Here is a 111,756-nt window from a genome sequence, read left to right as displayed (position 1 = left end):
AACACCCAGCCCATTGCCTCGGCCTGATCGCTGGCATAGCGATAAAGCTCCACCCCGGAAACGCCCTGACGCCAGAAGGCTTCGACCCGATCGAACAGCTCCTTTGCCGCTGCCGCGCAAGCGATCATTTCCGGATCAGAACCGGTGGTGTAAGTCGCGCCCGCGTCACCTTCATGGCCCTGCCAGACCACACCCATATCGATGAAGAAAATATCCTCTTCGCCCAACACCGGATCGCCGTCAGAACGCTGTTTGAAAGTCTTCAGCGTGTTGGCGCCAAAGCGGATCAGCAGCGGGTGCCAGATGCGGTCCATGCCCAGTTCGGCGAGGATTTCCTTGCCACGCGACGTCGCTGCGGATTCGAGCATGCCCGGTTTGATCACCGCGGCAATGGCGTCGACGGCTTTCCAGGTCAGTTGCTGGGCATGGCGCATGGTTTCCAGCACAAACCGTTCGCCGACGGCTTCTTTGCCGTTCAGGGCTGTTTTCTCGCTCAGGGCTGTGGTCATTTGTGTGTTCCTCATGGCTGCGCTGTATAGTTTTTTATATTGCGAAACGGCAACAAAGATACAGTCATGACACAACGTGTCAATTACTCTTCTGCACGTACCACGCCGCGCTCTTCAAGCAGACGCACAAACATGCTCAAACTGCGCGACACCGTGCCCCGCCGCCACACCAGCCAAGTGGTCAGAAAGCGAAAGTCCGCTGCCAATGGCCAGACGCTGACGGTCGCGCTGCCGGGCATGCTCTGCAACATTTTGCGCGGCATCAGCGCCAGCCCAGCGCCGGCGCTGACACACGCGAGCATGCCGTGATAGGACTCCATTTCGAAGATCTTGCCCGGCACGGCGGCGTCGGTGCTGAACCACTTTTCAAAGTGATGACGGTAGGAGCAGTTGGAGCGGAACGCATAAATGTTCTCGCCATTGACATCCGTCGCGCGCTTGACCGGGGCGTGATTGAGCGGCGCGATGATGACCATTTCTTCTTCGAACGCCGGCACGCCTTCCAGGGTTGGGTGCAGCACCGGGCCATCGACGAATGCTGCGGCCAGACGCCCGGAAAGCACGCCCTCGATCATCGTCCCGGATGGCCCGGTGGACAGGTCGAGATCGACTTTCGGGTGCAATTGGTTATACGCCGCGAGCAACTCGGGAATGCGCACCGCTGCGGTGCTTTCCAGCGAACCCAAGGGAAACGCGCCTTGCGGTTCTTCGCCCGCCACTGTGGCCCGGGCTTCCTGCACCAGATCGAGAATCCGCCGCGCATATTCAAGAAAACTCCACCCCGCCGGTGACAAGCGCAGACGGCTTTTCTCGCGGATAAACAGATCAACGCCCAGATCCTGTTCAAGTTGCTTGATCCGCGTGGTCAGGTTCGACGGCACGCGATGGATCTGCGTGGCGGCGGAGCTGATGCTGCCGTGTTCGGCAACGGCTTTGAAGATTTCCAGCTGCACCAGATCCACAGTCATTCTCCAATCGTGAAAGAAACGATCTTTATTATTCAGTTTCCAGAAAACAAACACCACCCTACTCTAGGCTCATCCGACGAACATGCAGGACGACGCCATGAGCCAGATTTCCAGCCAGACCCACGCCATTTCGATCAACCCCGCCACTGGCGAGCAGATCGGTCACTACGCGTTTGAATCCGCGCAAGCCCTCGACGCCGCGCTGACCCGCGCCGCTTATGGTTTCGGCAAGTGGAAACGCAAGCCGCTGCAGGATCGTTCGCGCCTGTTGACCGCGCTGGCCGCTGCGCTGCGGGAAACCAGCGAGGCCATGGCCACGATGATCACCCAGGAAATGGGCAAGCCCATCGCCCAGGCCCGTGGCGAAATAGAGAAATGCGCGAAGCTCTGCGAGTGGTACGCCGAACACGGCCCGGCCATGCTCGACGCCGAACCGACTCAGGTTGAAGGTGGCAAGGCGCGTATCGAATACCGTCCGCTCGGCCCGATCCTCGCGGTGATGCCGTGGAACTTCCCGATCTGGCAAGTGCTGCGCGGCGCGGTTCCAGCGCTGATCGCCGGCAATACTTACGTGCTCAAGCACGCGCCGAACGTGATGGGCAGTGCCTATCTGCTGCGCGACGCGTTTACTCGCGCAGGTTTCGCCGATGGCGTGTTTGAAGTGATCAACGTCACCCCGGAAGGCGTTTCCACTGCCATCGCCGACTCGCGTATCGCCGCCGTGACCCTGACCGGTAGCGTGCGTGCCGGTATGGCCATCGGCGCTCAGGCTGGTGCTGCACTGAAGAAATGCGTGCTGGAACTCGGCGGCTCCGACCCGTTCATCGTGCTCAACGACGCCGATCTGGATGAGGCGGTACAAGCGGCGGTCATTGGTCGCTACCAGAACTCCGGTCAGGTCTGCGCCGCCGCGAAACGGCTGATCATCGAAGAAGGTGTGGTTGAAGAATTCACCCGCAAGTTCGTCGAAGCCACGCGCCAGTTGAAGGTCGGTGATCCGCTGTCCGCCGAGACCTACATCGGTCCGATGGCACGTTTCGACCTGCGCGATGAACTCGACCAGCAAGTGCGCGACACCCTGGAAGAAGGCGCCACCCTGCTGCTCGGCGGCGGCAAGTCCGAAGGCTCAGGCAACTACTACGAGCCGACCGTGCTGGCCGATGTCACCGACCGCATGACCTCGTTCAAACAGGAACTGTTCGGCCCGGTCGCCTCGATCATCACCGCCCGCGATTGCGCCCACGCCGTGGCCTTGGCCAACGACAGCGAGTTCGGCCTGACCGCAACGATCTACACCGCCAACGTGGCACTGGCCCAGCAACTGACCAGCGAACTGGACACCGGCGGCGTGTTCATCAACGGCTACTCCGCCAGCGATCCACGCGTGACTTTTGGTGGCGTGAAGAAAAGCGGTTTCGGCCGTGAACTGTCGCACTTCGGCGTGCGCGAGTTCTGCAACGCACAAACCGTGTGGCTCGATCGCAAATAATCCAGACACCGGAAAAACCGGTGGGAGCGAGCCTGCTCGCGATAGCGGTGTGTCAAGCGATGTAGAGGTTGATGCACTGGCCCCATCGCTGGCAAGCCAGCTCCCACAGGGTTCCAGGGTGTGCGGCATTCGTGTTTACAGTCATTGTGGGACATGGTCAGCGAACACCTGTGCCGGCAGCGCTGAAGGCGTTCATCGACTTCGCTCGCAGCCAATAACTCATCGCCCCCGGTGGGAGCGTCTATAGTGATCAGGTCCTGCTGTCGAGCGTTGTCCATGGTCAACACCGAACACCTGATCATCTGCGAGCACTGCGATTGCGTGTACGAAAAAACCGTGCTCGCCAAACATCAAAAGTCGCTCTGCGTGCGTTGCGGCGGCGTGCTGCAGCGCTTCAACGGTTTGACCGTCGAACAGCGCCTGGCGCTGACGTTCACCGCGGCGATGCTGTGGCTGTTCGCCAATTTCTATCCGGTGATGAGCATCAGCATGAAGGGCCTGAAAAACAGCGCGACGCTGTGGGATTCGGTGCTGGCGCTGAGTCAGGGGCCGATTACCTTTATCGCCATGGTTGCAGCCATTGCAATCATCATTGCCCCGGCATTTCAACTGGTGCTGCTGGTCTGGGTACTGAGTTTCGCCCTGTCATCGCAACGCGCGCCGGGCTTTAAGGTGTGCATGCGCTGGCTGGAAACCCTGCGCCCGTGGAGCATGCTCGAAGTATGTTTGCTTGGCGCTATGGTGGCGGTGTTCAAACTCGCCGGACTGCTCGATGTGTTGCCCGGCATCGGCCTGTTTGCGCTGGCGGCACTGAGTTTGATGATGATCAGGATTGCCGGCCGCGACATCCGCGACCTCTGGGACATTCTATGAAACGCCCACCGACCGCCAGCGAACTCAACCTGTGCCTGTGCCACAGCTGCGGGCTGGCCTGCGACATGAGCGACGAGCCGCATGAGTGCCCGCGTTGCGACGCCCCGTTGCATCGACGCAAGACCAATTCGCTGACGCGCACCTGGGCCTACATGTTCGCCGCCCTGGCGTTTTACGTGCCGGCCAATCTGCTGCCGGTGATGAATACGGTGATGCTCGGCAATGGCGCCGACAGCACAATCATGAGCGGCGTGCTGGAGTTCTGGGAGGCTGGCGCGTGGGACATCGCCCTGATCATTTTCATCGCCAGTATCGCGGTGCCGGGAATCAAGTTCGTCGCCCTGACGTTACTGCTGACGACCGTGCAACGCGACAGCGCCTGGGCGCGCAAGGAACGCTCGAAGCTGTACCGCTTCGTCGAGCTGATCGGCTATTGGTCGATGCTCGACGTGTTGGTGGTGGCGCTGGTCGCGGCGCTGGTGAAGTTTCAGGCGCTGGGCGATATCGAGCCACGACCGGGCATTCTGTTTTTCGGCCTGGTCGTGGTGTTCACCATGCTCGCGGCGATGAGTTTCGATCCGCGCCTGATCTGGGACAAGGACAGCGGCGGCGACCTCAGCGACGCAGAACCTCAAGCAACACCTGCAACGGATGACGCAGTGCCTGATCCGACTGGCGCTTGACCTGACTGCGGCAGGAATAACCGGTCGCCAGTGCTTCGCCCTGCTCGGCTGGCGCCTGGACCTGACGTACCCACGACTGCTCGTAAATCACCGCTGAGGTTTGGCGATTGCGCGCCTCGTGGCCGTAAGTGCCGGACATGCCGCAGCAACCGGTGGCCTGCGTCGCCAACTGCAAACCTGCGCGTTCGAAGACCTGCTCCCACTGACGGGTCGCGGCCGGCGCGTTGGTTTTCTCGGTGCAATGGGCGAGCAGGCGGAACGACGCGGTTTTGTCCTGCGCTGCCTGCGTCGGCATCACCTTGAGCAACCACTCCTGCACCAGCGCCACTTCCGGGCACAGCTCCATTCCCGGCACTTTCAGATATTCCTGGCGATAGACCAACGTCATCGCCGGATCGAGGCCCAACAACGGCACTCCCACATCGGCCAATTCACGTAACTGCCGGGCGTTGCGCAACGCCGCGCGGTTGAACGCCGAGAGGAAGCCCTGCACGTGCAACGGCTTGCCATTGGCGCTGAATGGCGCCAGATACACCTGATAGCCAAGGCGCGAAATCAGCTCGACCAGATCGGCCAACAGCGGCGCTTCGAAGTAACGCGTAAAGGCGTCCTGCACGATGACCACGCTGCGCTCACGTTGCGCCGGGGTCAGCGCCGACAAGGTGGAAACCGTCGCCGGTTGCACCTGCCAACGGCGCATCGCCGCATGGAAATCAAAACGACTGAGCAACGGCACGTCGATCATGCCGCCGGCCCGTTCCAGCAATCCGCGAACCCATGCAGCGCCCATCAAGCCGTTGTACAGCGCCGGAATCCGCGCCATGTACGGAATGCTGTACTCCAGCGAGGCAATCAGATAATCCCGCGCCGGGCGCAGATAACGGCTGTGATACAACTCCAGAAAGCGCGAGCGAAACTCCGGCACATTGACCTTCACCGGGCACTGCCCCGCGCAGGATTTGCAGGCCAGGCAACCGGCCATGGCGTCGTAGACTTCATGGGAGAAGTCCGCAGAAGCCGAACGACTGTTACGCCAGCGCTGCCACAACGAGCTGAAAAATGCCGGTTGGCGAATCGCCTCGGACAACACGTCAACGCCCGCCTCGCCCTGCAAACGCAGCCACTCGCGAATCAACGAGGCGCGGCCCTTGGGCGATTGCGCACGTTCGCGGGTGGCTTTCCACGACGGGCACATCGCGTCGTCAGGATCGAAGTTGTAGCAGGCGCCATTGCCGTTGCAGTGCATGGCGGCGCCGTAGCTCTGCCAGACCTTCTCGTCGATCTGCCGGTCGAGTTCACCGCGCAAAGTGACTTCATCGATTTTCAGCAACGCCGCGTCAGTGTTGGCCGGCGTGGCGATTTTGCCCGGATTGAACTGGTTGAACGGGTCGAATGCAGCCTTCAGCGCTTGCAGCGCCGGATACAACTCACCGAAGAATGCCGGTGAGTATTCCGAGCGCAGACCTTTACCGTGCTCGCCCCACAACAGCCCGCCATAACGCTGAGTCAGCGCCGCAACGCCATCGGACACCGGACGCACCAATGCCGCTTCCTGCGGGTCTTTCATGTCGAGGATCGGCCGCACGTGCAACACACCGGCATCGACGTGGCCGAACATGCCGTACTGCAAACCGTGGCTGTCGAGCAGGTCGCGCAGTTCGGCAATATATTCGGCCAGGTGCTGCGGCGGTACGGCGGTGTCTTCGACAAACGGCTGCGGCCGCGCTTCTCCGGCGACGTTACCGAGCAGGCCTACCGCACGTTTGCGCATGCCGTAGACCTTGTTCACCGCCGCATGTCCGACCGCCAGGGTGTGGCCCAAACGCTCGACCGTGCGGTCGCTGCTCAGGTGCTCGACAAACGCCTCGACCCGGCGCTGCAGCTCTTGGGGATCGTCGCCGCAGAACTCCACCAGGTTGATACCCAGCGTCGGCCGCTCGGGGCTTTCCGGGAAATATTCGGCGACGCCGTGCCAGACGATGTCCTGCATCGCCAGCAACAAGACTTTCGAGTCGACGGTTTCAATCGACAACGGCTTGAGCGCCATCAACGCCCGCGCATCGCGCAACGCGTCCATGAACCCGGCGTAGCGGATGTTCACCAGCATCGTGTGTTTGGGAATCGGCAGCACGTTCAATCGCGCCTCGACCACAAAACCCAGCGAGCCTTCAGCACCGCAGAGCACGCTGTTGAGGTTGAAGCGGTTGTCCGCCTCACGCAGGTGCGCGAGGTCATAACCGGTCAGGCAGCGATTGAGATCGGGAAAGCGCGCTTTGATCAGTTCGCCCTGCTCATCAATGATCTGCCGCGCACAGCGATAGACCGCGCCGACGCGATCTTCCCGGGCGCACAGCGCTTGCAGTTCGCGCTCTTCCAGCGGCTGACCGTGCAGACGTTCGCCGCCGCGCAGGATCATGTCGAGCGCGAGCACATGGTCGCGGGTCTTGCCGTAGGTGCAACTGCCCTGGCCGCTGGCGTCGGTGTTGATCATGCCGCCGACGGTGGCGCGGTTGGAGGTCGACAGTTCCGGGGCGAAAAACAGCCCGGCGGATTTCAGCGCGGCATTGAGCTGGTCCTTGACCACCCCGGCCTGGACACGTACCCAACGCTCCTCAACGTTGATTTCGAGGATGCGGTTCATGTGCCGCGACAGGTCGACGACGATGCCGTCAGTCAGCGACTGGCCGTTGGTGCCGGTGCCACCGCCGCGCGGAGTAATCACCACTTGCTGGTACGCCGGTTCGGCGATCAGTCGCGCCACCCGCGCCACGTCATCGGCATCCAGCGGAAATACTGCTGCTTGCGGCAGACGCTGATAGATCGAGTTGTCGGTCGCGAGCACCACGCGGCTGGCGTAATCGGCGCTGATTTCACCGCGAAAGCCGCTGGCCTTCAGGGCTTTGAGGAACTGCTGGTAATCGCTGGTCAGGGCTTTGGCGGGGAACAGCTGGGCAATCATCGGTCAGGTTATCTCGGTCAAATCGGGCCGCGTGGCGGTGAACAGTTGTACGCAACGAATGATTGCGTCAGGCTCCGCCATCTCATGGTGCCCATGTTCATTGCTGGCGAACGCCGGGACAACCGTAAATTCGACCCGCTATTGATGACTTTTACGAATGAATCCGCGCACGCTCACCCCTTCCATGTCGTTATTGCTGGCCTTTGAGGCGGCCGCGCGCCACGAAAGCTACACCCGCGCCGCCCATGAACTGTCGCTGACGCAGAGTGCGGTCAGCCGTCAGGTGCAGATTCTCGAGAAGATGCTTGGCATGCGTTTGTTCAGCCGCGAAGGCCGGCAAGTGGTGCTGACCGATGTCGGACGCATGTATCAGCGCGAACTGTCCGAGGCGCTGGGGCAGATTCGCAGTGCAACCTTGCAGGCGATGGCGTTTGGTTCCGGCATTCACAGTTTGCGCCTGGCGACGCTGCCGACTTTTGGTTCGAAATGGTTGCTGCCGCGCCTGAAGGATTTCTACACCGCGCACCCGGGCATGACCGTGCATCTGCATTCGCGTATCGAAGCGATTGACTTCGATACCAGCGAAATCGATGCGGCCATCTGTGTCGGTGGCGGTGAGTGGCCGGGGCTGACGGCCCTGCCCTTGCACACGGAAGAACTGGTGGTGATTGCCAGTGCGCAATTGTCCGAAGCCGAGCGCGCCGACGCGCAACAGCATATCGCCGGGCAACTGCTGCTCAATGTCAGCAGCAATGCGCAGGCGTGGGCGGAATGGTTCAGCCATCACGGTTTGCCGCACCGCAGCATGCGCATCGGGCCGAGCTTTGAAATGACCTCGCACTTGATTCAGGCGGTGCGGGCGAATATTGGCGTGGGGTTGGTGCCAAGGATTCTGGTCGAGGATGAATTGCTCAGCGGCGAGTTGCTGCAACTGGGCGCGCCGATTACCAGTCGGCGCAGCTATTACCTGGTGTATCCGCCGCGCAATGAGAATTTGCCGTCGCTGAAAGCGTTTCGCGATTGGCTGGTGCATACACTCTGAAGAATGAGTCGCCCCTTTTCGCGAGCAAGCTCGCTCCCACAAAGGATTTGTGAACGCCACAGATCAAATGTGGGAGCGAGCTTGCTCGCGAAGAGGCCAGCATGGGCAACCTCAAAACCGTGGCTTGACCGCCCTCCAGTCCGGCTTATAGCGCTGCATCTGCCGCACATCATCACGCTGACGAATCCCGCACGTCAGGTACTGATCATGCAGCTTGCCCAACTGCTCCTGATCCAGTTCCAGCCCAAGCCCCGGCGCCCGGCTGATCTTCACGCAGCCATCGACAATCGGCAGCTTGCCACCCTTGATCACCTCTTCATCCGGTTCCTGCCACGGGTAATGCGTGTCGCAGGCGTAATCCAGATTCGGCACCGCCGCCGCCACATGCGCCATTGCCATCAGGCTGATGCCCAAGTGTGAGTTGGAATGCATCGACACACCGAGGCCAAACACATCGCACATCTTCGCCAGCGTTTGCGTGTCGCGCAGACCGCCCCAGTAATGGTGATCGGCAAGCACGATCTGCACACTGTTCTGCGCGACGCTGCGACGGAATTCGTCGAAATCGGTGACCACCATATTGGTCGCCAGCGGCAGACCGGTGCGCTTGTGCAACTCGGCCATGCCGTCGAGGCCCGGGGTCGGATCCTCGTAATACTGCAGATCATCGCCGAGCAATTCGGCCATGCGAATTGACGTTTCCAGCGACCAGTTGCCGTTGGGGTCGATGCGCAGCGGATAACCCGGAAAGGCTTTTTTCAGCGCCTTGATGCACGCCACTTCATGCTCCGGCGGCAACGTACCGGCCTTGAGTTTGATGCTTTTGAAACCGTACGCCTCGATCATCCGTGCGGCCTGCGCGACGATTTGCTGCTCGCTGAGCGCCTCGCCCCAATTGTCCGGTTTGTACGGCGAATCGACATGCTGCGCGTACTTGAAGAACAGGTAAGCGCTGAACGGCACCTCCTCACGGATCGCACCGCCGAGCAAATCCACCAGCGGCACGTTCAGGTAATGCGCCTGCAAATCGAGGAACGCTACTTCGAATGCCGAGTAAGCATTGCTCACCGCTTTGCTGGCGTGGGAACCGGGCGCCAGTTCAGCGCCGGCAACACTGGCAGGTTTGTTCGCGGCAACGGTGGCCTGCACGATGGCGCGCAACTGGTTGAGGTTGAACGGGTCGAGGCCGATCAGTTGCGCCTGCAACTGCTGCTGGATTGCCAGCGCCGGGGCATCGCCATAGCTTTCGCCGAGGCCGATGTAACCGTTGTCGCTCTCGATCTCGATGATCGAACGCAGGGCAAAGGGTTCGTGAATGCCGCTGGCGTTAAGCAGTGGCGGATCACGAAAGGCAATCGGGGTCACGGTAACGCGGGTGATTTTCAAGATAACGCTCCTGACAGATCAACAATCAATTCAATGGCTCGCGGCCGGGCTGGCCGTCGCGACAACGGCGGCCTCGTCATGCGGCTTTGCCGGGGTTTTACCTTTGGCGCCCGGCGCCGTGCGGGCGAAGAAAATCACCACAGCGGCGACCAGCGAAGTGCCGGCCAGACCATACAGACCACCTTCGATCGAACCGGTGGTTTGCTCAAGAAAACCGAATGCGGTCGGCGCAACGAAGCCGCCGAGGTTGCCGATGGAGTTGATCAGGGCGATCACCGCCGCAGCGATGCGCGCATCCAGATAGCTTTGTGGAATCGGCCAGAACAATGCCGATGCTGCCTTGAAACCGATGGCGGCGAAGCAGATGGCGACGAAGGCAAAAATGGGGCCGCCAGTGGTCGACATGAACATGCCGATCGCCGCAATCACCAGCGTCAGCGCGACCCACGCCTGTTGGAACTTCCACTTGCCGGCCATCGCCGCAAAGCCGTACATGGCGACAATCGAAATGATCCACGGAATCGAATTGAGCAGGCCGACCTGGAAGTCTCCGAGGTTGCCCATCTTCTTGATCATGCTCGGCAGCCAGAACGTCGCGCCATAAATGGTCAGGGCAATGGAAAAATAGATGAAACAGAACAGCGCAATCTGCCGGTCCGCCAACAGTTTGAACATCGACGGTTTGGCGATCTGCACCGCTTCACGGGCCCGCTGTTCTTCGGCAATTGCCGCGACCAGGGCTTCGCGCTCCTCTTCACTCAGCCACTTGGCCTGACGCGGATGCGATTGCAGCCAGAACCAGACAAACGCGCAAAGCACCACCGACGCCGCGCCCTCGATCAAGAACATCCACTGCCAGCCATGCAGGCCCAACCCGCTGACGTGCAGCAACGCACCGGAGACCGGGCCGGAGATCACCGAAGCAATCGCCGAGCCGCTGAGAAACACCGCCATGGTCTTGCCGCGCTCGGAGGCCGGCAGCCACTGCGTGAAGTAGTAAATGATCCCCGGGAAGAACCCCGCCTCCGCCGCACCGAGAATAAAGCGCAGCACGTAAAAACTGGTTTCACCTTTGACGAAGGCCATGGCCATGGCAGCGGCGCCCCAGGTGAACATGATCCGCGTCAGCCAGACCCGCGCGCCGTAACGTTGCAGGAGCATGTTGGACGGCACTTCGAACAGCGCGTAGCCAACGAAGAACAATCCGGCGCCGAGGCCGTAAGCCGCCGCGCCAATACCCAGATCGGTTTCCATGTGACTGCGCACGAAACCGATGTTGACCCGATCGATGTAGTTGACGATGAACATCACCACGAACAACGGCAGCACGTGGCGCTTGACCTTGGCGGCGGCACGGGCGAGAACCGTGACGTCCAGCGGACTCTGGAGGGTTTTCAAGGGCGACTCCCGATCTTGTTTTTTTAGGGATGGCGTGAAGCGATAGAGTCGATCATGGACGGCGATCATTGATCCCGTCTAATCTAACTTGGCATTCGATTGATACCTGGATTAGATCAATGTTCGAACTGACCCAACTGCGTTGCTTCACCACCGTCGCCACCGAACTCAACTTTCGCCGTGCCGCCGAGCGGCTGAACATGACGCAGCCGCCGCTGAGCCGGCAGATCCAGTTGCTGGAACATCACCTCGGTGTCGAGCTGTTTACCCGCAGCACTCGCAGCGTCGCTCTCACCGCAGCGGGCCGCGCATTCTTCATCGAAGCACAGAACCTGCTGGAGCGCGCGCAACAAGCGGCAGTCACCGCCCGGCGGTTTGCCGAGGGCGACATTGGTACGGTGAACATCAGTTTTGTCGGCAGCGCGGTGTATGAATTTTTGCCCAAGGTCATCGCCGAGGCGCGACTGAAACAGCCGCAGGTGAAAATCGATCTGTCGGAGATGAACACTTACCAGCAGCACGAAGCCCTGCGCGCGCGCCGCATCGATCTGGGCATCGCCCGTGCGCCATTACTCGAGCCGGGCTATGCGACTGAATGCCTGGTGCGTGAGCCGTTTGTACTGGCGGTGCCGAGTGGTCATCCCTTGGCGATGGCGGCGGAAGTGACGGTCAGTGATCTGGATAAACAGCCGTTCCTGATGTACTCCCACGCTGCCTATCCGCCGTTCAACGAACTGCTGACCGGCATGCTGCGCTCGGCTCGGGTCGCGCCGGATTACGTGCAGTGGTTGGGGTCGTCGCTGACGATTCTGGCACTGGTGAATGCCGGGATGGGCCTGGCGCTGGTGCCGCGTTGTGCCACCAGTGTGGTGTTCAAAAATGTAGTGTTTCGCGATATCGATCTGGGCGAAGGGGTGCAGAGCGAACTGCATCTGATCTGGCGGGAGAACAACGACAACCCGGCGTTTGCGATGTTGCTGGAAGCAATTCGCCGGGCGGTGGCTGAGGGCTGGGGTTAAGAGACTGGCGGCGCTAATCAGCGCTTTGGCGGTGGAGGCGCACTGGGCCCTTTAACCAACGTTTTTGCCAGTTGCTTACCGTCCGGGCCGACAAAGAGGCGCGCAATGTGAGGTGGAATAGGTTTTGGTTCTTTTGCACTCATGATAAAACCTCATCGACGAAACTGAATTCGACCCACTGAACTTTCGACGAATCTATCACCAATAATTCAGCGCCAAAAGGGAGCGCCAGGCCATCATCGCCAAGCCAGCGTGGATTCAATACGATGAACTGCCCTTCCGTAGGGCCGGAGGGCCACTCCAAAGGCCAGCCAAACAATCGCCGCTCATCACTCAGATGCAAAGTGACAAGGCGATCGTGCCTCTCAAAAGCGCTGTACCACTCGTTGGGATGAGAGTTTTTACGTGTCAGATTTCGCTTGCGTAGCAGCGCATACAGCCTCCCGTTTGAAGCCAAATAACAGAAAAGCCCGGCGAGACATACTGAAACAATAAATGCCCACAACGCTTCCGCCCGAGCGTCCCACTGCCCTACAGAAAATCCTTTCGAGCCCACCCACAGACAAATTGCCCCAACCCCCAAAACCGCGCCCTGAATTACAAACGTAAAAATCAACGCCTGCACGATCTGTCCAAACGTATCGGGTCGTTTGAAAGCCGTCAGCGAATAAAAAATCCACGCCGACAAAAAACCGGGAATCAGGTATTGCAACAGCGGAATAACTTCTTTGACCAGATCATCCATGATCCGTGGCTCCTTGAAAGACCGGCCGACCTGACTATCGACCGCCCCTCAAAAGCCTAGTGCACACGGCTGAAAACCCTCACGCGCAACTGTCACCACTCATTACGCATCCTGCAAAATCAGATCCGCGCCCTTCTCCGCCACCATCAACACCGCCGCATGCGTATTGCCCGACGTCACGTTCGGAAAGATCGACGCATCAACAATCCGCAACCCGTCAAGACCATGCACCTTCAGGCGCTTGTCGACCACCGACGTTTGCTCGTCTGCGCCCATCGCACACGAACCACAGAGGTGATAGATCGAGCCGCAGTTGTCGCGGAAGTACTGCAACATCTGCTCGTCCGTTTCCACCGCTGGCCCCGGTAAAACCTCATCTACCGTGATGCTCTTGAGCGCCGGGGCGTTCATGATCTTGCGCATCAGGCGACTGCCCTGAATGACCTCGTCGATGTCCTTTTGCGTGCTCAGGTAGTTCGGATCGATCAGCGTCGCATCGCGCGGATTCTTCGAGGCGATCTCGATATGCCCACGGCTGGTCGGCCGACACGGGTTGAAGCACAGCAGGAAGCCGGAATACGGCTCGGGCTTGAGGCTGGCCTTGTTGTTTTTCGGGATCTGGTAAGACAGCGGATTGAAATACAACTGCAGATTCGGGTGATCCTGCTGCGCGTCGCCACGGAAAAAACCACCGGCCTGATTGACGCTCATGGCCAGGGCGCCCTTGCGGGTCAGCAGGTATTTCACGCCGAGTTTGAACTGACCGAACAGCGAACTCAGCTCATCATTGAGCGTCGGGATATTGGCCTTGTAGTAATAGCTGGCGCACAGGTGATCCTGCAGGTTCTGCCCCACGGCCGGCAGGTGTCTGACCAGAGGAATGCCGTGCCTGACCAGCAACGCGCTGTCCGCGACGCCGGACAGTTGCAGGATCTTCGGCGTGTCGACCGCGCCGGCGCACAGGATCACTTCCTTGCGTGCGGTGAAGGTTCGTACCACGCCATGCTGAGTAATCGAGATGCCCGTCGCACGTTTCTGCGCATCGTCAAACAACACCCGATCGACCAGCGCGTAATGCTCGACCGTCAGGTTTGGCCGTTTCAGTGCCGGATGCAGATGGGCGAAGCTGCTGGAGCAACGTTGACCGTTCTTCGTGTTGACGTCATAGAGGCCTGCGCCTTCGAACTTCGCACCGTTGAAATCTTCACTGCGCGGATAGCCGAGTTCAGCGCAGCCCGCAAGAAACACATCGCAGATCGGGTGAGTCTGGCCCTTCATCGGCGTAATACTGATCGGGCCGCTGCCACCGTGATATTCGCTGTCGCCCAGCGGGTGGTTTTCCAGTTTGCGGAAGTACGGCAACACGTCCTTGAAGCCCCAGCCGTCGTTGCCGTTGGCGGCCCAATCATCAAAATCGTGAGCCTGGCCGCGCACGTAGATCATCGCGTTGATCGACCCGGAACCGCCCTGCACTTTGCCGCGCGGTGCATAGATTTCACGGTTGCCCAATTGCTTTTGTGGCTGGCTGTAATACATCCAGTTGAAGGTCGGGTTGTAATACATTTTGGCGAAGCCGACCGGGATCTTGAACCACAGCGAGCTGTCTTTGCCGCCCGCTTCCAGCAACAGCACGGTGTGTTTGCCCGAGGCCGAGAGCCGGTTGGCCAGCACGCAGCCAGCGGCGCCAGCGCCAGCGATGATGTAGTCGTATGTCATGCACGGTTACCGCGTAAGTCGTTATACAAAATTCGCCGCCCTTGTGGGAGCGAGCTTGCTCGCGAAGGCGGCCTATCAGCTTGCATTTTTATTGCCTGACACTCCGCTTTCGCGAGCAAGCTCACTCCCACAGGGGATTGGCTTAGCAATCAAAGCCTGTGTCAGCCTCTGGCTGGCGAGGTGTCTTTGACATCCGCCGGAGTCGGCGACATCTGCAAGTGCAGACGCTCGCCGGTGTACGGCGAATGTCGGCGCACCACGTCCATGTTCAGCTCGACCCCAAGCCCCGGCTCGGTCGACGGGATGATGTAGCCGTCTTCCCACTGCAACGGTTTGGTCAACACCTCGGCATGGAAGCCGCCCCAGGTCTCGATGCTTTCCTGAATCAGGAAATTCGGCGTGCACGTCGCCAACTGAAAACTCGCCGCTGCGCCAATCGGCCCGTTGTACAGATGCGGGGCGATTTGCGCGTAGTAGGCCTCGGCCATGCTGGCGATCTTTTTGGCTTCGAGCAGGCCGCCGCAGCGCGCCACGTTCATCTGCAGAATCGACGCACCGCCGGCCTGCAACAGCTTGAAGAATTCGTACTTGGTGGTCAGGCGCTCACCAGTGGCAATCGGGATGCTGGTCTTCGCCGCGACTTGCGCCATGGCCTCTTCCTGGCCAGGCGGCACCGGCTCTTCGAACCACAGCGGGTCGTATTTCTCCAGACGCTTGGCCAGACGAATCGCCGACGACGGCACCATCTGCCCATGCGTGCCGAACAACAGGTCGCACTTGTCGCCGACCGCTTCACGGATCTTGCGGCAGAAGGTTTCGCAGCGTTCCAGCACTTCCAGCGAAATCTGGTGCCCGGAGTACGCGGTGTAAGGCCCGGCAGGATCGAACTTCACGGCGGTGAAGCCTTTGTTCATGTTCTCTATCGCGCATTCGGCGGCCAGATCCGGGTCGTCGTAGTCGTACTCGCCACGGCTGTTGACCGGGTACAGATAGGTGTAGGAACGCAGGCGTTCGTTGACCTTGCCGCCGAGCAGTTCGTACACCGGTTTGTTCGCGGCTTTGCCGATGATGTCCCAGCAGGCCATCTCGAGGCCGCTGACCACGCCCATCATGGTCAGGTCGGGACGCTGGGTGAACCCGCTGGAATAGGCCTGGCGGAAGAAGCGTTCGATGTGGTGCGGATCCTGATTGAGCAGGTAGCGTTCGAACACGTCTTCGATGATCGGCAGCATGGCTTTCGGGCCGAAGGTCGCGGCGTAGATCTCGCCGACGCCTTCGATCCCGCAATCGGTCTTGAGTTTGACGAACAGCCAGTACATGCCGCCGATGTGCGGCGGCGGTACGGCAACGATATGGGTTTCAAGGGCGATGATTTTCATCTCAGGCACCTGCTTTTTTCGAAGATTGACGATTGATTCGGGCACGCAAGGTCACGGCAGCGAGCGTGCCGACCAGACCGATAGTGGCGATGTAGCCGAAGTAGAGCTTGTAGCCAAGGGCGCCGGGAAAGTGCTCGGTGAGGTAGCCGTTGATCAGCGGGATAAAGGCATCCGGCATATAGCCGACCACCGAGACGATGCCGATGGCCAGACCGGTGATGCGCAGCGGAATGTTGCAACTGTCGAGGATCGCCCAGTACAGACCGCGAATCGCGTAAGTCATCAGGCCGATGAAAATCACCGTGGCAATCAACAGACCGATGCTGTTGAGCGCGGGAAACACGATCAGCCCGACGATCGCCAGACTCGCCAGCAACAGCGCGACGATCAGCACCGAAATATTCGAGAACTTGTCGCCCAGCCAGCCGCCGCCAATGCCACCGATCGGACGCATCCACAGTTTGATCGTGGTAATCGTGCCAGCCATGACGGCGGTCATGCCGCTGCCTTGCAGGTAGTCGGAGAAACTGTAGGTGGCCCAGAAGATGTGATAACCGCAGAACACAATGGCAGTGACCAGCCACAGCTCAGGGATTTTCATCAGCGTGGTCAGGTCGGCGAGCAGGTTGAACTTGCCCTTCTCCACCGCTGGCGTGTCTTCCATCGACTTCGGGTCCTTGATCAGCACCAGCAGACAACCGATGGCGATACAGGTGAAGGCGTACAGGTAAACCACATGTCTGAAGCCTTCGGCGGTCGACTCGCCACGGGTCTCAGTGGCGAAGGCAAACAAGCCCAGTGCAACCGTCGCCAGCAACGCTTCGACCAAGCCGCGACCACCGTCGAGAATGCCGAAGAACCGGCCCTGCTCGGTGTGATGCGCAATCATCTTCACGCGCTTGAGCACCGAGGCCCAGAAGGTCAAACCGGTGGTCAGCCCCCAGCAGCCGAAAATGATCATCAGCCCGCTCATCGACGGCGCAGTCGAGTACCAAAGGCCCAAGGCACCGGTGGCCACCAGCGAGAAGAAAATCAGAAAGCGCGGTGCGATGCGGTCGGCAAGCCAGCCGCTCGGCAAGTAGCTGAGCAGGAAGATCGTGCCAAGCATCGAGTACAGATAACCCAGCTCGCTGTGGTTGATCTGGAACACCTCGAGCATGGTCGTTTGATAGACCTGACGAAGATAGAGAATCGGATAGATCGCGCCGGCGGCGAGCACCAGCAACATCAATTGGAAATAGCGACTTCCCTTGTCGCTCTGGCTGTTTACAGCCGACGTGGAACCCTGAACAGCGGCAGCAGAGGATGCATGCTTGGACATTGAAGTGACCTCGGGCAGCCCGTGCTCCGGGCGCCCCTGATAATTGTTTTTATAGGTGCAGCGTGAGGCGTATTGCGGTGGATCAGTACTTCATGACCACGAGTCGGGTCTGGGTGAATTCGAGCATGCCGTGCTTGCCGTCATCGCCTCCCAGGCCCGAGCGTTTCCAGCCGGCGTGGTAGCCCTGATACGGATCCGCCGGGGTGCGGTTGACGTACAGTTCGCCGGCTTCGATGGCGTTGGCGACTTTCTGTGCGGTGCGGTAGTTCTCGGTGTAGAGCACCGATGACAGACCGAACTGATGGTCGTTGGCCATCGCCAGCGCTTCATCAATGTCGCGGTACTTGAGCACTGGCAGCACCGGACCGAAAACTTCTTCCTGGACGATTTCCATGTCCTGACGGCAACCGCTGAGCAGCGTCGGCGGATAGAAATGCCCCGGCCCTTGCGGCAACACACCACCGCTTTCGAGCGTCGCGCCGGCAGCGATGGCGCGCTCGACCATGGCGTGAATGTTCTGCTGCGAACTGGCGTTGACCAGTGGGCCCATCAGGCTGGCATCGGTGGCGCGATCGCCGAATTTCACTTCAGCGATTTTCGCCTTGAGCAACGCGAGGAATCGCTCGTAGACGCTTTCCTGCACGTAGACGCGCTCGACCGCCGTGCACAACTGCCCGCAATGAGTGGTTTTCGAAGCGATGATCGCGCTCGCGGCCGCTTCCAGGTCGGCGTCTGCTTCGATGATCGCCGGAGTCTTGCCGCCCAGTTCCAGCGACGGCTTGGCGATGTTCGCCTTGCAATAGTCGAGGACGATGCGCCCGGCGTTGACGCTGCCGGTCAAGGTAATCAGGCCCACGGCTTTATGGGTGCAGACGGCCGCCGCCGTGGCGTGATCCATGGTCAGGATGTTGATCACACCGGCCGGCATGCCCGATTGCTGCACCGCTTGGGCAATTTCGAATGCTGAGGTCGGTGTGTTGTTGCTGGGACGCACCACCACGGTGTTGCCGGCAATCAGCGCCGGGGCGATTTTGCGCAGCAAGGTGTAGACCGGGTAGTTGAACGGGATCAGGCAGGCAACGACGCCAATAGGTTCGCGGTGCAGAAACAGGTTTTCGTCAGGGCTGTCGCTGGGGATGATTTCGCCTTCGATGCGCCGCGCCCACTCGGCGTGGTAGCGAGTGATCTGCGCGGCGTAACGGGCTTCGTTGCTGGCATCGCTGACGCTTTTGCCGGACTCGGCGGCCAGTGCGGCACCGATGGCTTCGGCGCGATCTTCAAGGGCGGCGGCAAAGGCCCGCAGGTGTTCGGCGCGCTCGATGCTGGTGAGTTTGCCCCAGACCTTTTGTGCCGCTGCCGCCGCATCGACCGCCGCGATGGCCTCCTCGGCGGTGGCACCCGACACATGGCCGAGCAACGCTTCGGTGGCCGGGTTGTAGACCGCGATCAGCGCCGCGCTGGCAGGCTCGATGAATTGGCCGTTAACAAAATTTCGCTCGGTTCGCATGTGCATCGCCCATCGTTTGTTTTTATCAATGCCGCCAGTCTTGTCATCGATGGCGGGTTGAACAAACGATTTATCGGGCGGTTAAACATTCGAAAAATGCAGGTTACCCCCAATGACCTCCCACAGGGCATCCGGGCTGACTCAAATAGCAGCGGTCGAGGGCTCCAACTGGCGCTGCGCCAGCCAGATTTCCTCTTGCAGCCATTGCGAAAAAACCTGCAACTGCGGCATCTCGGTCTGCTCCGGCCGGGTCACCAGCCAATACGACTGATGCCCCTCTACATGCACATTCAGCACTTGCGTCAGTTGCCCGCTGGCCAACTCGGCCGCGACCATGTGCCAGTCGGCAATGGTGATGCCCAGACCATCGGTCGCCGCCTGAATCGCCAGATCGAGCAGATCGAATTCATAGCCGCCCTGGGTATCCACGCCGATGATCCGCGCCGCATCGAGCCAATGTTTCCAGGTCAGATAACGCTGATCCTCCTTGGCCAGCACATGCAACAACGTCAGGCGATTGAGATCGATGCCTGATTCACCGCCCTCACGGGCGTACAGTGATGGCGCGCACACGGCGATATGCCGTTCCTGAATCAGCAATGAACTGTCGAGTCCGTCCCACTCGCCGTCGCCAAAACGGATCGCACAATCGAGCGTGCTGGTTTCCGCGAGGCTGTCCTGCAAGCGTGTGGTGATGCTCAATTCCAGCTCCGGGTGTTGCTCGCGCAAACGGCCCAGACGCGGCATCAACCAGCGGCTGGTAAAGGTTGGCGGCGCGTTGATATGCAAGCGATTGGAGTGGGTTCTCTGTTGAATGCTGCGCACTGTCAGCTCGATCTTGTCGAATGACTGGTGCAACGCCCGCAGCAGGACTTTGCCGGCACCGGTCAGCTCCAGATGATGGTGACGACGCTCCAGCAGACTCTCGCCGAGCTGTTCTTCCAACTGCCGGACCTGACGACTGACCGCACTCTGGGTGACATTGAGCAACTCGGCGGCGCGGGTAAAACTGCCGGTGCTGCCGGCCACTTCGAACGCTTTGAGCGCGTTCAGGCCGGGCATTTTGCGTTTCATATCAAGGCACTCGAAAACCACTGACAAGGCGCCAAGCATCCCACGAGTGTGCCGGACTGTCCTACAGGATTTTGCGAGTAACATGCATTCGATGCAGGTTTGCTCACCGTTTTTATCGTTTGTTCAACAAACGGCGGATGGCAAAACTGCGCGGCATCTCTAATAAAAACAATCGAGAGCCGCTCCATGCCCTTCTCTGCTTCCTTGCGCTTGCGCAGCACTTCCATCGCTCTGTTCTGCAGCATTGCCGCCCCGGCAATGGCTGTGCAGGTCACCGACAATCTTGATCTGGGTGGCGCCATCCGCGCGCGCTGGGACCTGGACCCGGATCGTGACATTCAGAAGTTCGGCCTCGACACGGTATTCCTCAGCGCCAAGTACAATTCCGATAGTTGGATCGGTGAAGCGCAGTACCGCTTTTACGGTCGCTCGTATCCCTACCAGTACACGAAAAACTACGGCGATATCCAGTTCGCCAAGTTCGCCTGGGTCGGCTACAAATTCAATCCCGATCAACAAGTGCAGGTCGGCCTGAACACCGTGCCGTTCGGCTTGCAGCCATACTTCGGCAGCACCTTCTACGAAACCCTCGGCAACGTCATCGGCCTTGAAGACGTGCAGCAGGTCGGCGCCAAGTACATCCAGCAAAGCGGCGCCTGGAACATCCAGGCCGGTTACTACCTGCGCCCTGCCTGGCAAGGCAAAGGCACCAGCAACGGCGTGAGCTACTCCAGCATTGTCTCCGAGGCCGACAGTTACGTGGCCGACGGCAGCGACAACCAGGAACGCAACACCGTGGTGCTGCGCGTCGCCAAGGCATTCGATCTGGGCCCGTGGAAGTCCGAAGTCGGCATCTCCGGCCTGACCTCAAGCCTGCAAAATCGCGACACCCACAACGATGGCCGGCGCAACGCCGTGGCCATCCACTATCTGGGCAAGAACGGCCCGTGGGGCGTACAACTGCAAGCGGCGCGGCAACAGATGTCGCCGCGCAATCCCGGCAGCGATGAAGTGGTCACCCTCGGCGGCTACGACGGCACTTACAACGTCGCCAGTCGCGGCAATCTGTACGTGGCCGACCTGAGCTATGACGTGGGTGGCAAATACCTCTTCGATCAGGTCAGCGGGGTCAAGCTTTACGCCAACTACAGCGCCTTCGACAAATCCGCCAGCGGCTACAAGACATCAGAGCGGATGATCCTCGGCAGCTCGTTTTCGGTGAGCAAATTGTGGGTTGCGGCCGAGTGGTTGTTTGGCCGCAATGATCCCTATATTGGTGGCAGCAGTTACACCCAGAGTCTGGCTGCGGGCGGGCTGGATCAGTGGGAGAACCAGGTGTATGTGAACGTTGGTTACTACTTCTGATCCCGACATGATTGCGCCGACGAGATAGCTTTCGCGAGCAAGCTCGCTCCCACAGTGGAATGCATTCCAGGGTGGGAGCGAGCCTGCTCGCGAAGGCGCCCGCACAAACAATCCTTGCATCAAACCCTGCGCAATAGTCAGATACCCCCTACACACAAAACCTACAAAAACAAACCGAGCCAAACGCTCGATCCGGGGTTCTGCCTCCATGCGTCAACTGCCCTCCCTCAACACCCTGCGCGTGTTCGAAGAAGTCGCGCGTCATCGCAGCTTCAGCCAGGCCGCACTCGGCTTGAACGTCACCCAGGGCGCGGTCAGTCGCCAGATCAAGCAGCTTGAAGACTACCTCGGCGTCGCGCTGTTCGTGCGTACCCCGCAAGGCCTGTCGCTGACCGAAGCCGGCAGCAACCTCAAGCCGCATCTGGCCGAAGCCTTCGACCACATGGAGCGCGCCCTGCAAGCGGTGCGCGTGCCCAATCTGCGCCAACGTCTGCGCGTACTCGCCCCACCGACCTGGGCCACGCGCTGGCTATCGCCACACCTGCGCGCGTTCTGCCAGCGCTACCCGGACATCAGCCTCAGCGTAACCAATCAGGCCAGCCACGACAGCCTCGCGGAAATCGACTGTCACATCCGTTTCGGTCTCGCGGCGTCCACCCAGTGCGCCAGTCAATTGCTGGTGATGGAGCGGCACATCGCCGTGGCCAGTCCAGAACTGTTCAATGGCGATCAAGCGCCGGATCTGCGCGAGTTTCCATTGCTGCACATCCTGCATGACGGCAAGCGTCTGAAGGTCTGGGAAAACTGGCTGACGGCGATGGGTCGTGAAGATATCGATGCGGGACAGGGGCTGGAATTCAGCACGCTCGATCAGGTGATTCACACCGCGCTGGCGGGTGGCGGACTGGCGGTGATTGACCGGCAGATGATCGAGAAGGAACTGGCCAATGGCAGCCTGGTGCCGATCACTCCGATTGAAGTGATCGGGCCTTATGGCTATTGGCTGGATGTGGCGAATGACAAGCAGGGATTGTCGAAGGTGAAGCTGTTTACTGAATGGCTGAGTCTGGTGAGTAATCCCTGAAAGAGCCCCTCACCCTAGCCCTCTCCCGGAGGGAGAGGGAACTGACCGAGGTGATTATTCGAACTACGCCGACCTGAGATACCGAGTCGAACGTAGATTCTGAATACTACATAGATCGCCCCCCTTTCCCCCTCGCCCCACAAAGGAAGAGGGAACTGGCCGGGGTGAATGTATGGGGGACACCGATCTGAAATTTCGAGCGGAACTCAAATTTTGAACCCGCGAAGATCGGCTCCCTTCCCCCTCGCCCCCCTGGGGGAGAGGGCTGGGGTGAGGGGGGTAGGCCTTTGAGCCCTGCACATCAAATCGGCGTGGCGACTTTGCTCACCACAATCGCACTCCCCTCCACCGGACTCTGCGCCTTGCACGCCTGACTCAACGTCAGCGACTTGGTCTCCGGCGCCCACGCCCACGACAGCCATGCGCCAATCGCCAGAATCGCCGCGAGAATGCCCATGGTCGGACTCAAGCCGATCCCGGCCACACTCACCGGCAACAGAAACGTACTGACGGCCGAACCCAAACGACTCACCGCCGTTGCCAGCCCGATACCACTGGCGCGCACCTCGGTCGGAAAGCTCTCCGCCGGAAACACGCCAACGAGGTTGCTCACCGCCGACAACACCAAGGTGAACAGACCAAACACCAGTACCATCAGCCACGCCGCGCTGCCCGGCAGCACCGCCAGCAGAAACAGCGCCACTGCGAGAATGATGAACGAGTTGATGAGAAATCCGCGCCGGGTGAATTTGATCGTGCACCAGATGCCGATCAGCGCGCCGAGGATCAGCAGCATGTTCAACATCAACTCAGTGCCAAACCCTTCGGCCAGGCCCATCTTCTGCAAAATCGACGGCAGGAATGTGTAGATCGCAAAGTACGGCATCACGATGCACACGAAGAACAGGCAGTTGAACGCCGTGCGCTTGCGGTACTCACGGCTGAACAGCACCGCATAACCCGAACGGGTTTCCGTGGAGCGGGTTTCGTCGAGCTCGACGTTATCGCCCAGATGCTTTTTGACGATCGCCCGCGCCTCGGCGATGCGCCCCTGATTGACCAGCCAGCGTGGCGATTCCGGCGTGCCGATGCGCGCGATCAGAATCAACGCTGCCGGGATGGCCGACGAGGCCAGCATCCAGCGCCAGGCATCATCGCCAAGGCTGAGCATCGCCGTGCCGACGAAGGTCGCGGCAACGTAACCGAAGGTCCAGATCACGCTGAACGAACCGAGCAAAACGCCGCGATGTTTCTTCGGCGAGAACTCGGCCAGCATCGCGTGACCGACGCTGAAATCACCGCCCAGGCCGATGCCGATCAACACCCGGCAGAGAAACAGACTCATGGCTGTTTCGGCGTAGAACTGCATCACCGAAGCGAGGGTGATCAGCACAAAACTGACCAGGAAAATTTTCTGCCGGCCGACCTTGTCCGAAATCCAGCCGAAAAACAGACTGCCGAGAAACAGTCCGATCAATGCCGATGCGCCGATCAACCCTTGCCAGAATGCATCCAGCTGCATCTGCGGGCTGAGCAAGGTGAACGCGATGCCGATCAGGCCAAGGATGTAGCCGTCGGTGAAGTGCGCGCCGAAAGTCAGGCCGGCGATCTTGATGTGAAACCGGCCAATGGGCAGGTCGTCGATTTTTATGGGTTGAGCGGACATGTTCGTCTCCAATTGTTGTTATTGACGGAGAAACCGATTGCTCTTGCTTGGTTGTATGTGGGAGCAAGTCTGCTCCCACAAGGGGATTTCGCTGAGGGTTACAGCCCCCCCATCAACAGGTATTTGATCTCCAGATAGTCATCCAGCCCGTACTTCGAACCTTCGCGCCCGAGGCCCGATTCCTTGATCCCGCCGAACGGTGCGACCTCGGTGGAAATGATCCCTTCGTTGATCCCGACCATGCCCGCTTCCAGCCCTTCGGCCATGCGCCAGACCCGGCCGATGTCACGGCTGTAGAAATACGCCGACAACCCGAACGGCGTGTCGTTGGCGCGTTCCAGCACTTCGGCCTCGTCCTTGAAGCGGAAGCACGCCGCCACCGGACCGAAGGTTTCATCCTGGGCAATCAGCATGTCGCCGTTGACCTCAGTGAGGATGGTCGGTTCGTAGAACGTGCCGCCCAAGGCGTGACGACGACCGCCACACAACAGCGTTGCGCCCTTCTCCAGGGCATCGCTGACATGGCTTTCGACCTTGGCCAATGCGGCGACATTGATCAGCGGACCCTGCTCGGTCGCGCCATCCAGCGCACTGCCGATGCGCATCGCTGCAACCGCTTCAGCCAGCTTGCCGGTGAAGGCTTCGTAGACGCCGTCCTGAATAAAGAAGCGATTCACACAGACGCAGGTCTGCCCGGTGTTGCGGAACTTCGAGGCCATTGCGCCTTTGACGGCGGCATCCAGATCGGCATCGTCGAAGACAATAAACGGCGCGTTGCCACCCAGTTCCAGCGAGACCTTTTTCAAGGTATCGGCAGCTTGGCGCATGAGCAGTTTGCCGGTGCGGGTTGAGCCGGTGAACGACAGTTTGCGCACGATGCTCGATGCTTGCAGCGCGCCACCGATGGCGACGGCATCGCCGGACACGATGTTAAAAACGCCGGCGGGAATGCCCGCTTGCTCGGCCAACACGGCCAAGGCAAAGGCGGATATCGGCGTCTCTTCCGACGGTTTGAGAATCATCGTGCAGCCCGCCGCCAGCGCCGGGCCGACCTTGCGGGTGACCATCGCCAGCGGGAAATTCCACGGGGTGATCGCCGCGACCACGCCGATGGCTTCCTTGACCACGATGATCCGCGCATCGGCCTTGTGGCTCGGGATCACATCACCGTAGGCACGCTTGGCTTCCTCGCCGAACCATTCGAGAAAACTCGCTGCGTAAACCACTTCGCCCATGGCCTCGGCCAGCGGCTTGCCTTGTTCGCGGCTGAGCAGCGTGGCCAGATCCTGTTGATTGGCGAGCATCAATTCGCTCCAGCGCTTGAGGCGTTGACTGCGTTCCTTCGCGGTCAATTTACGCCACGCCGGCAGTGCGCGGTGGGCGGCGTCAATGGCCAGGCTGGTTTCTTCCGCGCCAGCCTTCTGCACCTCAGTAATCAGCTCGCCGTTGGCCGGGTTGCGCACCGGATAGGTCGCACCGCCCTGCCCCCACTGACCATCAATGAAGTTGCCGTGTCGGATCAAGTCGCTCATGCCACCGCTCCCTGCAAAGTAAACCGCTCCAGGCCCGGACGCGCCGAACGCAGGATGCGTTTACCGGCGGTGTAATCGTTGATCACGTCGCACGGGGTGTAATTGCGTTCCAGCTCATGCAATTCATCCGCATCAAGTCTGGTTTCCAGTGCGGCCAACGCGCTGTCGAATTGCGCGGTGGTGTCGGCGCCAACCAGCATGCAATCGACGCCCGGGTGATTGGCCACCCACGCCTGGGCGATTTGTGCATTCGACACGCCGCGCGCACGGGCCACGCGCTGCACCGAATGGGCGATTTCGAACGAGGCTTCGTCGCTGTACATCTGCTGGGTAAAGAAGTCGGTCTGGTTACGGGTAGACTGCACGTCGCCAGTCAACAGACCGCGCGCCAAGGGACTGAACACCGAAACGCCAATCCCCTGATCGCGGCAGAACGGAATCATCTCGCGCTCTTCTTCGCGGTAGGCGCAGTTCAGTTGCAGCTGCATGTTGATCGGCTTGACCCAGCCATTGCGTTCGCAGGCCATGAGGATTTTCGCCAACTGCCCGGTGAGCATGGTCGAGACGCCGATGTAACGTGCCTTGCCCGAGCGTACGATGTCGTTCAGCGCGCCCATGGTTTCTTCGACCGGGGTGTTCACGTCGAAGTAATGCAGCATGAATACGTCGACGTAATCCATGTCCAGACGCTTCAGCGAGGCGTCGATGCTGTCCATGATGTGCTTGCGCGAATGACCGCTGGCGTTGATCCCGCTGCGAGTGCCGTAGCCGACCTTGGTGGTGATCACCAGGTCTTCGCGACGGGCCAGACGCTTGACGATGCGCCCGACCACTTCTTCACCGACACCGGCGGAATAGAAGTCGGCGAGGTCGATGAAATTCACGCCGTTATCCAGCGCATGCGCGACGATCGGCTCGCTCTGTTTTTCATTGAAGATCCACGGTTTCCAGTCCGGCGTGCCCATGTTCATGGTGCCCAGGCACAGACGCGAAACTTGCAGGCCGGAGTTGCCCAAACGGATGTATTGCATGGCGGCGACCTCAGGCTTTTGGCGTGTAGAAAGGGTTGCTGATGTGCGCAACGACATCTTTCAATTGCGCAGTTTCCGGCTTGCCGGTCAGGGCCGCGCGAATCGCGGTGCGGCAGGCGTTGTAGTTGTTCAGGTACACCGCATCGAGGTCGTCGCACGCCGGGTTGACCCAGTTGGCGGTGACAATCGCCCACTCGTCTTCGGCTTCCGGCGGCAGGGTGCCGTCGAGCAGCGCTTCGAGCACGGCTTTGGCGATCCCGGCTTGCGAGGCGCCCCACGTGGCGTTGCCGTGCAGGTCACTGCTGATCGCCGCTTTGTTGACGTACAGGGTCATCGGTTTGACCGGAATGTTCGGTTGCGCAATCACCATGAACGGGCAGTGGCCCTGGCTCGGCGATGCAAGGCTGTTGGCGAACGCCTGCCCGGCCGGGCCGTTACGCGGGCCGATCAGAATATTGATGTGCGCAGCGTTCACGCCCGGGCCTTCGAAACCTTCACCGATGTACAGGTCGAGTTCTTTCATCAGTCATTACTCTTGTGCGATACGAGGGATGTTCGATAGCTCACGCAGGCCGGATGACGAGCGCGCTCAATAACAGGCGTGGGGAGAGACGGCGGGAGAAATGGGACATGGCTGCAAACGCTCTCTGCTTGTTATTGATGAGCTGTGTTTGCGATTTTTTAACACCGGGGCTGGAGCCGGCCGTAACCATTAAAAATCATGGGGCAATGAGTTTTAGTCATAGCCCTTTGGCGTGGGCAAAAAAAATCCCGCTCAAGGACCGGGATTGGATTGATGTGGAGTGGGTCACGCGACCACAGGAATCCGCGGATCAGCCGCCGCCAATGCGCTCACGCGATCAGCCGCCGGCGGGTAGATCCACTGGGTGTTGATCTGGGTCTTGAGGGTTTTGCCTTCCTGCTTGACCAGTTTCACCTGACGATCCAAGCCTTCGGTGTACACCGCGCCCCAGGCGCCGAGGTCCAGGCAGGTCACGTACTTCGGCTGGCTGTACGGCGTCGGCTCGACACCGAGAATCTGTGCGGCAACATTGTTGCCGGCATGCCGGCCCAGCGAAATCGCATGCTGGCAGGTCATCAGCGCATAGTTGCCGATGTCGTCAGTCGCCGCGTGGGCCACATCACCGGTGGCGAAGATGTCGTCCTGACCGACAACTTTCAGGTGTGCGTCGACGTGCAGGCGCCCCTGTTTGTCGCGCTCGGCGGGGATTTGCTCGGTCAGTGAGCTGGCACGCACGCCGGTGGTCCAGACCACGGTTTTCGCCTCGATGTGCTGACCGTCGGACAAGGTCACGCCGTTGCCATCGACCGATTGTTCATCGATGGCCGCAAGAACATTTTCGAATGCCGCGACATCCGTGGGCGTTGCGCCCTGTTTGAAGGCAATGCGCCAGAGTGGGCCGTCGAAGGCACCTGTTCGATTCACGCCGCCATGATGACCGCGCAACAACGCATGGAAGAAGCCCTCGCCCAACAGACCATTCTCGACATCGCCCGAAAGGTCGGGCGCAAGGCACCGAAAGAGTTCGGCCAACAAGTCGAAGACTGGATTCAGGATCGCCGCGAGAAAAAGGGCAACGTCGGCACCATCCCGCTGACCGACATTTGCGGCTGATCCTTCAGCCTGTAAAAAAGGCAAAAAAAAGCAGAAACCGTTGATCCGGTTTCTGCTTTTTTTGTGCATCTGAACGTGTCGTTACAGGCAATCACGCACCGATTTGCGCAACGACCCGGACTTGGCCCACGGCGGCCCCTGATACAAGGAAACCCGGCTGCCATCCTTGTATTTGACGATATCGAGAATCTCGTCAGCGGTAATGATACTGGGCGCCGTGATGCGATAGCCGTTGGAAATCGACGTCTGCGAGGTCTTCGCCACGTCCTGCTGCCACAACGGTAATACACACGCGGCATAGTCTTTAGGTGTCTTGCCACTGGTCTTGCTGATATTCGGCTCCCCCGGTACCAGCGATGCCGGCAACGAGCAACCTGCCAACATGGCCAACGCCAGACTCCCTATCCATATCCGCATGGTGTTTCCCTGTTCTGAAAAAAAACGAATGTAACGTTTAACCTAGCGCACATCCATCGTGGCACCGCGCCCACCCTGGCGATTGGACAATTTTTTACATCCGTTCAGTCCAAAGACAGACCCGCGTTGCCCCACAGGCAAAAAATGCGACTACTCTTTTCTACCGAGAATGTTCAGGAGGTGATCATGCGGCTCAATGAATACGAACACGAACTTCAGCGCGACCTGCAAAGCGTTGCTTCGGATCTGCGCTGGTCGGCAGTCGACCTCAAGCGTATCGCTGAGCAACTGCGCAAATCCGGCAACGAGGCGGACGCACAAACCGTGCTGAGATCCTGCGAGGTCCTGCAAAGCGATGAAGAACGCTTGCAACTGTATGCCAAGGAAGTGAAGGCACGCGCCATCAGCCGAACCAAAGTCCACTGACACCCACTCGTCCCCTTCCCCAAACAAAAGCCCCGGCAACTACCGGGGCTCTTTTTTACAACTGCTCAACCGGCTTTGTGACTTTGCGCGCGCTTCGAGCGTTTTTTGTAGCCGGGAAGTGCGGCGGCATAAGCCAAGGCTTCTTCTCGACTGCCAAACGACGCCAGTCGATCACCCTGAGTGCACACCCGCCACGGGCCATTGTTCACGCTGAGCACGTCGTAACCGTTCATGTGCATCTTGTTCAGCATTGGAATGCTCATGGGTACCTCCTTTTTCAACGGTGGGTTCAGCTTCACGCTTTTACCTTACACCCTGATCCGCATGAGGTGCTGACCGGGTGTCGTGGCACTTGCCTGTCACGGTGCTGGCACTTTTCGCACAACCCAACGCTCCAAATCCCTGCGGAACCTTTAAAACCGGCCCCGGCTCGAATATTGCAGTTTCATTTCAGTTTTATGACAGCCCGCCCAACAGGTAACAGATGAAAGTACGCGCCACCGTCATTTGCGAACAGGATCGCCACATACTCCTGGTGCGCAAACCCCACTGTCGCTGGACATTGCCCGGGGGCAAAGTCGAGTCCGGGGAAACCCGAGCGGAGGCTGCCGTGCGCGAACTGCAGGAAGAAACCGGGCTGCATGCCGAGGATGTGTTGTATTTGATGGAACTGCAGAGCGGCAGCACCCGGCATCACGTCTATGAGGCCTCAGTGACAGATTTTGAACAGCTGCGCCCGCAGAACGAGATCATCGATTGCATCTGGCATCCACTCGGCACCGTGCAGAACTTGAGCACCAGCGAAGCGACACTGCGCATTGTTCAGGCGTTTCAACGGCGGTTATAACGCTTAACCGGCAAAGGCCCGGCGCCCCGCACTCATTTCCGTGCGTAACTCACCGATGAAGTTGGAAATGTCACGGATGGTGACGAGATGTTCCGGGGAGACGCCATTGAGCAGCAATTCGACCCGCCCGCTGTCCGGCTCATACACCTTGATTTGCAGCAATCCCTGCGTGGTCGGAATGCAGTCGCACTTGGACGCAGGAAAGCCGGATTCGACAATCCGGCAGATATCGGCAATGGCAAGCATGAGTGGGCGCCTCGCAGGCGATGAGTCGGTCGACCCGTAGAGCATAGATGAGCACTTTGTGTCTTGCCCGATACAAAAATGCCAACTCAATCACAACTTTCGGGCGTGTTCTCAGTGAGCGTCGTGATCCCAGATCCAGCCCCAGATGCCCGGCAAATTCACCGGCTGCGAACTTTGCTGAACGGTGCGCGCCAATGCGGCTTTTTCCAGGGCGGCGTGATCATCATAGAACGGCTTCGCCGCCAGCTTCACACCGGTCGCCGCGGCGCTGTCCAGCAGGATCTGCAAATATTCGCGGGTGTGCCGCGCGGTATAGCGGTTAAGGTCATGGAACGTCACCACCACCGGGATCACGCCATCCACCGTTGCAAACTTGCCCAACGCGATCTGTTCGCGAACTTCCGACAACTGCCGCAGCATGTTCGCCCGCCGTCGCGGACTGGCATTGAAGCCCCAGATCTTGCCGTCATTGGCACTCAAATCCGTCAACAACACATGCAACCCATGTCGTTGATAGGCTGCGAAAGTGCGTTGGTCATAGTTCCAGAATGGCGGGCGCAGCAGGGTCGGGGGCGCGCCGGTAATGGCGGCGATATCCGCTGTGCCGAAATTCAGTGAATCCTCGAGTTGCTGCGGGTCGAGCGAACGATGATTGGTGTGCCAGTGCGTCGCAGTATGAAACGCGAGGATATGCCCCTCTGCATACTCACGGCGCATGATGCCCCGACCGATGTCGCTGTTGCCGGCTCGCGGGGCGCGGGTTTGTACGAAGAACACGGCTTTGATATCAGCTTGAATCGGGTTGTCCTTGAGGCTGTCGAGCACCGTCGCCGACGGATTCCAGAAGCTCGACGCGCTGGGGCCATCATCGAACGTCAACAGAAAACGCACCGGCGCCTGACCTTTGAGGCGGGTTTCGGTTTGCGCGCTCATTTCGATCGGCGCGGCAATGCAACCGGCCAGCCCCAGCGCAATGACCGTCATACAAAGAAATTGGAATCCGCGCATCCTGTTTTGCCTTGAGCCCGACGGCTGCCGTCATGTGGTCGATTGGCAAAACTCCCTCGCCCTTATCCATCCCTGCGCCCGAAACCGCGAGCCGTGGTTGGATAAGGTACACAGGGTTTGGTTCCAGCGCTTGTTCAGCGTGTCAGCGCCTGCTGAAACGAGGTGTCGATAATCCCGGCGGTCGCCAGCGGCGCCGGCAGCGCTTTTACTTTAAACAGGAAGTCCGCAGTGCTTTGCAGATCGGCTGCGGCCTGTTGATCCACCGGCCCGACGCTCATATGCGCCTGACGCAACCAGTGCCGCGAAACCTCTTGATCGAGATTGGCTTTCTTCGCCCACAGGTCGGCGTATTCATCCGTGTGGCTGTCGACCCAGGCACGCGCCTGTTTCAAACGCCCGAGAAAGTCGGCGATGGCCTCACGTTTGCTGTCGATTGACGCTGCAGACGCCGCGATGGCGCTGAGGCCGGGCATCAGGTTTTTCGCGGTCAGGATCGGTCGCGCCCCGGAAAAGACGATTTGTTGGGAAATGTACGGTTCCCACACCGGGAACGCATCGATGCTGCCTTGGGGCAACGCTGCGGCCGCATCGATCGGCATCAGTTTGACGAAGTCGACGTAATCTTCCGGCAATCCACCTTGCTCCAGGGCACGCAAGGTCAACTGCTGACTCCAGGCTCCGGGCCAGTAGGCGACTTTCTTGCCTTTCAGATCAGCGATGGTTTTTACCGTGGAATCCTTGGGTACCAGCAATGCGATGGTGTCGGGGTTTTGCCGGGAAACGCCGATCAACTTCACCGGGGCTTGTTTAGCGGCAAGAAACAGAAAACCTGAATCACCGAGAAAACCCAGATCCAGCGCACCGGTCTGCAAGGCCTCGGCCAGGGGTGCGGCCGCCTGGAAATGTTTCCAGTCAACGGTGTAAGGCGCATCTTTCAACACCCCGGACGCTTCTATCGACGCGCGGATGTTGTAGTAATTCTGATCTCCGACATGCAGGACCAAAGGCTCGGCAGCGTAGGCAAGTGGCGACGCGAACAGTGCAGCGGTCAGCGCGCCGCGTAGGAATCGGGAAAGCTTCATGGCAAGTCCTGCAAGGGGTTTGCATAGACCATAACGCTGTTAAATAAAGCTTTTGAAATTCGATTAGCGCATAAGCTCATCACCGATCAACGCCGCTGTTCACCCCGCAACAGTGCCTCACCACACTGTTCGCCAGGCAACACCTTGAACCGACAGAAACTCGGTCAAACCCTAGTAAACCGGAGCCCCGGCACTTATGGCACAGAGCCTGCAATATTCCATTCATGCAGGAAGCATTCGATAAAAATATCTTTTTGGACATAAGAAGTCTGTGCCTTTGCCGGAGCGCTCACATGAAATCGTTCTTCCCGTTGTCCCGCCTGAAAACGCTGCTGGCCGTCAGCGCCATGGCTCTGAGCCTGCAGCCGCTGGCCCAGGCCGCCGAGACCGCTCCGGCGGAAGTGCACCTTGATTACGCCTATTACTCTCCGGTCAGTCTGGTGCTGAAAAACTTCGGTTTCCTCGAGAAAGCCCTGCCGAATACCAAAGTCAGCTGGGTGTTGAGTCAGGGCAGTAACCGCTCACTGGAATACCTCAACAGCGGCGGCGTCGACTTCGCGTCCAGCGCCAGCCTCGCCGCCGTGCTGAGCCGCGCCAACGGCAGCCCGATCAAATCGGTTTACGTCTACAGCCGCGCGGAATGGACCGCGCTGGTGGTGCGCAAGGATTCGCCGTACCAGTCGATTGCCGACCTAAAAGGCAAGAAAATCGCCGCGACCAAGGGCACCGACCCGTACTTGTTTACCCTGCGCAGCCTGCAACAGGCCGGGCTGAAAAAGGACGACGTGGAGCTGGTGCACTTGCAACATCCCGACGGTCGGACCGCGCTGGAAAAAGGCGATGTCGACGCCTGGGCCGGGCTTGATCCGCACATGGCCGCCAGCCAGGTGCAGGCCGGCTCGCGTCTTTTGTATCGCAACCCGGCGTTCAACAGTTACGGCGTGGTCAGCGTCACCGAGCAATACGCCAAGGAGCATCCGCAAACCATCTACACGGTGATCAAGGCTTACGAACAAGCCCGCGAATGGGCGTTGAAAAATCCCGACGCGTTCGCCGCTCTCCTCGCCAAGGAGTCCGGCCTGCCGCTGGAGGTGGCCAAGCTGCAATTGTCACGGACTGACTTGAGCAGCCCGCAACTGACTGCCAACGATGTGCTCGCCTCCAAAGCCGCCGCGCCGATTCTGGTCTCAGAAGAACTGGTGCGCCGTGGCGTCAATGTCGATCAGGTCATCGACCAATTGCTCGACAACGGTGTCCAGCAAGCCGTCGCCCGCCAGTAATCGACCAGGCATTCAGCGAATCCGCGCGCGTCGCGGATTTTCTGCGTGCGGAGCCAGACCATGCCCAGCCACAGCAAAGACTTGCCCGCGCCATTCACTGTCGCGCGCAAACGCCCCTCGCCGATCAACCCTGCCTGGCAGCGCCGATTCAAAGGCCTGGCCCTGCCGCTGCTGATCATCATTGTTCTGGAAATTATCGTACGCCTCGGCTGGCTGCCGTCCTACCAGATGCCGGCGCCAAGCGAGATCGCCCTGACCCTCGCCGACCTTGCCGAAGGTGCTCTGTGGAAGCACATCGCGGCCAGCCTGGCGCGGGTGCTGCTGGGTTTTGCCATCGGCGCCAGCCTGGCGCTGGTAATGGCCGCGTGGGTCGGTTTGAGTCGCGAAGCCGAGGCTTATCTGGAGCCGACATTCGCCGCATTGCGCGCCATTCCGAGTCTGGCCTGGGTGCCTTTGCTTTTGCTGTGGCTGGGCATCGACGAGACCTCGAAAATCGTTTTGATCGCCATCGGCGCGTTCTTTCCGGTGTACGTCAACGTGGTCGCGGCGATCCGCAATATCGATCGCAAATTGGTCGAGGTCGGGCGCATCTATAGCTTCAGCCGTTGGCAACTGGTGCGGCGGATTCTGCTGCCCGCCGCCCTACCCGGCCTGTTCACCGGGCTGCGCAGTGGCATGAGCCTGGCGTGGATGTTTCTCGTTGCTGCCGAGTTGATTGCGGCCACAAAAGGCCTTGGTTACCTGCTCAGTGACGGGCGCGAAACCTCGCGACCGGACATCGTGCTGGCAGCGATCATCGTCCTGGCCTTGCTCGGTAAACTCAGCGATGGCTTGCTTGCCATGCTGGAACGGCGCTGGCTGAACTGGCGCGATACGTTCACTGGTCAGGACGCCAGGGAGTGAGTGCGCACAGGCGACTAAGCTGAAATCTCCAACAGGAGATTCAGCCGATGTGCGGACGACTCTCGCAGTACCGAGGTATCCACGATTTCGTCGCGGTGTTGAGCATTCCCGATGCGTTGCTCAATCACGTCGGCGATGCGCCGCTGAATCGCTACAACGCCGCGCCGACCACGCCATTGGCAGTCCTTCATCAGCACGAACAGCGGCTTTACGCCGATAACTTGCGCTGGGGCTGGCGTCCGCATTGGGCCAAGGATCGCGCGGCACCAATCAATGCGCGGGTCGAGAAAGTCGCCCACGGCGCGTTCTTCCGGGCGATCTGGCGGCATCGGCTGATCGTGCCGGTCGACAATTGGTTCGAATGGGTTGATGCCGAAGAGAAGACCCGCCAACCGTGGTTGATCCGCCGGGCCGACCGCTCGGCGATTTTCTGCGCGGCCATCGGCCAGTTTCCGAGCGCCGATGCGGCCGCGCGTGACGATGACGGCTTCGTGATCATCACCGCCGACAGCATGGGCGGCCTGCTCGACATCCACGACCGCCGCCCCGTGGTATTCGACGCACAACGCGCCCACGAATGGCTCGACCCGGCGACCCCGGTTGAACGCGCCGAACACATGCTGCTGTTCGAAGGCGAAGGCAGTGAGGTGTTCACCTGGCACAAAGTCGACAAAGCCGTGGGCAACTCGCGCAATCAGGGCCCACGGTTGATTGATGAAGTGGCCTAAAAATCCGCCTTCGTCATGCGTCTATTCAGGTGACGCAGGATCGTTACAGACGTTGTTTCATCAGTGAAACAGCACAAAAAAAACAGTCGTTTGAGCGAACTAACCGCCTGTCTGACATTTCATTCGTCATACATACATTTAGAAGCACTACGGATAGCATGCGCGCCGCATTTCCGATTGGTATACCAGTTGACCAAAGAGTCAACAAATCAGGAATCCCCCACAACTTCTACAAGCCTTGCAGAGAAATAAGTTGCGCGACGATTTTGCAATCAAACAGGTCAGCGGCCTGGAGTGTATTTATCTGTCCATGACAGAGCGCTTTGAACTCGACTGTTTTATCGGCCACTACATCAAGACCCGAAACCTGCGTACCGTGCCCGACATCGAACGCATCCTGCGCACCACCCTCGAAGCTTATCCCGGCCATCCGCCGGTGATGGTCAACGAGCTCAATGCGTGGATCGACAGAACCTTGGGATATCGGGCTTCACACCCCGACTTCACGCAGCTGGACGATCTTTGACACCACGAAAAAGCCCCGCACTTGCGGGGCTTCTTCGTTCAAGTCAGTCAGAACTTGCGGTCTGGAGTTGACAGCTCCCTGCCATCATCGTGTTTCCAGGTTTGTTCCTTGTGTTTCTCACGCTCGATTTCTTCTTGCGTCGGCTCATCCGTGTCTTCTTCAACCGGCTCCGGATGCTTGGGCTCAGTCGCCATGTCCACCTCCTGTCACGAGTGAATTGTCATCCTTACAGCGTAGAACAATTTTCAGCAGGTAACTTACAGCCACCAGCGCAACAAAAAGAAGAACGCCATACTGAGCAGCATGCTAAGCAAGGTATTACGCGTGTAGATGACCAGCGCGATCGCTACCAGCGAACTAAGCAGATACGGATTATCCCACTGCAAATTCAGCTGTTTGTCCGGCATGAACACAATCGGTCCGCAGATGGCGGTGAGCATGCCCGGCACCGCGAAACCGAGAAACTGCCGCGCATTGCTGCTCAAACGCACCGGCAAACGCGGCTCGAGAAACACGTAGCGGTTGAGAAACACCAGAATCCCCATGCCGAAAATCACTGCCCAGACCATCATGTGCGCCCCCGATACAGCTTGTTGCAGATAAACCCTGCGGTCATTCCCGCCAGCCCCGACAAGACCAGTGCCGAGCCCCATTGCCAGTAACTGAACAGCACCGAGCAGAACAGCGACACCGCTACACACACCACGGTCGGTACGTTACGCACCACCGGCGTGATCAACGCGATAAACGTGGCGGCAATCGAGAAGTCCAGCCCCAGATGTTCCAGCCCGGGAATGCTGCTGCCCAGCACGATGCCGGCCAGGGTGAACAGGTTCCAGGCGACGTAGAACGTCAGCCCCACACCCAGCGCATACCAGCGATTGAACTGCTGGCGATCATGCTGACTGGTCAGGGCGAACAATTCATCGGTGAGCAAAAAACCCAGGCCAATTCGCCAGCGCCCCGGCAGCGGCGAAATCACCGAACGCATGCTCATGCCATACAACAAATGCTGCGACGTCAGCAGCAGTGTGGTCAGCAGAATCGAGAAAATTCCCGCCCCGCCCTTGAGCATGCCGATCGCCACCAACTGCGCCGCACCGGCAAACACGATGCTCGACAAGCCTTGGCCTTGCAGCGGCGTGAGGTTGGCTTCGATCGCCATGGAACCGGCCAACAACCCCCACGGCGCGGTGGCCAGAGACAGCGGCATGATCGCCGCGGCGCCGCGAAGGAACGCACTGCGCGGCAAAACTGAGTCAGACATAAACGTTCTTCAACCAGGAAAACGGTCGACGACTGTGCCAGCCATTTCACCTTATTGGCTTGAACAATCTTGCGCACTTGTGGGAAATCGGCCGGATGCGCGCGGAATTCGCTGATTTTCGCGCGCAGCTTTAATCCCCTGAGCGGCGTAACATAGCGCCATTCACAATCGCGTCAGGGAGACGACATGCTCTACCGAATCGCAGCCGACGGGCTGGTGCTGTTTCATTTGTCCTTCATTCTGTTCGTGCTGTTTGGCGGGCTGCTGGTGCTTAAATGGCCACGGTTGATGTGGCTGCATTTACCTGCGGCGACCTGGGGCGTGATGGTCGAGGTGTTGCACCTCACCTGCCCGCTGACCTACTGGGAAAACCTCATGCGCCACGCCGCCGGGCAAACCGAATACGCCGGCGGTTTCATCGAGCACTACATCTGGCCGATCATCTATCCGGCCGGGCTTACCCCGCAGCTTCAACTGGCACTCGGCAGCGTGGTGCTGGCGGTCAACCTGCTGGTTTATGGCCGTTTGATCCGTGCGTGGACGCTGCGTCGAGCGTTGTGATCAGCGCGAAGTCTGCTTCACAGCGTCCAGCCAGGCCGGATCCAGGCGCGTCTGCTCGGTGTCGAGCCCCAGCGCCTGCATCCGCTGTTTATGTGCTTCGACTTCACGCCACAGTTGCCCATGATCGCTGGAGTTGCCGTCCAGTACATGCATCTGCGTCAGCCCCAGGTGGTAGAAGCGCAAGACCTTCATGGCCGTCGGATCACCCTTCTCCACCGCCGCCGTGACTTGATGCATCACGTTGGTGACGCTCATCAAACTGCGCTTGAGCCGCCAGCTGTAAACGGCCGGCGCCATCCACGTCTGATGCCAGAAGCGCCCGCGCAATAACCCCGCCGTCAGTAGAAACGCGACGAACACCCCACCGACGTTAAAGCGCAGATTGTCCCCCCCGGGCTCGCCGAACAGCGCCACCGCCACGCTGGAAAACAACATCGCCAGCACCAGGAACAGCACGGCGATGATGATCGTGCTGCGTCGGGTCTGCTGGCGAAAGGTGGCGGCGTCCATCGGCTGAATCTCGAACATCACAAATGACTTCCTTGAGCGACAAAAGGGCTGACTGAAAAAACCGGCCGGCGCATTATCGCCTCTAGCGCGGATTTAGCTATGCTGGGGCTCCTTTTCATCTTTTCAGCGTCCAACGGGAACATGGCGGTACAGCGCAGATCGTGCCATCTTCATTCATGGATACACACTATTCGGATGCCATTCGCCTGGTTTTGGGATGACATCGTTTTAAGGATCATTGCATGACCCAACGACACGTAATCAATGCCTCGGTCAGCCCGAAAGGCAGCCTGGAAACCCTTTCTCAACGTGAAGTTCAGCAACTGAGCGAAGCCGGATCCGGCAGCACCTACACCCTCTTCCGCCAGTGCGCCCTGGCCATCCTCAACACCGGCGCCCATGTTGATAACGCCAAGACCATCCTCGAAGCCTACAAGGACTTCGAAATCCGCATTCACCAACAGGACCGCGGCGTACGCCTGGAGTTGCTGAACGCGCCGGCCGACGCTTTCGTCGATGGCGAAATGATCGCCAGCACCCGCGAAATGCTTTTCAGCGCCTTGCGCGACATCGTCTACACCGAGAACGAACTCGACAGCCAGCGCATCGACCTGACCACCTCACAAGGCATCAGCGACTACGTCTTCCACCTGCTGCGCAACGCGCGCACCCTGCGCCCGGGCGTCGAGCCGAAAATCGTCGTGTGCTGGGGCGGTCACTCGATCAACACCGAAGAATACAAATACACCAAGAAAGTCGGCCACGAACTCGGCCTGCGTAGCCTCGACATCTGCACCGGCTGCGGCCCGGGCGTGATGAAAGGCCCAATGAAGGGTGCAACCATCGCCCACGCCAAACAGCGTATCCACGGCGGTCGCTACCTCGGTTTGACTGAGCCGGGCATCATTGCCGCCGAAGCGCCGAACCCTATCGTCAACGAACTGGTGATCCTGCCGGACATCGAAAAACGTCTGGAAGCGTTCGTGCGTGTCGGCCACGGCATCATCATCTTCCCGGGCGGTGCCGGTACGGCAGAAGAATTCCTCTACCTGCTCGGCATCCTCATGCACCCGGACAACGCAGGGCTGCCGTTCCCGGTGATTCTCACCGGGCCGAAACATGCCGCGCCGTATCTGGAACAGCTCGACGCCTTCGTCACCGCCACCCTCGGCGAAGCGGCCAAACAACATTACGAAATCATCATCGACGACCCGGCGGAAGTCGCGCGGCAGATGACTCAGGGCCTGAAAGCGGTGAAGCAGTTCCGCCGCGAGCGCAACGATGCGTTCCACTTCAACTGGCTGCTGAAGATCGACGAGGGCTTCCAGCGCCCGTTCGATCCAACCCACGAAAACATGGCGAATTTGAAACTGCACCGCGATCAGCCACCGCATGAACTGGCGGCGAACCTGCGTCGGGCGTTTTCGGGGATTGTGGCGGGGAACGTCAAGGACAAGGGCATTCGTTTGATCGAAGAACACGGGCCATACCAGATCCGTGGTGATGCGGCGATCATGCAACCGCTCGATGCCCTGCTCAAAGCCTTCGTCGCCCAGCACCGGATGAAGTTGCCGGGTGGCGCGGCGTATGTGCCGTGTTATCGAGTGGTGGCGTAACGTTTAAGCCGCCACACAATTGCTGTGTGGGAGCTGGCTTGCCAGCGATAGCGGTCTTCCAGTCAACAGAGATGTTGAATTAGATGATCCCTTCGCGAGCAAGCTCGCTCCCACAGGTTCTGTGGCGTGGCACAAATGGTATTTGCAACCTGAATCCCCTGTGGGAGCGAGCTTGCTCGCGAAGGGGCCCGATAGAACAACCTCAACCCACCAACCGCGCAGCCAACGCCTTGGCCTGCAACGCCACATCCGTCACCGCCGTACTCTCCCACCACATCCCGCGCAACGGTGGCCCCATGGCAAATAGCCGGCCAGCCGCACATCCCTCGGCATCCAGCACCGCGCCATCCACGGTCGCCGCGACCCCCAACGCCAACGGCCCCGGTTGCACCAATCCACGCGCCAGCATCTGCTGCGGCAACGGTCGCGCCACCCGGCGCCAGTCGTACTCGATGCCACTGGAGTTGATCAGTGCGGCGCCCCTCACAACGCAGGTGTCAGACTCACCGCGACGGCGGATGCGAATACTCACGCCACCTTCCACATTCGGCTCAAGCCCCTTGAACGACGCCGCTTGAATCCGCAATCGCCCTTCTTTGTGCAACCGCTCAACCAGCTTCGCGCTCAATGGCGGCGACCGGTGATGATGACTTTCCCACCACGGCCGTACATGCCGTACGAATTGTCGACGCTGCACGTCAGTCGCCTGACTCCACAACCGGGCGATGTGCACGCGAACGGTGTCCAGCGGCGCCTGCCAATCGATGCCTTGGGCAATGGCTGCCTGGCATTGCCGACGCAATTCACGCAACAGCTGTCGTGGCGTTCGAATGCTGTAATCGCTGCCAAGAAAATCTGCCCATACCGGCGGCTGTCGGCGCACATGGGGTAACAAGCCGTGCCGGGAAAACACTTCGATCGGCCCGCGATGCCCGGCCTGTTCCAGCGACACCACGGCATCGACCATGGTCAGGCCGGAGCCGATGATCAGCACGGTCGATTGCGGGTCGAGTTGACGCATGGCAGCGACGTCCCACGGATCGAGCGCTGCGGCGTTGAGGCCACTGGAAGTTTTCTGCGGGGTTCGCGCGGCCGGGAACATTCCAGTCGCCAGGACCGCGTAGCCACCGCGCAGTGGCTGACCATCGCTCAGTGTGAGTTGCACCGAATCGGCCCCGACCTGCAGGTCGACGACCTCCGCGCGAATGTGTTCAACGCTTGAGCCATTTCTCGAACCGACACGGCGCGCTTCGGCCAGGCGCTGCTGCACATAGACCCCGAACAATCCACGCGGCGGAAACAGTTCACTGATCGGCACGTTCTGCTCGACAGACTCCGGCCAGCCGCCAGCGGTAATGTGCTCGGTCAGCCATTGCGTCAGGTCATCGGGGTTATCCGGATCGACGCTCATGCGTGCGGCATTGCCATTGAGCGTATGGCCCAACTCGACAGCGCTGTACGCTTCGCCTCGTCCGAGTTCAGCGCGAGGCTCGATGATGAAAATCTTGCGTTGCCCTGGCAGGCGCAGCAATTGCACCGCCAGCATCGTGCCGCTGAGGCCACCGCCGATGATCAGGATATCCGCGTTCAGACTCATTCAAATCACCACATTACGTACGAAACGCGCCGCCACCTCGCCGTCATTGCGATAGCTATGCGGCTGGTTGCTGGCAAACATGAAAAACTCGCCCGTGGCGATTTGCTGGCGTTGCTCGCCGAGCATCAGCGTCAGGCAACCTTCGAAGACGTAGATTTGCTCGCTCCAACCATCGGCATCCGGTTGCGAAGGATAGACTTCGCCGGGTTGCAGGCACCACTCCCATTGTTCGACTTCGCGGGTGGCGGTGGCTTTGGACAGCAGCACGGCCCTGCTCCCCGGAATGCTCCCCGCCCAGGCCACTTCATTGATGCGGCTCGGATCACGCGCATCCGGCGCCTGGATCAGATCGCTGAACGCCACATCAAGCGCTTCGGCGACGCGATCCAGGGTGGTCAGGCTGACGTTCTTCTCGCCCGCTTCGATCGCCACCAGCATGCGCCGGCTGACGCCGGATTTTTCCGCCAGCGCGGTCTGGCTCAGGTCAGCGGCATGCCGCAGACGCCGGACGTTCTGGCTGACGTGTTGCAAAACGGAGGCGCGTTGCGTTGAATCTTTGTGCACTATATTGCTCACTCGGTGAGGTTGGGCAGTATACTGCGCAACGTTGGGCGCATTGTGCGTCCTCCTTTTTATAGTGCGCAAGGTCATGACGTCGCAGAACACCTCCCCCGCTACCCTCCGTTTCTCTCGTTTCAGCAAAGCCGAGTGCGTGCTGGTACTGATCACCATGGTCTGGGGCGGCACCTTCCTGCTGGTGCAGCATGCGATGACCGTCAGTGGGCCGATGTTTTTTGTCGGGCTGCGATTTGCCGCTGCGGCGGCTATCGTCGCGCTGTTCTCTTGGCGTCATCTGCGCGAACTGACCCTGTTCGAACTCAAGGCCGGTGCCTTTATCGGTGTGGCTATCATGCTTGGTTACGGTTTGCAGACGGTCGGGCTGCAAAGCATTCCGAGTAGTCAGTCGGCGTTCATTACTGCGTTGTATGTGCCGTTCGTGCCGTTGCTGCAATGGCTGGTGCTCGGGCGTCGGCCAGGGTTGATGCCGAGCATCGGGATCATGCTGGCGTTCACCGGTTTGATGTTGCTGTCCGGACCGTCCGCAGCTTCGCTGAATTTCAGTCCCGGTGAAATTGCCACGCTGATCAGCGCGATCGCCATTGCGGCCGAAATCATTCTGATCAGCACCTATGCCGGGCAAGTCGATGTGCGCCGGGTGACCGTGGTGCAACTGGCAACCACCTCCGTGTTGTCGTTCCTCTTGGTGGTGCCGACCAGTGAAGTGCTTCCGGATTTTTCCTGGACCTTGTTGGTGACCGCGTTGGGGCTGGGCGCCGCGAGTGCGGCGATTCAAGTGGCGATGAACTGGGCGCAAAAGAGCGTTTCGCCGACGCGGGCAACGCTGATCTATGCCGGTGAGCCGGTCTGGGCCGGGATTGTCGGGCGGATCGCCGGCGAGCGCTTGCCAGCGATTGCACTGGTGGGCGCGGGGTTGATTGTCGCGGCGGTGATTGTCAGTGAGCTGAAGACCAAAGGGAAGGTTGCTGAAGCCGAAACTGAGTTGGAGCGGGAAACCCAGGGCTGAAGCTCCGAAATCTTCACAGTCTGAATTATTGCTATCGCGAGCAACATCCATCTACCTGAAACAATGCCAAACAGAAAATTCCCGACTACTTTGTAGGATTCTGAGACATCCTGGCGTTTGGTGATCGGGGAGCTGGCACGTATGATGCTTCACAAACTTCCGCAGATTAGAAGCCTATGTCCCTGATAGTTCTACTGCTTCTGCCATTCGTTGGCAGCTGTCTGGCAGCGGTGCTGCCACACAACGCGCGTAATACCGAATCCCTGTTGGCAGGTCTGGTCGCCTTGATCGGCACCGTCCAGGTCGCGCTGTTGTACCCGCAAATTGCCCACGGCGGCATCATCCGCGAAGAGTTCATGTGGCTGCCCAGCCTCGGTCTGAACTTCGTGCTGCGCATGGACGGCTTCGCCTGGCTGTTCTCGATGCTGGTGCTCGGCATCGGCACGCTCGTCTCCTTATACGCCCGTTATTACATGTCGCCGGATGACCCGGTGCCGCGTTTCTTCGCGTTTTTCCTGGCGTTCATGGGCGCCATGCTTGGCCTGGTGATCTCCGGCAACCTGATTCAGATCGTGTTTTTCTGGGAGCTCACCAGTCTCTTCTCGTTCCTGTTGATCGGTTACTGGCACCACCGCGCCGACGCCCGTCGCGGCGCTTATATGGCGCTGATGGTCACCGGTGCCGGCGGGTTATGCCTGCTGGCGGGGGTCATGATTCTCGGCCATGTCGTCGGCAGCTATGACCTCGACAAGGTCCTGGCCGCCGGCGACATGATTCGTGCACATGCCCTCTACCCGATTCTCCTTCCCCTGATTCTTATCGGCGCCCTCAGCAAAAGCGCGCAGTTCCCTTTCCACTTCTGGTTGCCGCACGCCATGGCGGCGCCGACACCGGTTTCTGCCTATCTGCACTCGGCGACCATGGTCAAGGCCGGGGTGTTCCTGCTTGCGCGGTTGTGGCCGTCACTGTCCGGCAGTGAAGAATGGTTCTACATCGTCAGCGGTGCCGGCGCGTGTACGTTGTTGCTCGGCGCGTATTGCGCGATGTTCCAGAACGATCTCAAAGGCTTGCTGGCCTACTCGACCATCAGCCACCTCGGTCTGATCACCCTGCTGCTGGGCCTGAACAGTCCGCTGGCCGCCGTGGCTGCGGTGTTCCACATTCTCAACCACGCGACGTTCAAAGCCTCGCTGTTCATGGCCGCCGGCATCATCGACCATGAAAGCGGCACCCGTGATATCCGTAAACTCAGCGGCCTGATCAAACTGATCCCGTTCACCGCGACGCTGGCGATGGTTGCCAGCGCCTCGATGGCCGGGGTGCCGTTGCTCAACGGCTTCCTGTCGAAGGAAATGTTCTTCGCTGAAACGGTATTCATCAACGCCACGGCGTGGGTCGAAGCGGCGTTGCCAATTGTGGCGACCATCGCCGGTACGTTCAGCGTTGCCTACTCCCTGCGGTTTACCGTTGATGTGTTCTTCGGCCCTCCCGCCACCGACTTGCCGCACACGCCGCACGAGCCACCGCGCTGGATGCGCGCGCCAGTAGAACTGCTGGTGTTTACCTGCCTGGTCGTCGGCATTTTCCCCGCGCAAGTGGTCGGCCCGTTGCTCGCAGCGGCGGCGCTGCCGGTGGTTGGCGGCACGTTGCCGGAATACAGCCTGGCGATCTGGCACGGCCTCAATGCACCGATGATCATGAGCCTGATCGCCATGTCCGGCGGCATCGTCGTCTATCTGCTGCTGCGCAATCAGCTCAAACGCGGTCGTTTCAAATATCCGCCACTGGTGGGCCGCTTCAACGGCAAGCGCCTGTTCGAGCGCAGTCTGGTGGTGATGATGCGCATGGCACGGCGCGTTGAGCGTCGCCTGGGTACCAAGCGTCTGCAGATGCAATTGTTCCTGATGGTCTTGGCGGCCGTGCTCGCCGGCCTGATCCCGATGTTGCACAGCAGCCTGAGCTGGGGTGACCGGCCGAAGATTCCCGGCTCGATCGTCTTCGTGACCCTGTGGTTGCTGGCCATCGCCTGCGCCCTCGGCGCCGCATGGCAGGCCAAGTATCACCGTCTCGCCGCCCTGACCATGGTCAGTGTCTGCGGCCTGATGACCTGCGTCACCTTCGTCTGGTTCTCCGCGCCGGATCTGGCCCTGACGCAACTGGCGGTAGAAGTCGTGACCACCGTGCTGATCCTGCTCGGCCTGCGCTGGTTGCCACGCCGTATCGAAGAAGTCTCGCCACTGCCAAGCAGCCTGCGCAAGGCACGCATTCGTCGTCTGCGCGACTTGTTGCTGTCGATTGCCGTCGGCGCTGGCATGGCGTTGCTGTCTTACGCGATGCTCACGCGGCAGACGCCGAACGACATCTCCTCGTTCTACCTCAGCCGCGCCATGCCCGAGGGCGGTGGCAGCAACGTGGTCAACGTGATGCTGGTGGATTTCCGTGGCTTCGACACCCTTGGCGAAATCACCGTGCTGGTCGCCGTGGCGCTGACCGTGTTCGCCCTGCTGCGGCGCTTCCGCCCGCCGAAAGAAAGCCTGCAACTGCCCGCCCAGCAACGTTTGCTGGCACCGGACGTGGTCACCGACCTGGTCAACCCGCGTTCGGCCAGCGACACCGCGCTCGGCTTCATGATGGTGCCGGCGGTGCTGGTGCGTTTGCTGCTGCCGATTGCGCTGGTGGTGTCGTTCTATCTGTTCATGCGCGGGCACAACCAACCGGGGGGCGGTTTCGTCGCTGGTCTGGTGATGTCGGTGGCGTTCATCCTGCAATACATGGTCGCCGGTACACAGTGGGTCGAGGCGCAAATGAGCCTGCGGCCGCTGCGCTGGATGGGCACCGGATTACTCTTCGCCACTGCCACCGGTCTGGGCGCGATGGTCGTCGGCTATCCGTTCCTGACCACGCACACCTGGCATTTCAGCTTGCCGCTGCTGGGTGATATCCATGTCGCCAGTGCGCTGTTCTTCGACATTGGCGTGTACGGCGTAGTGGTCGGGTCAACGCTGTTGATCCTCACCGCCCTCGCCCACCAATCGGTGCGGGGTCACAAGACCGCATCGCTGCCCAAGTCCGTCGCCAGCAAAGGAGCCGTCTGATGGAAGAAGTCATCGCAATCGCCATCGGCGTACTCGCCGCCTCCGGCGTCTGGCTGATCCTGCGGCCACGGACCTTTCAGGTAGTCATGGGCCTGTGCCTGCTGTCGTATGGCGTCAATCTGTTCATCTTCAGCATGGGCAGCCTGTTCATCGGCAAGGAGCCGGTGATCAAGGACGGCGTCACCCAGGATTTGCTGCACTACACCGACCCGCTGCCACAGGCACTGGTGCTCACCGCGATCGTCATCAGCTTCGCCATGACCGCACTGTTCCTCGTCGTTCTGCTCGCCTCGCGCGGCCTGACCGGCACTGACCACGTCGACGGCCGGGAGCCTAAAGAATGATGGCGATGACTCACCTGATCGCCGCACCGATCCTGCTGCCGCTGCTGACCGCCGCCATCATGCTGATGCTCGGCGAACGGCACCGGCCGCTGAAGGCGAAGATCAACCTGTTCTCCAGCCTCGTCGGCCTGTTCATTTCGGTGCTGTTGCTGCAATGGACGCAGACCACCGGCGTGCCCGGCTCGATTGGCGTGTACCTGCCGGGCAACTGGCAGGCGCCGTTCGGTATTGTGCTGGTGGTCGATCGGTTGTCAGCGCTGATGCTGGTGTTGACCGGCATCATCGGCGTCAGCGCCCTGCTCTTCGCCATGGCCCGTTGGGACGGCGCGGGCTCAAGTTTCCACGCCCTGTTCCAGATTCAGCTGATGGGCCTGTATGGCGCGTTCCTGACCGCTGACCTGTTCAACCTGTTCGTGTTTTTCGAAGTGCTGCTCGCCGCGTCTTATGGCTTGTTGTTGCACGGTTCCGGTCGGGCGCGAGTGTCTTCGGGGCTGCATTACATCTCGATCAATCTGCTCGCCTCGTCGCTGTTCCTGATTGGCGCGGCACTGATCTACGGCGTCACCGGCACGCTGAACATGGCCGATCTGGCGCTGAAGATTCCGCTGGTGCCGGAAGCCGATCGTGGCTTGCTGCACGCCGGTGCGGGGATTCTGGCAGTTGCGTTTCTGGCCAAGGCCGGTATGTGGCCGCTGAACTTCTGGCTGGTACCCGCCTATTCCTCGGCCAGTGCGCCGGTCGCGGCAATGTTCGCGATCATGACCAAAGTCGGCGTCTACACCCTGTTGCGCCTGTGGACCCTGTTGTTTTCCGGCCAGGCCGGAGCGTCGGCATTCTTTGGCGGCGACTGGCTGATCTACGGCGGTATGGCGACCATGGCCTGCGCGGCGCTGGCGATTCTCGCCGCGCAACGCCTGGAACGCATGGCCAGCCTGAGCATTCTGGTGTCGGCTGGCATTTTGCTGTCGGCGATCGGTTTCGCTCAGCCGAACCTGATCGGCGCGGCGCTGTTCTATGTGGTCAGCTCGACGCTGGCGTTGAGCGCGCTGTTCCTGCTGGCCGAGTTGATCGAACGTTCGCGCTCGGCCAACGAGATCCCGCTCGAAGACGAAAGCGAACTGCTGCCGCGCCCGCAGGAATCCCTGCAACCGCCCAAAGGCATCAACCTCGACGACGAGCAGAAAGCCGTGGTCGGTCAGGTCATCCCGTGGACCATGGCGTTTCTCGGTTTGAGCTTCATCGCCTGCGCCTTGTTGATCATCGGCATGCCGCCGTTGTCCGGGTTCATCGGCAAACTCAGCCTCATCGGCGCCCTGCTCAATCCGCAGGGGCTGGGCAACGGCGCGCCGATTTCCATGGCGGCCTGGGCATTGCTGGCGCTGCTGATCCTCTCTGGGCTGGCGTCGCTGATGGCGTTCTCGCGCCTCGGCATCCAGCGTTTCTGGACGCCCGAAGAGCGGCCGTCGCCGCTGCTGCGCAAACTCGAATGCGCGCCGATCTTCCTGCTGCTGGGGTTGAGCATCGCCCTGACCTTCAAGGCCGAACCGCTGCTGCGCTACACCCAGGCTACCGCTGATGCGCTGAATAATCCGCAGCAATACGTCATGGCAGTGCTCGGCACCCGCGCGGTACCGAGTCCGGAAGCCAAAGCTGCAATGCTGGAGGTGCAGCCATGAAACGGGTGTTTCCTGCACCGTTGTTGTCGCTGGCGCTGTGCGCCTTGTGGCTGACCCTGAACCTGTCGATCAGTCCGGGCAACCTGCTGCTCGGCGCAATACTGGGCTTTGCTGCACCGTTGATGATGCGCAAATTGCGTCCGAAAAAAGTGCGCATCCGGCGTCCTGGGACAATTCTGCGCCTGTTCGTTCTCGTTGGCCGTGACGTGGTGATGTCCAACCTGATCGTCGCCTGGGCCGTGCTCAACGCCGGTCGTCGCCCTCCGCGCTCAGGCTTCGTCAAAGTCCCGCTGGACCTGCGCGATGCCCATGGTCTGGCGACGCTGGCGATGATCTGCACGGTGGTGCCCGGCACGGTTTGGTCGGAACTGGCGCTGGATCGCAGCATTCTGTTGCTGCACGTGTGGGATCTGGATGACGAAGCGCAGTTCATCGAGCACTTCAAGAGCACCTACGAGCGGCCGTTGATGGAGATTTTCGAATGAGCCCATTACTGTCGAACGCGATCCTGCTGACGCTGTTCCTGTTCTCGCTGGCGATGGTGCTGACCTTGGTGCGCCTGTTCAAAGGCCCATCGGCGCAGGATCGGGTATTGGCGCTGGACTACCTGTACATCGTCGCCATGCTGATGATGCTGACCCTGGGCATTCGTTATTCCAGTGACACTTACTTCGAAGCGGCGCTGCTGATTGCGCTGTTCGGCTTCGTCGGCTCGTTTGCCCTGGCGAAATTCCTGCTGCGTGGCGAGGTGATCGAATGAATGCTGAATTGTCTCTGTGGGTCGAGATTCCGGTGGCGATCCTGCTGGTGCTCAGCGGTCTGTTTGCGTTGATCGGCGCGATCGGGTTACTGCGCATGAAGGATTACTTCCAGCGCATGCACCCGCCGGCGCTGGCCTCGACGCTGGGCGCGTGGTGCGTGGCGCTGGCCTCGATCATTTGTTTTTCAGCACTGAAATCCGGGCCGGTCATACATGCCTGGCTGATTCCGATTCTGCTGGCGATCACTGTGCCGGTGACGACATTGTTGCTGGCGCGGGCGGCGTTGTTCCGCAAGCGCATGGCCGGGGATGATGTGCCGGCAGAGGTCAGTAGCCGGCGGACCGAGAGTGGTAGCTGAGTCCGGACTCTTGTGGTGTTGGTGCTGGCCTTATCGCTGGCAAGCCAGCTCCCACAGGGTTTTAGGTGGAACCCGATATTGTGTACAACCTAAATCACTGTGGGAGCTGGCTTGCCAGCGATAAGGCCATTCAGCAACCACAACAATCCGATCTGCTCTCAGACCCAAGCCACCGCCAAAAGCCCTGCCCCCAACACCGCACACAACGGCGAATACACCCAGGTATCCAGCCGCGCAAACCGCGAATCCTTCACTTCCTTGAAGAACCCGACCAGATTCGAATCACCAATCGCCCGGGCAAACATCAACAGCGCTATCGCACTGATCACCCACTGCAGCGCCTTGTGATTCACCGCCGGCATTCCCCAGCCAACCCGCATACACACCAACGCCGCAATCACCAGCAGGGCCGCCGCCACGATCAACGTGAGCCAGCCTGACGGCTTGAACGCCGGCCGCACCGTTGCGACAAAACCGCGCACCGGCACCTGCGGCACAACAGCCGCTGCCGCCCATTGCCCACCCAACGCCCAGTACACGTGCATCAAGGCGATCACCGCAAACGTTGTCACCAGCCATTGAGCCAACACAAAGGTCATGGTTGAAATCCTTGGAAAGGGATTTGAACAAATCATCCTAGTCGCATTTTTTTCAAGTGCACGACCGATCAGCGGTACGGTAAAGTGCCGCCCCATGAAATTCTCCCGTTCCGATCGCTCACTGCTGGCCTGGATGCTCTATTGCTGCGTCCTGTTCAACGTGTTCGCCTGCAGCATCGGTCACGGACAAATGGTCGGCATGCAGCTCAACGGCATTGGCGGCCAGTTCTGTACAGTCGACCCGACGACTCAAGCGCCGCTCGCCAGCAACCCCACCGAAGAAAAACTGCCAACCCTGTCCAAAGCGTTCGGCTGCCCGCTGTGCTCGGTCGGCGGCGGCATGGGCCCGGCGTTCAACTCCAGCCTGACCCTGGCGATCCTGCCGGAGCAACACAGCCCGCCGCTGGCGCCCATCGTCAGTGCCGACCTCCCTGCCCGCTTCACCTGGCCTTCAGCCAACCCACGCGCCCCACCGCTCGCCTGAGTGTCCCTGCCTTTTTGATTTGTCAGCCCACTGCGCCAACGCGCGGCGTGCGCCTGTGCGCTGACTCCTAGACAAGCATTCAGGATTCAATGATGAAACAACTCACTTTGCTGGCGAGCCTGTGCGGCTGCCTGTCCGTCAACGTCTGGGCGCAATCCACTGTGGATCTGGCGCCGATTACCATCGATGGCGAATCCGGCGCCGAGCCGGGCCTGAGCCTGGACCAATCCAGCGGCATGGCCTCGCGCCTCGGCTTGAGTGTGCGCGACACGCCCGCCTCGGTGGCGATTGCCAATCGCAACGACATCGAGCGCCACGGCGCACAGAACTTCCAGGACGCCGCCAACACCCTGCCCGGGGTCAATGCCAGCGCACCGCCGGGGTTCGGCGGTTTCGTCTCCTACCGTGGCTTCACCAGCAGCCAGATCACCCAGATGTTCAACGGCGTCAACGTTTCCGGTGGCCTCGCGCGGCCGGTCGATTCGTGGATTTATGATCGGGTCGAACTGGTCGGCGGCCCGTCATCGCTGATCAACGGCGCGGGTTCGGTCGGCGGTTCGCTGAACTACGTGACCAAACTGGCGACCCGCGATGAACAGGCAGTTGAAGGCCGGGTCAGCTACGGCACCTACGACACCACCGAAACCGCCTTCGGCCTCAACCACGCGTTGACCGATCCGAGCGCCGACGTCCAGCACTACACGCGCCTCGACGTCAGCCACAACACCAGCAACGGCTACATTGACCGCCAGGAACGCGATGCATGGAGCGTGGCGTTCTCGCTGCTCAGCGACCTCACGCCCGACCTGTCGCACACGTTGGCCCTGGAGTATCAGGATGAACACGAAGACAGTCCGTACTGGGGCACACCGGTGCTCAATCCCAAGGCCGGCGAGTTGAAGATCGATAAACACAACCGCTTCAACAACTACAACGTCGAGGACGGTCGCTACGAACAGCGGACGATCTGGGTGCGTTCGATCATCGATTACCGAATCGACGACAGCACCACGCTACGCAACACGCTGTATCACCTCGACAGCCAGCGCGATTACCGCAACCTCGAAACCTATCAGTACAACGCCGACAACACGGCGGTGAACCGTTCGACCGCGTATCAGGTGCGTCATCAGGGCGAGCAGAACGGCAACCAGTTTGAACTGCGTCACGACAACACGCTGTTCGGTCTCGATACGACGTGGTCGGGTGGCTTCGAATACAAGGTCAACCAGACCACCAACTCGCCGCTGAACATCAAAGGCGCGAGCACGGTCGATCCAAACAATTACCAGCCGGGGCATTTCTACGACATTCCGGGGACCAATCCGAAGTTGATCAGCGAAAAGACCAACGAGGTCACCACCAAAGCCTTGTTCGTGGAAAACCGCTTGGCGTTGACCGACAAACTGTCGCTGCTCACCGGCCTTCGCTATGACGACATTGACCTCGACGTGACCAACCATCGCACGGTGACCGCCGCCAACCCCAAGCACCTCAAACGCAGTTGGGAGCCAGTCACCGGCCGTGCCGGTTTGACCTACCAGTTCATTCCCTCGGCCAACGTCTACGTGCAATACAGCACCGCCGCCGAGCAACCGAACGGCACGCAGGACTTTGACGTCTCCACCGGCAAGCAATGGGAGATTGGCAGCAAATTTGATTATCTGAACGGGCGCGGCTCGGCAACGATTGCGGCCTACACCATTGAGCGAAAGGACTTCGCCGTAACCGATCCGCTGGACCCGACCAGCAGCATTCCGGTCGGCCAGCAGACGTCAAAAGGGTTAGAGATCGCCAGTTCCCTGCGGATCACCGACAAGCTGTTGGCCGAAGGCAATTTCGCCTGGGTCGATGCGCAGTACGACGATTTCACCGAGAAAAATGCCGCCGGCGTGGTGGTGTCGCGCAAGGGCAATACGCCGACCAACGTGCCGGATCGGGTGGGCAATCTGTGGCTGACTTATGATTTTTCGCCGCAATGGCAAGGTGGCGTGGATACGCGATATGTAGCGTCGGTGTATGCCGACACGGCCAACACCATGACCGTGCCGTCGTACACGCTGTTCGGCAGCTTCCTCAGCTACAAGGTGGATTCGCACACCACCGTCACCGGGCGCGTGCGTAACCTGACCAACGAGGTGTACGCCGAGTTTGCGCATGTTTCGCCGGCGTATTACCTCGGATCACCGCGTACCTTTGAATTGGCGGTGGCTACCAAGTTCTAAAAGCTTCGCGAGCAAGCTCGCTCCCACAGTGGATATGTGTCGTTCACAAAACCAGTGTGGGAGCGAGCTTGCTCGCGAAGAGGCCAGCCGCTACAGCCTCTATTTAAGATCAGCCGAAACCTTCTCCGCCACATCCTTCGGCAACCACGCCTGCCACACATCCGGGTGTGCCTTCATGAATGCTTCCGCCGCATCCCGCGGTGCCGTGTGCTTCTCGCTCATCTCGGCCAACGCCTTGTTCAACGGCTCGATGGGAAAATCCACCTTGCTGAAGAATTCGGCAATCTGCGGATACTGCTTCTGAAACGGCGTCGACACGCCAATCGACAACTTCGACGCCAGCGATCGGGTCGGTTTCGGATTGGGATTATCGGCATCGGTCAGGGTCTTCCAGGCTTCAGCGTCAAACGCTGGTTCTTCCAACTGCACCAGTTTGAACTTGCCGAGCAACGGCGTTGGCGACCAGTAGTAAAACAGCACCGGTTTACCGCGACGAATCGAAGAGCTGATCTCGGCGTCCAGCGCCGCTCCCGATCCACTGCGGAAATTGGTGTAATCGTCCTGCAGACCATAAGCCGTCAACTTCTGCTTGTTGACCACTTCCGAAGTCCAGCCGATTGGGCTGTTGAGGAACCGCCCTTTGCTCGGAGCTTCCGGGTCCTTGAACACGTCCTTGTACTTCTTGAGATCACTGACACTGCGCAGATCCGGCGCCAAAGGTTTAATGCCCTTGGCCGGGTCGCCCTTGATCACATACTCCGGCACCCACCAGCCCTCGGTAGCGCCCTTGACCGTATCACCGAGGCTGACAACTTTGCCTTCGGCCTCGGCCTTGACCCATACCGGACTGCGCCCGGCCCATTCTTCGCCAATGACCTGGATGTCATTGTTGGCCAGCGCGGTTTCCAGGGTGATGGTGGTACCGGGCAAGGTGTCCGTCGGCAAGCCATAACCCTTTTCGACAATGATCCGCAGGACATCGGTGATCAGGCTGCCGCTTTCCCAGTTCAGGTCGGCGAAGTGGATCGGCGTCTGCGCCGCCATCACCGAGGGTGCCGAAGCCAACAAGCCGAATGCGGCCACGCTGGCGGCCAATAACCGTCGAAATCCGTTCATGCATTGCACCTCGTGCTGTTCACAGCAATAGCAGGATGGCCTGATGGAAGACCGCAAGCCTCTGAATACTCAGTCAACTGACTGTAGCCGAGGTTCCTGCTTTTTCCGGGCTCAAGCCCGGACGAGGTTACGAATCAGACTTTTCCTGCAAGCTTTGCAGCTCGCGTCTGACCATGCTGGCGTATTCCGCCGGACGCAGCATGTAGATCTGCGCAGCCACCCAATTCAACCAGGCGCCTTGTAGCTCGGCCTTGGCTGCGATCAATCGCCGGGCCTCCTCGCGTGCGGTGTCGAGGTTCTGCGAATGGAAATCCGAACGGCTCACTCGCTGGCCTTGAAAGTCACCAACTCACCCTTGCGCCATTTCGCGGCTTTGGCGGTGACGGCTTTCAGGGTTTTGGTCAGGCCTTCCTGCAACTGCTGGTTGGCGGCGAACACAGTGACCACGCTGTGGCCTTCCTTGAACAGGATCGCGTGACCGTCAGCGGTATCGACAAAGGCGTAATCGCCCAGGCCATAAACCGTCAGTTTGATTTCGCGAAAGCGGATATCCATCTTGCCGCCTTCACGGCTGGGCAAGACCGATGCGCTGAAATGATCGCCAACCTTGAGCTTGAGCCCCGGTTTGTCATCGACCACCAAAGCACTTTCCGTGTCGATTTCAGCGACGTAAATACCTTCAGCGTTTTGCTCGGTGATGTAAACGAAACGCGACTGGAACAACTTGACCAGCTTTGCGCGCAAATCACCCAGCACGAACAAAGCATGCATATCGAGGTTACTGACTGCCAAAGAAACATCCCCACATCTGGAAAAACCGTTCACGGAAAACGCGCACGGCAAAGAAAACGGCCAAGCCGACAGAACTGCCAGGTGACTCAAATAAAAGTCTGAAGTAAGCAGAGCGCTCATTCATCGCGAGGTACGTAAGACTACTGGAATGTCACTCGCGAAACTTGCTCCGATGTCGCCAAAGCTTGCAGGAAAACTCCTCACTGGCGCTCAGAGAATGCTGACTACGAACTTTAGGGAAAATTCTCACGAAAAAAAGCACTTTTCCGACATATCGCTCGTGAAAAATTGCTTTAGATAAGCCCTGTCGTCAACAGGTACTGGCGATTCTAGAGCAACGATGCTCATTACGACTACCCGAAACGGCCTGTAAACATCGGCCGACTGATGAAAAGGACTTCATATGTGCACTTTGACTCACTTTGCCATGCCCGCCGAGGCCAGACTCGAACCAACGTTGGTCCTGCATGTCAGTGCGATACCCGACCAGAGCCCACGCTTTCAGGTCGTGCCAGCGGGGACCGCGTTTTTCCACATCAGGGAAAAATCGACCGGTCGCGTAAGAGGTTTCCGCGAACACCATAACGAAGCCTGCGCCCTCGCCCGCTCACTTGAAACTCAAATCGAACTCCCGGCCGGCGGATGCCTCAGATAAAGAGAGTGATCAATCGCGCCCCTCGGCGCTAACCCAAGGAGCACACGATGGAACTGCCAGCCTACAATCTGAAAACCCTGTTTGATCAACTGGGCCTGCCTTCAGAAGAGAAGGACATCGACGATTTCATCGAAGCCCATCCATTGGCTGCCGAGGTCAAATTGATTGATGCAGACTTCTGGTCACCGCAACAGGCGCAATTGCTCAAGGAGTGGTTGCGTGCCGACGGTGAAGAAGCCGTCATGGTCGATGAAATGAACGTGCGCCTGCATAGCGGCAAGTAACCCTGATCAGTGCAGGCTGTCACCTGGCTCCGATTGCAATTGCGCGAGCCACGCAGCCTTGCACTCCTCGGCTTCACCGCGACTGGCAAACGCGGTGCCGCGCCGTTCACCATTGAGTAGAACCACCCAGCAAACGCTTTGGCCCATTGCGCGCAACCCAGCGGGTACACCACTGCCGATCATCACGGCGACATCAACCCGGCACTGCATGCCGACCTCCTGAAATAATTAGCTGCCTAACTAAGTCGGCAGGTTAATGCTTTCTTTCAGGGGGAAACAGCAACGCCGGTGCACAGAACCCTTGCCGCAACGGTAACAATCAGCGCGGATTCTCGGGTTTGTAGCCCAAACGCAAACCGCCCCAGTGCCGGCCCTTGATCATGATCGGCACCGATAAATCGTGCATCAGCTCACCGGTGTCGCGCGTGTAAGTCTGCAACAGCACCGGTTGTTGATGGCTGCCGCAACGGATCCCGGTGCGATCGGCAAATTTGCGTTTGGTGCGGTTGTTCACCGCATCGACCTGCGCATCGCCGGTCAACGGCTGACTGAAGGCCTGATTATGCGTCGGCACATAACCCTGCTGCGTGCAGGCGATGGCAAACACCAAACCTTCGTGACGCGGTAGCAACGGCTCTTGAATCGTCGGCAGCACCTGATCGGTATAGCGGTCAAAACGGGTTTGATATTTCGCCGGCTGAGTATTCGGGATCGGCTGATACTGACGGTCGAACAAGTCTTCGAGGCTGACCCGCCCCTGCTCGACATCCGCCTCGAACCGCGCCGCGATCTGGCTGGCACCTTCGCGCGCCAAGTCATAGATGCGCTGGTGATAGTCGTCCAGACCGACTTCGGCCAGACGCTCGCTGATGGTCTCGGCCTGGCCTTCCATCTGCACCGCCGCTTCGGCAAGGCGCCGGGTTTGCTGATCACTGATCGCCAGATCGCTGCGCATCTGCTCGATAGCCTTGAACAGGCTGTCGAGTTGCTCGCGATTGGTTTCGGCGCCGCGGGCGATTTCACCGACCTGACCTTCCACCCCAGCCGCCAATCGCGCGATGTTCTCCAGATGCTGACCGGTGTGCTCGACCTGCTCGACGCCGGTGTGCAGATCGCTGGACAGCTCGCGAATCTGCTCCACCACCTGCGCGGTGCGTTGCTGAATATCGGCGACCATCTCACCGACTTCGCCGGTCGCCGACGCCGTGCGCGCCGCCAACCCGCGCACCTCATCCGCCACCACCGCAAAACCGCGCCCATGCTCGCCGGCGCGCGCGGCTTCAATCGCTGCGTTGAGGGCGAGTAAATTGGTCTGGCTGGCAATCGACTGAATGACCAGGGTCACGCGCTGAATATCATCACTGCGCAGGCTCAAGGCCTCGATCAGCTCGCGACTGGCATTGGCGCGCTGACTGAGTTGATGCATGCGCGAGATCGAATCGACCAACTCAGTGCGCCCCGCTGCGCTGCTGTGATGCGCCTCACTGGCAGCGGCCAGCGCTTCACGGCTTAGCTGCGATGTCGCCTGTTCGGTGGCGATCATCACCTCGGCATTGCTGACAATCCGTGCCGCCGCATCGAGTTGCGATTCGAGTTTGCTTGCCAGTTCCTTGACCGAAAACGCCACGCCGGCCGCCGACAACGCGTTGTGGCTGGTGGTGTAGGAAAGGTCTCGAGTCAATTCGGAAATGGCGCCGCCAGTGTCGGCAGGCTGTGCAGCCGGGACGGCTCGGGAGCGCAAGCGCGGCAGCCAGACAATCAGCACCGCGACCGGCATGCCAACGTAAAGCGACCATTCACCCAGCGTCATGCCGGCCAACAACAGCATCAGGGCGATGCTTTGCAGGGTCGGTGCGATCCAGCGGTTTTTCGGCAAAAGCACTGGTGCAGGCAAAGCCCCAACCAGAGATCCATCTCTCGTCATATCAACACCCCACGCTTGTTCTCATTATTGTGACTGCATTAAACGCCACTACAACGCCATTATCTATGGTCCGTTAGTCGTGGGGTCTGTGACAGGTCAATGGAATGGCAGGAGGATTGTTGCAGACGAGCAAAAACAAAGATCGCAGCCTCCAGCAGCTCTATATAGAAGCTGCCGAAGGCCGCGATCTTTTCGGGGCAACCCACTTTCATGGGTTACCGCACAGAATCAGGCCTGACGCTGGTGCTTGTCGATCTGCTCGTGACGCTCTTGAGCTTCGATGCAGTACTTGGTGGTCGGGCTGATCAGCAGGCGCTTCAGGCCAATGGCCTCGCCGCTGTCATCGCACCAGCCAAAGCTGTCTTCCTTGATGCGCTCAAGGGCTTGTTCCAGTTGCGGCAGCATGCGCTGGTCGCGATCGATCGCGTTCACCAGCCAAGTGCGCTCTTCTTCAACCGAAGCCGCGTCCGCCGGGTCAGCCGGGGTGTCCAGGCTTTCGATGGCGATACGATTTTGCTCAATGCGCTCGTGGGTTTCGACTTTCATGTTCTGCAACAGCTCAGTGAAGAAAGCGTGCTGCTCGGCATTCATGTAGTCATCTGCCGGCATGGCCAGCAACTTGTCCTTTGTCATTGATATCTCTATAAAAAAACGTGCATTAAGGCGAATTAGGGAGCGTTTCGGCGAACCGCGTGCGGTCGTCGAAAAGGCATCGTTTATTGCAAACGCCACCCGGCACTCAATTTACGAGGGGCGGCAGTCTAAGGCCCGATTGAGGCCTCAGCAACTGTAAATACAGTGAATTTGTCCGACAAAGCCCGGAAAGTGCTCTGACACCGGCACCACAGCGGTTATCGGAGTGCGTTTATAGCAAGAAATTCAGTCGAGTGGAGGTATATAGAAGACAAACGGCTAACCGGGCGGCATGTCATCGGCATCTTTTCACCCTTTAGTGCATCGTTTCAGCCAGGCAAAACAGCAAAAGCCCCCCTACTATCAGGCCAAAATCATGATCAATCTGCCTGAAGGATAACTTATGCCCCGCCCCGATCTGCCGGCCACCGACGAGGTTTCACTCGCCAGCCCCCCGATCAATGCCGAGCGCCTGCTGCAACTGATCACCGACGAATACGACACCCTGCCGCGTCAGCTCAAACGCATTGCCGGCTATATGAGCCAACAGAGCGACCGGATCATGGTCGACCGCATCAGCGACATCGCCCGGGAATGCGAAGTCCACCCGTCCGCCATCGTCCGCTTCTCGCAACGCTTCGGTTTCAGCGGCTTCAGCGAAATGCAGGCGCTGTTCCGCAGCGCCTACACGCACAAAGCCTCGCCGGTGCAGAACTACCAGCAACGCATCCGCAGCATGATCGCCAACCAGTCGCAGCAAGTCAGCGCAGGCGACCTCGCCCGCGAATGCATCGACGCCACCCGCTCCGGCATCGAACGCCTGGGCCGCGAACTCGACGACACCGCGTTCGAAAAAGCCGTCGACCTGATCGTCAACGCCGACAACATTTATGTCGTCGGCGTGCGCCGCTCCTTCGCCGTCGCCGACTACCTCGTTTACAACTTGCAACACACACAGAAAAAAATTCATCTGGTATCCGGGCTAGGCGGCAGCTATCGCGAGCAAATGCGCAGCGTGCGCGCAAGCGACTTGGTCATCGCCATCAGCTTCGTGCCCTACGCCAAAGAAACCCAACACTGCCTGCGCTTCGCCCGCCAGCAACAGGCCAACACCCTGATCCTCACCGACAGCCACCTCTCGCCACTGGCGAAACTCGCCGACAGCGTATTGCTGGTCAACGAAGGCAGCGCCCTCGCCTTTCGCTCGCTGAGTGCGACGCTGTGTTTGTGTCAGGCGTTGTTTGTGGCGGTGGCGTATCGGCTTGAGCTGAATGTTGATGAGATTCACGAACAACCCGGCTTCGACGACTGACAATTGCCTCAGCGTCGGCTAGGTTATGCCTTCCCACCGGTTTGACTTGAAGGAACGTGTCATGAAACTGATCGGCATGCTGGACTCCCCATACGTACGCCGCGTGGCGATCTCCGCCAAACGCTTGGGGATTGACCTCGAACACGAGTCAGTCTCGGTGTTCCGCCACTTCGAGCAATTCCAGCAGATCAACCCGGTGGTCAAAGCCCCCACGCTGATCCTCGACGACGGCCTGATTCTGATGGACTCGACCCTCATCCTCGACTACCTCGAAGCCAGTTCCGGCAAAAGCCTGCTGCCAACCGACCTGAAACAACGCGCCCACGCCCTGCGCCTGATCGGCCTCAGCCTCGCCGCCTGCGAAAAAGCCGTGCAGCTCTACTACGAACGCAACCTGCGCCCGGCCGACATCCAATACCAGCCATGGGTCGAACGCGTCGAAGGCCAACTCGCCGCCGCGTTCACCGCCCTCGAGCAAGAACTGGAAAAAACCGGCCTGCCCACCGACGGCACCCTCACCCAGGCCGGCATCAGCCTCGCCGTCGCCTGGAGCTTCACCGGCCTCGTCGTCCCCGACCAGATCGACACCCGCCGCTACCCCCACATCGCCCAATACACCGCCTACGCCGAAACCCTCGAAGCGTTCGTCAGCACCCCGATGACCTGACCATGAGCACCACCGACACCGCCGCCCCGGCGTTAAAGGAAATCTTCAACGCCGAACGCTTGCAACACATCGCCCGCGAAATGAGCGCCGTGTACCCGGCGTTCAAGGCCAAGGCGTTTCTCAAGCACGCCCAGGACGGACTCGCTGAATTATCAGTGATGCAACGCATGGCGCGTGTCAGCGAAAGCCTGCACGCCGTGATGCCGCTGGATTACCAAGATTCCCTGGAAGTGCTTTTCGAACTCGCGCCAAGGCTGAACAGCGGATTCGTCAGCATGTGTTTGCCGCACTACGTCGCGAGCTACGGCGGGCACGCGTTCGACACCTCGATGGACGCCCTGAAGTACTTCACCACCTTCGGCTCCTCCGAATTCGCCATCCGCCACTTTTTGCGCAGCGACCTCGAGCGCTCGCTGGAATTGATGCACGACTGGACCCGAGACGAGAACCACCACGTTCGACGACTCGCCAGCGAAGGCAGCCGCCCTCGCCTGCCTTGGTCGTTTCGGTTGGAAGCGGTGCAGGCGGATCCGCAGTTGGCGGCCGGGATACTCGATCGGTTGAAGGCGGATGAGAGTTTGTACGTGCGCAAGTCCGTGGCGAACCATTTGAATGATGTGACGAAGGTGCATCCGGGGTGGGTGTTGGACACGATTGAAGGTTGGTCGCTGGAGAACAAGCACACGGCTTGGATTGCCAAGCATGCTTTGAGAAGTTTGATTAAGCAGGGGGATTTGCGGGCGCTGACGGTGATTGGCGCGGGGGCGAAGGCTGAGGTTGAGTTGTTGGATGTGCGGGTTGAGCCGGCGGTGGTTAGGTTGGGGGAAGCGATTACGTTGTCGTTTGTGGTGAAGTCGACGGTAGCGCGTGAACAGCGGTTGGTGATTGATTATGCGATTGACTATGTGAAGGCGAATGGCGGGGTTTCGGGGAAGGTTTTTAAGTTGAAGACTCTGGCGTTACCAGGATCTGGAAGCACCGTGGTCAAGCGCAAGCAGGTGATTAGTGATTTCTCCACGCGTAAACACCATGTGGGGCGGCATGGCGTTCGGGTGATGGTGAATGGCCAAGTGTTGGCTAGTGCCGGGTTTGACATCGTCATAGGTTGACGGGGTTGAACGACTCTACTTCCTGAATTCCTTGTCCCCTCGCGGCTTTGCGGAGCCGCAAGGGCGTGTCGCTTGTGTTTAAACGGTGAGGCCGCCATCAGTGCAGATCAAAAATCAATTTGCCTGCCGCCGATTGGCGTTTCCGTAGCGTTCTGTCCCGCAACCATGGCCGAAGCGCTAATTGCATTCTGATTAGCCCAATCACGAAGTTTGGTGAACTCGTCTTTACGCATTTTGCTCATGGGTACCAAACGCGAAATCGTCGTTTCAAAATCATCCATGGTCAGGTCGCTTGCATCATCAGAGCCATTCATCCGCCGTGAAAACGCTTCAATCAGCGAGTCGCCAACCCAAGCTTCGATTTCGGCACCAGATAGCACGATGTCTTTGCCAAAATTTGACTCGCCCCCTAGCGCGGACAATCGATCCAGATCAAATTTTGCCGGGTCGCGTTTCGATTTCTTCAGATGTATTTCAAGAATCTTCTTTCTTTCTACTGTCGACGGGAAATCGACGAAAAATATCTCGTCGAATCGCCCCTTCCTCAACAATTCCGGTGGCAAGCTGTTGATATTGTTAGCGGTAGCGAATACAAAGACCGGGCCTGTTTTTTCCTGCATCCAAGTCAACAGCGTGCCGAACACGCGTGTAGCCGTGCCACCATCAGATGCCCCCCCGGAGGAGCCGGAAAGTCCTTTTTCAATTTCATCGATCCATAGGATGCAGGGCGAAATAGCTTCGGCAGTACGTAGAGCGGAACGAATATTGGACTCTGAAGAGCCAACCACTCCCTGGAAGATTTTCCCCATATCCAGACGCAATAAGGGCATATTCCACGACGACGCAACGCATTTCGCCGTTAGAGACTTACCGCAACCTGGGACTCCAGTTAAGAGCAAACCCTTCGGGGTTCCGACACCAAATTCCTGAGCAGCCTGCCCAAAACACTGACTGCGCAAATGGAGCCATTTTTTAAGAGTTGCCAGTCCCCCAACATCCTCAAGACTTACCCTTGAGTCGACGTATTCCAAAATACCTGTTTTCCGAATAATTTGTCTTTTCTCGGAAAGCAGGTCTTTTACAGTCGTCTCATCCAAGCTCAGACTGGAAACCAACGAACGAGACAAAGTATTCTCGATCTCTAACCCGGTAAGACCCAAAGCAGCATCAACCAGCTTTTCTTTAGTATCGCTGGAAAGATCAATCTTAACGCTGCTGTTGCCCTGCCAGGAGTTTACGAAATTATTGATCTGAAGTTTGACTTCATCTCTTGACGGCAATGGGAAATCAACCAGTGTGATTTCCTTTTGAAGATCATTGGCAATTTCAAAGCTGGGTGCCACGACAATGCAATTACTGCGATATCCACGCGAGCGGATATTGATGGCTAAATCTCTAAGTCGACGACGGTAGACAGGATTTGAGCTTGAGGAAAGATAGTTATGAGCATCACAAAAAACGAAGATGTTTTTGCTGCCCTCCTCTTTTGCCTTTTCTTCGCAAAAATCCAGAGCCATTTTCAAGTCAAAGGTTTTATCCCCAGCAACGACGCCGTTGGTCTGTACTCCTAGCGTCGAGTTCCAAACGAACAAACGATGGCTAAGCGACTTGGCGATGTCAGAGATCTCATTGAGTGCACGCTCTTCCTCGAACGTCTCAATGACCAGGATCGCATAACGCGCTTTGAGGTAATCTGTTAACTGCTTGGTACGGTTCATGCTTGTTATCCCTGCGCTTGAACTGATTTATACATGCATCGGAAGACCGGTTTTGGTAACACCGTGACTTGAAACAACGAATTCGACAAATCTTCTAGTGCGGAAAAAGTCAATATCGACTCTGTCGCTGGTTTTGATTATCTGTTTGTGTTGATAGGGATGTATAGCGTTATGTCGATAGCGACCGGCGAGCGTCAAGTCTACGGCTTTAACAACTCGAATCATGGATTCGTTCTGAAATATCTCTTTTGGCGTATAGCCGGTGTAGAGAATCCAGTTTTTCTCGGCATTGACAGCACGTATTAATTGCTCCAAGGCTGGTGCCTGGTCGAGCGGCTCTCCACCGGAGAGGGTAACCCCAGCGACATCTAGAGCGTTTATCCTCTGTGCCAGTTCATGAACAGACATCAGCGTACTCACTTCAGGAGCGTGGGTCGCTTGGTTGAAGCAACCTTTGCAGTTAAGCGCACAGCCCTGCACCCATAGTGTCAAGCGTAATCCGGGGCCGTTAACAGTGCTCAACTCCATGTGGTGCACATTGATTTCCATTTAGAAATTCGCACTGAGAATTTGAAGGGTTTGCTCTTCATGGACTAAGGTGTATTCCGGCTTCCACTCGGTGACAAGTTCTGCAGTAGGCCTGGAAAGTAGAGTCTCAAGTTCTTCAGTAAGTCGTGTGCAAATGTCGCCTTTCACGCCACGCACTTCCTCCGTAATTTCATCGCCGGTGAAAGTGACATGAATGCTGTATTCGTAGTGAGGTCCAAATTCCACCTCAAATCCTTGAGGACTTTCTCTCACTCTGGCTGGAACACCTGACGCCTCTATGCGTTTGATGGTTCCATCAATGACCACGCTGATATAAGCTTTTTGAAAGCTCAAAGCCAATTCAGCCATTAATGCTTCATCGCCAGCTGACGCAGTTCCGCGTTCGATCAGAAGTTTGTATGAGCCCGCCTCAACCTGGCAGACAAACAGGTTGAAATCATCCGCCGCCTGGCCACAAATAGCTCTAAATTGCTGCGTGCCCATATAGCCTATTTTGCTTAAAACCTTTTTACTGAAGTCACTGGAGAATATCGAAACAAGCCCCGTCGTCGGGATGATGCCCATCTTACCGAACGCTTTGGCGATGGTTTCTTCATCGACATAAGAAAATTCAAACGTTGTGCAATGCGACATTATTAAAGCTCCAGCCTGCGACCGGGAGTAACTTCCGCAGCGGTCTGGATGGCAGTTAATACATCAGGGGCGACCTCAATGCTACGTACAGGCACTACGGAGGCCGGTGTCGACTCAGGCGCAACAGTTTTTGAACTCGAGGTTGAAGCACCATCGTTGACGACCATACGACGTCTTTGTCCAGTCTGGGGGGCAACACCTTCACCAAGAAGACTTGCATCAATGGCCTCCAACAGCCTTGTTATTACCATAACGGGATTGGAGGTCAGCTTTTCGTAGAGCTCAATGCGCAATAAAACATCTGCTCCGTCAACGAACTGCAGTTTAAAGAAGTAATTTTGGTTTTCATCGCCAGCGATACCAATGTGCGAGAGCTGATTGAGATCACGAGACAGCTTTATCCAATTATCCCCATCAAACGACGCTACAATTAGTTTCGTCGCTGTTGCGGCAAAAGCATTACTACCCGCGTCAACCTCGCCGGCCTCAAAATTCTGGTAACTGACCAGAATCCTCTCCCCGACGGGAAACCCCAAAGCAGTTGCTAAATATTCATTCGTCGAAAAATCGATATCTGCGTGAAACTTCAGGCTTTTCGAATAAGTGTAAAGAGCAAAAACGGCGGCTATTGCATAGCCTACCGATCTCAGCATGTCTTCCGGTACAAGAACCGCAAAAATCAGGCAGATAAAAGCGATGATCGCGTAACCGTAATAAACGGCTTTCTGTGTATGGAGTTTCTTATTTCTATATGCCTGAAAGGTTTTGCCGGGAACATATTTTTTCGAAAATCCCACGAGCAGGGTGCCGCCACCAAAAAAAATCAGACAAAGAAGACCCATTGCAGCCTGGCGCATTTTGCCATTCTGCAACCCTTCAACAAACATCCACGCACCGCCAATGATGAAGACAGGTAAGAATGCCAGGATTACAAGCCCCAATATCTTACCTTTGGTGGCCAACATCATTTTCCACATCGGGATAGTTTTAATCATTTACAAACCTTATTGAGTCGGTACAGAAGCGCGTAGTGAGAGGATGACTGAAGAGCGGATCATGGCACTATGCTACGTGACGATCTTTGATTAATCACGCACTGTTGCGTGTGTCATTCGTCTTAAACAGCCTGTGCAGAAAGGCCCCCCTCGTCGTACGGGTAGTCAGTTTGCGATTTCGGCGTTATCAAATGCTTGATACACCGCGAACTGGCCGAGCATTTGCTCAGTGCCGAGCGGCGGAGCCAAAGGTTGGCTTGGGGTTGGCGAGTAGGGATTCGCTGTGAACATGAGGTTGGCCAGCTAGATGCGTTGCGGTTGGTTAGTGCTGGCCGGCGCCAATTCATTGAGCTGACCATGTAGGTAACAAGCACGTTAGTTACCAACTTCCGTAAGGAATACCGTATTTATCGATATACCGCTTGGATTTTTCGCTGACAGGATACGCATAGCGCCCTTGGTTCTTACCTTGACTAGGCCCCAGCGGTTCAACTTCTGCCTGTGCTGTAGCGACCTTGACGGGACGATGGCACTCGTCCCGAACAAAAACCTGTACAACGCCCCCTGGAGCCAAACCCAAATAAATAGATGCGCTGTAGCTGGCCTGTTCCTCCGGTGTTTCCGGGCAGCGCTGACTGACTGATTGCACCATCAGTTGCCTCGCCTCTTCAGGCACATCCAACCAAACCTGATAGGTCTGCGGCTCAACAATGGATTGCCAGCGCACGTAAATGCGTTTGGGCAAGCCAGCGCCAACCACTGGTGTCGCAGCCGCACCTACCGCATGCCAACCGCGCGCGGACTCTTTGCCGTTTTCTGGCTCCCCGCCAGCGGCCGTCCCTCCTCCTGTGCGCGTGAATAGCTTGCCGTTTATGTCTTCAACGGCACTGTCCTCAACCCAAACCTTCATGTAATAGGGTTCGGTGAACGCAAGCTCCCATGAATCGGATTTCGGGTCGTTTTTTCCGGACAGAGGATAGGCAGACTGGCAGCCGCTCAGGAACAACACACATACCGCCACGATGCATTGCTTCATTGGTTTATCGCTTACCAACTACCGTAAGGAATTCCGAACTTTTCGATATATCGCTTGGACTTTTCACTGACGGGATAAGCGTAACGCCCTTGGGTTTTCCCCTGACTCGGCCCCAACGGTTCGATTTCGGCCTGCGCTTTCGCCACTTCGACCGGATGGTGACATGAGTCTCTTACCCAAACCTGGATGGCCCCGCCGGGAGCTAAACCCAGATAGACAGAAGATATATAGGTAGCTGTCTGGTCTGGAGTTTTCGCGCAGCGTTGATTCACCGATTTCAGCATCAGTTGTCTGGCCTCTTCGGGTATATCCACCCAGGCTCGATAGGTCTGAGGTTCTACGATGGACTGCCAGCGAACGAAGATCCGTTTCGGGAGATCAGCACCCACTACTGCTTTCGCGGAACTGCCCACACCGTGCCAACCTCGCGCTGACTCTGTTCCATCTTCTGGCTGCCCACCCGATGCGGACCCCTTTCCCGTACGAAGAAACGTCTTTCCTTTGATGTCTTCGACGGAAGTGTTTCAACCCACACCTTCATGTAATTAGGCTCGGTGAACGCGAGTTCCCACCATGGAGACCTAGGATCATTTTTTGTGGAAAGCGGATCAGTTGACTGGCAACCGGTAATTAACAAAGCACCAAGCATCGTTATCAGTTGTTTCATTGGGCGACAATTACCAACTCCCATAGGGAATGCCGTACTTGTCGATATACCGCTGCGCCTTTTCACTCACGGGATAAGCATATTGACCACCGTTCTTGCCCAACTCGGGCCCCAGCGGCTCCAGCTCAGCCTGAGTGCGGGCTACTTTAATTGGTCGACGACACAAATCTCTGACCCACACTTGCACCACACCACCAGGGGCGAGTCCCAAATAGACGGAGGCCATGAAGCGTGCTGTTTTCTCGGGAGTTTCCGGGCAGCGCTGATGGGTAGACGTCACCATCACTTGCCTGGCTTCTTCAGGGATATCTACCCACGCCCGGTAAGTTTTTTGCTCTGGAATCGATTGCCAGCGGACAAAGATCCGCTTAGGCAGCCCTGCCCCAATAACCGGTTTGCCTGTACCACCAACGCCTATCCAGCCGCGCGCCGATTCTTTGTCGTCATTCGGCTCTGCACCGCTGGCGTTCCCTCCCCCGGCTCGCAGAAAGGTCTTACCGTCAATGTCTTCCACAGAGCTGTCTTCAACCCACACGTTCATGAAATTGGGTTTGATGAACGCCAGCTCCCACCACGGGTATTTGGGATCATTTTCACCTGAGTTGGAGCTTGTTGCGTGACAGCCTGTGAAGGCCAAAACGCTCAATAGAGCTACGAGTATTCTCATTACCAAAGCTTCCAATCAGCTACGTGAGGATGCTGCACGCGAATGCCATCCTCCGTGGGTGCATTGATGTAAACGGCTCTCAAACCGCTGCCGTCACGTCTCCCTTGCGGGTGATTCCAGTTGGCAGAGGTGTGGATGTATTTCAGTTTCAGCAATTGCTCTTCTTCTGCGGTGGTGCTGTAGTCGCCGGCGATGAATCTGTCACAGAGCGATTGCAGTTCCTGGGGAACGGCATACTCGGTTCGTCCAGGAATGTCGGTGAACGGCACACCTTTTTCTTTGGCCAACTGATACATCACTCTCAAGTAAACCGTTGAGAGTTTGCCACTAACCGGGCGTTTGAGTTGTAGCCCAGCGTATACGCGTTTTTGCTTAGGCCCGAAACGATCTTGCGGATCGGCCGGCAAAGCGAGCGCAGTGGGCGTTACGATTTCCAACAGATGAGCAGGCCAGCCTTTGGCTACCCACTGACTTTTTACCCGAGCGGCATCCTGATAGATCGAGGTTGTTTTCACGTCAGTGTTGCTCCAAACATCAAGTGTTTGCATGGGACTGACCAAAACACACTCTTCGACTTCATCGAGGTAGCTGCCCCCGATATCCGAGTGGACACCTGGAAATGCGTATTCTGGATAGTCGGGTTTGACGTTACTGAGGGCGAAGTTGGCCCGACATTCGTCGCGCGCGACCAAGTGGACGATGTCTTTGAAAAAACGCGGATCAAGGTACAGTTTTACGCCCGGTGCTATGGGGCTTTTCACCCTGCCAAGATTGGTGAAGCCAGCAATTGACGGCACTGTATCGAACAGCCCAATGAAGCCCATTCGGATACTGCTACCGTACTGGTCGACAAAGGTACGGGCGAAATTATGCGCGTAAGTGGCCAATAGATCCCTTAGCGGCCCCTGCTTGCCTCGTACTATTTCATTTGAGAAATGACGAGCTGCCGCTGCGCCACGACTAAATCCGAAAGTGTCAAAGGTGATCGATGTAATTTCACTGTTGGGATTCTCTTGAAGGGCATCCTCAAGGACTTGTTTGATGAAGGTAAACGAAGTCTGAACACGCCCTGCGACTCCTGTCTCTCCACGCCCCATGCCTTGACCGACCAAACTGTCTTTTTCATTGGATTGAGTACCAATGCCTTCAATGTACAAAGGGCGGGATACCTGCTTTATCGGTCCCTCTCCTTCAGCAATCGGAGCTTCGTAATACAGGTCGGCAAGCTTCTTTATGTTGGTCGCGCCAGCGCCGTAACTGCTGTCCGGATCCCCCATATAGGGCTCACAACTAGCAGGAATATCCTCCGGCGCAATCGGATGCTGCGCCCCACACAGCAATCCCGCCGCCGTGTTATTCGCATTATTCCCAGTGCCATCAAAGAACACCCCAATTCTCAACGCGATCCCGATTTTCTCGGGTTCGCGCGCAGGTTCTTTCCCGTGTTTCTCATATTCCGCCCAACGCTGGGCGTGAATATCGACGGGTTTGGCTTCTTCGTAGCGGTGGTTTTTCGGGGGGTTGGGTACGTAGCCACTCATCCGTGATTCCTGGTTCTGATCCTTGAGAACGGCCCGAAGGTTGACAGCCGAGGCTGGGGGGCGCAAGCCGTGGCCGTGTGCCAGCCGGGGTGTGACAGCGGGGTTCGACGAGGGTTTCCCCCTCGTCGGGGTGGGGGTTAGCTGGCGATTTCGACGTTATCCAGCGCTTGGTTGACGGCGATTTCGCCGAGCATCACGACTTGGGCAATGCCCAGTGCGGTTTTGCGGTGTGAGGTGTCGAGCATGGCGGCGAAGTTGAGGAGCATTTCGCTGGCGGAGCCGAGGGTTTCGCTGGCGTTGGCGAGCAGGGATTCGCTGTTGTACTTGGGGTTGGCGAGGTACATGCGTTCGGGTTGTTGGGTGCTGGCCATGATTTGGCTGGCGGGTTTGAGGTAGTGGTCGAGGGCGCGTTCGGCGGCTTCGTGGAATCGTTTGGAGTCGGGGGATTCGTAGGGGGATGTGGGGTCGGTTTCGGGTGGGTTGGGTGTTGGTTTGATCATGGTGAAACTCCTAGTTAATAAAAAGGAGCCTTCACATTCGCTACCAAACGAAGGTGGCGGCCATACGCGGGTTGGTAGACCGGTAACTAGGACCCGGCACACCCGAAGGTGTCCTGCGCATGGCCACCATTGAGCAGAGACCTGATGAGGTCTGCGAACGGTTCGCGATGCGACCAGTTATGGCGGGCTACCAAACCCGATCGCTGTTTTTCAGCGACCGACAGACAATAGAACCCGCGACCTAGGCGCACAAGCCGGCGGATTCTGGCTTAGTCGTAGGTAACGGCGCAAGGCGTTGTAGGGTTTCGGTGGTTACTGGAGGCTTCGTTTAAACAGTAGTGTTTTTTCTGTTTATGAAGCTGGGGAAGGCCAAGGTTGGTGGCAGCTAAAGGTGGTCGGCAATTCGGTGACTGATGTGTTGTTTGGGCTGGTGCTTTCGCGAGCGAGCTCGCTCCCACAGGGTGTGGGTCTGGTTTTAGATAAGTGGTGATTGGGCTGGCGTCATCGCGAGCAGGCTCACTCCAGGTTTTGTGTTTGTCTCTGGGTTAGGCGCCTTGTCGTTGGATGCGGAATACGAGGCTGGGGGCTTTGCCGGGTACGTCGTCAAGATCGCCGAAGCGCTGCATGCCGATCTTTTCCAGAACGCGGATTGAGGCGGCGTGGTCGGGTCTGACCAGTCCGAAGACTTCGGGTAAGCCGAGGTGGTGGAATGCGTGGGTCAGCGCGGTTTGGGCGGCTTCTGTTGCGTAGCCGTTTCCCCACGCTTCGACGGCGAAGCGGTAGCCGAGGTTGATGACCGGTTTTCCCAGGTAGTCATGGGCAGCGATGCCGGCGAATCCGAAGATTTTTTCGGGGGCTTGAGTGCTGCTGATTGCCCACCATCCGTAGCCATGGTTGGTCCAGTGTTGTAGCCAGCGATCTAGCAAGGCTTCAGCCTGGGCGATGTCGGTCATGGGGCCGGCGGGGTTGAACTGGTTGGTTTTTGGGTCGCTGAAAATTGCGAATACGTTGGGTAGGTCTGCTTGTTGGGGGCGTCTGTAGATCAGCCGTGGGGAAGTGTCTGACATGGTCGAGGCCTTGGAATTCTGGGTGGGTCATTGGGTTGTGTGGTGGTTGGGCTGGCGCTATCGCGGGCAAGCCCGCTCCCACAGGGATTTGTGGTTGTTTTGGGGTTTGCGTTGGCTGCGCTGGCGATCGCGAGCAAGCTCGCTCCCACAGGGATTGGGGGATGATTAGGGTCGGTGGCGTGTCATGTTGATCAACGCTGAACGTTTGCCACCCGGTGCCGGGCGTTCTTCGATGGAGAACGGCACGAAGCCGAGTTTCGGGTAGAGCAGCAGTCCAGCAGTGTTTTCGTTGAAGCAGGACAGTTGCACTTCCTTGGCCTGGTATTTTTCGAAACCCACTGCGGTCATGGTCTCGACTATGTAGCGCGCAACCCCCTGGCCACGAGCGTAGGGCACGACGATGACGTTGCCGATGCAGCAGATGCCATCGTGCTCAGCGCGGTAGAAGTTGGCGAAGCCAACGAACTCGCCGTTGGCCAGAAAAGCCGTGGAGTCGAAGCGTTGGCTGATTGCGCTGTGCATCTGCTCTTCCGTCAGCGGGAAGTTGGCTTTCGGGAACATGAAGAACAGCTCTTGTTCGCCTTGGGGAAAGCGGCAGAGGGTGTTGACGTCGTCGGCCGTCACTGGCCGGTGGGAGAAATTCATCGCTGCCCTGCCCTCACTGTTTACCCGCCAGATGATGCGCCACCAAGGCGTTGGCATGACCGTGGCCCATGCCGTGTTCCTCCTTGAGCCACGCCACCAGTTCCATGTGTTTCTTGTCGGTGATGCCGGCGAGCAGGCTCAGCCAGTGTTCGATGGGCTGGCCGTACTTCTTTTCGATGGAGGGAAAGTACGACGCCGGGCCTTTTACCTTGTTGTCTTCACTCATGCTGCAAGCTCCCTGTGGTCACGACGGAGGGTCGGCGGACGCTCCTTGTCGGCAGGTCATAGAGTGGACGCGAAGTGCGGTTCCGGCAACTGCCCCGCACTGCCAGACACCACAAAAAACTGTGGGAGCGAGCTTGCTCGCGAAAGGGCCGTGTCAGCCAACATCATCGTAGGCTGGCACACCGCTTTCGCGAGCAAGCTCGCTCCCACAGGGATTGAGGTGAATGGAATTACTGCGAATGGGTGCGCCCCGGCAGCATCCGCACCAGCGTGTTATCCCGCACCCAATAATGGTGAAACAACCCGGCCGCCGCGTGCAGCCCGATCAGCCAGTAGCCGGTGCTGCCAATCAGTTCATGCCAGTACTTAAGTTGTTTGGCAAAGTCCGGGTCGATGGCCACCGGTGCCGGGACGTGGAAGCCGAAGTACGGAAACGGTTTGTCGGCGGCGGCGAGCATTAGCCAGGCGAGGATTGGGGTAGCGATCATCAGGCCGTACAGCGCCAAGTGTGTCAGGTGCGCGATGCCGGTCTGCCACGCCGGTGGTTTGGGGGTGATCGGTGGGCGTGGGCTGAGGCGGCCGAGCAGGCGGATCCAGACGAGGGCGAAGATGCTCGCGCCGAACAGGCCATGGAAGCCCATCAGCAAGCCGCGCGCTTCGCTGCCCTTGGGCAGGTAGCCTTTGATTTCGACGCAGGCGTAGACGCCGACAAACAGCGCCAGCATCAGCCAGTGCAGGGTGATTGAGAGTTTTCCATAACGGGTTACGGCGATGTCGCGGGTCATAAGCTGCGCCTCGTGATTGTCATGAGTAACGGTCGATGCGTTCGACCGTCTCGATCCGGTTGCCGGGCGAACCGACGGCGTTACCCTGCCCGCCCAGTCTTAAGAGAGTCTGAAGACAGAGCGTCAGGTTAACCTTTTTTCACCTTCAGACTTCGTTAAGAAATGCCTCCGATACTCGCCTCAAACCTATTGAGGGAGGCGTTCTGCCCATGCCCGATTTCGACTGGAACATCCCCCTGCCCCTGCGCTTCGGTCAAGCCGAAACGCCGCAGATGACACTGACCGGCGCGCTGCCCGACGACACTCTGCGAGCGACGTTTGAAAGCTTTATCCAGCAACGCTTTCGCAAGGCCCACGGCGCCGACATTCGCCATTTCATGCCTGAGCTGTTCGGCATGCACAACGGTGACGGCGAGTTGTGCGCGGTGGCTGGGGTGCGTCGCGCGCATCTGGAATCACTGTTCCTTGAGCGCTATCTGGATGAGCCGATCGAGCCGTTGATCAGCGCGGCGGCGGATCGTGCGGTCGAGCGCAGCGCCATCGTCGAAGTCGGCAACCTCGCCGCCAACGACACCGGCAGTGCGCGCCTGAGCATCATCGCCATCACCTACCTGCTGGCCATGGGCGGCCTGGAATGGGTGACGTTCACCGGCAACATCGGCCTGGTCAACAGCTTCCATCGCCTGGGTTTGAAGCCAGTGACATTGTGCGCCGCTGACCCGGAACGATTGGGTGACGAGCGTCAACACTGGGGCAGTTATTACGAAAGTAAACCTTGGGTGCACGTCGGCAACATCCGCGCCGGGTTCATCCATTTGCGCAATATCGGCCTGTTTACCCGCCTGGGTTTGCCCGGTTCGATTGAAGGAGCCTGTCATGTCGCTTGAACTGCAACGCTTCCAGGAAACCCTGCGCGACCATGCCCGGCGCAATGACAACGCGACCGCTTTGTGGGGCGACACGCTGAAACTCGATTACGCCACGCTGTACGCCGAGGTGTTATATCGCCAGGAGCGTTTGCGCGACGAGCAGGCGCAAGTGATTGCGCTGGCGTTGGACAACGGCGTCGACGCGATGCTCTGGGATCTGGCCGTGCTGTTCGAGGGCCTGACCTGCGTGACGCTGCCGCCGTTTTTCAGTGCGGCGCAACGCGCCCATTGTCTGCAACAGAGCCAGGCCGAACGGGTGATCGCCGAACCGGGGCTGGGCGCCGAACTGCTTGCGGCCGGCTATGAACAACGTGGCGAGTTCTGGTGCCGCGCGTTCAGTGGCCCCAGTCGCATGCCGCCCGACACTGCGAAACTCACCTTCACGTCCGGCACCACCGGCACGCCGAAAGGCGTGTGCCTGAGCGCCGACAGCCTGCTTCGGGTGGCACGGGAGTTGGATCAGGCCAGCGAAGCCACCGGCCCTCAGCATCACTTGGCGCTGTTGCCGTTGGCGATCCTGCTGGAGAACCTCGGCTGTTACGCCGCGCTGTATGCCGGCGCCACGCTCAGTTTGCCGAGCCAGAAAACCCTCGGCATTCAGGGCGCCAGCGGCGTCGAGATTCCGCGCTTGCTCGGTTATCTGGCCAGCCGTGCGCCGGAGAGTCTGATCCTGGTGCCGCAGTTGCTGTTGTTGCTGGTCAGCGCCGCCGAACAGAAAGCCTTCGACCCGCAAACCCTGCGCTTTGCCGCTGTCGGCGGTGCGCGGGTCTCGGAGGACCTGCTGCACCGCGCGCAACGGGTCGGGCTGCCGGTTTACGAGGGTTACGGCTTGTCCGAATGCGCGTCGGTGGTGTGCCTCAATCGCCCCGGTGCGCGCCGCCCCGGCAGCGTCGGCCGACCGCTGCCGCATGTTGAAGTACGCTTGGCCGAGGACGGCGAAGTGCTGATCAGGGGTTCGTCGTTGCTCGGTTATCTGGGCGACGCGCCGTACGCCGATGAGTGGTGGCCGAGCGGCGATCTGGGCGAGTTCGACCCGGAAGGTTTTCTCTATCTCAAGGGCCGCAAGAAGCACCAGTTCGTCACCAGTTTCGGGCGCAACGTCAACCCGGAATGGGTCGAGTCCGAGCTGACCCAGCGCCGCCACATCGCCCAGGCATTCGTTTACGGCGAAGCATTGCCGCATAACCACGCCCTGCTCTGGCCGCATCGCCCGGACTGCACCGATGCCGAACTGGCCGCTGCCGTCGCCGAAGCCAACGAGGCCTTGCCCGATTACGCCCAGGTGCATCAGTGGACACGCCTGCCGCAACCCTTCAGCGCCGCCAATGGCTTGCTCACCGCCAATGGCCGCCCGCGCCGCGACGCCATCGTCGCGCAGTACCACGCGCAATTGACCGAATCCGCTGTTTCCGAGGAGTCCGCATCATGAGTTTTTTTGACACCCTGCAAGAAGCCACACAACAGGAACGCCACGAACTGTTCAACCTGCCGATCATCGTCAATGCCCTGCAAGGCAAGGTCAGCCTCGACAGTTATCGGGCGTTTCTCGCGCAGGCGTATTACCACGTGCGCCACACCGTGCCGTTGATGATGGCTTGCGGCGCGCGTCTGCCGACCCGTCTGGAATGGCTGCGCAAAGCGGTGGCCGAGTACATCGAAGACGAATACGGCCACGAGCACTGGGTGCTCAACGACATCGCCGCGTGTGGCGGTGATCGCGATGCGGTGCGCGACGGGCAGCCGTCGTTGTCGATTGAGCTGATGGTCAGCTTCCTTTACGACCTGATCGCCCGGGGCAATCCGGTCGGTCTGTTCGGCATGGTCAACGTGCTCGAAGGTACCAGCATCGCCCTGGCCACCCACGCGGCGGGCAGCATTCGCGAGCGTCTGGCGTTGCCGGAAACGGCGTTCAGTTACTTGAGCTCCCACGGTTCGCTCGACATCGAGCACATGCAAACCTACCGGCGCCTGATGAATCAGCTGGAAGATCCTGCCGATCAAGCCGCCGTGATCCATGCCTCGAAAGTCGTCTATCGCCTGTACACCGACATGTTCCGTGGCTTGCCGCGTGACGCGGAGGCTCAATATGCAGCTGCGTGATGCGCGGGTGGTGTTGACCGGTGCCAGTGGCGGCATCGGCCTGGCCATCGCCGAAACCTTGTGCGCTGCCGGTGCCCACGTGCTGGCGGTGGCGCGGCATCAAGAGGCGCTGGCGCCGTTGCTCAAGCGCTACCCCGAGTCGTTGTGCTGGGTCGCGGCTGACCTGACCTTCCTCAGCGACCGCCGTAAAGTGCTGGTCGCCGCCGAAGCCATCGGTGGCATCAACCTGCTGATCAACGCCGCCGGGGTCAACCACTTCGCCATGCTCGAACAGCTGGATGACAGCGACATCAACGCGATGCTGGCGGTGAACATCAGTGCGCCGATATGCCTGACCAAACTGCTGTTGCCGCTGCTCAAGCAGGCCGACAGCGCGATGGTGGTGAATGTCGGCTCGACCTATGGCTCGATCGGCTACCCGGGTTACGCCAGTTACTGCGCGACCAAATTCGCCCTGCGCGGGTTTTCCGAAGCGCTGCGCCGCGAGCTCGCCGACACTCGCGTCAGCGTGCTGTACGTCGCGCCACGCGCCACGCGCACCTCGATGAACAGCGCCGCCGCGCAAGCTTTGAACGACGCGCTCAAGGCCAACGTCGACGATCCGCAAACCGTGGCCTCGGCGGTCATCCACGCGATTGCCGGTGATCGCCGCGACCTCTACCTCGGCTGGCCGGAACGCTTCTTCGTCCGCCTGAACAATCTGCTCCCGCATCTGGTCGATCGAGGCCTGCGCAAGCAATTGCCGCTGATCCGCCGCCTCAGTGAAAAACCTGACAACGAGTCGCCAAAGCCATGAAAAAACTATCCGCATGCCTGCTGCTCGCCGCCCTGAGTCAAAGCGTCTGGGCGCTGGAACCGGCCGACCAGCAACGTCTGGAGGGCATCCAGCAGGGCTGGGCGCACATCCAATATGAGGTGGCGGAAAAACAGCGCGCCGCCGCGTTCGAGCAATTGGCCAACGAGGCCAATGCGTTCACCACCCAGCGCCCGGCGGTGGCCGAAGCGTGGATCTGGAAAGGCATCGTCACCAGCAGTTGGGCCGGTGCCGAGGGCGGCCTCGGTGCCTTGGGCAAAGCCAAGGACGCCAAGGCCGATCTGGAGAAATCCCTGACCCTCGACCCCAAGGCCCTGCAAGGCTCGGCCTACACCAGCCTCGCCGCGCTCTATGACCGGGTGCCCGGCTGGCCCATCGGTTTCGGCGACAGCGACAAGGCCGAGCAACTGCTCAAGCAAGCCTTGCAACTGAACCCCAACGGCATCGACAGCCTGTACTTCTGGGGCGATCACCTCTACCGTCAGAAGCGCTACGCTGAAGCCAAAGCAGCCCTGCTCAAAGCCCAACAAGCCGCGCCGCGTCCGGGCCGGGAAAGTGCCGATGCCGGGCGTCGCAAAGAGATCGCCGCCCTGCTGGTGGACGTGAACAAGAAACTCGACTGACAGGAGTCCGCGTGCGTTTATTACTGGTTGAGGATGACGTGGCGCTGGGTGAAGGCATTCATCAGGCGCTGGGCCGCGAGGGTTACACCGTCGACTGGCTCAAGGACGGCAGCAGTGCGTTGCATGCGCTGCTCAGCGAAACTTTCGATGTCGCCGTGCTCGATCTCGGTCTGCCGCGCATGGACGGCCTGCAAGTGCTGCGCCGCCTGCGCGACAGCGGTTCGAATCTGCCGGTGCTGATTCTTACCGCGCGCGACGCCACTGAAGATCGCATCGCCGGGCTCGACGCCGGGGCCGACGACTACCTGATCAAACCGTTCGACCTGGACGAACTCAAGGCACGTCTGCGCGCCTTGTTGCGGCGCAGTGCCGGGCGCGCCCAGGCGTTGATCGAACATGCCGGCATCAGCCTCAACCCGGGCACCCAGCAAGTCAGCTATAAGGGCCAGCCTGTGGCCCTGACGCCCAAGGAATATCAGTTGCTGCACGAACTGCTGTCACCGCCGGGCCGGGTGATGACCCGCGATCAACTGATGCAGCTGCTTTACGGCTGGAATGAAGAAGCCGAAAGCAACACCCTCGAAGTGCACATTCACCACCTGCGCAAGAAGTTTTCCACCGACCTGATCCGCACCATTCGCGGTGTTGGTTATCTGGTGGAGGAGCGTCGATGACCTCGATCCGCCGCCGCACGCTGACCTTGATCATCGGCTTGTTGCTGGCCGGTCTCGCGGTACTCAGCACCTTCAACCTGCACGACAGCAACCACGAAATCGCCGAGGTCTACGACGCACAATTGGCGCAGAACGCGCGCCTGCTGCAAGGTGTGATGCGCATGCCCCTAGCCAGCAAACAGCACGCCGAACTGTACCAGGCATTCAACTCGGCGCTGGGCGAAGCGGTGCCGCGCGGCGAAGGTCATCCTTACGAACGCAAAATCGCTTTTCAGGTGTGGAATCCTGCCGGTGATGTGCAGGTGCACACCGCCAGCGCACCGTCCTTCAAGGCACCACCGACGCAGCCCGGCTTCAGCGATGTGGTGGACCTGAACAATCGTCACTGGCGCGCCTTTCTCCTCGAAGACAAACAGAACGGCCTGCGCATCTGGGTCGGTGAGCGCGACGATGTGCGCGCCGATCTGGTTGACCGCATCGTCCGCCACACGCTGTGGCCGAACGTGGTCGGCAGCTTGCTGCTCGCAGCGATGGTCTGGCTGGCGATCGGCTGGGGCCTCAAGCCGTTGGCGAACATGGCCGAGACGTTGCGCGCCCGCCACAGCGGTTCGCTGGAACCGTTGCAACTGGCGCCGCTGCCCAGTGAGCTGGAACCGATGCAAGCGGCGCTCAATCGCATGCTCGCGCAGATCCAGGAAGTGCTTGGCCGCGAGCGGCGCTTTATCGCCGATGCCGCCCACGAAATGCGCACGCCGCTGGCGGTGCTGCGCGTGCATGCACAGAACCTGCAGGAGGCCGGCACCGAGCAGGAGCGGCGCGAATCGCTGGCGTTTCTGATCGCCGGGGTCGACCGCACCAGTCGCCTGGTCAACCAGTTGCTGACCATGGCGCGCCTGGAACCGAAACCCAATCCGCCGCCGCTGCGACGCATCGACCTCAGCGAAACCGTGCGCAACAGCCTCGTGCAACTGACGCCGTGGCTGCTGAGCAAGCATCTGGAATTGATCTTCGAGGTCGACGACCAATCGGCCTACGCATACGCCGACTCTGCCGCCATCGATATCGCCCTGAACAACCTGATCACCAACGCGGCCAATTTCTCTCCAGAGCACGGGACCATCACCGTGCAACTGAGCCGGACCGACGGTTTCTGCCATTTGATCGTAGAAGATCAGGGGCCTGGCATTGATGAGACGGATCGCGAGCGCCTGTTTGAACGCTTCTACAGCCGTGGCAATGCGCAGGGTGCGGGATTGGGGCTGACCATCGTCAACACCATCGCGATCCGTCTGAGTGGACGGGTTGCCTTGGTCAATCGGCCAGCCGGCGGGTTGCGCGCGACGTTATCGATTCCTGCTGACGTATGACCCGGGTAACAGGCTCAGGGCACGCCCAATGATGGCGTCGAGTCCGGTTGGCCGGCGGGTGGCGCGGTGGCACGTGGCAAGGTTTCCGGTACGGCCAGCCACAGCAGCATCAACGCCACTGCCGCAACCGCTGCCAACGTCAGAAACGCCGCGCTGTACCCGGCGGCCTGCACCACAAAACCTGCCAGACCATTGCTCAACGCCGCGCCCAACCCGAACACCGTCGACAGCGCGCCGAGACTGACGTTGAAACGCCCAGTACCACGGGTCAGATCCTTCACCACCACCGGAAACAACGCACCGAAAATCCCCGCGCCGATGCCGTCGAGCAACTGCACCGAGACCAGCCACCAAGGGTCGTTGGACAACACGTAAAGCACGCCGCGCAACGGCAGGATCAGGAAGCCTGCGAGCAACAACGGCTTGCGTCCCCAGATATCCGCCTTCGCCCCGACCAGCAACGCGACGGGCACCATGACCAGTTGCGCGGCAACGATGCAGGCAGAGGTCAGGGGCGTGGCCATCTGCAAATTGGCCTGTGCCAGTTTCTGGCTCACCAGCGGCAACATCGCTGCGTTCGCCAGGTGGAAGAGCGCGCAGCACACGGCAAACATCAGCAGCGGTTTGTTGGTGAGCAGCACCGACAAACCAGACGGTTGCGCGCCATGTCCGCTGCCGCCGGGGTCGAGGCCGCGCGCGAGATCATGGTCGATGGCTTTGGGTGAAACAAACGAGACAGCGATAACGCTGGCAATCGCCATCGCCGCCATCAGATAAAACACCGCGACGGGGCCGAACAGGTAGGCAAACAACCCGGCCAACAGCGCCGCGCAAGCGTTGCCGGCGTGGTTGAACGTTTCGTTGCGACCGGTGCGGCGGGTGAAGGCGCGCGGCCCGGTAATGCCTAAAGTGATCGCCGAAATGGCCGGCGCAAAAATCGACGCGGCGACGGCGCTCAGCGCTTGAGTCAACGCCACCAGACTGAATGAGGTCACGAACGGCAGCAGCAGACAACTCCCGGTCACCAGCAGCGCGGCAATCGCGATCAGCGCGCGTTTGTAGCGGGTGTTGTCGACCAGAGCGCCCGCCGGTGTCTGGGTGATGAGCGCGGCGATCCCGGCAATGGTCATGACCAGACCGATGCTCGCCGGGTCCCAGTGGTGAACCGCCAACAGGTAAATTGCCAGATACGGGCCGAGCCCGTCCCGCACGTCGGCAAGGAAGAAATTCAGGCTATCGAGTGACAGATTATTCCGGCGATCGAGGTGAGTGGCCACGGGCAGCATCTTCGGTGTTCGAGGTCGTGCGAATTGAATCAACCTCCGCAGATTGAGTGACCTGTCGCCCGTATATTTAGTTGCATGGAGCGGCTGCAATCAGCCGCCCGGCAACACGGCCAATCGCGCTCAGATCGATCGCTGGTTGACCCGCGCCATCAATTGCTCGGCGCTTTCCTTGCGCTCGGAATAGCGGTCGACCAGATGCGCCTGTTGATCGCGCAGCAGCACGGTGAACTTCACCAACTCTTCCATCACATCAACCACACGGTCATAGAACGGCGACGCTTTCATCCGCCCCGCTTCGTCGAATTCCATATAGGCCTTCGGCACCGAGGACTGGTTGGGGATGGTGAACATGCGCATCCAGCGGCCCAGCACGCGCAACTGGTTGACCACGTTGAACGACTGCGAACCGCCGCAGACCTGCATCACGGCGAGGGTTTTGCCCTGGGTTGGGCGTACCGCACCGAGTTCCAGCGGGATCCAGTCGATCTGCGCCTTGAACACCGCGGACATGGCGCCATGACGTTCCGGTGAGCACCAGACCTGCCCTTCCGACCACAGCACCAGATCGCGCAGTTCCTGCACTTTGGGATGGTCGACCGGAACGTCGTCGGGCAGTGGCAGACCGGACGGGTTGAAGATCCGCGTTTCGGCGCCGAAGTGTTCGAGCAGGCGTGCGGCCTCCTCCACCAGCAAACGGCTGAAGGAGCGATCGCGGGTCGAGCCGTAGAGCAGCAGAATGCGCGGTTTATGCGCGTCCGCTTGCGGCGGTTTGGCGTTATCAAACAGATTAAGATCGAGGTTGGGCAGTTCGGACATAAATCCTCCTTAAAGCGTGCCGATTTGGTCGAGCGCGGTTTTCAGTTCATCGCGGCTGAGGGTTTCAAAGGGCAGGTCGAGGAAGGCTTGGCAGCGTTGGCCGATGCGCGCCAATGTCGCGCGGAAGGCCGCGTCAATCATGGCTTCGTCGCCCGTCACGTCGGACGGATCCTCCAGCCCCCAGTGGGATTTCAGCGCCGGGCCGAAATACACCGGGCAGGTCTCGCCGGCGGCTTTGTCACACACGGTGATGACAATGTCTGGCGGGTTGCTTTCAAAGGCGTCGTTGCCTTTGCTGTGCAAACCGTCGATGGCGATGCCGGCCTGTTGCAGCGTTAAAAGGCTGCGCGGCAACACCTGGCCTTTGGGGAAACTGCCGGCACTTACCGCTTCGAATCTCGTCGGTGCCAGATGATTGAACATGGCTTCAGAGAGGATGCTGCGGCAGCTGTTGGCGGTGCACATGAACAGGATTCGCATGGTTTGCTCCAATCGCAGGTTCAGCAACAGGCGGCTTCGCGAACCGGACGACCGTCCATGTTCTGCAAGCGCGCGGCGTTGTCTTTGAGCCAATCGGTGTTGGCTGTGGAGGTCACTTGCAGGATTTCCCGAACCCAATCGGGCAGGTCCGGATTGAGCCGGTAATAGACCCACTGCCCCTGACGGCGATCAAGCAGCAAACCATTGCTGCGCAGTTGCGCGAGGTGGCGGCTGATCTTCGGCTGGCTGTCGCCGAGTGCGCACATCAACTCGCAGACGCAGAGTTCACCTTGATCGGCGATGAGCAGCATGGCCCTGACGCGGGTTTCGTCGGCGAGGCTCTTGAAGACTTCGGTGGGGGTGATCATGGGAGGGGCTCAGCACATATGGAAATTCGAATATACGGATATCCATATATAAATCAACCCGGCAAATGCAGTGCTGATGAAGGACCAAGAGTCCGAGTTTCGGCTGTACAGCGTCTACACTTCCTCAAGATCTGCCCGGCATCTCGTCGTAGCTTGGCTCATAGCAAACCTATACGAGTATGCGGACATGAGGGCTTCAAAGACTTTCGCGATTGCACCTGCGTTGTTGATCCTGAGTTTGTATTGCGAGGCGTATGAATCAGATGTTCATTATGGGCTGACCTACTGGCTGTCAGCTCAGGCAGGTTTCGACGCTCAGCAGACTCAGGAAATCGCCCGACAAGACGAACTCACTGATACCGGGATGCTCGACGCAAAGCACTCCATCGTGCTCCACCTCTGTCTACTGAGAGACGTAAAAGCCAGCGAACAGACAAGAGCCCTGCATTTCCGCGCGCAACACCCGGCGCCAGCACTTCCCTCAGAGCGCCCGGTTGACGAGGGTGCTCCCTATGCCCGGACTCAGGTGGACAGCAAAATTGCCGATGGTCATCACGAGTTGCCAGAGCAGCAATCAGGTTTTGGTCAGGCACTTCATGGGTATCAAGACAGCTTTTCCCACAAAGGTGTAAGTAATCGCTTCCGGCCATGCCCGACAAACTGGATATGGTCCCATCCGGTCGACAAAGGTAACGTCTTTTCTCACGTCGCTGACCAGACATTCAAGGACATCCCGAAATGTGTAACCGCCGCTGAAAAAGTCTATGAATTCATGCTCAAGTACAGAGCGTCACTGAGCCTCGACTCAACCCCGAAAGCCTGGGACGATCTGCGAGACCCTGTCGAATCGTTCTGCAAGACCTCAACAAAAGTGGATAAGGCCCAGTGGTACCAGGAGCATGGCGTGCCTCAAGCCAACGCTATCGCGAAGAACACTAGCCTGGATGACGGCGGTCGTAGTTTTTACCGCGAGGACCGGATCGACCTGCGCCCAGGACCTGTCGTAGCGCGTATCGCACAGTCGACGGCCAAGGTTCCGGAGTATGAGCGACAAGAACCCAATTGGGTGCCAACGGGTGATCCGGATGCCAATTTCAAATCAGAAACGATGTATCCGCACATCAAGTACGACGAAAAAGCCCAGGAACGTGCGGAGTCTTTTCTCAAGGCATGGCTAACTGCGCCTCCGGACAAACTGGAAGCAGCATTGGCACCTTACTTTGAAAAGAAAACCCTGTCTGAGGATGAGCATGAATTTTCGTTGTTGCGACGCCTTCGCCTCAAAGATCAGGGCCAACAGAGCGTGGAGAAATTGTCGTTGAAATCACAGGACGTTAATCCTGAGGATTACATCTTGCTCAACGAAGAAAACTGGCAGTCAGCGCTCATTCCTCCCAGAGGTCTGAAATCACCTGTACTGGTGAGCGAGGTCGACGGGGAGTTTGTGGTTATTGCGATTCTGCGCAATGCACCCAACGAAGTGGTGTTGATCAAGCAAACGAAAGACCTGGAGTTCAAGCAACCCGATAGCTTTATTTTCCATTGAGAGGTTGTGAGAGTTCTCACGGAGTTCGCTTCTGCCCGGCAAGGTTGCCTTACGCAGGTCTGCCACGTATCGGAATAAGCCACAACGCCATCAGGTTTCCTGCCTGATGGCGGTGCTCGGTTGAAGGAATCACACGGCCGACCGCTAGCCCGCGCGATGGCTATTGGCGTTGTGTCCGTGCAGTAGTCCTGGTACCCCCCCAGAACGTAACACTCTCAGCCAACGAGGCAATTACAAATCAATCAGAGTAGATTTTGTATCAGAAACAACCTCCAGTTCCTCTACAGCCAACTTCATATTGGTCGCCAACTGAGTCAAATACGCATGTCGTCGACCATCCATATATGACAAAGAACCTGCCCTGCTTCGCAGTTCTTTGATTGCATCAATCGCTGAATGGTACTGCCACTCCATCGCTTCAATCATGGTCGAATGATCGGTACGCTCGAAGAACTCTTTACCAATAAGCGTCGCCTGCAAGCGGTTATCCGGACTCGCACGACTAACGAAACGCTGATCCTTGACATCCTGTTCCGTGACCTTGAACAATTTCTTCAAGGCAGGCTGCTCCAATATCAGAAACCCACAATTATGGGCGAGCTCTCCTGTAGGCAGGAGGGTATCTTCAATGAGCAGCACATATCCATCATCGTTCAACGAGCTACGTAAAACCTCTCCTTTGAAAATACTCGAAACCCAAGCGCTTGCTGGTATTTCATGAAGCAAATTCGCCATCACGACAAGATCAAATTTTGAGGAGTTATTACAGACGTCTTGGGGATCTGAAAACACCCGTTTTTGTGCATCACTGTAATGAGATGATACTTTCTCAATACAAAGTGCACGCGTGTCCGCGTCAGGTTCCAAGGCGTAATATGAAAAAAACTCATCAAACTTTCTTTGATTTTGTACTACATGCTCAACCAGTCCGTCGAGGAGGCGTCCTTGACCAGCCCCGAAATCCAGTAAATTCACTGCCCGCTTGTAATTCTCCCTGATTGCATCAATTACCTGCCTGACTTGTAAATCACCTGATTTATAAGCGACGGTTATTGGCGGAATCAAACACTCAGCAGCAAATGCATTGAACGCAAAGCGTTCCGCACTGACACAGTAATCAATCAGTTTCTCACCGCTGCCTTCGCCACCGAGCAAGGCCTCTACAACTTTAGGCAGATCCTTGCCAGCGTTAATAAATTCTCCTGCGTTACCAAACCAGATTGATCTTGGGAAAATAGCTGCCAAGTGTGCAACCAAGGAGATGCTATGTGTGGCTATCCAGATTTGGCATTGGGGCGCACACTCTAACATAAGGTCAAGCAATCGATTAATTACATGAGGATGCAAATGCAGTTCGGGTTCATCAATCAATAGAGGTATTCTCATTTCCTTGAGAGCGCCCGAGTTAAACAGAACGATCCAGCGCAGCAGACGCGCTTGCCCTTCGGATAAACTGATTTCGCTTAACTCGATTCCACCCAACTGACCAGAGTATGAAAGCTCTAAGCCAAGTAATTCCTTTGTCATTGAAGAAAGCTCTTCAAATCTCTTACCTATCCACGGCTGAATAGCAAGAATATTTATCTCCCCCTCCCTCGCCTTTTCATTCTCTATCTCCTGACGAACTCTTTTGCACACATCCAGCAAATAAGATATTGGCGAAGACAATAACCCTTGGTGAGAAATATCTGCAAGATCCCTAGTCGTCCCTATTGACAGCCTCGCGATATGATTCCGCGTATATTCAAGCGGCCTCTTCAGAAAAGAAGCCACGGCCATATAATTATTCAGACTTTCCGTTTCACTTTCGTCCGCACAAAACTGTAACTCAAGACCGCTCGACGCTTTAAGCTGAGCCACATCGTGCTCATACGACTGCATTAGACCGCCATAGCTATACACGTCTACATCAAACTTCCGCGGTTTGGAATTATACAAGTGAGCGGGAGACTCCAAATCCGCGAGACGCTCTTTCATCTTCTCGTACCCATGTTGCAGGCATTCATTTAATAACCAGTCAATCGCGGAAAAAAGTCGAGTTTTCCCGCAACCATTGCTTCCAGTTACGACGACCAGCCTGTCCAGATTACTCATTGGGCGCGAGTGGAGTTGGAGCGACCTTGAAATATGCGAATTTATACTTAACGAGGTAATTTTCATTTCTGATCATCCTTGATATAGCTGTTGATTCATAATCCACTGGGGGAAGGATTTGCCGCTAACGGGCAGCTAATATTCTTAGTTAAAAAATAGAATGTGATGTGACTACCTATGATGAGTCTGCTCAGACGCAAAAATCTTACCAGCCATGAAGGAGTTCCCGCGATCATTTATTTGTCGCCATAACCTGTCTCCCTGTCAATACATCTTGCTCCGCCTCACATAACCCCACCACATAATCCCAGACCACCCGCAGCCGCACCGATTTGTGCAACTCGCGCCGCGTGCTGATCCAGTAACTGCGCTCGATGCTTTCATCCGGCAGCAGCGGCACCAGATCAGGATCCGACTCGGCCATGTAGCACGGCAAAACCGCAATCCCCAATCCCGACCGCGCGGCCTCCTGCTGGGCGATGACGCTGGTGCTGTGAAACACAACCCGAGGGCTGCGGCAGAAGCTATTGAGAAACATCAGTTCCTGGCTGAACAACAAATCGTCCACATAACCGATCCACGCATGCCGCCCAAGGTCTTCGCGGCTGTGCAGCGGCGGCGCTTTATCGAGATAGCGCTGGCTGGCGTACAGCGCCAAGCGATAGTCCGTCAGTTTGCGCGTCACCAGCATGTCCGCCGCCGGGCGTTCCAGATGAATGCTGATTTCCGCCTCACGGTTGAGGATGCTGACGAAGCGCGGCACCGCGACCAGTTCCACTTCCAATCCCGGATAGCGCTCGAACAAGCCGATCATGCGACTGGCGAGAAACTTGATGCCCAGCCCTTCGGTGACGCCGACACGAATCTTGCCCAGCGGCGCGGTGGATTGAGTGATCTCTTCCTGCGCCAGCAGCGCAACGTTTTCCATCGCTTCAGCATGTTTAAGCAGCGCCTCTCCCGCCGGGGTCATTTCGTAGCCTTGCGCATGCTGGACGAACAGCGCGGTGCCGAGGCTTTTTTCGATGGCTTCGATGTGGCGGGCGACGGTGGCGTGGGTGGTGTTGAGACGGCGGGCGGCGGTGAGCAGGCGACCGCTGCGTTGCAGTTCGAGAAAAAACCGCAGGTCGTTCCAGTCGAACATGGCGTGTCCTTGTCGGCTATGGTCTATGCAGGCTGTTTGAAAACGCACAGCGGCTGCGCAAAAACTAACATTCTTTTGACGAAAGCTAACAACTAGAGTGTCCGACAATAAAAACAAAAAGCGAGGTCAGGGAATGCAGACTTCCCTCGATGAATACGACTACATCGTGGTCGGCGCCGGCCCTGCCGGGTGCTTGCTGGCCAATCGGCTGTCGGCTGATGCGCAACAGCGCGTGCTGTTGCTCGAAGCCGGCGGCCGCGACAACTATGCGTGGATTCACATTCCTGTCGGTTACCTGTTCTGCATCGGTAACCCGCGCACCGACTGGTGCTTCAAGACCGAACAACAACCAGGCCTGAATGGCCGCGCACTGAGTTATCCGCGCGGCAAAGTGTTGGGCGGCTGTTCTTCCATCAACGGCATGATCTACATGCGCGGCCAGGCCAACGACTACGATGGCTGGGCAGCAGAGGGCAATCCGGGTTGGGCGTGGAACGATGTGCTGCCGTTGTTCAAACAAAGCGAAAACCATTTTGCCGGGGATGCTGAATTTCACGGCGCCAAGGGTGAATGGCGCGTCGAACAACAGCGCTTGTCGTGGCCAATTCTGGATGCGTTTCGCAGTGCCGCCGAGCAGAGCGGCATTGCCAGCATCGATGACTTCAATCAGGGCGACAACGAGGGTTGCGGCTACTTCCAGGTCAATCAGAAATCCGGGGTGCGCTGGAACGCGGCGAAGGCGTTTCTCAAACCCGTGCGTGACCGAGCTAACCTCACGGTACTGACCGGGGTTGAGGTTGATCGGGTGCTGCTGGAGGACGGTCGCGCATCAAAAGTCAGTACGCGTCACGAAGGTCAGATCAAGCAGTTCAAGGCACGAAAAGAGATTGTCTTGTGCGCCGGTGCTGTCGGCTCGCCGAGCATTTTGCAGCGCTCCGGGATTGGCCCGCGACCGCTACTGGAACGCCTCGGTATCGGGGTGATTCATGAGTTGCCCGGCGTTGGTGGCAACCTGCAGGATCACCTGCAATTGCGCCTGATCTACAAACTGGAAAACACCCGCACGCTCAACCAGATCGCTGGCAGCGTGTGGGGCAAGATGGGCATGGGCCTGCGTTATCTGTATGACCGCAGCGGGCCGTTGTCGATGGCGCCGAGTCAGTTGGGCGCGTTTGCGCGGTCGGGGCCGGAGCAGACCTCGGCGAATCTTGAGTACCACGTGCAGCCGCTGTCGCTGGAGCGCTTTGGCGAGCCGTTGCACAGCTTCCCGGCGTTCACCGCGTCGGTGTGCGACCTGCGTCCGCAGAGTCGTGGGCGCATTGAAATTCGTTCGGCGGATCCACAAGAGGCGCCGCTGATTCAACCCAATTATCTGAGCCATCCTGAAGACCTGCGCGTGGCGGCGGATGCGATTCGCCTGACTCGCCGTATCGTCAGCGCCCCTGCCCTGCAAGCGTTCAAACCGGTCGAGTACCTGCCCGGCGCCCACCTGCAAAGCGAAGAACAGTTACAGGAAGCCGCAGCGAAAATCGGCACGACGATTTTCCACCCGGTCGGCACCTGCCGCATGGGCAATGACGGTGACGCGGTGGTCGATGTGCAACTGCGCGTTCATGGCGTGCCCGGCTTGCGCATCGCCGACGCCTCGATCATGCCGCGCATCACCTCGGGCAATACCTGTTCGCCTACGCTGATGATTGCCGAGAAGGCTGCTCAACTCATTCTCAATTCCAAAGCTGTAAACACCGTGCCTGTGGGAGCGAGCTTGCTCGCGAAAGCGGTAGATCATTCAACATAGACGTTGACTGACAGGACGCCTTCGCGAGCAAGTTCGCTCCCACAAGGTTTCGTAACATTCAAAGGCATCGCGCATCACCCGGACACGCAACACCAGTGGAACAACAAAAACAATCACTGTGAGGGATACCGATATGTCAGAACACGCTCAGCCGCTGGACGCCGCGAGCGGCGCCAGCACCAGCAATGCCACGCAAAAAGTCATCTTCGCCTCATCACTGGGAACAGTGTTCGAGTGGTATGACTTCTTCCTCTACGGCGCGCTCGCGGCGGTGATCAGCAAGCAGTTTTTCGCCGGAGTCAACGACACCACGGCGTTCATCTTTGCGCTGATGGCCTTCGCCGCAGGCTTTATCGTGCGGCCGTTCGGCGCGTTGGTGTTCGGTCGGTTGGGGGACATGATCGGGCGTAAATACACCTTTCTCGCCACGATTATCTTGATGGGCGTGGCGACGTTCTGCGTCGGCCTGCTGCCGACTTACGCCAGCATCGGCATCGCCGCACCGATCATTCTGGTGGTGCTGCGCATGCTCCAGGGCCTGGCGCTCGGCGGTGAATACGGTGGCGCCGCGACTTATGTGGCAGAGCACGCGCCGATCGGCAAACGCGGTTTCCACACCAGCTGGATTCAGTCGACCGCGACCCTCGGCCTGTTGCTGTCGCTGCTGGTGGTGCTCGGTTGCCGCTACTTCACCGGCGACCAGTTTGAAGTGTGGGGCTGGCGCATTCCGTTCCTGCTGTCGATCGTGCTGCTGGGCATTTCCACCTGGATCCGCCTGAGCCTGCACGAGTCGCCGGCATACCTGAAAATGAAAGAGGAAGGCAAAACCTCGAAAGCGCCGATCCGCGAATCCTTCGGCAAATGGGAAAACCTCAAAGTCGTGCTGATCGCCCTGTTCAGCATCAACGCCGGGCAAGCGGTGACCTTCTACGCGGCGCAGTTCTACGTGCTGTTCTTCCTGACCCAGTTCCTGAAAATGGACCCGGCGGTGGCCAACACCTTGCTGATCATCAGCGTGGTGATCGGCGCGCCGTTCTTCATTATTTTCGGCTGGCTGTCGGACAAGGTCGGGCGTAAACCGGTGCTGATGCTGGGCTTGCTGCTGGCCACGGCGCTGTACTTCCCGATCTTCAAATCCCTCGCCCACTACGCCAACCCGGCGATTGATCAGGCCAGCCGTCAGGCACCGATCACCGTGCTGGCGGATCCGGCGACCTGCACCTTCCAGTTCGACCCGGTGGGCAAGGCCAAATTCGACAGCCCGTGCGATAAGGTCAAAACCTTCCTGGTCAAGCAAGGCCTGCCCTATTCCAGCGCCGCCGCCCCGGCGGGCAGCGCCGTGCAAGTGAGCGTCGGCGACGTCAAACTCGATGGCTACGACGAGGCCGCCCTGCGCGGCGCGATCACCCTGGCCGGCTACCCGCAACAGGCCGATCTGCAGCAGATCAACAAACCGATGATCGTCGCCCTGATCGTCGCGCTGATCATCATCTCGGCCATGTGCTACGGCCCGTTGGCGGCGCTGATGGTCGAACTGTTCCCGACGCGCATTCGCTACACCTCGATGTCGCTGCCGTACCACATCGGCAACGGCTGGTTTGGCGGCTTCCTGCCGACGGTGTCGTTTGCGCTGGTGGTGTACACCGGGGACATCTTTTACGGGCTGTGGTATCCGGTGTTGATTACCGGCGTGAGCCTGGTGGTGGGAATGATCTGTTTGCGTGAGACGAAGAATATCGATCTCGACAAGAACTGAAACTCAACCAGACAAATATCGGCGAGGGCTTTTACCCTCGCCGTTTTTTTGCTCAGGCATCAGCCTTGATCACCTCGAACTTCACCTGATCCGGATAAAACGCCACGTAGTCGCGGATCGGCGTGACTGACACTTTCGGATTTTCATAAGTCCACACCGCATTCGCCCCCTCATGCCCCGGCACTTGCAGGCTGAAGTAGTTGGCGTCGCCCTTGTACGGGCAATAACTGGTGTGGTCGGTGCGGGCGAAATACTTTTCGTCGATGTCTTCGCGGGGGACGTAATAGACCGGCGGGTAGTTGGCTTCGTTGAGGATCAAGACGTGGGAGGACGCGGCGACCTGGATGCCGTGGAATTTCACCAGCAGACAGCCGGGAAGTTGTTCGAGGGTAATGACGGGACTGGGGCCAGGGCTTTTCATGGGGTTCTCCTGAATACGGCGAAGAGACCGGTTCAGGTATAGCCCATCGGTTCTGGTTGGGGTGGATTTACAGCCGAACGGCCCATCAACTTCAAAAGCCCCTCACCCCAGCCCTCTCCCCGAGGGAGAGGGAGCCGATTGGGGGATATTGGCGAGATTCACCGACTTGAACGATTGGCTTTGAATCCATAATCGACTCGATTTTTCAGGTCGATGGATTTCGCCAGACAACTCGGTCAGTCCCCTCTCCCACTGGGAGAGAGAACCAATTGGGGATATTGACGAGATTCACCGACTTGAACCATTCGCTTTGAATCCATAATCGACTCGATTTTTCAGGTCGATGGATTTCGCCAGACAACTCGGTCAGTCCCCTCTCCCACTGGGAGAGGGTTAGGGTGAGGGCCGCTCTTCAGGCATCACGCAACGATATCAGTCGCCACCGCCTGCCCCACCACACCCACAGCAAAGTCCACCGAACCCTGCCCCGTCAGGTCAACCATCAGGCTGGTCTGATTGGTCTGCGCGAAGTAAGTCAAAATCGCATCGCCCGCATGCCCTGTAAAACCGCTGACAAAGTTCAGCGAGGCTGCGCCCGTGGCAAAACCGGCGATCCCCGACAAGTCGATCTTGTCCAGGCCACTGGTGAAATCCATGATCCAGTCCGGCGCGGTCATGGTCGAATCGCTGGCAGCGCCGAACACAAAGGTGTCTGCACCGGCACCGCCCCACAGCGTATCGCCACCGCCACCACCGTAAATGATGTCGTTACCGGCACCGCCGACCAGTTCGTTGGCAGCCGCATTGCCGATCAGCAGGTCATTGCCGGAACCGCCGATGGCATTCTCAACGGTCACACCGTAAGCAATCGACACGTTGCCGACCAGACCACCGACATCAGAGAACGAACCTTCATTGAGGTTGATCTTCTGGTGCTGGCTGAAACCGGAGAAATCCAGGGTGTCGTTACCGCCGCCATCCCACACCGAGAACACCACTTTCGACGCCGCCGAAGTGGCGCTGTAGAAATCGCGTTCGGCGTTGGAGTTGAAACCGTAGATGGTGTCATCGGCACGGGTCGCGTAGTTGGCGCCATAGAGTTTTTGCACCGCGACAATATCGTCCAGCAATGGCGCCGAGGCGTAGGCGCCGCTGCCGTCCTTGCTGAAGTTCTGGTCAGTGTTGGCTTCGCTCCAGTAGCTCATCAGGCTGTAGCCACGGGTGTCTTCGGCGTACTTGGCGTCGTTATAGGTCGGGTTACCGTTACCGGCGTTGTAGGCGCCCGGGTGCGACAGGCCCAAGGTATGGCCGATTTCGTGGGTCAGCGTCTGGCGCCCGTAGTTGTTGGTGTCCGGGGTTTTGTTGACCTGATATTGATCGTTGATCAAGTACCACGACTGGCCGTCATAGCTGCCGCCGCTCGGCAGATAAGCGAACGCTGCGCCACCGGTGCTGACGTCATAGTTGCCGAAGCTCATGTGGCCATCGCCGCCCTTGCCTTCAGTGAACGTGACGTTGGCGACGTCGGCCCAGGATTGCATGGCCAGCACGGCCTGAGCTTTTTGCTGGGCGCTGAACTCGCTGAAGTTGCCCAGTTTGACGTTGTAGTTCGCCGGTTTTTCGCTCAGGAAGGTGTAGCTGAGGTCGATTTTGCCATCGGCGTTCTTGTCGCCCCACGACAGGTTCTTGCGCAGGATTTCGTCGGCAGCCTGGTCGGCGGTGAACGACGGTTTACCGTTGACCAGACCGTTACCACGGTCATACAGGTGGCTGAACGTATCGATTTGGTCGAAGGCGCTGCTGGTTTTGGATTTGGCTTGAGCCATGGTGGACTTCCTTGTTTCTGAGTAGTCAGTGTCGACAGACCACGGCGATCTTCTGGCGAGATCGTCCTGTCACTCGCGTGTTTTGCATCGCCGAAAAACCTGACACAGGGGTAAACCGGGCGCTAATCAATTTCTCGATAGCCGGGCCTGCGTCCCGGTATTTCCCGTCATGCGCTGCAATGCTTTTTATCTGTATATCCATACAGATAAAAGTTGCCCCTGAGGCCAAGTCCGGCCATTCTGTGCACCTGTTCGGACCTTGATCGACGAGGGTGGTTATGCGGTTGTACCTCTGTGAAAAACCTTCCCAGGCCAAAGACATTGCGGCTGTGCTCGGCGCCAGGCGTCGGGGCGACGGCTGCTGGCTGGGAACGGACGTCACGGTGACCTGGTGCATCGGCCACTTGCTCGAAACCGCCCCGCCGGACGCCTACGACGCACGCTACAAGCGCTGGGTGCTGGCGGATCTGCCGATCATTCCGGACAAGTGGAAGATGACCGTCAAACCGCGCACGGCCAGCCAGTACAAAGCGGTCAAGCGCCTGCTCGGTGAAGCCAGTGAACTGATCATCGCCACCGACGCCGACCGTGAGGGCGAGATGATCGCCCGGGAACTGGTCGAGCATTGCCGATATCGCGGGCCCATCCGCCGTTTGTGGCTGTCGGCGCTGGACGAAGCGTCGATCCGCAAGGCCCTGGCCGCGCTGAAACCGGGGGCCGAGACGTTCAGCCTGTATCACTCGGCGCTGGGTCGCTCGCGGGCTGATTGGCTGATCGGCATGAACATGAGCCGCCTGTTCACCCTGCTCGGTCGGCAATCGGGTTATCAAGGCGTGTTGCCGGTAGGCCGCGTGCAGACGCCGACTCTGCGTCTGGTGGTCGACCGCGACCGCAGCATCGCCGATTTCGTGCCGGTGCCGTATTGGGCGATCGATGTCGAGTTGCTACACAACGGCACACCGTTCACCGCACAGTGGCGCGCGCCGTCGGATGCCTGTGATGATCAGGATCGCTGCCTGAATCAGGCGCTGGCCCAGCACGCCGCAGTTGCGATGAAAAGCGCTGCCAGTGCCCGGGTGGTCAAGCTGAAAACCGAACGCATGCGCGAAGTGGCGCCCCTGCCCTTCGATCTCGGCACCTTGCAGGAAGTCTGCTCGAAGAAACTCGGCCTCGGCGCGCAGGAAACCCTCGACATCGCCCAGGCACTCTACGAAACCTACAAAGTCATCACCTACCCGCGCAGCGATTGCGGTTATCTGCCGCTGAGCCAGCACAGTGAGGCACCGGCGATTCTCGCGGCGTTGCGTCAGGCCGATCCGAGCCTAGAAGCGCTCAACGGGTTTCTGGAGCCGCAACGCAAATCCCGCGCGTGGAACGACGCCAAGGTCAGCGCGCACCACGGCATCATTCCCACCGCTGCGGCGAAGAATCTCGAACGCCTGACCGGCAAACACCGCGCGGTCTATACGCTGATTCGCGCACGCTATCTGGCGCAGTTTCTGCCCAACCACGAATACGATCGCACCCAGGCTGATTTCGATTGCGCCGGCGAAGCCTTGCGCGCAGTCGGCAAGCAGATCATCGAAGCAGGCTGGAAGCGAGCGCTGCCCGAGGCCCTCGCACCGGCCAAAGGTCGCGAGGCACCAGCACCGCAAACCTTGCCGACACTGAGCCAAGGCATCGACTGCGCGGTGGCTGAGGTCAAGTTCAAAGATCTGTGGACGCAACCGCCCAAGCCTTATACCGAGGGCGATCTGATCAAGGCGATGAAGAACGTCGCCAAACTGGTGGAAGATCCGCTGCTCAAACAGAAGCTCAAGGACACCACCGGCATCGGCACCGAAGCCACCCGCGCCTCGATCATTCAGGGTTTGCTCGATCGTGGCTATCTGGTGAAAAACGGCAAGGCTCTCGCCGCCACCCCTGCTGCGTTCAGCTTGATCGACGCCGTACCCCGCGCGATTGCCGATCCAGGCACTACCGCGATCTGGGAGCAGGCACTGGACATGGTGCAAAGTGGAGAGATGAGCCTGGAAGAGTTCGTCACCAAACAGGCGGCGTGGATGAGCAAGCAAGTCATCCGCTGTTCCGGCCTGAGCCTGAGCATCAGCGGCCCGCCGCCTGCCGGCAAAGCCGCGACCCCGTGGAAGAAGAAACGTAAATCGACCCGCAGCAAAACCGCAGGCACCACCAGACGCACGGCGAAACCTGCGAGCAAATAAAACCCGCTAGTGTTTCTGCAAGGCTCATCACTTTCAGGAACCCGGCGCATGGCCAATATCGAACTGCACCCAGCTCAGCGCGATGAGTTGGAAATCATCGAAAACCTCATGCAGTTCTACATGTACGACTTCAGCGAATGGTTGCCGCTGAAGCTCGCCGGGCACGGCTTCTTCTCCATCCAGCCGAAAACCGAATACTGGCGTCACCCGGCCACTCAACCGTTGCTGATTCGCGTCGACGGCGAACTCGCCGGTTTCGTGACCGTCGATAACGAAACCCACCTCGCCGGCGCCGAACACAACATCGGCTACTTCTTCATCGCCCGACGCTTTCGTGGCCAAGGCGTCGCGCAGTTTGTCGTCTCTGCCCTCTTGAGCCGGATCCCCGGTCAGTGGCAGATTTTCCATATCGACGCCAACCTGCCGGCACAGCGTTTCTGGGCCAGGCTGGTGCCTGTATTGACCGGCGGCGATTTCACCCGGCAGCAGCGCGATGTGGACGGTTATCCGTGCACGTTCTACCGCCTGCGCACGCCTTTTTCCGTTGCCTGAACGGATCCTTTCTCATTCCAAAACTGCTTTGTCCGACAATATGTAGTGAACAAAAATAATCACTACAAAACCGTTGACGGCATCGTTTTGCTTTTGCATGATGAAGACGTTCCCCGATCGGGAACATCGGTAACACGCTTGAGCAAACTCGTCTGACCGCCGAGTTGTTTTTTCCGGATACACGCTGCCCACAAGGCAGATTGAAGAAGCTGACCTGGCCTGAACGTCCAGTACAAGGACGAGAAGCGCTGGCGAAAATTCTCAAGACGCTTGTGGTCGACACTGAAACTGTCGTCAAGGAGCCTCCCGGTTTTCGCTGCTTCTCCTCGTTGTGACGCTATTGCGTAGCAGTTATTCAACACGACTACATGCAACAGATGCACGACCCCGTACTTCTCACGGGCGAGCGCTGACGTCCTGGTTTCGGTGCCAGGGATCAACTAACCGATGGGCTACCTGTATTAGCGAATCAACTTTGAAAGATCACCAGACTGGTCAAGGGGCAATATCATGAATCTGAACAATCAACCTACTATCGAAGAACTGGCTCGTATGTTCGCTGCGCAGAAAGACAGCCACGACAGCCATATTCTGTGGATCAGCAAGTCGGGGCAGGTGCATATCGACTGCCTGGCGACCCATGCTGACGAAGACGAGTTCGACCGCAATCATCAGAACCTGCTGGCCCGCCTGAAGATGTACCGCCGTGGCCACGGTTATGTCGGCAAAAAAGCCGCGGCCGACAAGGACTTCATCGGTAATGTTCTGCAAACGCTGAAACAGGCGTGGGACTCGATGCAGAACAACAACGGTGTTCGGGTGATTGATCGGTTTTACTAAGTTAGTCATTAAATAATTGAAAGGCCTGCTTCCTTAAAGGAAGCAGGCCTTTTTTGTTCGCTTGCATTGATTTGGCGTGACTGGAATTGTAGCCCCTCACCCCAGCCCTCTCCCGAGGGAGAGGGAGCCGATTTGCGCTGCGCTCAAAATTTTAGTTCGGCTCAAAACTTTCAGGTCGGCGTAAATCGCACAAACACCTCGGTCAGTCCCCTCCCGAGGGAGAGGGGGCCGATTTATGGTGCTTTCAGAACCAGAGTTCGGCTCAGGTTTCTCAGGTCGGCGTAAATCGCCCAAGCACCTCGGTCAGTCCCCTCTCCCTCTGGGAGAGGGTTAGGGTGAGGGGCTTCCCATGCCCAACACCAATTCCACAAACGCCACCGCCGCCGCACTGTGATAATTATTGCGCCGTCGCAACAACGCCGCCCCACGCTGCGGCGCATCACTCTCGACGCGCAACCGGCGCAACGCCCGATCCTCAGTCGCAATCGCCTGCGGCAGCATCGTCGCCAGCGGCGAATGCCGCACTACCTCGAGCAACGTACTCACCGAATTCACCTCGATCCGCACCTGCGGTGTAATCCCGTGCTGGCGGAAATACTCATCCACCGATAACCGCGTAATAAAGTCCGGCGCCAACAGGGCAAAGTCCAGTGCAGCAATATCTTCCGTCATCAGCACCGAGTGGCTGTCATACAGCGGATGCTCACGCCCGACCATGATCCCCAACGTTTCGGTAAACGCCGGAATGCATTCGATATCGGCATTGCGCACCGGCGTAAACGCAATCGCAATATCCAGCGAGTCATCCGCCAGCCCCGCCTCAATGTCGTCCATCGACAGCTCGAAAATCTGCAAATGAATCCCCGGATACCGCGCAGCAAAATCGCGCACCAACGGCCCGACCAGATAGGCCATGAACGTCGGCGTCATCGCCAGGCGCAAGGTCCCGCGAGACAAATCCTTCACGTCATGCAACGCGCGCTTGCCCGCCTCCAGCTCCACCAACACCCGCCGCGCGCATTCGATATAGGCCGCGCCGGCATCTGTCGGCTTGACCGTGCGCGAAGTGCGATCAAACAAGTTCACCCCAAGGGTTTCTTCCAATTGGCGAATTTGCTGCGACAGGGTCGGTTGCGACACATGCAGCGCCTCGGCGGCACGGGTGAAGCCGCCGTGATCGGCAACGGCCAGCAGATAACGCAAATGTCGCAGCAGCATGGGAAACACCATCTATAGGCAGGACTTATGCGAAGGATTGTATATCGGTCTTGGACGCTATGGATCAATCGGCAGAAAATCAATCCCACACAGCAAGCCAACCCCTGAAAGGAGTGACACCATGCAACAGTCCCACGCCTACAACGACACCAGCCTGGCCCTGACCACCCGCGTTCTCGACGCCAAGGCACGCAAGGATCTGTCGTGGCAGGATCTGGCCGACGGCACCGGCCTGAGCCTGGCGTACGTCACCGCTGCCCTGCTCGGCCAGCACCCGCTGCCGGAAAATGCCGCCCAAGTGGTTGGCGACAAACTGGAACTGAGCGTTGAAGACGTCGCGGCAATGCAGATCATCCCGCTGCGTGGCAGCCTCAGCGGCGTGCCGACCGACCCGACCATCTACCGCTTCCACGAGATGATTCAGATCTACGGCACCACGCTCAAAGCGCTGGTTCACGAGCAGTTCGGCGACGGCATCATCAGCGCGATCAACTTCAAACTCGACATCAAGAAAGTCGAAGACCCAGAAGGCGGCTCCCGCGCCGTGGTCACCCTCGACGGCAAGTTCCTGCCCCTGCGTCCGTTCTGATCCGCACCGGCCCGCACCCTGCGTGCGGGCCAACCCACCTCAAATGGCTACCCGTCACCCAACACATCTGGAGGCTGCCCCATGCAAAAAATTCTGTTGATTCTGGCCCTGCTCGGCGGTTTCTCCGTCCAGACATTCGCCGCTGACGAAGCCGTCGCCTACCACTACGGCATGCAGTTGGATATCGCCCAAGTGCTGAGCATTACCCCGGTTGCCGATGTGTGTGGCGTGGTGCCGGTAGCCATGACGTATCTGGACAGCCACGGCGACCAACACATTCTTCAATACAGCGAATTCGGCAGCGGTTGCTCGAACTAAGAGGACAACACCATGAAAAACCTGATTGATGGCTTTCTGAAATTCCAGAACGAAGCGTTCCCGCAACGCACCGAACTGTTCAAACACCTGGCGACCACGCAACAGCCCGGCACGTTGTTCATCACCTGTTCCGACAGCCGTGTCGTGCCGGAACTGCTGACCCAACAAGAGCCCGGCGAGCTGTTTGTGATCCGCAACGCCGGCAACATCGTGCCGTCTTACAGTCCGCACCCGGGCGGGGTGTCGGCGACGGTGGAATATGCGGTGGCGGTGCTCGGGGTGACCGACATTGTGATCTGCGGGCACTCGGACTGCGGTGCGATGACCGCGATTGCCCAGTGCAAATGCATGGATCACCTGCCCGCCGTCAGTGGCTGGCTGCAGCATGCCGAATCGGCAAAAGTGGTCAACGAAGCGCGGCCGCATGCCAATGACGCGGCGAAGTTGAGTTCGATGGTGCGTGAGAACGTGATCGCGCAATTGGCGAACATTCAGACCCATCCGAGCGTGCGTCTGGCGCAGGAGAAAGGCCTGCTGAATCTGCATGGCTGGGTGTATGACATCGAGACCGGCTCGATCGATGCGCTGTCCTCGGACCGCCGCACGTTTGTGCCGCTGGCCGAACAACCGGCGACTTGCGCGGTTCATGCGCAAAGCACGCACGCTGCCTGAGCAACTGATCGTTCCCACGTTCTGCGTGGGAATGCCTCAAGGGACGCTCTGCGTCCAGTGACGCGGAGCGTCACGGGCTGCGTTCCCACGCTGGAGCGTGGGAACGATCATTGCCCGCCAGGTCAACGTTTTACCGTGAGATCGATCTGGCTCATCCGGCTGCGCACAGTGAACACGCCATCCCCCGAAAGAATCGCACTGCGCGCAAACAAGCGCCCGCTCTCCCAGTTCGAAAGCCCCAACTCCGGCTTGTTCAGCGCGTACTGCCCATCGACCCAACGAGTAATGCCATTACCCACGAACGGCGCATTGACCGCGTGGTAAAAACGCTCTTGTGCGACGGCATCCTCGCTGATCAACGACACGGTAAATTGCGGGCTGTAACGGTTGAACAGCGCAATCGCCTGGTCCAGATCGTCGACGATCATCAGGCTGACTTCCGGGGTTTCTTCCCATTCCCACTCGCGGCCCAACGCCGATTCCGCCAAGGGTTCGGCCAGTGCTTCGGTCTGATAACCCCCGGCGCGATAGACCTCGACTGTTGCGTTCTGCCACTCGCTCGGCAGGTAACTTTCGCTACCTTCGACAATGTGCAACTTGCAACCCTGGCCACGCGCGGTGCCGGCCTGTTGCAGTGCATCGAGAAACAACGGCACCAGCTCAGCCACGCGATCACGCTGGATCAGGCACACGTTGAGGGTGTTGCAGACTTTGCGGTCCAACGAGTTACGCACTACCGCGGCAAAGCGTTGAGCATCGGCATCACGATCAGCCACCAACCACGCGCCGCCGGTGCCATGCAGACTGACGGCGGTGCCGGCCTGCTGGGCAATGCTGCCCAACTGACTGACCGCACGACCCGAACCGCGGGCAACCGCCAGCGACAAACGCCGATCGGCGAACATCGCCCAACCGGCCGCATGATTGACGCTTTCCACCAGCGACACCGCACCGGCCGGCAGACCAGCGTCAGCCAGTGCCGGGTTCAAGGCATGAGTGACGATGGCTTGCGCGGTGCCCAATGCATCACTGCCGATTCGCAGTACGGCAGTGTTGCCGGTGCGCAAGACACCGGCCGCGTCGGCGAACACGTTCGGCCGCCCCTCGAAGACAAACGCTACGATGCCCAATGGCGAGACAACCTGTTCAACCTTCCAGCCGTCATGTTCGACGCTGCTGATGACTTTGCCACGCGTTGCCGCCGCATCACGCCAGGCACGCAGGCCGGCGATCATGTCGGCACGCATGCGCTCATCGGCAAGCAAGCGCGTGGTGGAACGGCCGCGCGCCTTGGCCCGCTCGATGTCGGCGAGATTGGCAGATTCGATCTGCGCCCAGCACTCGGGGGTTTCCAGTCGTTGCGCGAACCGATCAAAAAACTGGCTGATCGCCGCATCAGCGACTGCCGATAGCGCCGTGAATGCCGCTGCCGCACGTTCGATCGCCACAGACGCCGCTTGCTGATCGGCCACGGGGATCAGCAGTAACTCGCCACTGACCTGCTCCACCAGCAGATGGTCACCGGGCTGAAAGCGCGCAGCCAGTTCGGGGCTGACCACGGTGACGCGGTTGCCAGCGAAAGGGATCGGCGTGCCAGCGACTAGACGTTCGAGCGCGAGAGACATGAAACGGATTCACCATGCAGGGAGCGGCCGGAAAATGTAGCGGATTACTCGATGAAATACACCTCTGCAAACACTAAAGAAACCTGTGGGAGCTGGCTTGCCAGCGATAGCGGTGGTTCAGGCAAATTTATGGTGACTGACAGGACCTCATCGCTGGCAAGCCAGCTCCCACAGGGTTTTGTTTGGCGGATCGGGTCAGAACACCGACCAGCCAATCCGCGAGCTAAGCATCTCCAGCGCCGCCATCCCCGCCAGCGAATTACCGGCCGCATTCAATTCCGGCGACCACACGCATACCGTGAACTGCCCCGGCACCACCGCGACAATCCCGCCACCGACGCCGCTCTTGCCCGGCAAACCGACGCGATAGGCGAAGTTGCCCGCCTCGTCATACAGCCCGCTGGTGGCCATGATCGAATTGACCTGCTGGGTCTGGCGCCGGGTGAGGATCTGTTCGCCGCTGTGTTTGCAGAACCCGTCATTGGCGAGAAAGCAGAACGCCCGCGCCAGATCAATGCAGCTCATGCGCAGCGCACAGTGGCTGAAGTAGCTGCGCAACACCGCTTCGACGTCGTTGTGGAAGTTGCCGAACGATTGCATCAGGTAGGCCATCGCCGCATTGCGCGCACGGTGCTGATATTCGGAATCAGCGACTTTGCCGTCGATCATGATCTGCGGATTGCCCGACAGGCGTCGGACAAAGTCGCGCATCGACAGGGTCGGCGCGGCGAAGCGTGACTGGTTGATGTCGCAAATCACCAGCGCACCAGCGTTGATGAACGGGTTGCGTGGGCGACCACGTTCAAACTCCAGTTGCACCAGCGAATTGAACGGCTGGCCGGACGGTTCATGGCCGAGGCGTTCCCAGATCGCTTCGCCGGAATGTTCAATAGCCTGCACCAGGCTGAATACCTTGGAAATACTCTGCACCGAGAACAGCGTCTCGGCGTCGCCGGCGCAGTGCATTTCGCCGTCGTTGCCGTATACGGCGATGCCCAATTGGTCGGCCGGCACGGTGCCGAGGGCAGGAATGTAGTCAGCCACCTTGCCCTGCCCGATCAACGGGCGGACAGCGTCAAGGATCTCGTTCAACAGCGCTTGCATGCCGGGTTCCGAAGTCTCGCCCCGTGGGATTGCGGGGACACTGGGGCTAGACGCTGCGCCCGCCCGTCGAATCACACCGGCCGGCATCGCGCAGAATGTTCTAGGCTCAACCGCACATTCAAAACGGGAGAGCAACCATGCATCTCGAAGGCTCCTGCCATTGCGGCGAGGTCTCGTTCAGCCTTACCAGCGCCCACCCCTACCCTTATCAACGCTGCTATTGCTCGATCTGCCGCAAGACCCAGGGCGGTGGCGGTTATGCAATCAACCTCGGCGGCGACGCGACCAGCCTCAAGGTTCGCGGGCGCAAACACATCAGCATCTACCACGCGAAGATGAAAGACGACGGCGACAAACGCGCCCATCGCAGCAGCGCCGAACGGCACTTCTGCTCACTGTGCGGCAGCGGCTTGTGGCTGTTCAGCCCGGAGTGGCCGGAGCTGATCCACCCGTTCGCCTCGGCCATCGACACCGCATTGCCGGTGCCACCGGAACACACGCATTTGATGCTGGGTTCGAAAGCAAGCTGGGTCGAAGTCGAGGCCAAACCGAAAGACCAACAGTTCGACGTCTACCCCGAAGAATCCATCGCCCAATGGCATGAACGCCTTGGTTTGACCCGATAAATCCAGGCAAACATAAATCCCTGTGGGAGTGAGCCTGCTCGCGAAGAGGCCGGCGCAGGCAACGGCATTCAATCCAGATGCGCCCAGGTCATCCGGAACGACGCCCCACCCCAAGGCGAATCGCCCACCTCAACCTGCCCGCCATGGGATTGCGACACTCGCCGCACCAACGCCAGGCCCAAACCAAACCCGCCGGTACGGCGATCGCGGCTCGCATCCAGCCGCGAGAACGGTTCAAAGATCTTCTCGCGCCCGTCCACCGGCACCCCCGGCCCGTCATCGTTGACGCGTACTTCGTAGTAATCGCCGTTGCGCACCAACGTCACTTCGACCCGCTGCTCGGCGTAGCGAATCGCGTTGCGCAACAGGTTGATCACCGCGCGCGCCATGAAGCGCGGTTCGATGCGCACCGTGTCGAGCCGGCAATCACCCATGAGCAATTGCACGCCCGCCGCTTCCGCCTCCAGCGCAACGCTGCCCACCACGCTGTCCAGCCAATTGGCGGCTTGAATGTTCTCGCGTTTGATCACCGTTGCACCGCGTTCAAGGCTGGCGTAGGTCAGCAGTTCGGAAACCATCTCCTCCAGCTCGCCAAGGTCGGCGTACATGTCGGCGATCAGTTCGCGGTTCTGACTGGCGTCCGGTTGCTGCCTGAGTTGGTCGAGTTCAAACGACAGCCGCGCAATCGGCGTGCGCAGCTCGTGGGACACGGCATTGGTCAGTTCACGCTGATTGGCGATCAGCCCCTCGATCCGCGCCGCCATCAGGTTGAAGTGTTCTGCCAGATCACGAATGTTCGAGCGCTTCGATAGCTGAATGCGCGCCGCCAGATCGTTATCGCCAAAACGCTCGGCGGCCATGCGCAGTTTCTCCAGATCACGCCAGTGCGGGCGCACCCAGAAGAACAGGACGATGCCAATCAGCACCGCCAACATCACGTAGGCCCCCGCGATGTAAAACGGCATCAGGCTCGGCTCCGGCGGCAGCTTGATGCTGAGCAACTGCGAACCGCCGTCGATGTTGCTGATGAACTGCGTGTAGTCGTCGCGGATCACCAGCAGATTCTGCGCCAGTTGGGCCTTTTCCTCAGGGTTGAGGGCCAGTTGATCGGCCTCGACCAGACTCAGCGACAGGCCATAATGCGCACGCAAACTCTCCAGCTGTCGCTCACGATCCGCCCCCTGCCGGCCCTGCAAGTGATCGACCAGCGACCACGCCTGACCGCGCACGGCCTCACGGTTGTAAGCCTGCATCTGATTGTCGAGCAATGCGTTAAAGGTGTGTTCGACGGTTTGCAGTGCCAGCACCAGCCCCACCGTCATTACCAGAAACAGCCCGAGAAATAACCGCAGCATCTACAGCTCCCACGCGAACGGATTGAACAGATATCCCTTGCCCCAAACCGTCTTGATACACACGGGTTCGCGGGGGTTGTCCTTGAGTTTGTTGCGCAATTTGCTGATGTACACATCAACGCTGCGGTTGAGCCCGTCGAAGGCAATCCCGCGCATGCGGTTGAGGATGTCATCGCGCGAAAGAATCTTGCCCGCGGCGCTGGCCAGCAACCACAACAGCTCGAATTCCATGGTGGTCATTTCGATGATTTCCCCGGCCAGGCGCACTTCGCGACAGCTGCGATCAATGCTCAAGTGGCCGAACTCCATGAAACTGACCACGCTGCTGTCCGGCACTTGCCGTCGTTGCAGGGCACGCAACCGGGCCAACAGCACCGGCGGTTTGATTGGTTTGATCACGTAATCATCGGCGCCGGATTCCAGCCCGAGGATATGGTCGAGGTCATCTTCCTTGGCCGTCAGGATGACGATCGGCGTGTCCGACACGCTACGGATTTCACGGCACACCTGCAGACCGCTCTGCCCCGGCAACATCAGGTCGAGCACCACGACTTTGGGTTTGAATTCCAGAAACGCCGCCACCGCCAGATCGCCGCGAAGCACCGTGCGCACCTCGTAGCCGTGTTGTTCAAGAAAATGCGCGATCAACGCGGCGAGACGCTCATCGTCTTCCACCAGCAGGACTTTGCCAAAACCCAGGTTATCCATAACGACCATCTGCCAGCCTGTGAAGTGGTCGGCATTATGGCGGCAATCGCCGGTTCGGCGTTTGCTTCAGGCAGCAAAAACCGGCCACTGGGGCCGGTTTTCGGTGATGTTTCATACTCTTAAGAGTTTTTAACAATCTTATGCAGGGACGCCGCTGTGGAAGCGGAATTCTTCGTCCGGCGATTCGATCAGTTCTTGTTCGGCGGCGCGGACTTTCTCGATGACTTGCGCAATATCCTTGGCGTCGCCGTACTGATACGCCAGTTTCAAATAACCCTGAAAATGCCGCGCCTCGCTTTTCAGCAGGCCAAAATAGAACTTGCCGAGTTCCTCGTCCAGATGCGGCACCAGCGCTTCGAAACGCTCGCAACTGCGTGCTTCGATAAACGCGCCGACCACCAGCGTATCGACCAGTTTCACCGGTTCATGGCTGCGCACCACCTTGCGCAAGCCCGAGGCGTAACGACCGGCATGCAGTTGGCGCAGCTCGATCTTGCGCCGTTTCATGATGCGCATGACCTGCTCGTGGTGCACCAGTTCTTCCCGGGCCAGACGCGACATCATGTTGATCAGGTCGACGTGGGAATGGTACTTGGCAATCAGGCTCAGGGCGGTGCTGGCGGCCTTGAACTCGCAGTTCTTGTGGTCGATCAGCAGGGTTTCCTGATCGGCCAGTGCAGCCTGAACCCAGGCGTCGGGGGTGCGGCAGCCAAGGAATTCGTGGATTTCGGGAAGGATCATGGGGCTCACGGTAAAAGGTGTTCGAGCGAAGGGCGCCGATTATACCGGCCTGCCCGCAGACCACCAGCCACCCGCGTTGATATGCATCAAGTCGCAGCCTGATGCGCAGCAACTATAGTTGTGCAACGCCGTGCCTTTTCTTTGCTGGAGACTCCGCTCATGCAAGCCATTCGCAGCATTCTGGTGGTCATCGAACCCGAACATTCGGAAAGCCTGGCGCTCAAGCGCGCCAAGTTGATCGCCGGCGTGACCCAGGCCCATCTGCACCTGCTGGTGTGCGACAAGAAGCACGATCACGCCGGCATGCTCGGCGTGCTAAAAGCCGCGTTGCTGGCCGACGGTTACAGCGTGACCACCGAGCAGGCGTGGAACGACAGCCTGCACGAAACCATCATCGATGTGCAGCAGGCCGAGGGCTGCGGGCTGGTGATCAAACAGCATTTCCCCGACAGCTCGTTGAAAAAAGCCCTGCTGACCCCGGCCGACTGGAAACTCCTGCGCCACTGCCCTACTCCGGTGCTGCTGGTCAAAACTTCAGGGTCGTGGAAGGACAAGGTGATTCTGGCGGCGGTGGATGTCGGCAATGCCGATGGCGAGCACCGGCATCTGCACACGACGATCATTGATCATGGTTATGACATTGCCAGCCTGGCCAAGGCGCATCTGCATGTGATCGCTGCGCATCCATCGCCGATGCTGTCGGCGGCGGATCCGACGCTGCAACTGAGCGAAACCATCGAGGCGCGCTATCGCGAGCAATGCAAGGCGTTTCAGGCGGAATTCGATGTCGATGATGAGCACCTGCACATCGAGGAAGGCCCGGCGGACGTGTTGATCCCGTTCATGGCGCACAAGCTGCAAGCGGCGGTGACCGTGATTGGCACGGTGGCGCGGACCGGGTTGTCAGGCGCGTTGATCGGCAATACGGCTGAAGTGGTTTTGGATGAACTGGAGAGTGATGTGCTGGTGCTCAAGCCGCAGGAGGTGGAGGATCATCTGGTGGAGTTGGCGGTGAAACACTGAGACTTGTGCTGTATTTGACGGCCCCTTCGCGAGCAAGCTCGCTCCCACATTTGGAATGCATTCCCCTGTGGGAGCGAGCTTGCTCGCGAAGCTTTCAAGCGCCGAAGGCGTCTTTCAAAAATCCCGGGGCGATATAGCGCTGGTAGTGCGCTTCCGACAGCAGGAAAAATTCCCGATCAATGGCATCGCGCAATTCCGGCAGGTTCCAGTCGCGAAACTCCGGCAGCAATACCATGCCGTACGCTTCCAGATTAATGATCACCCGCGCACCGCGCGCAATCAGCTGATACGCCCAGCAATATTCCGACTGATGCGGCACGAAGCGGATCTTGCGCTGTTCGAGCTGCTCGCGCAGGCGCGCCGAATCGAAAATCTCGACCTTGCCCGCCATCACTTGTGACAGCAATTGCTCAAGACGCAACCACACCGCGCGCTTTTCTTCCTCGTTGTAACCATTCCAGTGGATCACTTCGTGGTGGAAACGCTTGCAGCCACGGCACACCAGATCACCGTAAACAGTGGAGCAGAGGCCGACGCAGGGAGTCTTGATGGTCTGATTGGGCATAAGATAGGCAAAACACTGAAACGCGGAACAGGTCAGCATGTTAGCCCTTTGTCGGGCATTGATCACCCCTCAAACATCAGGGGCAACGTCTGGCGCAGCGTTCCACCCGCGCACAGACAACGCCACCAAAGTCCAATAGAGCCCGACTTACCTTTAAATTTTTTTTGCCGTAGAATCAGCCAGCCTTTTAAGGCGCCAATGTCCGTTAGAAGCTGTTTTCAAAGCGTCACGAGCACAGTCGTTCCTTCAGAGCGGTGTTGGCGAGGGGTTTTTCCAGCGGGGAAAAATCCAGCGCCAACCCTCATCAGCTCCCCGTTCTGCAGGCGTAAAACTTTGAAAGCAGCTTCTGTAAGGAATTGCCGGTAATTCTGGCCGAACGACCCACAACGTCGTGAGGAGCATGAGTACGGCAATTTCGGGATGAGCGTCCCGGACACCCATTTGGGACCACTGATGAGGGTAATAACTGTGCTTGAAGCCTACCGCAAACATATCGAAGAGCGTGCAGCCCTGGGTATTGTTCCCCAGCCGCTTAACGCCGAACAAACCGCAGGCCTGGTCGAGCTGCTGAAGAACCCTCCGGCTGGCGAAGAAGAATTCCTCGTTGACCTGATCACCAATCGCATTCCACCAGGCGTGGACGAAGCGGCCTATGTAAAAGCCGGCTTCCTGTCTGCACTGGCCAAGGGCGAAGTCTCCTCCCCTCTGCTCGACAAAAAGCGCGCTGTAGAACTGCTCGGCACCATGCAGGGCGGCTACAACATCGTCACTCTGGTTGACCTGCTGGACGACGCCGAGCTGGCGCCAGTCGCTGCCGCGCAACTGAAGCACACCCTGCTGATGTTCGATGCGTTCCACGACGTCGCGGAAAAAGCCAAGAACGGTAACGTTCACGCTAAAGCCGTGCTGCAATCCTGGGCTGACGGCGAGTGGTTCAAAAACCGTCCGACCCTGGCCGACAAGATCAGCCTGCGCGTATTCAAGGTTACCGGCGAAACCAACACCGACGACCTCTCCCCTGCTCCTGATGCCTGGTCGCGTCCAGACATCCCGCTGCACGCCCTGGCCATGCTGAAAATGGCCCGTGACGGCATCGTTCCTGACCAGCAGGGCGCCATCGGCCCGATGAAGCAGATCGAAGAAATGCGCGGCCAAGGCTTCCCGATCGCCTACGTCGGTGACGTGGTCGGTACCGGTTCGTCGCGTAAATCCGCTACCAACTCGGTACTGTGGTTCTTCGGCGACGACGTTCCTTACGTGCCGAACAAGCGCGCTGGCGGTTTCTGCTTCGGCAGCAAAATCGCTCCGATCTTCTACAACACCATGGAAGATGCCGGCGCACTGCCAATCGAGTTCGACGTTTCCAACATGAACATGGGCGACGTGATCGACCTGTACCCGCATGCTGGCAAAGTCTGCAAACACGGCACCGACGAAGTCCTGACCACCTTCGAAATGAAGACCCCGGTGCTGTTGGACGAAGTCCGCGCCGGCGGCCGTATCCCGCTGATCATCGGCCGTGGCCTGACCGAGAAGGCTCGCGCCGAGCTGGGTCTGCCTGCATTCGACCTGTTCAAAAAACCTGATGCACCGATCGAAAGCACCAAGGGTTACACCCTGGCGCAGAAAATGGTCGGCAAGGCTTGCGGTCTGGCAGAAGGCAAAGGCATCCGTCCTGGCACCTACTGCGAACCGAAAATGACCACCGTCGGTTCTCAGGACACCACCGGTCCAATGACCCGTGACGAACTGAAAGACCTGGCGTGCCTGGGCTTCTCCGCTGATCTGGTAATGCAGTCGTTCTGCCACACCGCGGCCTATCCAAAGCCGATCGACGTGACTACCCACCACACCCTGCCTGACTTCATCATGACCCGCGGCGGCGTTTCCCTGCGTCCGGGCGACGGCATCATCCACTCGTGGCTGAACCGCATGCTGCTGCCAGACACCGTCGGTACCGGTGGTGACTCGCACACCCGTTTCCCGATGGGCATTTCGTTCCCGGCCGGTTCCGGTCTGGTTGCGTTTGCCGCTGCCACCGGCGTTATGCCGCTGGACATGCCGGAATCGATCCTGGTGCGTTTCAAAGGCAAAATGAAACCTGGCATCACCCTGCGTGACCTGGTTCATGCCATTCCGTACTTCGCTATCCAGAACGGTCTGCTGACCGTCGAGAAGAAAGGCAAGAAAAACGCCTTCTCCGGCCGCATCCTGGAAATCGAAGGTCTGGAAGGTCTGACCCTGGAGCAGGCGTTCGAACTGTCCGACGCCTCGGCCGAACGTTCGGCTGCCGGTTGCACCATCAAACTGTCGAAAGAGTCGATCACCGAGTACCTGAACTCCAACATCACCCTGCTGCGCTGGATGATCGGCGAAGGCTACGGCGATGCGCGTACCCTGGAACGTCGTGCTCAAGCGATGGAAGCCTGGGTTGCCAACCCGGAACTGATGGAAGCCGATGCCGACGCCGAATACGCCGAAATCATCGAAATCGATCTGGCCGACATCAGCGAGCCGGTACTGTGCGCGCCGAACGATCCGGACGACGCCCGTCTGCTGTCCAGCGTTGCTGGCGAGAAGATCGACGAAGTGTTCATCGGTTCGTGCATGACCAACATCGGTCACTTCCGTGCTGCCGGTAAACTGCTGGATCAGGTCAAGGGTCAGCTGCCAACCCGTCTGTGGCTGTCGCCGCCGACCAAAATGGACGCTCACCAACTGACCGAAGAAGGCTACTACGGCATCTACGGCAAGGCTGGCGCGCGCATGGAAATGCCAGGCTGCTCGCTGTGCATGGGTAACCAGGCACGTGTAGAGCCGAACGCCACTGTTGTGTCGACCTCGACCCGTAACTTCCCGAACCGTCTGGGCGACGGCGCGAACGTCTACCTGGCTTCGGCCGAGCTGGCGTCCGTGGCTTCGATCCTGGGTCGCCTGCCGACCGTCGAGGAGTACATGGAATACGCTGGCAAGATCGACAGCATGGCGGCCGATATCTACCGCTACCTGTCCTTCGACCAGATTGCCGAGTTCCGTGAAGCTGCTGCGAACGCCAACATCCCGGTCGTTCAAGCCTAACGCTGCAACGCAATGAAAAACGCCGCCCATCGTGAGATGAGCGGCGTTTTTTTATGCCTGATAGAGAGTGGTTGTCTGTTTGGGCCTCATCGCTGGCAAGCCAGCTCCCACAGGGTTCTAGGGTGTGTTGAAGACAGTCGACTTCACCCGGCCCCCTGTGGGAGCTGGCTTGCCAGCGATGGCGGTGTGTCAGTCAATGACATTGTTGATGATCCACCGCTTTCGCGAGCAAGCTCAGCTCCTACAAGGGCAAAAAGGGCAAAAAAAAACCGCTGTGCCTGGGCGGCACAGCGGTTTTATTGATGGAGCCAGGGTTACATCGTCAGTTTGTAAACCAGTGCCGAAATCGCTACCAGACCCACTGCCGTGACAAACACGTTCGACGCCTGACCACGATAACGGGCCATCGCCGGAATCTTGCGAATCGCGTACATCGGCATCAGGAACAGAATCGCCGCGATCACCGGGCCGCCGACGGTTTCGATCATGCCGAGAATGCTCGGGTTCAGGGTCGCGATGATCCAGCAGATCACCAGCATGAACGCCGCCACGATGCGATCCAGTGCCTTGGCACTCGGACGCTTGCCGCTCTTCACGATCAAGCCTTTCAGGCCTTCACTGGCACCGATGTAGTGACCGAGGAACGATTTCGAGATCGCCACGAACGCAATCAACGGTGCGGCGAATTCGATGGTCGGATTGTTGAAGTGGTTGGCCAGGTACGACAGGATCGACAGATTCTGTTCCTTGGCTTCAGCCAGTTGCGCCGGCGACAGCGTCAGGACGCAACTGAAGACGAAGAACAGCACCATCAGCACCATCAGCGCATGGGCGCGGAACAGGATCTGCGAGCTGCGCTCATCGGCATGCACGCCGTACTGTCGCTTCTGATCCACCGCGAACGCCGAAATGATTGGCGAGTGGTTGAACGAGAACACCATCACCGGAATCGCCAGCCACAACGTGTGCAGCAGTGCCGACGGTGGTGGCACCTGCGAAACGGTGGTCAGGATGCCGCCGCTCCAGTGTGGAATCAGGTAAACCGCCAGAAACAGCAGCGCAACGATAAACGGATACACCATCAGGCTCATCGCCTTGACGATCGCCTCTTGGCCGCAACGCACCACAGCCAGCAAACCAAGAATCAGCACGAACGACAGCAGCGCACGAGGCGGTGGGGTGATGTGCAATTGATGCTCAAGGAAACTGGCGACCGTGTTGGTCAGGCCAACGCTGTAGATCAGCAGGATCGGGAAGATCGCGAAGAAGTACAGCAGCGTGATCAGCGCCCCGGCCTTGATGCCGAAATGCTGTTCGACCACTTCAGTGATGTCGGCGCCTTCGCGACCGGACAGCACGAAACGGGTCAGACCACGGTGGGCGTAGAACGTCATCGGGAACGCCAACAGCGCGAGAACGACCAGCGGCCAGAAGCCACCCAAGCCTGCGTTGATCGGCAAATACAGGGTGCCGGCGCCAATGGCCGTCCCGAACAACCCCAACATCCAGGTGGTGTCCTGGCGATTCCAGCTCGAAAGTTCAGCGGGTGCTGCTGCATCAAAGCGCTCTTCGACGCTATTGGCCTGATCATTCATCCGGTCGGATCTCCGCATTCCGGTCACTTGCCACTCGGTCAGAACGCGTCGGAAAAAACCGACAGACATGCTCCGGCCGAAACAGGGGCGCGATTCTCCGCGATAAATGAGCAGAAGCAAAGACTTAGCTGAGGAATGGTTGTGCGGAGCAGATCAGCGGGGTGTCGTTTTTGGGAAAATTGCCGTCGGCTGTAGATACGTACAATGTCGTTTTTCGACAGCCTCCAGCGTCGAACATGCCGGATAAACCAGATCAGACCAATCGCCCCAACATGAACCCCAATGACATGCAAAAGATGCCCAAAACCAATAACCCGACGATTGGAAGCATTTCGCCTTTGTGTCTGATACGCATTTTTTCAACGCACTCGTCGTACTCTCGATCTTGTCGTTCAATCATGGCCTGGCGGTCAAATGTGCTCATGGTGATTTCCTTTTTTGATCATGGGTCGGAATGTTGCCAAGCGCGAACACTCAAAACTTGACTGAAAGCCCTACTACAGCCGCTGTTGCGGTTAACACCCCAGCCACTACCGCTACTGGATAAAAATATGTCTCCCACGTGAGCTTTTTTTCTTCCGCCAAAAGCTTTTTCCTTTCAGCCGCAAGTTTGAGTATTTCACTCATCAACCTTTCGAGTTCGAGGTGTTCTCGATTATTTTGAAGCATTTGCCTTCCTTGGCTGCTGGCAGTGACTGCCCGGGCTGCTTTGTGCCCATATGATTTCGTGTTCGCCGCCGTTCCGATAGCGGATGGCTCTGCCAAATGCGTAGGCAAAATCCGCGAGTTTCGTAGGTAGCCTCATACAAAAACAGTAGCGAGGTCATCACCCCATACTTTCAA

At 58.8% G+C, this 111,756-nt stretch carries 111 protein-coding genes and 3 pseudogenes (1 of these 114 cut by a window edge); 49 read left to right on the top strand and 65 right to left on the bottom strand.

Annotation, left to right across the window (positions count from 1 at the left end):
• Both WA225_RS08595 and ptrR read right to left on the bottom strand, forming a co-directional pair.
• On the bottom strand, positions 1 to 509 hold the 5' portion of the coding sequence (locus tag WA225_RS08595) for a M24 family metallopeptidase (protein ID WP_422607612.1). Its footprint begins 172 nt before the window's first position; the window shows 509 of its 681 coding nt (coding positions 1-509); the start codon lies at positions 507 to 509; its stop codon lies off the left edge, out of view.
• A gap of 83 nt (positions 510 to 592) precedes the next feature.
• Entirely contained in the window at positions 593 to 1,471 is an 879-nt protein-coding gene (ptrR, locus tag WA225_RS08590) for a putrescine utilization regulator PtrR (protein WP_422607632.1), read from the bottom strand.
• Between the two features lie 103 nt (positions 1,472 to 1,574).
• Here ptrR and WA225_RS08585 point away from each other — a divergent pair, with 103 nt between their 5' ends.
• The 3 genes from WA225_RS08585 (at position 1,575) to WA225_RS08575 (ending at position 4,522) form a co-directional block, all read left to right on the top strand.
• Complete coding sequence (locus WA225_RS08585) at positions 1,575 to 2,966, top strand: aldehyde dehydrogenase family protein (RefSeq protein WP_422607611.1); 1,392 nt, start codon at positions 1,575 to 1,577, stop codon at positions 2,964 to 2,966.
• A 276-nt stretch (positions 2,967 to 3,242) separates the two neighbouring features.
• Positions 3,243 to 3,839: a paraquat-inducible protein A gene (locus WA225_RS08580; RefSeq protein WP_422607610.1), complete on the top strand. Its 597-nt coding sequence runs from the start codon at positions 3,243 to 3,245 to the stop codon at positions 3,837 to 3,839.
• On the top strand, positions 3,836 to 4,522 hold the full coding sequence (locus tag WA225_RS08575; RefSeq protein ID WP_422607609.1) for a paraquat-inducible protein A: 687 nt from the start codon (positions 3,836 to 3,838) through the stop codon (positions 4,520 to 4,522). The genes WA225_RS08580 and WA225_RS08575 overlap by 4 nt, the downstream gene beginning before the upstream one ends.
• On the opposite strand, the gene ydiJ is transcribed toward WA225_RS08575, so the two are convergent.
• Positions 4,455 to 7,481, bottom strand: a complete 3,027-nt coding sequence (gene ydiJ, locus WA225_RS08570; protein ID WP_422607608.1) for a D-2-hydroxyglutarate dehydrogenase YdiJ — start codon at positions 7,479 to 7,481, stop codon at positions 4,455 to 4,457. The two genes, WA225_RS08575 and ydiJ, sit on opposite strands and share 68 nt — an antisense overlap.
• A 157-nt stretch (positions 7,482 to 7,638) precedes the next feature.
• Here ydiJ and WA225_RS08565 point away from each other — a divergent pair, with 157 nt between their 5' ends.
• Positions 7,639 to 8,523 carry a LysR substrate-binding domain-containing protein gene (locus WA225_RS08565; protein WP_422607607.1) on the top strand — a complete coding sequence of 295 codons (885 nt, stop codon included), beginning with the start codon at positions 7,639 to 7,641 and terminating at the stop codon, positions 8,521 to 8,523.
• A gap of 111 nt (positions 8,524 to 8,634) precedes the next feature.
• Here WA225_RS08565 and WA225_RS08560 read toward each other — a convergent pair whose 3' ends face one another.
• Positions 8,635 to 9,909, bottom strand: coding sequence for a glucarate dehydratase family protein (locus WA225_RS08560; RefSeq protein ID WP_422607606.1), 1,275 nt, complete (start codon positions 9,907 to 9,909; stop codon positions 8,635 to 8,637).
• 30 nt (positions 9,910 to 9,939) lie between these two features.
• A complete protein-coding gene (locus WA225_RS08555) occupies positions 9,940 to 11,307 on the bottom strand; it encodes an MFS transporter (RefSeq protein WP_422607605.1) in 1,368 nt (455 codons plus the stop codon).
• A gap of 119 nt (positions 11,308 to 11,426) precedes the next feature.
• Here WA225_RS08555 and WA225_RS08550 point away from each other — a divergent pair, with 119 nt between their 5' ends.
• Entirely contained in the window at positions 11,427 to 12,326 is a 900-nt protein-coding gene (locus WA225_RS08550) for a LysR substrate-binding domain-containing protein (RefSeq protein ID WP_422607604.1), read from the top strand.
• A 139-nt stretch (positions 12,327 to 12,465) separates the two neighbouring features.
• Here WA225_RS08550 and WA225_RS08545 read toward each other — a convergent pair whose 3' ends face one another.
• From WA225_RS08545 to WA225_RS08520, 6 genes are all read right to left on the bottom strand, one after another.
• Positions 12,466 to 13,071: a DUF6338 family protein gene (locus WA225_RS08545; protein WP_422607603.1), complete on the bottom strand. Its 606-nt coding sequence runs from the start codon at positions 13,069 to 13,071 to the stop codon at positions 12,466 to 12,468.
• Positions 13,072 to 13,173: 102 nt separating this feature from the next.
• The gene (locus tag WA225_RS08540) at positions 13,174 to 14,787 is read right to left on the bottom strand and encodes a GMC family oxidoreductase (protein WP_422607602.1); all 1,614 of its coding nucleotides are present in this window, start codon (positions 14,785 to 14,787) and stop codon (positions 13,174 to 13,176) included.
• A gap of 161 nt (positions 14,788 to 14,948) precedes the next feature.
• Positions 14,949 to 16,166, bottom strand: a complete 1,218-nt coding sequence (locus tag WA225_RS08535) for a mandelate racemase/muconate lactonizing enzyme family protein (RefSeq protein WP_422607601.1) — start codon at positions 16,164 to 16,166, stop codon at positions 14,949 to 14,951.
• A gap of 1 nt (position 16,167) precedes the next feature.
• Entirely contained in the window at positions 16,168 to 17,487 is a 1,320-nt protein-coding gene (locus WA225_RS08530; RefSeq protein ID WP_422607600.1) for an MFS transporter, read from the bottom strand.
• 82 nt (positions 17,488 to 17,569) lie between these two features.
• Positions 17,570 to 18,994, bottom strand: coding sequence for an aldehyde dehydrogenase (gene aldA / locus WA225_RS08525; RefSeq protein WP_422607631.1), 1,425 nt, complete (start codon positions 18,992 to 18,994; stop codon positions 17,570 to 17,572).
• A gap of 141 nt (positions 18,995 to 19,135) precedes the next feature.
• Positions 19,136 to 20,068, bottom strand: a complete 933-nt coding sequence (locus WA225_RS08520; protein WP_422607599.1) for a LysR substrate-binding domain-containing protein — start codon at positions 20,066 to 20,068, stop codon at positions 19,136 to 19,138.
• Positions 20,069 to 20,254: 186 nt separating this feature from the next.
• Between WA225_RS08520 and WA225_RS08515 the strand changes: the two genes are divergently transcribed.
• Positions 20,255 to 21,433 (top strand): hypothetical protein, encoded by a 1,179-nt coding sequence (locus WA225_RS08515; RefSeq protein WP_422607598.1) that lies wholly within the window; start codon positions 20,255 to 20,257, stop codon positions 21,431 to 21,433.
• 208 nt (positions 21,434 to 21,641) lie between these two features.
• Entirely contained in the window at positions 21,642 to 22,517 is an 876-nt protein-coding gene (locus WA225_RS08510) for a LysR substrate-binding domain-containing protein (RefSeq protein WP_422607597.1), read from the top strand.
• Positions 22,518 to 22,818: 301 nt separating this feature from the next.
• Here the strand turns inward: WA225_RS08510 and WA225_RS08505 are convergent, their stop codons facing one another.
• The 5 genes and pseudogenes from WA225_RS08505 to WA225_RS08485 form a co-directional block, all read right to left on the bottom strand.
• Complete coding sequence (locus WA225_RS08505; protein ID WP_422607596.1) at positions 22,819 to 24,183, bottom strand: MFS transporter; 1,365 nt, start codon at positions 24,181 to 24,183, stop codon at positions 22,819 to 22,821.
• A 98-nt stretch (positions 24,184 to 24,281) separates the two neighbouring features.
• Positions 24,282 to 25,715: an NAD-dependent succinate-semialdehyde dehydrogenase gene (locus WA225_RS08500; RefSeq protein WP_422607595.1), complete on the bottom strand. Its 1,434-nt coding sequence runs from the start codon at positions 25,713 to 25,715 to the stop codon at positions 24,282 to 24,284.
• On the bottom strand, positions 25,712 to 26,746 hold the full coding sequence (locus tag WA225_RS08495) for an aldo/keto reductase (RefSeq protein WP_093437404.1): 1,035 nt from the start codon (positions 26,744 to 26,746) through the stop codon (positions 25,712 to 25,714). Before WA225_RS08495 ends, WA225_RS08500 begins: the two co-directional genes overlap by 4 nt.
• 10 nt (positions 26,747 to 26,756) lie before the next feature.
• Positions 26,757 to 27,269 (bottom strand): formaldehyde-activating enzyme, encoded by a 513-nt coding sequence (fae, locus tag WA225_RS08490; RefSeq protein ID WP_093437400.1) that lies wholly within the window; start codon positions 27,267 to 27,269, stop codon positions 26,757 to 26,759.
• Between the two features lie 285 nt (positions 27,270 to 27,554).
• Positions 27,555 to 28,079: pseudogene (locus tag WA225_RS08485) on the bottom strand (FAD-dependent oxidoreductase); the annotation flags it as partial.
• A 6-nt stretch (positions 28,080 to 28,085) separates the two neighbouring features.
• On the opposite strand from WA225_RS08485, the pseudogene WA225_RS08480 reads away from it, so the two are divergent.
• Positions 28,086 to 28,382: pseudogene (locus WA225_RS08480) on the top strand (transcriptional regulator); the annotation flags it as partial.
• Positions 28,383 to 28,463: 81 nt separating this feature from the next.
• Here the strand turns inward: WA225_RS08480 and WA225_RS08475 are convergent.
• Positions 28,464 to 28,799 (bottom strand): hypothetical protein, encoded by a 336-nt coding sequence (locus WA225_RS08475; RefSeq protein ID WP_422607594.1) that lies wholly within the window; start codon positions 28,797 to 28,799, stop codon positions 28,464 to 28,466.
• A 186-nt stretch (positions 28,800 to 28,985) separates the two neighbouring features.
• Between WA225_RS08475 and WA225_RS08470 the strand changes: the two genes are divergently transcribed.
• Positions 28,986 to 29,225: a hypothetical protein gene (locus WA225_RS08470; protein WP_008085812.1), complete on the top strand. Its 240-nt coding sequence runs from the start codon at positions 28,986 to 28,988 to the stop codon at positions 29,223 to 29,225.
• Positions 29,226 to 29,290: 65 nt separating this feature from the next.
• Here WA225_RS08470 and WA225_RS08465 read toward each other — a convergent pair whose 3' ends face one another.
• Positions 29,291 to 29,488 (bottom strand): DUF2188 domain-containing protein, encoded by a 198-nt coding sequence (locus WA225_RS08465; RefSeq protein WP_422607593.1) that lies wholly within the window; start codon positions 29,486 to 29,488, stop codon positions 29,291 to 29,293.
• A 221-nt stretch (positions 29,489 to 29,709) separates the two neighbouring features.
• On the opposite strand from WA225_RS08465, the gene WA225_RS08460 reads away from it, so the two are divergent.
• A complete protein-coding gene (locus tag WA225_RS08460; protein WP_422607592.1) occupies positions 29,710 to 30,072 on the top strand; it encodes an NUDIX hydrolase in 363 nt (120 codons plus the stop codon).
• Between the two features lie 3 nt (positions 30,073 to 30,075).
• On the opposite strand, the gene WA225_RS08455 is transcribed toward WA225_RS08460, so the two are convergent.
• The 3 genes from WA225_RS08455 to WA225_RS08445 all read right to left on the bottom strand — a co-directional run bounded on the left by WA225_RS08455 (position 30,076) and on the right by WA225_RS08445 (position 32,408).
• Positions 30,076 to 30,318 (bottom strand): DUF1652 domain-containing protein, encoded by a 243-nt coding sequence (locus WA225_RS08455; RefSeq protein WP_422607591.1) that lies wholly within the window; start codon positions 30,316 to 30,318, stop codon positions 30,076 to 30,078.
• A 111-nt stretch (positions 30,319 to 30,429) separates the two neighbouring features.
• A complete protein-coding gene (locus WA225_RS08450) occupies positions 30,430 to 31,302 on the bottom strand; it encodes a polysaccharide deacetylase family protein (RefSeq protein ID WP_422607590.1) in 873 nt (290 codons plus the stop codon).
• 158 nt (positions 31,303 to 31,460) lie between these two features.
• Entirely contained in the window at positions 31,461 to 32,408 is a 948-nt protein-coding gene (locus WA225_RS08445) for an ABC transporter substrate-binding protein (RefSeq protein WP_422607589.1), read from the bottom strand.
• Between the two features lie 293 nt (positions 32,409 to 32,701).
• Between WA225_RS08445 and WA225_RS08440 the strand changes: the two genes are divergently transcribed.
• From WA225_RS08440 to WA225_RS08425, 4 genes are all read left to right on the top strand, one after another.
• Positions 32,702 to 33,688, top strand: a complete 987-nt coding sequence (locus tag WA225_RS08440) for an aliphatic sulfonate ABC transporter substrate-binding protein (protein ID WP_422607588.1) — start codon at positions 32,702 to 32,704, stop codon at positions 33,686 to 33,688.
• A 60-nt stretch (positions 33,689 to 33,748) separates the two neighbouring features.
• The gene (locus tag WA225_RS08435) at positions 33,749 to 34,591 is read left to right on the top strand and encodes an ABC transporter permease (protein ID WP_422607587.1); all 843 of its coding nucleotides are present in this window, start codon (positions 33,749 to 33,751) and stop codon (positions 34,589 to 34,591) included.
• Positions 34,592 to 34,638: 47 nt separating this feature from the next.
• The gene (locus WA225_RS08430; RefSeq protein ID WP_422607586.1) at positions 34,639 to 35,319 is read left to right on the top strand and encodes an SOS response-associated peptidase; all 681 of its coding nucleotides are present in this window, start codon (positions 34,639 to 34,641) and stop codon (positions 35,317 to 35,319) included.
• Between the two features lie 253 nt (positions 35,320 to 35,572).
• A complete protein-coding gene (locus WA225_RS08425) occupies positions 35,573 to 35,845 on the top strand; it encodes a hypothetical protein (protein WP_064117564.1) in 273 nt (90 codons plus the stop codon).
• Between the two features lie 47 nt (positions 35,846 to 35,892).
• On the opposite strand, the gene WA225_RS08420 is transcribed toward WA225_RS08425, so the two are convergent.
• The 3 genes from WA225_RS08420 to WA225_RS08410 all read right to left on the bottom strand — a co-directional run bounded on the left by WA225_RS08420 (position 35,893) and on the right by WA225_RS08410 (position 37,112).
• On the bottom strand, positions 35,893 to 36,039 hold the full coding sequence (locus tag WA225_RS08420; protein WP_422607585.1) for a hypothetical protein: 147 nt from the start codon (positions 36,037 to 36,039) through the stop codon (positions 35,893 to 35,895).
• 63 nt (positions 36,040 to 36,102) lie between these two features.
• Positions 36,103 to 36,414 carry an AzlD domain-containing protein gene (locus WA225_RS08415; protein WP_176472272.1) on the bottom strand — a complete coding sequence of 104 codons (312 nt, stop codon included), beginning with the start codon at positions 36,412 to 36,414 and terminating at the stop codon, positions 36,103 to 36,105.
• Positions 36,414 to 37,112, bottom strand: a complete 699-nt coding sequence (locus WA225_RS08410) for an AzlC family ABC transporter permease (RefSeq protein ID WP_064117566.1) — start codon at positions 37,110 to 37,112, stop codon at positions 36,414 to 36,416. The genes WA225_RS08415 and WA225_RS08410 overlap by 1 nt, the downstream gene beginning before the upstream one ends.
• 186 nt (positions 37,113 to 37,298) lie before the next feature.
• Between WA225_RS08410 and WA225_RS08405 the strand changes: the two genes are divergently transcribed.
• The gene (locus WA225_RS08405; RefSeq protein WP_422607584.1) at positions 37,299 to 37,673 is read left to right on the top strand and encodes a DUF2784 domain-containing protein; all 375 of its coding nucleotides are present in this window, start codon (positions 37,299 to 37,301) and stop codon (positions 37,671 to 37,673) included.
• Here WA225_RS08405 and WA225_RS08400 read toward each other — a convergent pair whose 3' ends face one another.
• Entirely contained in the window at positions 37,674 to 38,201 is a 528-nt protein-coding gene (locus WA225_RS08400; protein WP_422607583.1) for a DUF3087 domain-containing protein, read from the bottom strand.
• Between the two features lie 224 nt (positions 38,202 to 38,425).
• On the opposite strand from WA225_RS08400, the gene ppnN reads away from it, so the two are divergent.
• Positions 38,426 to 39,799 carry a nucleotide 5'-monophosphate nucleosidase PpnN gene (gene ppnN / locus WA225_RS08395; RefSeq protein WP_105704980.1) on the top strand — a complete coding sequence of 458 codons (1,374 nt, stop codon included), beginning with the start codon at positions 38,426 to 38,428 and terminating at the stop codon, positions 39,797 to 39,799.
• A 202-nt stretch (positions 39,800 to 40,001) separates the two neighbouring features.
• On the opposite strand, the gene WA225_RS08390 is transcribed toward ppnN, so the two are convergent.
• Both WA225_RS08390 and WA225_RS08385 read right to left on the bottom strand, forming a co-directional pair.
• Entirely contained in the window at positions 40,002 to 41,396 is a 1,395-nt protein-coding gene (locus tag WA225_RS08390) for an FAD/NAD(P)-binding protein (RefSeq protein ID WP_422607582.1), read from the bottom strand.
• Positions 41,397 to 41,960, bottom strand: coding sequence for a helix-turn-helix domain-containing protein (locus WA225_RS08385; protein ID WP_064117571.1), 564 nt, complete (start codon positions 41,958 to 41,960; stop codon positions 41,397 to 41,399).
• 85 nt (positions 41,961 to 42,045) lie between these two features.
• Between WA225_RS08385 and WA225_RS08380 the strand changes: the two genes are divergently transcribed.
• The 7 genes from WA225_RS08380 (at position 42,046) to WA225_RS08350 (ending at position 49,215) form a co-directional block, all read left to right on the top strand.
• The gene (locus WA225_RS08380) at positions 42,046 to 42,981 is read left to right on the top strand and encodes a DMT family transporter (protein WP_422607581.1); all 936 of its coding nucleotides are present in this window, start codon (positions 42,046 to 42,048) and stop codon (positions 42,979 to 42,981) included.
• A gap of 176 nt (positions 42,982 to 43,157) precedes the next feature.
• Complete coding sequence (locus WA225_RS08375; protein ID WP_422607580.1) at positions 43,158 to 46,076, top strand: monovalent cation/H+ antiporter subunit A; 2,919 nt, start codon at positions 43,158 to 43,160, stop codon at positions 46,074 to 46,076.
• Complete coding sequence (locus WA225_RS08370; protein ID WP_007910763.1) at positions 46,076 to 46,420, top strand: Na+/H+ antiporter subunit C; 345 nt, start codon at positions 46,076 to 46,078, stop codon at positions 46,418 to 46,420. The genes WA225_RS08375 and WA225_RS08370 overlap by 1 nt, the downstream gene beginning before the upstream one ends.
• Positions 46,417 to 48,096: a monovalent cation/H+ antiporter subunit D gene (locus WA225_RS08365; RefSeq protein WP_422607579.1), complete on the top strand. Its 1,680-nt coding sequence runs from the start codon at positions 46,417 to 46,419 to the stop codon at positions 48,094 to 48,096. Before WA225_RS08370 ends, WA225_RS08365 begins: the two co-directional genes overlap by 4 nt.
• Entirely contained in the window at positions 48,093 to 48,581 is a 489-nt protein-coding gene (locus WA225_RS08360) for a Na+/H+ antiporter subunit E (RefSeq protein ID WP_422607578.1), read from the top strand. Before WA225_RS08365 ends, WA225_RS08360 begins: the two co-directional genes overlap by 4 nt.
• Positions 48,578 to 48,856, top strand: a complete 279-nt coding sequence (locus WA225_RS08355; protein ID WP_007910754.1) for a K+/H+ antiporter subunit F — start codon at positions 48,578 to 48,580, stop codon at positions 48,854 to 48,856. Before WA225_RS08360 ends, WA225_RS08355 begins: the two co-directional genes overlap by 4 nt.
• Positions 48,853 to 49,215, top strand: coding sequence for a Na+/H+ antiporter subunit G (locus tag WA225_RS08350; protein ID WP_016982998.1), 363 nt, complete (start codon positions 48,853 to 48,855; stop codon positions 49,213 to 49,215). The genes WA225_RS08355 and WA225_RS08350 overlap by 4 nt, the downstream gene beginning before the upstream one ends.
• A 158-nt stretch (positions 49,216 to 49,373) precedes the next feature.
• Here the strand turns inward: WA225_RS08350 and WA225_RS08345 are convergent, their stop codons facing one another.
• Positions 49,374 to 49,814 (bottom strand): DUF3995 domain-containing protein, encoded by a 441-nt coding sequence (locus WA225_RS08345; RefSeq protein WP_422607577.1) that lies wholly within the window; start codon positions 49,812 to 49,814, stop codon positions 49,374 to 49,376.
• 94 nt (positions 49,815 to 49,908) lie between these two features.
• Between WA225_RS08345 and WA225_RS08340 the strand changes: the two genes are divergently transcribed.
• The gene (locus tag WA225_RS08340) at positions 49,909 to 50,298 is read left to right on the top strand and encodes a DUF2946 domain-containing protein (RefSeq protein WP_064117577.1); all 390 of its coding nucleotides are present in this window, start codon (positions 49,909 to 49,911) and stop codon (positions 50,296 to 50,298) included.
• 92 nt (positions 50,299 to 50,390) lie between these two features.
• A complete protein-coding gene (locus WA225_RS08335) occupies positions 50,391 to 52,523 on the top strand; it encodes a TonB-dependent receptor (protein ID WP_422607576.1) in 2,133 nt (710 codons plus the stop codon).
• Positions 52,524 to 52,622: 99 nt separating this feature from the next.
• Here the strand turns inward: WA225_RS08335 and WA225_RS08330 are convergent, their stop codons facing one another.
• From WA225_RS08330 to WA225_RS08320, 3 genes are all read right to left on the bottom strand, one after another.
• On the bottom strand, positions 52,623 to 53,639 hold the full coding sequence (locus WA225_RS08330) for an ABC transporter substrate-binding protein (RefSeq protein ID WP_422607575.1): 1,017 nt from the start codon (positions 53,637 to 53,639) through the stop codon (positions 52,623 to 52,625).
• 127 nt (positions 53,640 to 53,766) lie between these two features.
• Positions 53,767 to 53,964: a hypothetical protein gene (locus tag WA225_RS08325; protein ID WP_422607574.1), complete on the bottom strand. Its 198-nt coding sequence runs from the start codon at positions 53,962 to 53,964 to the stop codon at positions 53,767 to 53,769.
• Complete coding sequence (locus WA225_RS08320; RefSeq protein WP_174245057.1) at positions 53,961 to 54,410, bottom strand: hypothetical protein; 450 nt, start codon at positions 54,408 to 54,410, stop codon at positions 53,961 to 53,963. The genes WA225_RS08325 and WA225_RS08320 overlap by 4 nt, the downstream gene beginning before the upstream one ends.
• A gap of 424 nt (positions 54,411 to 54,834) precedes the next feature.
• Here WA225_RS08320 and WA225_RS08315 point away from each other — a divergent pair, with 424 nt between their 5' ends.
• Together WA225_RS08315 and WA225_RS08310 are read left to right on the top strand one after the other, a co-directional pair.
• Entirely contained in the window at positions 54,835 to 55,086 is a 252-nt protein-coding gene (locus tag WA225_RS08315) for a hypothetical protein (RefSeq protein ID WP_422607573.1), read from the top strand.
• A 47-nt stretch (positions 55,087 to 55,133) separates the two neighbouring features.
• Positions 55,134 to 55,370, top strand: a complete 237-nt coding sequence (locus tag WA225_RS08310; RefSeq protein WP_422607572.1) for a DUF2789 family protein — start codon at positions 55,134 to 55,136, stop codon at positions 55,368 to 55,370.
• A gap of 6 nt (positions 55,371 to 55,376) precedes the next feature.
• Here the strand turns inward: WA225_RS08310 and WA225_RS08305 are convergent, their stop codons facing one another.
• The 3 genes from WA225_RS08305 to WA225_RS08295 form a co-directional block, all read right to left on the bottom strand.
• On the bottom strand, positions 55,377 to 55,580 hold the full coding sequence (locus WA225_RS08305) for a hypothetical protein (protein ID WP_422607571.1): 204 nt from the start codon (positions 55,578 to 55,580) through the stop codon (positions 55,377 to 55,379).
• 109 nt (positions 55,581 to 55,689) lie between these two features.
• Entirely contained in the window at positions 55,690 to 56,913 is a 1,224-nt protein-coding gene (locus WA225_RS08300; RefSeq protein ID WP_422607630.1) for a methyl-accepting chemotaxis protein, read from the bottom strand.
• Between the two features lie 609 nt (positions 56,914 to 57,522).
• Positions 57,523 to 57,927: a TraR/DksA family transcriptional regulator gene (locus WA225_RS08295; RefSeq protein WP_003225981.1), complete on the bottom strand. Its 405-nt coding sequence runs from the start codon at positions 57,925 to 57,927 to the stop codon at positions 57,523 to 57,525.
• A 403-nt stretch (positions 57,928 to 58,330) separates the two neighbouring features.
• Here WA225_RS08295 and WA225_RS08290 point away from each other — a divergent pair, with 403 nt between their 5' ends.
• From WA225_RS08290 to WA225_RS08280, 3 genes are all read left to right on the top strand, one after another.
• Positions 58,331 to 59,239 carry a MurR/RpiR family transcriptional regulator gene (locus tag WA225_RS08290; RefSeq protein ID WP_422607570.1) on the top strand — a complete coding sequence of 303 codons (909 nt, stop codon included), beginning with the start codon at positions 58,331 to 58,333 and terminating at the stop codon, positions 59,237 to 59,239.
• A gap of 61 nt (positions 59,240 to 59,300) precedes the next feature.
• Positions 59,301 to 59,906, top strand: coding sequence for a glutathione S-transferase (locus WA225_RS08285; protein ID WP_422607569.1), 606 nt, complete (start codon positions 59,301 to 59,303; stop codon positions 59,904 to 59,906).
• Positions 59,907 to 59,908: 2 nt separating this feature from the next.
• A complete protein-coding gene (locus tag WA225_RS08280) occupies positions 59,909 to 61,015 on the top strand; it encodes a DNA alkylation repair protein (protein WP_422607568.1) in 1,107 nt (368 codons plus the stop codon).
• Positions 61,016 to 61,122: 107 nt separating this feature from the next.
• On the opposite strand, the gene WA225_RS08275 is transcribed toward WA225_RS08280, so the two are convergent.
• The 13 genes and pseudogenes from WA225_RS08275 to WA225_RS08215 form a co-directional block, all read right to left on the bottom strand.
• On the bottom strand, positions 61,123 to 62,733 hold the full coding sequence (locus WA225_RS08275) for an AAA family ATPase (RefSeq protein ID WP_422607567.1): 1,611 nt from the start codon (positions 62,731 to 62,733) through the stop codon (positions 61,123 to 61,125).
• Positions 62,734 to 62,760: 27 nt separating this feature from the next.
• Positions 62,761 to 63,282 (bottom strand): 4Fe-4S single cluster domain-containing protein, encoded by a 522-nt coding sequence (locus WA225_RS08270; protein WP_422607566.1) that lies wholly within the window; start codon positions 63,280 to 63,282, stop codon positions 62,761 to 62,763.
• Positions 63,283 to 63,915 carry a DUF2997 domain-containing protein gene (locus WA225_RS08265; protein ID WP_422607565.1) on the bottom strand — a complete coding sequence of 211 codons (633 nt, stop codon included), beginning with the start codon at positions 63,913 to 63,915 and terminating at the stop codon, positions 63,283 to 63,285.
• A gap of 2 nt (positions 63,916 to 63,917) precedes the next feature.
• Positions 63,918 to 64,910, bottom strand: coding sequence for a hypothetical protein (locus tag WA225_RS08260; RefSeq protein WP_422607564.1), 993 nt, complete (start codon positions 64,908 to 64,910; stop codon positions 63,918 to 63,920).
• Positions 64,911 to 65,289: 379 nt separating this feature from the next.
• Positions 65,290 to 65,946: a DUF2931 family protein gene (locus tag WA225_RS08255; RefSeq protein ID WP_422607563.1), complete on the bottom strand. Its 657-nt coding sequence runs from the start codon at positions 65,944 to 65,946 to the stop codon at positions 65,290 to 65,292.
• 11 nt (positions 65,947 to 65,957) lie between these two features.
• A pseudogene (locus WA225_RS08250) lies at positions 65,958 to 66,613 on the bottom strand (DUF2931 family protein).
• Between the two features lie 10 nt (positions 66,614 to 66,623).
• Positions 66,624 to 67,280, bottom strand: a complete 657-nt coding sequence (locus WA225_RS08245; RefSeq protein ID WP_422607562.1) for a DUF2931 family protein — start codon at positions 67,278 to 67,280, stop codon at positions 66,624 to 66,626.
• The gene (locus WA225_RS08240; RefSeq protein ID WP_422607561.1) at positions 67,280 to 68,821 is read right to left on the bottom strand and encodes a phospholipase effector Tle1 domain-containing protein; all 1,542 of its coding nucleotides are present in this window, start codon (positions 68,819 to 68,821) and stop codon (positions 67,280 to 67,282) included. The genes WA225_RS08245 and WA225_RS08240 overlap by 1 nt, the downstream gene beginning before the upstream one ends.
• 137 nt (positions 68,822 to 68,958) lie before the next feature.
• Positions 68,959 to 69,321: a DUF6124 family protein gene (locus tag WA225_RS08235; protein ID WP_095111527.1), complete on the bottom strand. Its 363-nt coding sequence runs from the start codon at positions 69,319 to 69,321 to the stop codon at positions 68,959 to 68,961.
• A gap of 545 nt (positions 69,322 to 69,866) precedes the next feature.
• The gene (locus WA225_RS08230) at positions 69,867 to 70,388 is read right to left on the bottom strand and encodes a GNAT family N-acetyltransferase (RefSeq protein WP_422607560.1); all 522 of its coding nucleotides are present in this window, start codon (positions 70,386 to 70,388) and stop codon (positions 69,867 to 69,869) included.
• 165 nt (positions 70,389 to 70,553) lie between these two features.
• Positions 70,554 to 71,033: a GNAT family N-acetyltransferase gene (locus tag WA225_RS08225; protein WP_422607559.1), complete on the bottom strand. Its 480-nt coding sequence runs from the start codon at positions 71,031 to 71,033 to the stop codon at positions 70,554 to 70,556.
• A 13-nt stretch (positions 71,034 to 71,046) separates the two neighbouring features.
• The gene (locus WA225_RS08220) at positions 71,047 to 71,259 is read right to left on the bottom strand and encodes a DUF4287 domain-containing protein (protein ID WP_422607558.1); all 213 of its coding nucleotides are present in this window, start codon (positions 71,257 to 71,259) and stop codon (positions 71,047 to 71,049) included.
• A 229-nt stretch (positions 71,260 to 71,488) separates the two neighbouring features.
• Positions 71,489 to 72,043 carry a cytochrome b gene (locus tag WA225_RS08215; RefSeq protein WP_422607557.1) on the bottom strand — a complete coding sequence of 185 codons (555 nt, stop codon included), beginning with the start codon at positions 72,041 to 72,043 and terminating at the stop codon, positions 71,489 to 71,491.
• A 209-nt stretch (positions 72,044 to 72,252) separates the two neighbouring features.
• Here WA225_RS08215 and WA225_RS08210 point away from each other — a divergent pair, with 209 nt between their 5' ends.
• The 7 genes from WA225_RS08210 to WA225_RS08180 are packed head-to-tail and all read left to right on the top strand — an operon-like array spanning position 72,253 to position 78,550.
• Positions 72,253 to 72,930: a thermostable hemolysin gene (locus WA225_RS08210; RefSeq protein ID WP_422607556.1), complete on the top strand. Its 678-nt coding sequence runs from the start codon at positions 72,253 to 72,255 to the stop codon at positions 72,928 to 72,930.
• Positions 72,920 to 74,401, top strand: coding sequence for an AMP-binding protein (locus tag WA225_RS08205; protein WP_422607555.1), 1,482 nt, complete (start codon positions 72,920 to 72,922; stop codon positions 74,399 to 74,401). Before WA225_RS08210 ends, WA225_RS08205 begins: the two co-directional genes overlap by 11 nt.
• Positions 74,398 to 75,072: a TenA family transcriptional regulator gene (locus WA225_RS08200; protein WP_422607554.1), complete on the top strand. Its 675-nt coding sequence runs from the start codon at positions 74,398 to 74,400 to the stop codon at positions 75,070 to 75,072. Before WA225_RS08205 ends, WA225_RS08200 begins: the two co-directional genes overlap by 4 nt.
• Positions 75,059 to 75,868: an SDR family oxidoreductase gene (locus WA225_RS08195; protein ID WP_422607553.1), complete on the top strand. Its 810-nt coding sequence runs from the start codon at positions 75,059 to 75,061 to the stop codon at positions 75,866 to 75,868. The genes WA225_RS08200 and WA225_RS08195 overlap by 14 nt, the downstream gene beginning before the upstream one ends.
• Positions 75,865 to 76,509 carry a tetratricopeptide repeat protein gene (locus WA225_RS08190; protein ID WP_422607552.1) on the top strand — a complete coding sequence of 215 codons (645 nt, stop codon included), beginning with the start codon at positions 75,865 to 75,867 and terminating at the stop codon, positions 76,507 to 76,509. The genes WA225_RS08195 and WA225_RS08190 overlap by 4 nt, the downstream gene beginning before the upstream one ends.
• Before the next feature lie 11 nt (positions 76,510 to 76,520).
• Positions 76,521 to 77,183, top strand: coding sequence for a response regulator (locus WA225_RS08185; protein ID WP_422607551.1), 663 nt, complete (start codon positions 76,521 to 76,523; stop codon positions 77,181 to 77,183).
• Positions 77,180 to 78,550: an ATP-binding protein gene (locus WA225_RS08180; protein ID WP_422607550.1), complete on the top strand. Its 1,371-nt coding sequence runs from the start codon at positions 77,180 to 77,182 to the stop codon at positions 78,548 to 78,550. Before WA225_RS08185 ends, WA225_RS08180 begins: the two co-directional genes overlap by 4 nt.
• Before the next feature lie 14 nt (positions 78,551 to 78,564).
• Here the strand turns inward: WA225_RS08180 and WA225_RS08175 are convergent, their stop codons facing one another.
• The 4 genes from WA225_RS08175 to WA225_RS08160 form a co-directional block, all read right to left on the bottom strand.
• Positions 78,565 to 79,827 (bottom strand): MFS transporter, encoded by a 1,263-nt coding sequence (locus WA225_RS08175; protein WP_422607549.1) that lies wholly within the window; start codon positions 79,825 to 79,827, stop codon positions 78,565 to 78,567.
• 129 nt (positions 79,828 to 79,956) lie between these two features.
• Positions 79,957 to 80,652, bottom strand: coding sequence for an arsenical resistance protein ArsH (gene arsH / locus WA225_RS08170; RefSeq protein WP_422607548.1), 696 nt, complete (start codon positions 80,650 to 80,652; stop codon positions 79,957 to 79,959).
• Between the two features lie 9 nt (positions 80,653 to 80,661).
• Positions 80,662 to 81,132 carry an arsenate reductase ArsC gene (locus WA225_RS08165; protein ID WP_422607547.1) on the bottom strand — a complete coding sequence of 157 codons (471 nt, stop codon included), beginning with the start codon at positions 81,130 to 81,132 and terminating at the stop codon, positions 80,662 to 80,664.
• Positions 81,133 to 81,152: 20 nt separating this feature from the next.
• On the bottom strand, positions 81,153 to 81,500 hold the full coding sequence (locus tag WA225_RS08160) for a metalloregulator ArsR/SmtB family transcription factor (protein ID WP_422607546.1): 348 nt from the start codon (positions 81,498 to 81,500) through the stop codon (positions 81,153 to 81,155).
• Between the two features lie 187 nt (positions 81,501 to 81,687).
• On the opposite strand from WA225_RS08160, the gene WA225_RS08155 reads away from it, so the two are divergent.
• Positions 81,688 to 83,046, top strand: coding sequence for a hypothetical protein (locus tag WA225_RS08155; RefSeq protein WP_422607545.1), 1,359 nt, complete (start codon positions 81,688 to 81,690; stop codon positions 83,044 to 83,046).
• A 231-nt stretch (positions 83,047 to 83,277) separates the two neighbouring features.
• Here the strand turns inward: WA225_RS08155 and WA225_RS08150 are convergent, their stop codons facing one another.
• Together WA225_RS08150 and WA225_RS08145 are read right to left on the bottom strand one after the other, a co-directional pair.
• Positions 83,278 to 85,206 carry an AAA family ATPase gene (locus WA225_RS08150; protein WP_422607544.1) on the bottom strand — a complete coding sequence of 643 codons (1,929 nt, stop codon included), beginning with the start codon at positions 85,204 to 85,206 and terminating at the stop codon, positions 83,278 to 83,280.
• A 166-nt stretch (positions 85,207 to 85,372) separates the two neighbouring features.
• Positions 85,373 to 86,281 carry a LysR family transcriptional regulator gene (locus tag WA225_RS08145; protein ID WP_422607543.1) on the bottom strand — a complete coding sequence of 303 codons (909 nt, stop codon included), beginning with the start codon at positions 86,279 to 86,281 and terminating at the stop codon, positions 85,373 to 85,375.
• A 133-nt stretch (positions 86,282 to 86,414) separates the two neighbouring features.
• Here WA225_RS08145 and WA225_RS08140 point away from each other — a divergent pair, with 133 nt between their 5' ends.
• Positions 86,415 to 88,079: a GMC family oxidoreductase gene (locus WA225_RS08140; protein WP_422607542.1), complete on the top strand. Its 1,665-nt coding sequence runs from the start codon at positions 86,415 to 86,417 to the stop codon at positions 88,077 to 88,079.
• A gap of 133 nt (positions 88,080 to 88,212) precedes the next feature.
• Entirely contained in the window at positions 88,213 to 89,835 is a 1,623-nt protein-coding gene (locus WA225_RS08135; protein WP_422607541.1) for an MFS transporter, read from the top strand.
• A gap of 52 nt (positions 89,836 to 89,887) precedes the next feature.
• On the opposite strand, the gene WA225_RS08130 is transcribed toward WA225_RS08135, so the two are convergent.
• Both WA225_RS08130 and WA225_RS08125 read right to left on the bottom strand, forming a co-directional pair.
• Positions 89,888 to 90,256 (bottom strand): DUF427 domain-containing protein, encoded by a 369-nt coding sequence (locus WA225_RS08130; RefSeq protein WP_422607540.1) that lies wholly within the window; start codon positions 90,254 to 90,256, stop codon positions 89,888 to 89,890.
• Between the two features lie 419 nt (positions 90,257 to 90,675).
• On the bottom strand, positions 90,676 to 92,082 hold the full coding sequence (locus WA225_RS08125) for a serralysin family metalloprotease (RefSeq protein ID WP_422607539.1): 1,407 nt from the start codon (positions 92,080 to 92,082) through the stop codon (positions 90,676 to 90,678).
• A gap of 278 nt (positions 92,083 to 92,360) precedes the next feature.
• Here WA225_RS08125 and WA225_RS08120 point away from each other — a divergent pair, with 278 nt between their 5' ends.
• The 3 genes from WA225_RS08120 to WA225_RS08110 all read left to right on the top strand — a co-directional run bounded on the left by WA225_RS08120 (position 92,361) and on the right by WA225_RS08110 (position 95,696).
• The gene (locus WA225_RS08120) at positions 92,361 to 94,304 is read left to right on the top strand and encodes a DNA topoisomerase III (protein ID WP_422607538.1); all 1,944 of its coding nucleotides are present in this window, start codon (positions 92,361 to 92,363) and stop codon (positions 94,302 to 94,304) included.
• Positions 94,305 to 94,352: 48 nt separating this feature from the next.
• Positions 94,353 to 94,856 carry a GNAT family N-acetyltransferase gene (locus WA225_RS08115; protein WP_422607537.1) on the top strand — a complete coding sequence of 168 codons (504 nt, stop codon included), beginning with the start codon at positions 94,353 to 94,355 and terminating at the stop codon, positions 94,854 to 94,856.
• Between the two features lie 510 nt (positions 94,857 to 95,366).
• Positions 95,367 to 95,696 carry a hypothetical protein gene (locus tag WA225_RS08110; protein WP_422607536.1) on the top strand — a complete coding sequence of 110 codons (330 nt, stop codon included), beginning with the start codon at positions 95,367 to 95,369 and terminating at the stop codon, positions 95,694 to 95,696.
• Between the two features lie 330 nt (positions 95,697 to 96,026).
• Here the strand turns inward: WA225_RS08110 and cynR are convergent, their stop codons facing one another.
• Entirely contained in the window at positions 96,027 to 96,914 is an 888-nt protein-coding gene (gene cynR, locus WA225_RS08105; RefSeq protein WP_422607535.1) for a transcriptional regulator CynR, read from the bottom strand.
• Positions 96,915 to 97,035: 121 nt separating this feature from the next.
• Here cynR and cynS point away from each other — a divergent pair, with 121 nt between their 5' ends.
• The 3 genes from cynS to WA225_RS08090 all read left to right on the top strand — a co-directional run bounded on the left by cynS (position 97,036) and on the right by WA225_RS08090 (position 98,493).
• Positions 97,036 to 97,503, top strand: a complete 468-nt coding sequence (gene cynS / locus WA225_RS08100; RefSeq protein WP_129392419.1) for a cyanase — start codon at positions 97,036 to 97,038, stop codon at positions 97,501 to 97,503.
• Between the two features lie 81 nt (positions 97,504 to 97,584).
• Positions 97,585 to 97,821 carry a DUF2790 domain-containing protein gene (locus WA225_RS08095; RefSeq protein WP_422607534.1) on the top strand — a complete coding sequence of 79 codons (237 nt, stop codon included), beginning with the start codon at positions 97,585 to 97,587 and terminating at the stop codon, positions 97,819 to 97,821.
• Between the two features lie 12 nt (positions 97,822 to 97,833).
• Positions 97,834 to 98,493: a carbonic anhydrase gene (locus WA225_RS08090; protein ID WP_422607533.1), complete on the top strand. Its 660-nt coding sequence runs from the start codon at positions 97,834 to 97,836 to the stop codon at positions 98,491 to 98,493.
• 122 nt (positions 98,494 to 98,615) lie between these two features.
• On the opposite strand, the gene WA225_RS08085 is transcribed toward WA225_RS08090, so the two are convergent.
• Positions 98,616 to 100,118, bottom strand: a complete 1,503-nt coding sequence (locus WA225_RS08085) for an aldehyde dehydrogenase family protein (RefSeq protein ID WP_422607532.1) — start codon at positions 100,116 to 100,118, stop codon at positions 98,616 to 98,618.
• 195 nt (positions 100,119 to 100,313) lie between these two features.
• On the bottom strand, positions 100,314 to 101,222 hold the full coding sequence (glsB, locus tag WA225_RS08080; protein ID WP_422607531.1) for a glutaminase B: 909 nt from the start codon (positions 101,220 to 101,222) through the stop codon (positions 100,314 to 100,316).
• Between the two features lie 137 nt (positions 101,223 to 101,359).
• On the opposite strand from glsB, the gene WA225_RS08075 reads away from it, so the two are divergent.
• Entirely contained in the window at positions 101,360 to 101,848 is a 489-nt protein-coding gene (locus WA225_RS08075; protein WP_422607530.1) for a GFA family protein, read from the top strand.
• Between the two features lie 68 nt (positions 101,849 to 101,916).
• On the opposite strand, the gene WA225_RS08070 is transcribed toward WA225_RS08075, so the two are convergent.
• The 3 genes from WA225_RS08070 to WA225_RS08060 all read right to left on the bottom strand — a co-directional run bounded on the left by WA225_RS08070 (position 101,917) and on the right by WA225_RS08060 (position 104,652).
• Positions 101,917 to 103,203: an ATP-binding protein gene (locus WA225_RS08070; protein WP_422607529.1), complete on the bottom strand. Its 1,287-nt coding sequence runs from the start codon at positions 103,201 to 103,203 to the stop codon at positions 101,917 to 101,919.
• Positions 103,204 to 103,911: a response regulator gene (locus WA225_RS08065; RefSeq protein ID WP_422607629.1), complete on the bottom strand. Its 708-nt coding sequence runs from the start codon at positions 103,909 to 103,911 to the stop codon at positions 103,204 to 103,206.
• A 138-nt stretch (positions 103,912 to 104,049) separates the two neighbouring features.
• Entirely contained in the window at positions 104,050 to 104,652 is a 603-nt protein-coding gene (locus WA225_RS08060; RefSeq protein WP_201238922.1) for a tRNA-(ms[2]io[6]A)-hydroxylase, read from the bottom strand.
• Positions 104,653 to 104,811: 159 nt separating this feature from the next.
• Here WA225_RS08060 and WA225_RS08055 point away from each other — a divergent pair, with 159 nt between their 5' ends.
• Complete coding sequence (locus WA225_RS08055) at positions 104,812 to 105,675, top strand: universal stress protein (protein WP_422607528.1); 864 nt, start codon at positions 104,812 to 104,814, stop codon at positions 105,673 to 105,675.
• Between the two features lie 94 nt (positions 105,676 to 105,769).
• Here WA225_RS08055 and WA225_RS08050 read toward each other — a convergent pair whose 3' ends face one another.
• Positions 105,770 to 106,240 carry a DUF1289 domain-containing protein gene (locus WA225_RS08050; protein ID WP_038366489.1) on the bottom strand — a complete coding sequence of 157 codons (471 nt, stop codon included), beginning with the start codon at positions 106,238 to 106,240 and terminating at the stop codon, positions 105,770 to 105,772.
• 468 nt (positions 106,241 to 106,708) lie between these two features.
• Between WA225_RS08050 and acnB the strand changes: the two genes are divergently transcribed.
• Positions 106,709 to 109,318 carry a bifunctional aconitate hydratase 2/2-methylisocitrate dehydratase gene (gene acnB, locus WA225_RS08045; RefSeq protein ID WP_045123299.1) on the top strand — a complete coding sequence of 870 codons (2,610 nt, stop codon included), beginning with the start codon at positions 106,709 to 106,711 and terminating at the stop codon, positions 109,316 to 109,318.
• Positions 109,319 to 109,632: 314 nt separating this feature from the next.
• Here acnB and WA225_RS08040 read toward each other — a convergent pair whose 3' ends face one another.
• The 3 genes from WA225_RS08040 to WA225_RS08030 all read right to left on the bottom strand — a co-directional run bounded on the left by WA225_RS08040 (position 109,633) and on the right by WA225_RS08030 (position 111,582).
• Complete coding sequence (locus tag WA225_RS08040; protein ID WP_422607628.1) at positions 109,633 to 110,913, bottom strand: serine/threonine transporter; 1,281 nt, start codon at positions 110,911 to 110,913, stop codon at positions 109,633 to 109,635.
• Between the two features lie 253 nt (positions 110,914 to 111,166).
• The gene (locus WA225_RS08035; RefSeq protein WP_422607527.1) at positions 111,167 to 111,337 is read right to left on the bottom strand and encodes a hypothetical protein; all 171 of its coding nucleotides are present in this window, start codon (positions 111,335 to 111,337) and stop codon (positions 111,167 to 111,169) included.
• A gap of 50 nt (positions 111,338 to 111,387) precedes the next feature.
• A complete protein-coding gene (locus WA225_RS08030) occupies positions 111,388 to 111,582 on the bottom strand; it encodes a hypothetical protein (RefSeq protein ID WP_422607526.1) in 195 nt (64 codons plus the stop codon).
• Positions 111,583 to 111,756: the final 174 nt, after the last annotated feature.

It is taken from the genome of Pseudomonas sp., from assembly GCF_049300855.1.
Lineage (GTDB): Bacteria > Pseudomonadota > Gammaproteobacteria > Pseudomonadales > Pseudomonadaceae > Aquipseudomonas.
The sequence above is the reverse complement of the archived record's forward strand: the minus strand, read 5'-3'. Positions and strand labels throughout refer to the sequence as shown.

Excerpts from the sequence above, each read along its gene's own strand:
- WA225_RS08585 (WP_422607611.1), top strand. The coding sequence starts at position 1,575 with ATGAGCCAGATTTCCAGCCAGACCCACGCCATTTCGATCAACCCCGCC.
- WA225_RS08580 (WP_422607610.1), top strand. The coding sequence starts at position 3,243 with ATGGTCAACACCGAACACCTGATCATCTGCGAGCACTGCGATTGCGTG.
- WA225_RS08575 (WP_422607609.1), top strand. The coding sequence starts at position 3,836 with ATGAAACGCCCACCGACCGCCAGCGAACTCAACCTGTGCCTGTGCCAC.
- ydiJ (WP_422607608.1), bottom strand. The coding sequence starts at position 7,481 with ATGATTGCCCAGCTGTTCCCCGCCAAAGCCCTGACCAGCGATTACCAG.
- WA225_RS08565 (WP_422607607.1), top strand. The coding sequence starts at position 7,639 with ATGAATCCGCGCACGCTCACCCCTTCCATGTCGTTATTGCTGGCCTTT.
- WA225_RS08550 (WP_422607604.1), top strand. The coding sequence starts at position 11,427 with ATGTTCGAACTGACCCAACTGCGTTGCTTCACCACCGTCGCCACCGAA.
- WA225_RS08545 (WP_422607603.1), bottom strand. The coding sequence starts at position 13,071 with ATGGATGATCTGGTCAAAGAAGTTATTCCGCTGTTGCAATACCTGATT.
- WA225_RS08540 (WP_422607602.1), bottom strand. The coding sequence starts at position 14,787 with ATGACATACGACTACATCATCGCTGGCGCTGGCGCCGCTGGCTGCGTG.
- WA225_RS08535 (WP_422607601.1), bottom strand. The coding sequence starts at position 16,166 with ATGAAAATCATCGCCCTTGAAACCCATATCGTTGCCGTACCGCCGCCG.
- WA225_RS08530 (WP_422607600.1), bottom strand. The coding sequence starts at position 17,487 with ATGTCCAAGCATGCATCCTCTGCTGCCGCTGTTCAGGGTTCCACGTCG.
- aldA (WP_422607631.1), bottom strand. The coding sequence starts at position 18,994 with ATGCGAACCGAGCGAAATTTTGTTAACGGCCAATTCATCGAGCCTGCC.
- WA225_RS08520 (WP_422607599.1), bottom strand. The coding sequence starts at position 20,068 with ATGAAACGCAAAATGCCCGGCCTGAACGCGCTCAAAGCGTTCGAAGTG.
- WA225_RS08515 (WP_422607598.1), top strand. The coding sequence starts at position 20,255 with ATGCCCTTCTCTGCTTCCTTGCGCTTGCGCAGCACTTCCATCGCTCTG.
- WA225_RS08510 (WP_422607597.1), top strand. The coding sequence starts at position 21,642 with ATGCGTCAACTGCCCTCCCTCAACACCCTGCGCGTGTTCGAAGAAGTC.
- WA225_RS08505 (WP_422607596.1), bottom strand. The coding sequence starts at position 24,183 with ATGTCCGCTCAACCCATAAAAATCGACGACCTGCCCATTGGCCGGTTT.
- WA225_RS08500 (WP_422607595.1), bottom strand. The coding sequence starts at position 25,715 with ATGAGCGACTTGATCCGACACGGCAACTTCATTGATGGTCAGTGGGGG.
- WA225_RS08495 (WP_093437404.1), bottom strand. The coding sequence starts at position 26,746 with ATGCAATACATCCGTTTGGGCAACTCCGGCCTGCAAGTTTCGCGTCTG.
- fae (WP_093437400.1), bottom strand. The coding sequence starts at position 27,269 with ATGAAAGAACTCGACCTGTACATCGGTGAAGGTTTCGAAGGCCCGGGC.
- WA225_RS08475 (WP_422607594.1), bottom strand. The coding sequence starts at position 28,799 with ATGCGGATATGGATAGGGAGTCTGGCGTTGGCCATGTTGGCAGGTTGC.
- WA225_RS08470 (WP_008085812.1), top strand. The coding sequence starts at position 28,986 with ATGCGGCTCAATGAATACGAACACGAACTTCAGCGCGACCTGCAAAGC.
- WA225_RS08465 (WP_422607593.1), bottom strand. The coding sequence starts at position 29,488 with ATGAGCATTCCAATGCTGAACAAGATGCACATGAACGGTTACGACGTG.
- WA225_RS08460 (WP_422607592.1), top strand. The coding sequence starts at position 29,710 with ATGAAAGTACGCGCCACCGTCATTTGCGAACAGGATCGCCACATACTC.
- WA225_RS08455 (WP_422607591.1), bottom strand. The coding sequence starts at position 30,318 with ATGCTTGCCATTGCCGATATCTGCCGGATTGTCGAATCCGGCTTTCCT.
- WA225_RS08450 (WP_422607590.1), bottom strand. The coding sequence starts at position 31,302 with ATGACGGTCATTGCGCTGGGGCTGGCCGGTTGCATTGCCGCGCCGATC.
- WA225_RS08445 (WP_422607589.1), bottom strand. The coding sequence starts at position 32,408 with ATGAAGCTTTCCCGATTCCTACGCGGCGCGCTGACCGCTGCACTGTTC.
- WA225_RS08440 (WP_422607588.1), top strand. The coding sequence starts at position 32,702 with ATGAAATCGTTCTTCCCGTTGTCCCGCCTGAAAACGCTGCTGGCCGTC.
- WA225_RS08435 (WP_422607587.1), top strand. The coding sequence starts at position 33,749 with ATGCCCAGCCACAGCAAAGACTTGCCCGCGCCATTCACTGTCGCGCGC.
- WA225_RS08430 (WP_422607586.1), top strand. The coding sequence starts at position 34,639 with ATGTGCGGACGACTCTCGCAGTACCGAGGTATCCACGATTTCGTCGCG.
- WA225_RS08420 (WP_422607585.1), bottom strand. The coding sequence starts at position 36,039 with ATGGCGACTGAGCCCAAGCATCCGGAGCCGGTTGAAGAAGACACGGAT.
- WA225_RS08415 (WP_176472272.1), bottom strand. The coding sequence starts at position 36,414 with ATGGTCTGGGCAGTGATTTTCGGCATGGGGATTCTGGTGTTTCTCAAC.
- WA225_RS08410 (WP_064117566.1), bottom strand. The coding sequence starts at position 37,112 with ATGTCTGACTCAGTTTTGCCGCGCAGTGCGTTCCTTCGCGGCGCCGCG.
- WA225_RS08405 (WP_422607584.1), top strand. The coding sequence starts at position 37,299 with ATGCTCTACCGAATCGCAGCCGACGGGCTGGTGCTGTTTCATTTGTCC.
- WA225_RS08400 (WP_422607583.1), bottom strand. The coding sequence starts at position 38,201 with ATGTTCGAGATTCAGCCGATGGACGCCGCCACCTTTCGCCAGCAGACC.
- ppnN (WP_105704980.1), top strand. The coding sequence starts at position 38,426 with ATGACCCAACGACACGTAATCAATGCCTCGGTCAGCCCGAAAGGCAGC.
- WA225_RS08390 (WP_422607582.1), bottom strand. The coding sequence starts at position 41,396 with ATGAGTCTGAACGCGGATATCCTGATCATCGGCGGTGGCCTCAGCGGC.
- WA225_RS08380 (WP_422607581.1), top strand. The coding sequence starts at position 42,046 with ATGACGTCGCAGAACACCTCCCCCGCTACCCTCCGTTTCTCTCGTTTC.
- WA225_RS08375 (WP_422607580.1), top strand. The coding sequence starts at position 43,158 with ATGTCCCTGATAGTTCTACTGCTTCTGCCATTCGTTGGCAGCTGTCTG.
- WA225_RS08370 (WP_007910763.1), top strand. The coding sequence starts at position 46,076 with ATGGAAGAAGTCATCGCAATCGCCATCGGCGTACTCGCCGCCTCCGGC.
- WA225_RS08365 (WP_422607579.1), top strand. The coding sequence starts at position 46,417 with ATGATGGCGATGACTCACCTGATCGCCGCACCGATCCTGCTGCCGCTG.
- WA225_RS08360 (WP_422607578.1), top strand. The coding sequence starts at position 48,093 with ATGAAACGGGTGTTTCCTGCACCGTTGTTGTCGCTGGCGCTGTGCGCC.
- WA225_RS08355 (WP_007910754.1), top strand. The coding sequence starts at position 48,578 with ATGAGCCCATTACTGTCGAACGCGATCCTGCTGACGCTGTTCCTGTTC.
- WA225_RS08350 (WP_016982998.1), top strand. The coding sequence starts at position 48,853 with ATGAATGCTGAATTGTCTCTGTGGGTCGAGATTCCGGTGGCGATCCTG.
- WA225_RS08345 (WP_422607577.1), bottom strand. The coding sequence starts at position 49,814 with ATGACCTTTGTGTTGGCTCAATGGCTGGTGACAACGTTTGCGGTGATC.
- WA225_RS08340 (WP_064117577.1), top strand. The coding sequence starts at position 49,909 with ATGAAATTCTCCCGTTCCGATCGCTCACTGCTGGCCTGGATGCTCTAT.
- WA225_RS08335 (WP_422607576.1), top strand. The coding sequence starts at position 50,391 with ATGAAACAACTCACTTTGCTGGCGAGCCTGTGCGGCTGCCTGTCCGTC.
- WA225_RS08330 (WP_422607575.1), bottom strand. The coding sequence starts at position 53,639 with ATGAACGGATTTCGACGGTTATTGGCCGCCAGCGTGGCCGCATTCGGC.
- WA225_RS08320 (WP_174245057.1), bottom strand. The coding sequence starts at position 54,410 with ATGCATGCTTTGTTCGTGCTGGGTGATTTGCGCGCAAAGCTGGTCAAG.
- WA225_RS08315 (WP_422607573.1), top strand. The coding sequence starts at position 54,835 with ATGTGCACTTTGACTCACTTTGCCATGCCCGCCGAGGCCAGACTCGAA.
- WA225_RS08310 (WP_422607572.1), top strand. The coding sequence starts at position 55,134 with ATGGAACTGCCAGCCTACAATCTGAAAACCCTGTTTGATCAACTGGGC.
- WA225_RS08305 (WP_422607571.1), bottom strand. The coding sequence starts at position 55,580 with ATGCAGTGCCGGGTTGATGTCGCCGTGATGATCGGCAGTGGTGTACCC.
- WA225_RS08300 (WP_422607630.1), bottom strand. The coding sequence starts at position 56,913 with ATGATCGCCACCGAACAGGCGACATCGCAGCTAAGCCGTGAAGCGCTG.
- WA225_RS08295 (WP_003225981.1), bottom strand. The coding sequence starts at position 57,927 with ATGACAAAGGACAAGTTGCTGGCCATGCCGGCAGATGACTACATGAAT.
- WA225_RS08290 (WP_422607570.1), top strand. The coding sequence starts at position 58,331 with ATGCCCCGCCCCGATCTGCCGGCCACCGACGAGGTTTCACTCGCCAGC.
- WA225_RS08285 (WP_422607569.1), top strand. The coding sequence starts at position 59,301 with ATGAAACTGATCGGCATGCTGGACTCCCCATACGTACGCCGCGTGGCG.
- WA225_RS08280 (WP_422607568.1), top strand. The coding sequence starts at position 59,909 with ATGAGCACCACCGACACCGCCGCCCCGGCGTTAAAGGAAATCTTCAAC.
- WA225_RS08275 (WP_422607567.1), bottom strand. The coding sequence starts at position 62,733 with ATGAACCGTACCAAGCAGTTAACAGATTACCTCAAAGCGCGTTATGCG.
- WA225_RS08270 (WP_422607566.1), bottom strand. The coding sequence starts at position 63,282 with ATGGAAATCAATGTGCACCACATGGAGTTGAGCACTGTTAACGGCCCC.
- WA225_RS08265 (WP_422607565.1), bottom strand. The coding sequence starts at position 63,915 with ATGTCGCATTGCACAACGTTTGAATTTTCTTATGTCGATGAAGAAACC.
- WA225_RS08260 (WP_422607564.1), bottom strand. The coding sequence starts at position 64,910 with ATGATTAAAACTATCCCGATGTGGAAAATGATGTTGGCCACCAAAGGT.
- WA225_RS08255 (WP_422607563.1), bottom strand. The coding sequence starts at position 65,946 with ATGAAGCAATGCATCGTGGCGGTATGTGTGTTGTTCCTGAGCGGCTGC.
- WA225_RS08245 (WP_422607562.1), bottom strand. The coding sequence starts at position 67,280 with ATGAGAATACTCGTAGCTCTATTGAGCGTTTTGGCCTTCACAGGCTGT.
- WA225_RS08240 (WP_422607561.1), bottom strand. The coding sequence starts at position 68,821 with ATGAGTGGCTACGTACCCAACCCCCCGAAAAACCACCGCTACGAAGAA.
- WA225_RS08235 (WP_095111527.1), bottom strand. The coding sequence starts at position 69,321 with ATGATCAAACCAACACCCAACCCACCCGAAACCGACCCCACATCCCCC.
- WA225_RS08230 (WP_422607560.1), bottom strand. The coding sequence starts at position 70,388 with ATGTCAGACACTTCCCCACGGCTGATCTACAGACGCCCCCAACAAGCA.
- WA225_RS08225 (WP_422607559.1), bottom strand. The coding sequence starts at position 71,033 with ATGAATTTCTCCCACCGGCCAGTGACGGCCGACGACGTCAACACCCTC.
- WA225_RS08220 (WP_422607558.1), bottom strand. The coding sequence starts at position 71,259 with ATGAGTGAAGACAACAAGGTAAAAGGCCCGGCGTCGTACTTTCCCTCC.
- WA225_RS08215 (WP_422607557.1), bottom strand. The coding sequence starts at position 72,043 with ATGACCCGCGACATCGCCGTAACCCGTTATGGAAAACTCTCAATCACC.
- WA225_RS08210 (WP_422607556.1), top strand. The coding sequence starts at position 72,253 with ATGCCCGATTTCGACTGGAACATCCCCCTGCCCCTGCGCTTCGGTCAA.
- WA225_RS08205 (WP_422607555.1), top strand. The coding sequence starts at position 72,920 with ATGTCGCTTGAACTGCAACGCTTCCAGGAAACCCTGCGCGACCATGCC.
- WA225_RS08200 (WP_422607554.1), top strand. The coding sequence starts at position 74,398 with ATGAGTTTTTTTGACACCCTGCAAGAAGCCACACAACAGGAACGCCAC.
- WA225_RS08195 (WP_422607553.1), top strand. The coding sequence starts at position 75,059 with ATGCAGCTGCGTGATGCGCGGGTGGTGTTGACCGGTGCCAGTGGCGGC.
- WA225_RS08190 (WP_422607552.1), top strand. The coding sequence starts at position 75,865 with ATGAAAAAACTATCCGCATGCCTGCTGCTCGCCGCCCTGAGTCAAAGC.
- WA225_RS08180 (WP_422607550.1), top strand. The coding sequence starts at position 77,180 with ATGACCTCGATCCGCCGCCGCACGCTGACCTTGATCATCGGCTTGTTG.
- arsH (WP_422607548.1), bottom strand. The coding sequence starts at position 80,652 with ATGTCCGAACTGCCCAACCTCGATCTTAATCTGTTTGATAACGCCAAA.
- WA225_RS08165 (WP_422607547.1), bottom strand. The coding sequence starts at position 81,132 with ATGCGAATCCTGTTCATGTGCACCGCCAACAGCTGCCGCAGCATCCTC.
- WA225_RS08160 (WP_422607546.1), bottom strand. The coding sequence starts at position 81,500 with ATGATCACCCCCACCGAAGTCTTCAAGAGCCTCGCCGACGAAACCCGC.
- WA225_RS08155 (WP_422607545.1), top strand. The coding sequence starts at position 81,688 with ATGAGGGCTTCAAAGACTTTCGCGATTGCACCTGCGTTGTTGATCCTG.
- WA225_RS08150 (WP_422607544.1), bottom strand. The coding sequence starts at position 85,206 with ATGAAAATTACCTCGTTAAGTATAAATTCGCATATTTCAAGGTCGCTC.
- WA225_RS08145 (WP_422607543.1), bottom strand. The coding sequence starts at position 86,281 with ATGTTCGACTGGAACGACCTGCGGTTTTTTCTCGAACTGCAACGCAGC.
- WA225_RS08140 (WP_422607542.1), top strand. The coding sequence starts at position 86,415 with ATGCAGACTTCCCTCGATGAATACGACTACATCGTGGTCGGCGCCGGC.
- WA225_RS08135 (WP_422607541.1), top strand. The coding sequence starts at position 88,213 with ATGTCAGAACACGCTCAGCCGCTGGACGCCGCGAGCGGCGCCAGCACC.
- WA225_RS08130 (WP_422607540.1), bottom strand. The coding sequence starts at position 90,256 with ATGAAAAGCCCTGGCCCCAGTCCCGTCATTACCCTCGAACAACTTCCC.
- WA225_RS08125 (WP_422607539.1), bottom strand. The coding sequence starts at position 92,082 with ATGGCTCAAGCCAAATCCAAAACCAGCAGCGCCTTCGACCAAATCGAT.
- WA225_RS08120 (WP_422607538.1), top strand. The coding sequence starts at position 92,361 with ATGCGGTTGTACCTCTGTGAAAAACCTTCCCAGGCCAAAGACATTGCG.
- WA225_RS08115 (WP_422607537.1), top strand. The coding sequence starts at position 94,353 with ATGGCCAATATCGAACTGCACCCAGCTCAGCGCGATGAGTTGGAAATC.
- WA225_RS08110 (WP_422607536.1), top strand. The coding sequence starts at position 95,367 with ATGAATCTGAACAATCAACCTACTATCGAAGAACTGGCTCGTATGTTC.
- cynR (WP_422607535.1), bottom strand. The coding sequence starts at position 96,914 with ATGCTGCTGCGACATTTGCGTTATCTGCTGGCCGTTGCCGATCACGGC.
- cynS (WP_129392419.1), top strand. The coding sequence starts at position 97,036 with ATGCAACAGTCCCACGCCTACAACGACACCAGCCTGGCCCTGACCACC.
- WA225_RS08095 (WP_422607534.1), top strand. The coding sequence starts at position 97,585 with ATGCAAAAAATTCTGTTGATTCTGGCCCTGCTCGGCGGTTTCTCCGTC.
- WA225_RS08090 (WP_422607533.1), top strand. The coding sequence starts at position 97,834 with ATGAAAAACCTGATTGATGGCTTTCTGAAATTCCAGAACGAAGCGTTC.
- WA225_RS08085 (WP_422607532.1), bottom strand. The coding sequence starts at position 100,118 with ATGTCTCTCGCGCTCGAACGTCTAGTCGCTGGCACGCCGATCCCTTTC.
- glsB (WP_422607531.1), bottom strand. The coding sequence starts at position 101,222 with ATGCAAGCGCTGTTGAACGAGATCCTTGACGCTGTCCGCCCGTTGATC.
- WA225_RS08075 (WP_422607530.1), top strand. The coding sequence starts at position 101,360 with ATGCATCTCGAAGGCTCCTGCCATTGCGGCGAGGTCTCGTTCAGCCTT.
- WA225_RS08070 (WP_422607529.1), bottom strand. The coding sequence starts at position 103,203 with ATGCTGCGGTTATTTCTCGGGCTGTTTCTGGTAATGACGGTGGGGCTG.
- WA225_RS08065 (WP_422607629.1), bottom strand. The coding sequence starts at position 103,911 with ATGGATAACCTGGGTTTTGGCAAAGTCCTGCTGGTGGAAGACGATGAG.
- WA225_RS08060 (WP_201238922.1), bottom strand. The coding sequence starts at position 104,652 with ATGATCCTTCCCGAAATCCACGAATTCCTTGGCTGCCGCACCCCCGAC.
- WA225_RS08055 (WP_422607528.1), top strand. The coding sequence starts at position 104,812 with ATGCAAGCCATTCGCAGCATTCTGGTGGTCATCGAACCCGAACATTCG.
- WA225_RS08050 (WP_038366489.1), bottom strand. The coding sequence starts at position 106,240 with ATGCCCAATCAGACCATCAAGACTCCCTGCGTCGGCCTCTGCTCCACT.
- WA225_RS08040 (WP_422607628.1), bottom strand. The coding sequence starts at position 110,913 with ATGAATGATCAGGCCAATAGCGTCGAAGAGCGCTTTGATGCAGCAGCA.
- WA225_RS08035 (WP_422607527.1), bottom strand. The coding sequence starts at position 111,337 with ATGAGCACATTTGACCGCCAGGCCATGATTGAACGACAAGATCGAGAG.
- WA225_RS08030 (WP_422607526.1), bottom strand. The coding sequence starts at position 111,582 with ATGCTTCAAAATAATCGAGAACACCTCGAACTCGAAAGGTTGATGAGT.